73 protein-coding genes and 1 riboswitch are annotated in these 92,392 nt (G+C 45.6%); of the genes, 33 read left to right on the plus strand and 40 right to left on the minus strand.

Annotation, left to right across the window (positions count from 1 at the left end; genetic code table 11):
• Positions 1-250 precede the first annotated feature (250 nt).
• From LZG72_RS26395 to LZG72_RS26415, 5 genes are all read right to left on the minus strand, one after another.
• A complete protein-coding gene (locus LZG72_RS26395; protein WP_233878148.1) occupies positions 251-2,623 on the minus strand; it encodes an ABC transporter permease in 2,373 nt (790 codons plus the stop codon).
• 108 nt (positions 2,624-2,731) lie between these two features.
• Positions 2,732-5,161, minus strand: coding sequence for an ABC transporter permease (locus tag LZG72_RS26400; RefSeq protein WP_233878149.1), 2,430 nt, complete (start codon positions 5,159-5,161; stop codon positions 2,732-2,734).
• A gap of 155 nt (positions 5,162-5,316) precedes the next feature.
• The gene (locus LZG72_RS26405; protein WP_233878150.1) at positions 5,317-7,695 is read right to left on the minus strand and encodes an ABC transporter permease; all 2,379 of its coding nucleotides are present in this window, start codon (positions 7,693-7,695) and stop codon (positions 5,317-5,319) included.
• Positions 7,696-7,709: 14 nt separating this feature from the next.
• The gene (locus tag LZG72_RS26410; RefSeq protein WP_233878151.1) at positions 7,710-8,306 is read right to left on the minus strand and encodes a hypothetical protein; all 597 of its coding nucleotides are present in this window, start codon (positions 8,304-8,306) and stop codon (positions 7,710-7,712) included.
• Between the two features lie 175 nt (positions 8,307-8,481).
• Positions 8,482-9,159, minus strand: a complete 678-nt coding sequence (locus LZG72_RS26415; RefSeq protein WP_233878152.1) for an ABC transporter ATP-binding protein — start codon at positions 9,157-9,159, stop codon at positions 8,482-8,484.
• Positions 9,160-9,249: 90 nt separating this feature from the next.
• Here LZG72_RS26415 and LZG72_RS26420 point away from each other — a divergent pair, with 90 nt between their 5' ends.
• A complete protein-coding gene (locus LZG72_RS26420; protein ID WP_233878153.1) occupies positions 9,250-9,609 on the plus strand; it encodes a four helix bundle protein in 360 nt (119 codons plus the stop codon).
• Between the two features lie 133 nt (positions 9,610-9,742).
• On the opposite strand, the gene LZG72_RS26425 is transcribed toward LZG72_RS26420, so the two are convergent.
• On the minus strand, positions 9,743-10,990 hold the full coding sequence (locus tag LZG72_RS26425; protein ID WP_233878219.1) for an efflux RND transporter periplasmic adaptor subunit: 1,248 nt from the start codon (positions 10,988-10,990) through the stop codon (positions 9,743-9,745).
• A 351-nt stretch (positions 10,991-11,341) separates the two neighbouring features.
• Here LZG72_RS26425 and LZG72_RS26430 point away from each other — a divergent pair, with 351 nt between their 5' ends.
• A complete protein-coding gene (locus LZG72_RS26430; RefSeq protein ID WP_233878154.1) occupies positions 11,342-12,706 on the plus strand; it encodes a sigma-54 dependent transcriptional regulator in 1,365 nt (454 codons plus the stop codon).
• Between the two features lie 3 nt (positions 12,707-12,709).
• Here the strand turns inward: LZG72_RS26430 and LZG72_RS26435 are convergent, their stop codons facing one another.
• On the minus strand, positions 12,710-13,429 hold the full coding sequence (locus LZG72_RS26435; protein ID WP_233878155.1) for an outer membrane beta-barrel protein: 720 nt from the start codon (positions 13,427-13,429) through the stop codon (positions 12,710-12,712).
• 67 nt (positions 13,430-13,496) lie between these two features.
• Between LZG72_RS26435 and LZG72_RS26440 the strand changes: the two genes are divergently transcribed.
• Both LZG72_RS26440 and LZG72_RS26445 read left to right on the plus strand, forming a co-directional pair.
• The gene (locus LZG72_RS26440; RefSeq protein WP_233878156.1) at positions 13,497-15,446 is read left to right on the plus strand and encodes a glycoside hydrolase family 127 protein; all 1,950 of its coding nucleotides are present in this window, start codon (positions 13,497-13,499) and stop codon (positions 15,444-15,446) included.
• A 170-nt stretch (positions 15,447-15,616) separates the two neighbouring features.
• Complete coding sequence (locus tag LZG72_RS26445; RefSeq protein WP_233878157.1) at positions 15,617-16,153, plus strand: ferritin-like domain-containing protein; 537 nt, start codon at positions 15,617-15,619, stop codon at positions 16,151-16,153.
• A 66-nt stretch (positions 16,154-16,219) separates the two neighbouring features.
• On the opposite strand, the gene LZG72_RS26450 is transcribed toward LZG72_RS26445, so the two are convergent.
• From LZG72_RS26450 to thiM, 7 genes are all read right to left on the minus strand, one after another.
• Complete coding sequence (locus tag LZG72_RS26450; protein ID WP_233878158.1) at positions 16,220-16,720, minus strand: pyridoxamine 5'-phosphate oxidase family protein; 501 nt, start codon at positions 16,718-16,720, stop codon at positions 16,220-16,222.
• A gap of 77 nt (positions 16,721-16,797) precedes the next feature.
• Positions 16,798-17,073, minus strand: a complete 276-nt coding sequence (locus LZG72_RS26455; RefSeq protein WP_233878159.1) for a 2TM domain-containing protein — start codon at positions 17,071-17,073, stop codon at positions 16,798-16,800.
• A gap of 174 nt (positions 17,074-17,247) precedes the next feature.
• A complete protein-coding gene (locus LZG72_RS26460) occupies positions 17,248-19,596 on the minus strand; it encodes a carboxypeptidase-like regulatory domain-containing protein (RefSeq protein ID WP_233878160.1) in 2,349 nt (782 codons plus the stop codon).
• 138 nt (positions 19,597-19,734) lie between these two features.
• Positions 19,735-20,382, minus strand: a complete 648-nt coding sequence (gene tenA / locus LZG72_RS26465) for a thiaminase II (protein WP_233878161.1) — start codon at positions 20,380-20,382, stop codon at positions 19,735-19,737.
• Positions 20,379-21,200: a bifunctional hydroxymethylpyrimidine kinase/phosphomethylpyrimidine kinase gene (gene thiD / locus LZG72_RS26470; protein WP_233878162.1), complete on the minus strand. Its 822-nt coding sequence runs from the start codon at positions 21,198-21,200 to the stop codon at positions 20,379-20,381. Before thiD ends, tenA begins: the two co-directional genes overlap by 4 nt.
• Before the next feature lie 68 nt (positions 21,201-21,268).
• Positions 21,269-21,928: a thiamine phosphate synthase gene (thiE, locus tag LZG72_RS26475; RefSeq protein ID WP_233878163.1), complete on the minus strand. Its 660-nt coding sequence runs from the start codon at positions 21,926-21,928 to the stop codon at positions 21,269-21,271.
• A gap of 47 nt (positions 21,929-21,975) precedes the next feature.
• Positions 21,976-22,767, minus strand: a complete 792-nt coding sequence (thiM, locus tag LZG72_RS26480; RefSeq protein ID WP_233878164.1) for a hydroxyethylthiazole kinase — start codon at positions 22,765-22,767, stop codon at positions 21,976-21,978.
• Positions 22,768-22,867: 100 nt separating this feature from the next.
• Positions 22,868-22,961, minus strand: a riboswitch (TPP riboswitch).
• Between the two features lie 56 nt (positions 22,962-23,017).
• Between thiM and hxpB the strand changes: the two genes are divergently transcribed.
• The 3 genes from hxpB (at position 23,018) to LZG72_RS26495 (ending at position 25,593) form a co-directional block, all read left to right on the plus strand.
• On the plus strand, positions 23,018-23,692 hold the full coding sequence (gene hxpB, locus LZG72_RS26485; RefSeq protein WP_233878165.1) for a hexitol phosphatase HxpB: 675 nt from the start codon (positions 23,018-23,020) through the stop codon (positions 23,690-23,692).
• A 51-nt stretch (positions 23,693-23,743) separates the two neighbouring features.
• A complete protein-coding gene (locus LZG72_RS26490) occupies positions 23,744-25,057 on the plus strand; it encodes a PAS domain-containing sensor histidine kinase (protein WP_233878220.1) in 1,314 nt (437 codons plus the stop codon).
• Between the two features lie 110 nt (positions 25,058-25,167).
• The gene (locus LZG72_RS26495) at positions 25,168-25,593 is read left to right on the plus strand and encodes a hypothetical protein (RefSeq protein WP_233878166.1); all 426 of its coding nucleotides are present in this window, start codon (positions 25,168-25,170) and stop codon (positions 25,591-25,593) included.
• Between the two features lie 70 nt (positions 25,594-25,663).
• Here the strand turns inward: LZG72_RS26495 and LZG72_RS26500 are convergent, their stop codons facing one another.
• Complete coding sequence (locus LZG72_RS26500) at positions 25,664-27,349, minus strand: amino acid permease (protein WP_233878167.1); 1,686 nt, start codon at positions 27,347-27,349, stop codon at positions 25,664-25,666.
• Positions 27,350-27,545: 196 nt separating this feature from the next.
• Here LZG72_RS26500 and LZG72_RS26505 point away from each other — a divergent pair, with 196 nt between their 5' ends.
• From LZG72_RS26505 to LZG72_RS26515, 3 genes are all read left to right on the plus strand, one after another.
• On the plus strand, positions 27,546-28,328 hold the full coding sequence (locus tag LZG72_RS26505; protein WP_233878168.1) for a phosphatidylinositol-specific phospholipase C/glycerophosphodiester phosphodiesterase family protein: 783 nt from the start codon (positions 27,546-27,548) through the stop codon (positions 28,326-28,328).
• Positions 28,329-28,347: 19 nt separating this feature from the next.
• Positions 28,348-29,649 carry an ethanolamine permease gene (gene eat, locus LZG72_RS26510; protein ID WP_233878169.1) on the plus strand — a complete coding sequence of 434 codons (1,302 nt, stop codon included), beginning with the start codon at positions 28,348-28,350 and terminating at the stop codon, positions 29,647-29,649.
• 285 nt (positions 29,650-29,934) lie between these two features.
• Positions 29,935-30,669, plus strand: coding sequence for a LytTR family DNA-binding domain-containing protein (locus LZG72_RS26515; protein ID WP_233878170.1), 735 nt, complete (start codon positions 29,935-29,937; stop codon positions 30,667-30,669).
• A gap of 382 nt (positions 30,670-31,051) precedes the next feature.
• Here the strand turns inward: LZG72_RS26515 and LZG72_RS26520 are convergent, their stop codons facing one another.
• From LZG72_RS26520 to greA, 5 genes are all read right to left on the minus strand, one after another.
• Entirely contained in the window at positions 31,052-32,308 is a 1,257-nt protein-coding gene (locus LZG72_RS26520) for an exo-beta-N-acetylmuramidase NamZ domain-containing protein (protein WP_233878171.1), read from the minus strand.
• Positions 32,309-32,350: 42 nt separating this feature from the next.
• Positions 32,351-33,403, minus strand: coding sequence for a PA0069 family radical SAM protein (locus tag LZG72_RS26525; protein WP_233878172.1), 1,053 nt, complete (start codon positions 33,401-33,403; stop codon positions 32,351-32,353).
• A gap of 96 nt (positions 33,404-33,499) precedes the next feature.
• The gene (locus LZG72_RS26530) at positions 33,500-34,570 is read right to left on the minus strand and encodes a M20/M25/M40 family metallo-hydrolase (protein ID WP_233878173.1); all 1,071 of its coding nucleotides are present in this window, start codon (positions 34,568-34,570) and stop codon (positions 33,500-33,502) included.
• A 64-nt stretch (positions 34,571-34,634) separates the two neighbouring features.
• Entirely contained in the window at positions 34,635-34,958 is a 324-nt protein-coding gene (locus LZG72_RS26535) for a hypothetical protein (protein ID WP_233878174.1), read from the minus strand.
• Between the two features lie 178 nt (positions 34,959-35,136).
• Positions 35,137-35,619 carry a transcription elongation factor GreA gene (greA, locus tag LZG72_RS26540; protein ID WP_233878175.1) on the minus strand — a complete coding sequence of 161 codons (483 nt, stop codon included), beginning with the start codon at positions 35,617-35,619 and terminating at the stop codon, positions 35,137-35,139.
• Between the two features lie 227 nt (positions 35,620-35,846).
• Here greA and fmt point away from each other — a divergent pair, with 227 nt between their 5' ends.
• From fmt to LZG72_RS26555, 3 genes are read left to right on the plus strand one after another with little or no spacing between them, the layout of a single operon-like run.
• The gene (gene fmt / locus LZG72_RS26545) at positions 35,847-36,776 is read left to right on the plus strand and encodes a methionyl-tRNA formyltransferase (protein ID WP_233878176.1); all 930 of its coding nucleotides are present in this window, start codon (positions 35,847-35,849) and stop codon (positions 36,774-36,776) included.
• A gap of 9 nt (positions 36,777-36,785) precedes the next feature.
• Positions 36,786-37,286, plus strand: a complete 501-nt coding sequence (locus LZG72_RS26550) for a dihydrofolate reductase (RefSeq protein ID WP_233878177.1) — start codon at positions 36,786-36,788, stop codon at positions 37,284-37,286.
• 44 nt (positions 37,287-37,330) lie between these two features.
• Positions 37,331-38,422, plus strand: coding sequence for an alpha/beta hydrolase (locus LZG72_RS26555; protein WP_233878178.1), 1,092 nt, complete (start codon positions 37,331-37,333; stop codon positions 38,420-38,422).
• On the opposite strand, the gene LZG72_RS26560 is transcribed toward LZG72_RS26555, so the two are convergent.
• Both LZG72_RS26560 and hslU read right to left on the minus strand, forming a co-directional pair.
• Complete coding sequence (locus LZG72_RS26560; protein WP_233878179.1) at positions 38,399-39,421, minus strand: phosphotransferase enzyme family protein; 1,023 nt, start codon at positions 39,419-39,421, stop codon at positions 38,399-38,401. The two genes, LZG72_RS26555 and LZG72_RS26560, sit on opposite strands and share 24 nt — an antisense overlap.
• An 87-nt stretch (positions 39,422-39,508) precedes the next feature.
• Positions 39,509-40,900 (minus strand): ATP-dependent protease ATPase subunit HslU, encoded by a 1,392-nt coding sequence (hslU, locus tag LZG72_RS26565; protein ID WP_233878180.1) that lies wholly within the window; start codon positions 40,898-40,900, stop codon positions 39,509-39,511.
• A gap of 214 nt (positions 40,901-41,114) precedes the next feature.
• Between hslU and LZG72_RS26570 the strand changes: the two genes are divergently transcribed.
• From LZG72_RS26570 to LZG72_RS26590, 5 genes are all read left to right on the plus strand, one after another.
• On the plus strand, positions 41,115-43,394 hold the full coding sequence (locus LZG72_RS26570; protein WP_233878181.1) for a GH92 family glycosyl hydrolase: 2,280 nt from the start codon (positions 41,115-41,117) through the stop codon (positions 43,392-43,394).
• A 167-nt stretch (positions 43,395-43,561) separates the two neighbouring features.
• Complete coding sequence (locus LZG72_RS26575) at positions 43,562-44,575, plus strand: aldo/keto reductase (protein ID WP_233878182.1); 1,014 nt, start codon at positions 43,562-43,564, stop codon at positions 44,573-44,575.
• Positions 44,576-44,598: 23 nt separating this feature from the next.
• Positions 44,599-45,771, plus strand: a complete 1,173-nt coding sequence (locus LZG72_RS26580) for a PQQ-dependent sugar dehydrogenase (protein WP_233878183.1) — start codon at positions 44,599-44,601, stop codon at positions 45,769-45,771.
• A 6-nt stretch (positions 45,772-45,777) separates the two neighbouring features.
• Entirely contained in the window at positions 45,778-46,188 is a 411-nt protein-coding gene (locus LZG72_RS26585) for a cytochrome c (RefSeq protein ID WP_233878184.1), read from the plus strand.
• A gap of 197 nt (positions 46,189-46,385) precedes the next feature.
• Positions 46,386-48,761 carry a TonB-dependent receptor gene (locus LZG72_RS26590; protein WP_233878185.1) on the plus strand — a complete coding sequence of 792 codons (2,376 nt, stop codon included), beginning with the start codon at positions 46,386-46,388 and terminating at the stop codon, positions 48,759-48,761.
• Here the strand turns inward: LZG72_RS26590 and LZG72_RS26595 are convergent.
• Together LZG72_RS26595 and LZG72_RS26600 are read right to left on the minus strand one after the other, a co-directional pair.
• Complete coding sequence (locus tag LZG72_RS26595; RefSeq protein WP_233878186.1) at positions 48,758-48,925, minus strand: hypothetical protein; 168 nt, start codon at positions 48,923-48,925, stop codon at positions 48,758-48,760. The genes LZG72_RS26590 and LZG72_RS26595 overlap by 4 nt on opposite strands.
• Complete coding sequence (locus tag LZG72_RS26600; RefSeq protein ID WP_233878187.1) at positions 48,922-56,853, minus strand: Calx-beta domain-containing protein; 7,932 nt, start codon at positions 56,851-56,853, stop codon at positions 48,922-48,924. The genes LZG72_RS26595 and LZG72_RS26600 overlap by 4 nt, the downstream gene beginning before the upstream one ends.
• A 471-nt stretch (positions 56,854-57,324) precedes the next feature.
• Here LZG72_RS26600 and LZG72_RS26605 point away from each other — a divergent pair, with 471 nt between their 5' ends.
• Both LZG72_RS26605 and LZG72_RS26610 read left to right on the plus strand, forming a co-directional pair.
• Complete coding sequence (locus LZG72_RS26605; RefSeq protein WP_233878188.1) at positions 57,325-59,076, plus strand: sensor histidine kinase; 1,752 nt, start codon at positions 57,325-57,327, stop codon at positions 59,074-59,076.
• The gene (locus LZG72_RS26610; protein WP_233878189.1) at positions 59,073-59,834 is read left to right on the plus strand and encodes a response regulator transcription factor; all 762 of its coding nucleotides are present in this window, start codon (positions 59,073-59,075) and stop codon (positions 59,832-59,834) included. The genes LZG72_RS26605 and LZG72_RS26610 overlap by 4 nt, the downstream gene beginning before the upstream one ends.
• On the opposite strand, the gene LZG72_RS26615 is transcribed toward LZG72_RS26610, so the two are convergent.
• Positions 59,835-61,295 (minus strand): gluconokinase, encoded by a 1,461-nt coding sequence (locus tag LZG72_RS26615; protein ID WP_233878190.1) that lies wholly within the window; start codon positions 61,293-61,295, stop codon positions 59,835-59,837.
• Positions 61,296-61,520: 225 nt separating this feature from the next.
• Here LZG72_RS26615 and LZG72_RS26620 point away from each other — a divergent pair, with 225 nt between their 5' ends.
• Positions 61,521-61,724, plus strand: a complete 204-nt coding sequence (locus tag LZG72_RS26620; protein ID WP_233878191.1) for a hypothetical protein — start codon at positions 61,521-61,523, stop codon at positions 61,722-61,724.
• 32 nt (positions 61,725-61,756) lie between these two features.
• Here the strand turns inward: LZG72_RS26620 and LZG72_RS26625 are convergent, their stop codons facing one another.
• Positions 61,757-62,986, minus strand: coding sequence for a metallophosphoesterase (locus LZG72_RS26625; protein WP_233878192.1), 1,230 nt, complete (start codon positions 62,984-62,986; stop codon positions 61,757-61,759).
• Between the two features lie 161 nt (positions 62,987-63,147).
• Between LZG72_RS26625 and LZG72_RS26630 the strand changes: the two genes are divergently transcribed.
• Together LZG72_RS26630 and pgeF are read left to right on the plus strand one after the other, a co-directional pair.
• Entirely contained in the window at positions 63,148-63,663 is a 516-nt protein-coding gene (locus tag LZG72_RS26630) for a DinB family protein (RefSeq protein ID WP_233878193.1), read from the plus strand.
• A gap of 106 nt (positions 63,664-63,769) precedes the next feature.
• The gene (gene pgeF, locus LZG72_RS26635) at positions 63,770-64,555 is read left to right on the plus strand and encodes a peptidoglycan editing factor PgeF (RefSeq protein WP_233878194.1); all 786 of its coding nucleotides are present in this window, start codon (positions 63,770-63,772) and stop codon (positions 64,553-64,555) included.
• Positions 64,556-64,633: 78 nt separating this feature from the next.
• Here the strand turns inward: pgeF and LZG72_RS26640 are convergent, their stop codons facing one another.
• The 3 genes from LZG72_RS26640 to LZG72_RS26650 form a co-directional block, all read right to left on the minus strand.
• A complete protein-coding gene (locus LZG72_RS26640) occupies positions 64,634-65,062 on the minus strand; it encodes a histone H1/H5 family protein, HCT subfamily (RefSeq protein ID WP_233878195.1) in 429 nt (142 codons plus the stop codon).
• 78 nt (positions 65,063-65,140) lie between these two features.
• A complete protein-coding gene (locus LZG72_RS26645) occupies positions 65,141-65,677 on the minus strand; it encodes an RNA methyltransferase (protein WP_233878196.1) in 537 nt (178 codons plus the stop codon).
• Positions 65,678-65,754: 77 nt separating this feature from the next.
• On the minus strand, positions 65,755-66,375 hold the full coding sequence (locus tag LZG72_RS26650) for a response regulator transcription factor (RefSeq protein WP_233878197.1): 621 nt from the start codon (positions 66,373-66,375) through the stop codon (positions 65,755-65,757).
• A gap of 836 nt (positions 66,376-67,211) precedes the next feature.
• On the opposite strand from LZG72_RS26650, the gene LZG72_RS26655 reads away from it, so the two are divergent.
• Together LZG72_RS26655 and LZG72_RS26660 are read left to right on the plus strand one after the other, a co-directional pair.
• A complete protein-coding gene (locus tag LZG72_RS26655; protein WP_233878198.1) occupies positions 67,212-67,634 on the plus strand; it encodes a GNAT family N-acetyltransferase in 423 nt (140 codons plus the stop codon).
• Between the two features lie 37 nt (positions 67,635-67,671).
• A complete protein-coding gene (locus tag LZG72_RS26660) occupies positions 67,672-68,952 on the plus strand; it encodes a LamG-like jellyroll fold domain-containing protein (protein ID WP_233878199.1) in 1,281 nt (426 codons plus the stop codon).
• A gap of 19 nt (positions 68,953-68,971) precedes the next feature.
• Here the strand turns inward: LZG72_RS26660 and LZG72_RS26665 are convergent, their stop codons facing one another.
• Positions 68,972-69,616: an FkbM family methyltransferase gene (locus LZG72_RS26665; protein WP_233878200.1), complete on the minus strand. Its 645-nt coding sequence runs from the start codon at positions 69,614-69,616 to the stop codon at positions 68,972-68,974.
• Between the two features lie 161 nt (positions 69,617-69,777).
• On the opposite strand from LZG72_RS26665, the gene LZG72_RS26670 reads away from it, so the two are divergent.
• On the plus strand, positions 69,778-70,674 hold the full coding sequence (locus LZG72_RS26670) for an FkbM family methyltransferase (RefSeq protein WP_233878201.1): 897 nt from the start codon (positions 69,778-69,780) through the stop codon (positions 70,672-70,674).
• 6 nt (positions 70,675-70,680) lie between these two features.
• On the opposite strand, the gene LZG72_RS26675 is transcribed toward LZG72_RS26670, so the two are convergent.
• Together LZG72_RS26675 and wecB are read right to left on the minus strand one after the other, a co-directional pair.
• Positions 70,681-72,183 carry a polysaccharide biosynthesis C-terminal domain-containing protein gene (locus LZG72_RS26675; protein ID WP_233878202.1) on the minus strand — a complete coding sequence of 501 codons (1,503 nt, stop codon included), beginning with the start codon at positions 72,181-72,183 and terminating at the stop codon, positions 70,681-70,683.
• A 12-nt stretch (positions 72,184-72,195) separates the two neighbouring features.
• Complete coding sequence (wecB, locus tag LZG72_RS26680) at positions 72,196-73,290, minus strand: non-hydrolyzing UDP-N-acetylglucosamine 2-epimerase (protein WP_233878203.1); 1,095 nt, start codon at positions 73,288-73,290, stop codon at positions 72,196-72,198.
• A 120-nt stretch (positions 73,291-73,410) separates the two neighbouring features.
• Between wecB and LZG72_RS26685 the strand changes: the two genes are divergently transcribed.
• Positions 73,411-74,307, plus strand: a complete 897-nt coding sequence (locus LZG72_RS26685; RefSeq protein ID WP_233878204.1) for a glycosyltransferase — start codon at positions 73,411-73,413, stop codon at positions 74,305-74,307.
• A gap of 11 nt (positions 74,308-74,318) precedes the next feature.
• Positions 74,319-75,128 (plus strand): FkbM family methyltransferase, encoded by an 810-nt coding sequence (locus LZG72_RS26690; protein WP_233878205.1) that lies wholly within the window; start codon positions 74,319-74,321, stop codon positions 75,126-75,128.
• Positions 75,129-75,132: 4 nt separating this feature from the next.
• Here the strand turns inward: LZG72_RS26690 and LZG72_RS26695 are convergent, their stop codons facing one another.
• On the minus strand, positions 75,133-76,398 hold the full coding sequence (locus LZG72_RS26695) for a nucleotide sugar dehydrogenase (protein WP_233878206.1): 1,266 nt from the start codon (positions 76,396-76,398) through the stop codon (positions 75,133-75,135).
• Positions 76,399-76,530: 132 nt separating this feature from the next.
• Here LZG72_RS26695 and LZG72_RS26700 point away from each other — a divergent pair, with 132 nt between their 5' ends.
• Positions 76,531-77,028 carry an ORF6N domain-containing protein gene (locus LZG72_RS26700; RefSeq protein ID WP_233878207.1) on the plus strand — a complete coding sequence of 166 codons (498 nt, stop codon included), beginning with the start codon at positions 76,531-76,533 and terminating at the stop codon, positions 77,026-77,028.
• Position 77,029: 1 nt separating this feature from the next.
• On the opposite strand, the gene LZG72_RS26705 is transcribed toward LZG72_RS26700, so the two are convergent.
• Positions 77,030-77,938, minus strand: a complete 909-nt coding sequence (locus LZG72_RS26705; protein WP_233878208.1) for a class I SAM-dependent methyltransferase — start codon at positions 77,936-77,938, stop codon at positions 77,030-77,032.
• Positions 77,939-78,069: 131 nt separating this feature from the next.
• On the opposite strand from LZG72_RS26705, the gene LZG72_RS26710 reads away from it, so the two are divergent.
• Together LZG72_RS26710 and LZG72_RS26715 are read left to right on the plus strand one after the other, a co-directional pair.
• A complete protein-coding gene (locus tag LZG72_RS26710; RefSeq protein WP_233878209.1) occupies positions 78,070-79,320 on the plus strand; it encodes a glycosyltransferase family 4 protein in 1,251 nt (416 codons plus the stop codon).
• On the plus strand, positions 79,313-80,092 hold the full coding sequence (locus tag LZG72_RS26715; RefSeq protein ID WP_233878210.1) for a glycosyltransferase family 2 protein: 780 nt from the start codon (positions 79,313-79,315) through the stop codon (positions 80,090-80,092). The genes LZG72_RS26710 and LZG72_RS26715 overlap by 8 nt, the downstream gene beginning before the upstream one ends.
• Before the next feature lie 6 nt (positions 80,093-80,098).
• Here the strand turns inward: LZG72_RS26715 and LZG72_RS26720 are convergent, their stop codons facing one another.
• The 5 genes from LZG72_RS26720 to LZG72_RS26740 form a co-directional block, all read right to left on the minus strand.
• Positions 80,099-81,409, minus strand: a complete 1,311-nt coding sequence (locus tag LZG72_RS26720; protein ID WP_233878211.1) for a DUF4302 domain-containing protein — start codon at positions 81,407-81,409, stop codon at positions 80,099-80,101.
• A 7-nt stretch (positions 81,410-81,416) separates the two neighbouring features.
• A complete protein-coding gene (locus tag LZG72_RS26725; RefSeq protein WP_233878212.1) occupies positions 81,417-82,352 on the minus strand; it encodes a putative zinc-binding metallopeptidase in 936 nt (311 codons plus the stop codon).
• Between the two features lie 10 nt (positions 82,353-82,362).
• Positions 82,363-83,838: a RagB/SusD family nutrient uptake outer membrane protein gene (locus tag LZG72_RS26730; RefSeq protein ID WP_233878213.1), complete on the minus strand. Its 1,476-nt coding sequence runs from the start codon at positions 83,836-83,838 to the stop codon at positions 82,363-82,365.
• Between the two features lie 30 nt (positions 83,839-83,868).
• Positions 83,869-87,225: a SusC/RagA family TonB-linked outer membrane protein gene (locus LZG72_RS26735; protein ID WP_233878214.1), complete on the minus strand. Its 3,357-nt coding sequence runs from the start codon at positions 87,223-87,225 to the stop codon at positions 83,869-83,871.
• A 297-nt stretch (positions 87,226-87,522) separates the two neighbouring features.
• Positions 87,523-88,104, minus strand: a complete 582-nt coding sequence (locus LZG72_RS26740) for a bifunctional precorrin-2 dehydrogenase/sirohydrochlorin ferrochelatase (protein ID WP_233878215.1) — start codon at positions 88,102-88,104, stop codon at positions 87,523-87,525.
• A gap of 111 nt (positions 88,105-88,215) precedes the next feature.
• On the opposite strand from LZG72_RS26740, the gene LZG72_RS26745 reads away from it, so the two are divergent.
• Entirely contained in the window at positions 88,216-90,156 is a 1,941-nt protein-coding gene (locus LZG72_RS26745) for an ABC-F family ATP-binding cassette domain-containing protein (protein WP_233878216.1), read from the plus strand.
• A 52-nt stretch (positions 90,157-90,208) separates the two neighbouring features.
• Here the strand turns inward: LZG72_RS26745 and LZG72_RS26750 are convergent, their stop codons facing one another.
• Complete coding sequence (locus LZG72_RS26750; protein WP_233878217.1) at positions 90,209-90,772, minus strand: Uma2 family endonuclease; 564 nt, start codon at positions 90,770-90,772, stop codon at positions 90,209-90,211.
• A 120-nt stretch (positions 90,773-90,892) separates the two neighbouring features.
• Here LZG72_RS26750 and LZG72_RS26755 point away from each other — a divergent pair, with 120 nt between their 5' ends.
• Positions 90,893-92,173 (plus strand): DUF5103 domain-containing protein, encoded by a 1,281-nt coding sequence (locus LZG72_RS26755; RefSeq protein WP_233878218.1) that lies wholly within the window; start codon positions 90,893-90,895, stop codon positions 92,171-92,173.
• The last annotated feature ends 219 nt before the right edge of the window (positions 92,174-92,392 follow it).

Consider the following 92,392-nt stretch of genomic DNA (forward strand, 5'->3'; position numbering starts at 1 on the left):
TAAACTCAATATTTGGACTGGTTCCCAGGCTGCTAACCACAATCCAAATCAATGTTTAATTCAATTCTAATCTTATTAATAACTTCAAAACTGAAGGCAACCTATTTCAGGCAATGACATTTAGCTTTTAGCTTTTAGCTTTTAGCTTTTAGCTTTTAGCTTTTTAATGAATACAAAACCGGTAATAATTATACTTACCCTACTAGATAAAAAGACTAACAGCTAACGGCTAATAGCTAACAGCCAACAACTACTCACTCCTCAACGACCTCACCGGATCTACCATCGCTGTTTTGATACTTTGGAATCCGACTGTTAGTAATGCGATGGAGATTGCCAGCGTTGCTGCCAGGAGATAATACCACCACGAAATATCGATCCGGTACGGGAAATCCTGCAACCAGATGTTGACTGCATAGTTTGAAATCGGTAAAGCTGCTACGATCGCGATCAGCACCAGTTTAATGAAATCAAACGATAGCAATGTCGTGATACTGGCGATTGACGCGCCCATTACCTTGCGGATCCCGATCTCTTTCACGCGACTTTCCGCATTGAAAGTGGCCAGTCCGAACAATCCGATGCACGACACGAAAATGGACAATATAGCCGCCAGCGTGATCATTTCCTTCCATTTCGCTTCTGATTCATACCTTTTCAAATTACTTACATCCTCGAATTTGTATTCAAAAGGCATTAGCTTGATATGCTTGCGAAAAATGGTTTCAATGGACCTGATGGTAGCAGGAATGTCTCTTGGATTCAGTTTTGCATAAATGGTACCCAGTCTGTAATTCGGGTCCTGGGTGAGGATCAATGGCTTGATCGTGTCTTTCAATGAGGCATAATGGTAATCCCGGATCACGCCGACGATTTTCAATTTCTGCTTTTTCCATTCAAAATCAACCTCTTTCCCCACGCCATCTTTCCACCCCGCCTCTCTCACAAACGCCTCATTAACTACCACGGACTGCGTAGGATCAGACGGAAAACTTTTGGAAAAGTTACGCCCCCGCAACACCGGAATTTCCAGGGTTTTCAGAAAATAATCATCCACGCCAATGTAACCGAAACTCATATCTTTCCGGTCTACTTTGGCGACTGTTCCGTTGTAATTGCCATTAAACGATGCCACCGACTGAATTCCCGCAACACTTCCAAGTTCCGCTTTGATCACATCCATTGCTGTGTTACCGCCTCTGCCGACACTGAAACTCAGCAGGTTTTTATCATTATAGCCCAGGTTTTTATTAGTCAGATATTTGAATTGGGAATAAATGACGATGGTACCGATCACCAGGCAAACCGACATTGCAAATTGAAATACGACCAATCCTTTGGTCAGGTAATTTTTCTGGGTAAGTCTGGCCCGGTTGTAAAGAGTCTGCACCGGACTAAATCCTGAAAGAATCAATGCCGGGTAAAAACCAGCCACAAATCCGGTCATTAAAAATAATGCAAAATAGCCCGCAACAAGATTGGTATCGAGCAGATAAGAAAGCGCCAGTTCCTTGTTCGCCAGCTCATTGAATGTGGGCAAAACGGTTTGTGTCAGCACAATGGCGAGAACGAACGCCACGAATGCCAGTAGAAAAGATTCCCCCAAAAACTGGTAAACGAGTTGTTTCCGCAAACCGCCTACCACCTTCCGCACACCAATTTCCTTTGCGCGTTTCAGGGACCTCGCCACCGTCAGGTTCACAAAATTGATACAGGCAATGGTCAGAATGAAAATCGCGATTGCGGAAAGTATGTAGGAATAAATCGGGCTGCTTCCCCGGTCGAGCCCATTTCTCAGATCACCCAACTCACTGTCCAGATGGACTTCGCTGAACGGCTGAATGCTAAAAGTGATATTATTTTTGAAATCTTTCACCCCGGATTCCGAGAGCTTTTTCGCAAAAATCCGGCTCATTTTCGGGCCTACCGCAAGTGCATTTGAGTTCTTGTTCAGCAAAACAAATGTGTTCATGTAAAACCCGAGCCATTCGTTATCAGTCCAGCCCCTCGCCTCCTGAAATTTGAATGGCAGTACCGCATTAAACTGGATAGAAGAGTTTTGCGGGCAGTTTTTCGCTACTCCGGACACAATGAAACTCTCAAATGCATCTTCGATTTTCAGGTCGATGGTTTTTCCGACCGCATCTGTGGTATTAAAGTATTTTTCAGCCAGTTGCTCCGTCAAAACAATGGATTTGATGTCGGAAAGCACTGTTTTAGGATCTCCGGCGACCAATGGCATAGAGAATACCGTAAAAAAGTTAGCATCCGCGAAAACGATATTCTCATTGAGCAGATCACTGCCTTTCCGAGCCACAAACGAACTCGACTGCATTCTCACAAATTCCTTAATCTCCGGAATTTCCTGTTTAAAACCCGGCCCGTGAACCGCATTGGTGCTACCCATCGTGCGCGTTTCTTTTTCTTCGGAAACCGTCACTTTAACCCTGTATAACTGGTCGCGATTCTGCTGAAACCTGTCAAAACTGACTTCGTCTTTTGTATAAAGCACAATAAGCATGCAGCAGGTAAGTCCTAGCGACAACCCGGCAATGTTAATCAGCGAAAAAACCTTGTTTCTCGTGAGATTACGAAATGCGATTTTGAGATAGTTTTGGAGCATATTGGCGGTCGGCCGGCGGCGATCAGCTTTCGGCACTTTTATAATAAGATTATATTTAGCAACTGTATATCAATCAATTACCCCACTTTCGATTGCCGACAGCCGACGTTATTCGCTCCTCAACGACTTCATTGGGTTCATTAACGCTGCTTTGATGCTTTGGAAGCTTACGGTAAGCAATGCGATTGTGATTGCTATTCCCCCTGCCGCCAGGAACATCCACCAGGCCAGATCTACGTGATAGGCAAAATCGTTCAGCCATTGGTTCATGCCGAACCAGGCGATAGGAATGCCGATCAGAATGGCAATGATAATCAGTCTTAAAAATTCTTTCGAAAGCAGTGTGACAATATTCGTTACACTTGCACCGAGCACCTTCCGCACACCGATTTCCTTTGTCCGCCGCTCGGCGGTATATGCCGACAAACCGAACAATCCCAAACAGCCGATGATAATGGAAATCGCTGCAAACGTGATGAAGATCTGTCCTACCCGCTGCTCGCTACGGTAAACCTCATTGAAATCTTCGTCCATGAACCGGTAGCTGAATGGCTGTGCCGGCGCCATTTTCTTCCACAGCTGCTCAACCTGACCCACGGTTTGAGCCACATTACCTCCATTTAATTTAAAAACCACATTTCCATTGCTTCGGTAAAGCACTAAACTCAATGCACCGATATTTTTCTTCAAGGATTCGAAATGGAAATTTTTCACCACCCCGATGATCGTGTAGGTTATTTTTTGCTTTAAAGTTTCGTCTTCATATCCAAATATCCGTTTCCCGACGGGATCGGCGTATCCCAGCACTTTTGCGGCAGCTTCATTGATGACAATGCCGGTAGAATCAGATGGAAATTCCTCCTGGAATGGGCGGCCGTTTGCCATTTGTAACCCCATGGTTTTTACAAAATCATAGTCAACGGCCCACTTTTGCATATTGATCCCTTTGTCTTGCTGAATTTCCCCCACCGGGAAAAACGTATGATCGGTCCGGGAAGAAGGCGTTGGAAGAAAGCTTGTTACGGTGGCGCTTTCCACATTCGGGATCCGCATAACCTGTTCTTTAAAGGCCTTCACCTGATTGTTGAGTGCATAGGCATCATTCACAATCAGCATTTGATCCTTATTGAAACCCAATTTTTTGGTCTGGATAAAATTCAGCTGACGATAAATCACGCCCGTGCCCACAATGAGCATCACGGAGATCACAAATTGAAACACAACGAGCGCATTGCGCAGGTAACCTCCCTTTTCCTGTAACTCTACGCTGTTTTTCAAAACCTTTAATGGCTTGAACGCAGAAAGGAAAAGTGCGGGATAACTGCCCGCCAGCAAGCCCACAACACCACCAGTTAGAAGTATCACAACCCAAAACCACACTTCCTGCAAAGGAAATGTAACCTGCTTACTCGCCAGATTATTGAAAAACGGCAGTGCCACATAAGCGAGGACAATAGCCAAAGCAATGGAAAAGAAGCTCAGCATCACTGATTCGGTGAGGAACTGAGTGATGAGTGACGATCGTTCGGAGCCCAGGGCTTTACGTACGCCAACCTCCTTCGCCCGGTTTGCCGAACGCGCCGTGGCAAGGTTCATGAAGTTAACGCAGGCAATGGCGAGCAGAAAGGCGGCTACTGCCGCAAATATATATACGTACTGAACGTTTCCATTTACACTCACTTCTGCCGTACGGTCGGAATGCAAATGGATGTCTGTGAGTGGCATCAGGGAGTAACGGATGTAACTTCCCGACTTGCGGACTTCATCCAGGGATGCTCCCAAAAAAGCCTGAATCCATTTGCCTGTGTATTTTTCAAGAACGGTATCGAAGTTCTTCTCAAACTGCTTGGGATCCACTCCCGGGCGGAACAGCAGGTAGGTATTGAAATTATGGCTGCCCCAGGCACCTAGCCTGCTTTCTCCATACGTACTCATCGAAAGCAGCATATTCAAATCCCGGAGGTGGGACCGTGCGGGCATATTTTTCATTATGCCCGTCACTGTGTATGTTTTATCGAAGTCTACCACAAGCGTTTTACCTAATGGATTTTCAGTACCAAAATACTTGGCTGCATCTTTTTCGGAAAGTACAATTGTATAGGGTTCGACGAGCGCTTTTTTAGGATCACCTGCGATCAATGGCGATGAAAATACATTAAAAAACGTCGAATCGGCGTAATAGACGTTTTCCTCTTTCAGATTTTCGGTTGAATTGGAACGTCTCACAAGCTGACTGCCATGTTCACGTATCCGTGTAACCTGTTCAATCTGGGGATAATCTTTCTTTAATGTAAAAGCCAGAGGATCTGGTGCCACGGCCAGTTTCATATCAGCACCTCCAAACCGAATATCTGAATTGACCCGGTAAATCCGCTCTGCATTGGAAAACGAACGGTCAAAACTGAGCTCGTCGATCACGTACAGGGAAATCAGCAGGCAACTCGCCAGTCCAAGTGATAATCCAAAAATATTCAGAAACGAGTAAAACTTATGTTTACGAAGATTCCGCCAGGCGATTTTGAGGTAGTTGGTGAGCATAAAAGTTAAAAGGTTGAAGGAGGAAGGACCGGAGGAAGGGAGGATGGACTGAAGGAGGAAGGATAATTGATTAAAAAGGATCAGCAATACCTCATCCCTTTGACCTTTCTCCTTTCTACCCTTTAACCCTTCTCCTTTCTACCCTTTCATCCTCTCTAATCACTTCTCAACGACTTGACCGGGTTCATTAATGCTGCTTTTATGGCTTTGAAGCTGATTGTAAACAATGCTATGCCAATAGTAATCAGCGCGGCGGAAAGGAATATCCACCAATGCATTGGTGTTCGGTATGAAAAATTTTGCAGCCAGCTGTTCATTGCAAAATAGCCCAGCGGAATCGCTATAAGAGTCGCCAGCAATACTGGTTTAAGCATTTCCTTTGCCAGCAAGACTACAATGCTGTTCGTAGAAGATCCTAAAACTTTACGCACCCCAATCTCTTTGGTACGTTTGGCAGCCGTGAAAGATGCAAGACCGAACAAGCCCAGACATGCAATGAAAATGGCAAGTCCTGCAAAAATACTCAGAATGGTTTGCTGCCTGATATCCGTTCTATAAAGCTCGTCGAATTTTTGGTCTAAAAAAGTATATTCAAATGGATAGGATGCCGAAATACTGCTGAATACACCTTTGACGTCTGCTAATGCTTTGGTTACATTGCCAGGTTTCAGCCGCACGACTGCCACCCGGTAATCATCTCCGGGTGTGATCACGAGCGCGTCCATTTTTTCTTTTAACGAAAGAAAATTGAAGTCTTCAACCACACCCACAATCCTGCGCTTTTTTGGATCCCGGATGGTGTTTTGCAGCCATTTCCCAACTGCCTGCTCCGGCGTATAACCCAGTGATTTCGCCGCAGTCCGGTTGATCAATGCGGCTTCGGTTGTATCGGTTGAAAATTCGTGGGAAAAATCTCTGCCCGCAATAATCTTCAATCCCAATGTTTTAACATAATCGAAATCGGTAAACGATACTCTGGACTTCCAAACCAGATCATTCCGACCTTCTGCTTTCAGTGTATGCATATCGAAAAACCCGCCCGGTTCTCCTGACATAAACGAAACGGATGAAACGGTCCCGAGGTTTTCCAGCTCCGTTTTAAATGCTTTTTGATTTGTATAAATGTCATTGTTGACATTCATCACGATCGAATGTTCCTGATTGTAACCGAGTTCCATGTTTTTTACGAAGCGCATTTGCGTCATAATGATCACGGTCCCGATGATGAGGAATACGGAAATGCTGAACTGGATCACCACGAGCGTTTCTCTGAAAAACGCGCCGCCTTTTCCAAGTTTCAGTTTTCCTTTCAATGCCTGTATCGGGCTGAATCCCGAAAGGAAAATGGCAGGGTAACTTCCCGACAAAAACCCAACTATGACAATGACACCGGAGAGAAATAAATAAAGTGGCGCTGCATTCCAGGAGATGGTGAGGCTATAACCTAATAAATGGTTGTAAACCGGCATTAGCGCAATTAGCAAAAGGACAGAAAGCAGGCAGGATATCAGTGTGAGCAGAACCGACTCTCCGATAAACTGGTAAACGAGGTGGTTACGCAAAGCCCCCATGACTTTTCGCATACCCACTTCCTTCGAACGCTCCACGGCACGGATGGTCGAGAGGTTTGTGAAATTGATGCAGGCGATCAGCAGGATCAATGCGGCGATAGATAAAAATATGTAAACTACCGACTTATCTCCGTGTTTTACATTATCAAATGCAGAATGTGGTTCAAAATAAATCTCCGATAATGGAGTCAGCGACAAGCCTATTTTTGCTCCAAACCTCGCCATGTCTTTGGCCAGGTACTTATCCATGAAAGCAGGAAAACGCTTTTCTAGCGCCTCTTTGGTGACATTCTTGTCAAGTAATACGTAGGTGAAATTGTTGTTATTGATCCAGACATCGAACCATTCCTCATGTGTATAATTGGAAATGGGCATAACCAGATCAAAATCCAGGTGGGAATTCGAAGGTACATCTTTGGCAATGCCGGTAACTTTCAGCTTTAATGTTTTGTCCAGTTCAATGATCTTGCCGAGCGGATTTTCATTTCCGAAATATTTCTTAGCCGTTTTTTCGGTAAGTACAACACTTGCCGGATCTTTCAGGACCGTCGCTGCATTACCTGCCAAAAGTGGAAAAGTGAATACTGAAAAGAAGTTGGAATCTGCGATGTACAGTTTCTTTTCGGTGAATGAATTGTTTTTCAGCGTAACCAAACCGCCGGAAGGCATTACACGTACCGCCGTTTTGATCAAACCCGAAAAGTCGTTCAGCAAAGCCGGCGCATACGGACCAGATAAGTAAGGTACGCCGACCATACTCCCATTCATCTCCATATTCCGCATTACCCGGTATAGGTCTTTTCGCTGCGAATGGAATTTGTCAACGCCAAATTCATTCAGGATATACAAAAAGATCATCATGCAGCATGTAATGCCGATGGTCAGACCGAGAATGTTGATGGCAGAAAACACCTTGTTTTTGGCAAGGTTCCTCCATGCGATTTTGAGATAGTTTTTAAACATAAGACACTACCAGTTTACATGTCGATTCCTTTGCCAGGCAATTCTATTTCATTCTCAAAATCATTGATGATACGCTGGCGCTGGCCTTCTGTTTTTTCAAATGCATCTACTGTTTTTTCGTAGATATACTCTTCATTGTTTTTCATGAAGCGGTATCTCAAAAACATTTCTCCTGACTCAGGATTATATTTGACGTGTTTGGTAAACCCCTTTTCATCGGAACTCACCGACGCCGGGACCGGAGGTTTTGCCTGATAAACTGGGTCTGCATTTACCTCCACAGAAGAAAAATCCATTGATTCCTGCGGCTCGGGAGGCGAGGGTATGGCAGGGCAGGGCTTGGTGCGCGGTTTGGGTGGTTCTGGCAATTGCATATTACCGGAGCCGATCGAATCCAGAATTTTATCCCGCAATGCAATGCGTTCTTCCTTACTCATATCCGCGACGTCAAAGGATTTATCAAAGCTGATTTCCCTTCCGTCGATTGTTCCCGTTACCTGGATCGACAAAGTCTTTCCGTCATCGTCAATGCTTCTGCTCAGATTGGATTTCTTTTGCGCGATCGCCAGCGTACTCACGCCCGCCAGCAGGATTGTAAGGATTTTTTTCATGGTCGAATTTGGTATGGTTGTTAGCTGTTAGCTGTTAGCTGTTAGCTGTTAGCTGTTAGCTGTTAGCTGTTAGCTGTTAGCAAGTTTTTGCATTACTAAGGAGTTCCAGCATTCCATTCTAAAAAAGCTAAAAGCTAAAAGCTAGTCGCTAAAAGCTAAAAGCCAAAAGCTCCCCCTACACATGCACTTTCTCCGTAACGATCTTGCCGTCAAACAGATTGACGATGCGGTGAGCGAAACCGGCGTCGTATGGGGAGTGAGTTACCATCAGAATGGTCGTTCCCGATGCATTTAGCTGGCTCAGCAGGTTCATTACTTCTTCTCCGTTTTTGGAGTCAAGGTTACCTGTCGGCTCATCCGCAAGTATTGTTTTTGGGGTAGCTACAACGGCACGGGCGATGGCGGTACGCTGCTGCTGCCCACCTGAAAGCTGTTGTGGAAAGTGGTTGCGGCGGTGCATCATGTTCATGCGGGTCAGCGCGGCTTCTACTTTCTCTTTACGTTCTGCAGGAGGAGTTTTGAGATAAAGCAATGGAAGTTCCACGTTTTCATAAACGGTAAGCTCGTCGATGAGGTTGAAGCTCTGGAAAACGAAACCAATGTTTCCTTTACGGATCTGTGCACGCTGGCGTTCAGACATTTTCGCAACTTCTGTTCCATAAAACTCATACGAACCTTCACTTGGATTATCAAGCAGTCCGAGAATGTTGAGCAACGTGGATTTTCCGCAACCGGAAGGTCCCATTATCGCTACAAATTCTCCGTCCTTGACATCCATGTCAATTCCGTTCAAGGCAGTGGTTTCCACTTCTTCAGTAGAAAAGACCTTGTGCATGTTGGCAATTTTGATCATTGGCTTTAAAGTTTTGGAGGAAAGGGAGAAAGGAAGAAAAGGGATAATTTAATATCATTACACTTATTTCAATCACCAATCCTAATTGTTATGTCAAAAGTTGAAAAATTTGAAGATTTAAAAGTCTGGCAGGACGGCCTGTCATTATCCATCCTTGTATATGAAATGCTTCACGACTGCAAAGATTTTGGCCTCAGGGACCAAATGTGTAGAGCCTCTGTTTCTGTTCCTTCCAATATTGCCGAGGGTTTTGAACGTCATTCTAATAAAGAGTTTATCCGGTTTTTAAGAATCGCTAAAGGATCATCAGGTGAATTAAGAACTCAAATCTTTATTGCCATCGGAATAGGTTTGATTACGTCAGAAAAAGGGAACGATTTGATATCCAAAAGTCAGATTTTATCAGCAATGATTCAAAATCTAATCAAAACCAGAGAATCAAATTTCTAAGAGATCAACTCCTAAAAAATAAACAACACTCAACGTTCCTCCCTCTCCCCCATTCTCCTCCATCCTCCCTCTCCTCCATTCTCCTTCCCTCCCTCATTCTCCATCCTCCCACTCTTCCCCTCCCCCCCTTTCCCTAAAATTCCAGCACCTCATTATCCCCGAAGTTCTCATACGAACTGGTGATTACTTTTTCGCCTGGTTTCAGGCCTTCCAGTACTTCGAAATATTCGGGGTTCTTGCGGCCCAGTGTGATGCTGCGTTTTGCGGCGCGTTTGCCGTCTTCTGAAAGAACATATACCCAGTTGCCGCCTGTTTCAGAGAAGAAGCCGCCGACTGGAAGCAAAGTAGCCTGCGAAGGTTGACCAAGTTGAACGCGGATCGGTGCGGACTGTCCTCTTTTAATCAGTTCAGGGGCTCCTTTATCGAAATCCATATCTACTTCAAATCTTCCGCTCAAAACCTCGGGATATATTTTAATGATTTTAAGTGCATAATCCTTTCCATTGAATTCCATGGAACCTGTCAGACCTGCGAAAATCCGTGAAATATAGTGCTCATCCACGCTGACACGCATTTTAAACCCATTCAAGTCATCGATCTGACCGATATTCTGGCCCTGGTTGATGTTTGACCCTACTTCCACATTCATGGAAGACAACAACCCGGAAACCGGAGCTTTAACTACAAGGTTGTCAAGAGTTTGCCTCCACAGACTTACGTTTTTCTGCGTGCTTTGCAATGTCTTTTCAAGCTGGGAGATCTGCATTACAGCGTTTTCTTCCTGGTATTTCTGCGATTCGATTTCGATCTCTCTTTGTCTTACCAGCTTTTCATAATCCCGTTTTGTTTTAAGAAAATCCGCGTCCGGGATCACTTTATCTTTGTAAAGTTTTGTATTTCGTTCATGCGCATCTTTCGCCTGATCGATCTGGAAATCCAGGTCACTTAATGTTTTTTGCAGCGTAAATCGTGCAATTTTCAAGCTCTGACGGGTATTTTGCAGATCATTAACCAATCGGCTTGCTTCTGTTTCTGACTGCAGGAAGCTCAGTTTCAGGTTCTGGTTTTCGAGACGGAGCAGGATATCACCCTGTTTTACCATATTACCGCCTTCAATCAATTTCTCTGTCACATATCCACCCACGATCGCATCCAGCTGAATGGTTTTCAATGGCTGCACAACGCCGGTCACGACAATGAATTCATCAAATTTCCCCTGACTGACGGTTGACACCGTGAGCTTGTCCTGTTCTACATTAAGCTTGCTTCTTTTATCTGCGAAAAAGAATTGATATACTAAAAAAGCAACCAGCAGCGTACTGCCTGCAATGATTCCGATCCGCTGCGTTGTCCAGAATTTCTTTGGTTTAATCTTATCCATAGACGAGCCGCCGGTGAAACCGTTATTATTTGTTGCGTTAGGTGTCCTGACTTCCATTATATGTTTTTATTGAGATTCGCTTTTGAACTTTCATACACTTATCCAATCCCTGTGCCACAGAGACGAATCGAGTACAATAGTCTGAATATCAACTTCATTACATAATCTAAAAGCGCTCTAAATGTTCGTTATCGGACATTTTTGTTCGGCTGCGGACAGGATTTTTTTTAGCCTTAAAAAGTTAAAATAGTGACTTTTTAACTTCCTATAAAATTATATTCAAATTACATATATTATCTTTCCAACTTTCAATCACCGCTGCCTGAAGGCAGCGGCAATTTCAGAACAGCCATGCAACTCTCCGAAGCCAAAATCCTGATCATTGACGATGATGTAGACGTTCTCAGCGCAGCAAAACTGCTTTTGAAACGACATGCAAAAACGGTTGACATTGAAAAAAATCCTCAGAAACTGCCTTTTCTGGTGACGAATGGCGATTACAACCTCATCCTCCTGGATATGAACTTCACACGCGACGTGAATAGCGGCCGGGAAGGTTTTCATTGGCTCGATCGCATTCTGGATATTAATCCGGCTTCAAAAGTGATCATGATTACCGCTTATGGCGACATCGAAATGGCGATCCGGGCGATTAAAGCCGGCGCAATTGATTTTGTTTTAAAACCATGGGAAAATGATAAGTTACTCAATACCATTGCAGTAGCTCTCGAAGGGAAAGACAAGCCGGTTCCTGTGCCGGAAGAAAAAGTAAAAGAAGATCAGAAGAAAGGCAAATCATCCTCGGAAGCCATCGTCGCGTCGAGCGATATCATGCAGCAGGTACTGGCCACCGCTGAACGTGTAGCCGCTACCGATGCCAATGTGCTTATCTTAGGTGAGAACGGTACCGGTAAGACCCAGCTCGCCAAACACGTACATCAACATTCCAAAAGAGCCGATAAACCGTTCGTTGTCGTCGATCTCGGTGCATTGAGTGAATCTCTTTTCGAAAGTGAGCTTTTCGGGCATGTAAAAGGTGCATTCACCGATGCAAAAGAAGATCGTGCAGGCCGATTCGAGGAAGCAAAGGGTGGTACCATTTTTCTGGACGAAATCGGGAACCTAACTCTGTCCCTCCAGGCAAAGTTGCTGACCGTGATCCAGGAACGAAAAGTAACGCGGGTAGGCTCTAACAAACCGATCGCGCTGGACGTAAGGCTCATTTGCGCGACCAATATGAATATTGAGAAAATGGTGGCCGACAAGTCATTCCGCCAGGATTTGCTTTACCGCATCAATACCATCGAGCTCGACCTCCCCGCACTCCGCGACCGTCCGGAAGACATTGGTGCGCTGGCTGATTTTTACCTCAAACAATACGCCAAGAAATACAACCGTCCGGTGAATGATATCAGCAGCGCATTGATCAAGAAAATGCAGCAGTACAATTGGCCGGGAAACATCCGGGAATTGCAGCACGCCGTTGAGCGCGCTGTTATTTTATCACAAGAAAAAACGCTTCAGCCTGACGATCTCTTCCTGAAAAGTTCTGGCGGCCAACCAGCCACGGCAACGGGTTTTGACCTGGAAGACATGGAAAAAACCATGATCGTGAAAGCCATGAAGCGGTTCAATGGCAACATCACCGACGCCGCCCGCGAGCTGGGCCTGAGCCGTGCAGCGCTCTACAGACGAATGGAAAAATACGGTTTGTGAGCGTCACCAAATGTGGTAAACGAGTGAAAACTGGGTTCCGCGCAGTGCGTACGAATAGTAGTCGGGGTAGAGCACAAAAGTAGACCAACTGTAATTGCTTGCGTAAACCAGTCGCCCTGCAAAATAACGTACACATTCCACGGACAGATGCCTGCCGATTCCGACACCGATCCCTGCGAAAAAATTCAACTGCCGATCCAGTTTTTTATTCGGTTCCAAATCAAAGTCAGCCTCGGCTTTATCGAAATCCACAGTGGCAGTTTCAGAACTTCTGAATTCGTTATCAAACGAACCATTCAGTAAACGATTGGGCATTATCCCAACCTTAACATACGGTTTTATTGTTTTTGTAAAGGGGGAAAACTGCAATGCCACCGGTATTTGTACCCGCTGAAATACATTATCAAACCTTACTGTATTGACGATCCGGCCCGGGCCAGTGGTATTAAATGTCATAGTCGTGACCCGCTCGTCGCGGATCTGCTGCCATTCCAGATCGACGGTTGCAGTGAAGTATTTCAAAAAACGATAGCCTCCCCGGATACCGAAGCCATAATTCACACCTGGCTTGTATGCATCGCTGACATCGGAACTGGTGTGAAATACCTTGCTGCGCCCGCTGGTTCCTACTCCTGCTTTCAGACCAAAAGTCCATGGAGAATGTTGCGCAAAACAATCCTGAACACTGATTAAAATCACAGTCACTAGTAGCAATCGTTTCATAGCTGGTATGTTTATTGTTTTACCAAAATTGATGGTTACCCTGCATTCATTCGCAAAAGGCATTAACATGACAAAATACTTCGCAATTACGTTGTTTTCGATTTTCACTTTTTTTTCAAATATCCAGGCTCAAACTGTTCATCCCGTCCCACTCAAAAACGTCAAAACCTCGCAGGGTTTCTGGCATCAGCGACTGGAAACTGCCCGAAATGTAACGGTACCGCATTCACTGCGTCAATGTGAAGAATCGGAAAGGATTGACAATTTTGCAGTTGCAGGCGGTCTCAAAAAAGGCGTGTTCAAAGGTGTGCGTTTTAATGATTCCGATGTCTTTAAAGTAGTGGAAGGTGCCGCATATGTTCTTCAAAATCAATACGATCCGAAACTGGATAAATACCTCGACAGCCTCATTACCCTGTTCTCAGCAGCCCAGGAACCCGACGGTTATTTGTACACCATCCGGACCATTAACAAAGACACAACCGGCGCCTACGACTGGATCGCCGGCCCATACCGGTATTCGTTCGAAAACGGCAGCCATGAGCTCTACAATGTGGGGCACCTTTATGAAGCAGCCATTGCACACTACGAAGCCACCGGCAAAAAGTCATTACTGAATGTCGCCATTAAAAACGCGGATCATCTTGTCAAAACATTCGGCAACAAACCGGGACAGTTGGTGGTGGTACCCGGTCACGAGGAAATCGAAATCGCATTGATCCGGCTTTACCGGGTTACAGGCAAAAAAGAGTACCTGGACCTTTCCCAGTTTTTCATCGAAATGCGTGGCCGATCCGATAAGCGCTCCTTATATCTCGACGAGCATAAATTAGGTCCCGCCTATTTTCAGGACCAGGTTCCATTTGTCAGACAAAGAGAAGCGGCAGGTCACGCCGTCCGCGCGCAATACTTGTACACCTCAGTCGCCGATCTCCTGACGATCCGGGACAATCCGAAGATGAATATGGCCCTCGATTCGATCTGGGAGGACGCTACGTATCGGAAACAATACATTACCGGCGGAGTCGGTGCCCGCGAGGATGGCGAAGCATTCGATAAACCTTATATTTTGCCAAATGATAATGCATATGCCGAAACCTGTGCGGCGATTGCGAACCTGCTTTGGAACCACAAAATGTACCTGAACACCGGTGAGTCCAAGTATATGGACGTATTCGAACGAACCCTTTATAATGGATTTCTGGGTGGAATGTCAGTAAAAGGCAACCAGTTTTTTTATGTTAATCCGATGTCTTCCGATGGGAAAAATGATTTTGGAAAAGGTGAGGGAGCGATCCGGCACGAATGGTTTGGTACAGCTTGTTGTCCGAGTAACGTGGCGCGTTTTCTGCCGTCGATGCCGGGATATATTTATGCTACAAAAGGCAATGAGCTGATTGTTAACCTTTTCGCTGATACGGAAGCAACTCTCACCGTGAATAATGCTCCGGTAAAAATAGATCAGGACACCAATTATCCCTGGGAAGGTTCGATCAAAATCACCGTTTCACCCGAAAAACCTGCCAACTTCCCGCTTTCCATACGCATTCCAGGCTGGGCAACCGGGGAAGCAATCCCTGGGAGACTTTACACCTACACCGATAGTACCTCCAAGCCCATTTCTCTTCTTTTAAATGGTAAAAAAACAACTGCATCCATTGAAAGAGGCTATCTGAGACTGATAAGGAGCTGGAAAAAAGGGGATGTGATCGAACTGGTTCTGGATATGCCGGTGCGGAAGGTTTTGTCTGATAAAAAAATCAAAACCAATCAGGGGAAATTAGCCATTGAGCGCGGTCCGGTACTTTATTGTGCGGAAGGTCACGATAACAATGGGAAAGCGTTAACGATCCCCATCAGCCAGATTGACACCTTTACACCTCATTATCAGAAAGATATGCTCGGCGGAATTAATCTTTTGAGATCATCCGACAGCAAGACGACATTGATACCGTACTACGCGTGGGCAAATCGCGGAGCAAATGAGATGACCGTGTGGTTCAACACAGCACCTTGAAAACCACAACGCCGGGATGGGGCTTCCCATATTTATGGGTACAAAAATCTTCATTAGCAGGTGTCCGACCCCTCTCTTCCGGCTTTTCGCATTTGGTATGGTTTTTACAACTGAGCGGGTCGAAGAATGAAATTTCATTCAACTAACCATCACTTTAATCAACATTAAAAATGAAAGCGACTAAGAGCAAAGCCAATCAGATTACGGAAACGGATAGCGCGAAATTGAAAGAACTTTTTGTAGACGGATTGAAAGATATTTATTGGGCTGAGAAGCATTTGGCGAAAGCCTTGACTAAAATGTCGAAAAATGCGACCTCTGAGGAATTGAAAGCTGCATTTGAACAACATACAACTGAAACTGAAGAGCAGGCTACCCGTCTGGAAGAAGTGTTCGGTATCGTAGGCGAAAAAGCGCAGGCTAAAAAATGCGCCGCAATGGAAGGTCTCATTGAAGAAGCAGAGGAAATTATCAGCAGCACCGAAAAAGGAACGATGGTACGCGACTGCGGCCTCATCATGGCTGCCCAAAAAGTGGAGCACTATGAAATCGCCTCTTATGGTACTTTGCGCAATATCGCCCGGACTCTGGGTTATACGGATGCCGCGGATCTGTTGCAACAAACGCTGGATCAGGAAGGTGAAACCGACCAGAAATTAACAGAACTTGCAGAAACGTATGTGAACGAACAAGCGAGTGCTGAATAAGGTTAAATAAAACATAAAAAGACCCGGCTGGCAAAACCAACCGGGTCTTTTGTATATAAATGAATATCAGGCAAGATTTAACTTTCCATGATCCCCGCCCTCCGGAGTGGTGCCCGTTAAAACCGCTTTCAGCATGGAGAAGAAAACAACCATTTTCGATGAGGTGCTATCCCAGTAAGCTGCTTCCTCAGTAGTCACTTTTAATACTACCAGATTCGGATCTTCTTTTCCCTCGGGAAACCATGCTTTGGACATCGGGTTCCATAACTCTTCTTTTTTTTGCTCACTTTCCACGATCGCGGCATTTCCCGAAACACTCAGGTAAGTGTTATTTTTTGGATCAGAGTAAATCAACGTTACCGCCTCTCCCTGATCTGTTTTGCCGCCAATTTCAGTATTACGGTTAGTGAAAAACCATACATTCCCATCCGCGTCGATTTCAAGTGTGGTCATCGGCCGCGATTCAATGCGCCCGTTTTCGTAGGTGGTATACATACAAAAACGGATGTCTTCGGCCAGTGATTTCAGTTTTTTGGTTGCGTCTTTATCTGCTAAGTCCTTTTCCATAATCGTTTATGTTGAATCTTTTGAAAATCATTTCGTAAAAGATCCTTAAAACAACTATTCCATCCGACCGGCCGGACTTATCCGCGCATCAGTTTTTCGTATTCCTTTTGAGCGATCGTCTGCTCATCCAGATTGCGGTAGGCTGTAAAGTAGTGCATCGCAAGTCCAATCCCCCAACCCAACATCGGAAATACCGGCCAAGGAAATACGTCATTTCCAAACGTAGCAAAATTGGTTATTGCGTAAATCAACCATAAACCTGTGTTGATAATAAGGTACGAGCGCAAATGCATTTTGAAAGCAGCTCTTCTTTTCGCTTTTCTCCAGACCTGTTCGTTTCTCGGCGTTTCCATAAATTCCTGTGTTTTGGTAGAGGTTAATGCTTATTTCAAATAAATAACTGACTGCCAGTTAATTCGTTATTTAAATGTAGCTGGTGTAACTCCCTTTTCACACCCAATCCCGACGGAGTTGAGATTTACACGGATGAAGCATCGAAATGCCCGGACAAACCGAAGACATTCCCATTAAAATTCCAGGCGATAGTTCAGGATCGGCAATAGCCCGGTCTGCGTCGTAATTTTTACCAGGTCTTTTTTCACATCATAACTCTGGTTAAATGCATTCAGCCGATTGCTGACATTTTGAATATCCAGCGAAAGTGTGGACGTTGTGCGTTTTTTGTTTTTGGTATAACTCACCCGCAAATCTGTACGGAAATAATGCGGCAATTGCTCCGAGTAGCTTCTCGACCAATCACGAACGGTTTTTCCTTCTGCTCTCGACTTTTCCAGATCCACCGGCGTTACCCGGTTTCCGCCGGCACCGAGTATTTTGATGTTGGCAGCGAAAATGTTTGTTTTATTTTTCCCAACCTTCCATTCTTTCCCGGCAACCAGATTTTGCACAAACTTGCCATTGAACCGGCTATCACGTTCCACGCCATCGCGCGCGGTATATTTGGATTGATAAAGAGATGTAGTGCTCATGAAATAAATCCCGTTTGTAAGCGATTTTTCAACCGTTAATTCCAACCCGTAACTTCTCCCTTTTCCTCCGCTAACCAGAGAATCGCTGCCAAATCCTTCGATTTCATTGAGTTGTGAGTCAAACAAAAGATAGGGTGTGGTAGTATTTGGCGGGCCAATGGGCACGTGATAGTGATGCTGGTAGTAGGTTTCAGCAAGAATGCGCCAGCTTGCCGACGGACGTAATTCATAACCCGCCACCATATGCGCCGATTTCATCAGTTTCAGGTTTTTGTTCAAAAGGTCCGTTTTACCGTCACCCGTATTCACCTGTGCAAAATAGGTGGAAACCGATTCCGTCTTACTATGCAATCCACCGCCCAAACTAACCGTCGATTTGGGAGCAACCGACCATTTCAGTCCCACTCTCGGCTCGATTGAAAATTCATTGTTGAGCCCCAGCAACATTCCGTGCAGACCGACATTCATGGTTACTGTGGGAGTTACCCGTGTTTTCCATTGCGCATAGGCCTGAAAAAGCTGCGTATTTCCTTTTTGATCCACATTCACTTTGGACGGACCATCCTCATTATCACGATCAAATAAGTTGAAATCGAGGTGGTTTACGATAATTCCGAGGCGCATTGTGTTTCTTGCATTCAGCTTGTAGTTATATAAAGAAGAAATGCGCAGCGCCTGGTTTACAAAGTTCTGACTCTGGCTGGTTTGCTTTTCTTTGTCGAAATACTCGTTGCTTTGCAATGTGGCCGAATAGGAGACGATATTTTCCAGGTACGATTTACTATTGAGGTACCGCATGTAATTCACACCTGCAATGCCTCTGTTCGATTTAAAAACCTCTTTTTCGCTTGGATCGTCGATGGCAGATGTGCTCAGACCGCCCATTCCCCAAACCGTCACTACCGCCTTTTCATCATAAGGAATGTATAATTTAAATGCACCATCCTGAAAATCCGTAGAAGCATCGCCCTGGATGTTGACGCCGATTTTATTTAAAACAGAAAGTGTCGAATACCTGTAATTGGCAAGATAAGATGCGCCACCTTTCGCGCCGATCGGCCCCTCCGCCGCGAAATCGAGACCCAAAACGCCCGCCTGCATGGCATACTCCCGTTTTTCATTATTTCCTTTTCTGAGTTTCAGGTCAAAAACCCCGGAAGTTGCATTGCCATATTCAGCCGGGAATGCCCCGGTCAGGAAGTCCGAGTTGCTCAGGACATTGGCACTCAATGCACTGATACCGCCACCACTCGAACCTTCCGATGCAAAATGGTTTGGGTTTGGGATTTCCACCCCTTCCATTCTCCAAAGCAATCCTTTCGGACTGTTACCCCGGATGATGATCTGATTGCTCCCGTCATCATTCGTCGCGACACCTGCAAACGACAATGCCATACGTGCCGGATCGTTCACTGCGGCCGCAAAACGTTTGGTTTGATCCACGGTAAACGACCTGCCGCTCACACTGACCATATCATTCAGCGGCGCACCATTCTCCTTCTGCGCTTTGATAACCACCTCATCAAGAGATTTAAATGATTCTGTCAGTTTGATATTCAATTCCACTTCCTTCCCGGAACCGACATTGATTTCCTGAAGAAAGGCATCATCGTAACCGATGCTCGTAATTTTAATGGAATGGCGACCGATCGGCACCTTTTCGATCCGGAAGTTCCCCTCCGCATCCGTGGCACTTCCCATGATCGGGTTCAATGAAGTAATGATGACGTTTGCACCGATGACCGGCTGCTGGGATTCCGTATCGATCACGCGACCTTTAACGGTTTGTGCAGGCTGCTGCGCCTGGGCCGGCCGCGCCTGAGCCGGCCGCGCCTGTGCAAGGGCACAGTAGGCCGAGGCGATTAAGATGAAGAAGTATTTTTTCATAGCTAGTTGTTTCAATTCTGACAACCTAACTATGGCATACCCTAAAACGGCAGGGGAAAATTATTTGGCGGTGGTCGGTGGTCGGCTTTCGGCGGTCGGCGGTCAATCGTCAAAAACGGCCATCGACCATCAACAGCCTCAATTCCACTCCTCCAACCTATACGCACTATCCCAAAACACATATTCCAGCCGTGATGCAGTTTTATATGCCTGGATCATCTGCTGCCTCACCTGTTCCGATGCATTTTCCGCGAGCTGGTCGCAGAGGTTGATCGCTTTTTGTACCGAATTCGCGAAATCTTCTCCGGAATAGGCATTGATCCAATTTTGGTATGGATTGGGAAAGACCTGATTTTCACTGATGTAGTCCCCTATTTTTTTATAGATCCAAAAACAGGGCAACAATGCTGCTACCGAGACCTCATAACTCTGAAAAGCACTGACAGACAGCAGGTAATGCGTATAAGTAAAACATCCGGGAGATTTCCCACCGTCAAAACCGATCGCATATTCATTAAAATAACCCAAATGCAACGCCCGCTCGACGAGAATCGCATTTTGGGCGAACTGCAGAAAATCCAGTAACTCGTGACTGCTTCCGGACTTCGTGCCGGTAACTGCCAGCGCTTTCGCAAAATCCGCCAGATAAAGCGAATCCTGATAAATGTAGAATTTGAATTTCTCAACCGGCAGCGTTCCTTCTTTCATTTCCTGATTAAACGGATGAAGTAAAATCTGCTCGTAAATGGGCAATGCATTTTCCCAGAGAAGGTCTGTGAATTTCATGGTATAATCTGCATGGGTAGTGGTGAGAACGAATGATTGAGTGGGCCGGGACCGGATCCGGTATTTACATTTTTACCTGCTTCAATCGCATTGGAAATGTATCCTTTCGCAAAAATGATCGACTCTGCCAGCGAATTCCCTTTTGCTACAAAAGTGGCAATGGCCGACGAAAGCGTGCAGCCCGTACCGTGCACATTCCGGCTATCAATGAAATCGCTTTCCAGGATCAGGGTTTCTTCATCTTTTTGGGCAAAAACGTCGGATAATGTCGGCGTGGAGAGATGTCCGCCTTTCAATAACACCGCCCCACAACCTTTTGCTACCATTTCTTCGGCAGCCAGCTTCATTTCATCCACCGTCTTTATGTTACGGGAAATTAAGATCTGACCTTCGTCCAGGTTTGGCGTGATCAAATGCACTTTGGGGAAAATCTTGTCCCATAGCGCCTCAATCGTCTCATCCTGAATCAATTTCGATCCACTTGTCGATACCATAACCGGATCAAAAACGACAAATTTTGGCTGATAGCGATCCAGTATTCTGGCAATAACCATGGCAACTTCCACCGTATTCACCATCCCGATCTTGACCGCATCCACCGTTAAATCCTCGAATATGGCTTCAAGTTGTTCCATTACGAAAGCGGGAGGTACCGGATGTATTGCCCTCACTCCCAACGTGTTTTGCGCGGTTAATGCGGTGATTGCAGACGCTCCGTAAGCTCCCAGGGCTGCGATGGTTTTCAAATCGGCCTGAATTCCGGCGCCGCCGCTGCTATCTGAGCCGGCGATTGTAAGTATGGTTGGGTAACGTGACATATCGTTATTTTAAAGTCATTTATTGTCACTTTTTGTCATTGGTTGTTTTGTCTGAGGAACTAGTAGAGCTATGGGATCTGCATGGCATTTTTGAGCCTGAATGCGGCTTCATAGGGGGAGGTAGCGCTGCAAATGGCCGAGACGACGGCGATAATTTCAGCCCCGTTCGTGACTGCTTCACGGATATTGTTGCCATTCAACCCGCCGATCACAGCGATTGGCTGCGTACTGTTTTGTTTTACCCATTTGAGACCGTCCATTTCCCAAGGCTTTTCGAGATCCGTTTTGGTCTGCGTCGAAAAAAGCGGGCTGACTGCCAGATAAGAAATATCCCATTCTTCCGCCTCCAGTACATCCGCCTGACGTTCCGCCGAGATACCGATTATTTTCCCCGGAGGAAGTATTTGATTTACCAGCTCAAAAGGCATATCACTCTGCCCGATATGGATACCGTCCGCATCCACGGCCAGAGCTACATCCACCCGGTCGTTGATGATTAAAGGGACATTGTAAGGTTTCAAAATGTCTTTTAAGCGTTTCGCCCGGTCTATAAACGCGCGGGTCGATAATGTTTTTTCCCTGAGCTGAACCATCGTGACCCCACCCTGCACAGCTTCCTCCACCACCCAATAAAAATCGCGGCCAAGGCAGGCGGCTTCGTCGGTAACCAGGTAAAGGTGCAGGTTTTTGTCCGGAGTTGTCAGGGATTGTTCGGGGTTGTTTGGCATTTGGTCAGGGGTTGTTGTGTGGTAATTTGGACTTAGGGTTGTTAACCTCACCTCACTTCCGCCATTTCCGCCAGCTGGGCCGGGGTTATTTCGGCGAGAGAGTCAAGAAAAGCGATTTGGAATGAACCAGGGGATTTTGCATTGCTGAAAGCGAGTTCGCCGCATACGCCCATGGTTACCGCTGCTGAAACGGCGGCTTCAAATGGGTCCTGAACGATGGCCGCGTAGGCTCCTGCAATGGCCGATGCCGAACATCCCATTCCCGTCACTCTGGTCATCAACGGCACACCATTTGAAACATAGGCAATGCGCTCGCCACTGACAATCACATCCGTGGCACCGCTCACACTTACCACAGCCCCAAAACGCTTCGAAAGCGCCCGGGCGGCGTCAATGGTATCGGTAGAACTGGCGGTACTGTCGACCCCTTTTGTCTGGATGCTCGCCCCGGCCAGTGCAAGGATTTCCGAACCATTCCCCCGGATGATCGTTGGCCGAGCCGCCTCCATCAGGCTGGTCAACACATGATTGCGGTATGGAGTAGCACCTGCGCCTACAGGGTCAAGCACGATCGGCTTGTGCTGATTTGCTGCGGCGGTCATCGCCAGCTTCATTCCTTCGACCCAGAGAGGAGCCAGCGTACCAATGTTTACAACGAGCGCTCCGGCAATGGCTACCATATCTTCCACTTCCTCCAAAGCATGCGCCATGACGGGTGACGCACCAAGTGCGAGCAGCGCATTGGCAGTATAATTCATCACCACGAAATTCGTAATGTTATGAACCAGTGGCGAAGAAGCCCTGAGATTCAGCAGATTTGTTTGTAGTTGAAATTCCATGTTCTGATGTTTGAATTTTACAGAATAGAATGACCCCGGGCAGAAACTTTAACATGCAAGAACGAGCTGCATGTTATTGAAAGTGAGAAAAGACCGTATCGATCTTGCATTCGCTTTTTCCTACGACAGTACCAACTGTGTCAGGTTCGGAGGGTATAAATCTCAGTCCTTTTTGGACACCCCTAAAGCCATTCTTAGCTGCGAATGTAGTAGTTTTGGATGGTTTATAAAAAATTCTGCTCACCAGACGATGATTAAAGCTGCAATATTTGACATGGACGGATTACTGATCGACTCCGAGCCGATCTGGACCGAGGCCGCCCGCGAAGTGATGCAAAAGGTCAATTTTGAAATTTCAGATGCATTAAAACTGCAGACTACCGGGCTGTCGATCAAATTGTTCCTGGATTTTTGCCACAAGATCCAGCCTTGGAATACACCGAGCTTTGAAGAACTCGAATCGCTCATACTTGAAAAAGCTCACCGGGATATTCTCGCCAATGCAGTGGCCATGCCGGGTGCGATTGCATTGGTCAAACAACTGAAAGCCACCGGACTGATGCTCGCAGTCGCCTCGGCCTCACATATGGATCTGATCGAAGGTGTTTTGAGACGATTGGAAATTATTGACTATTTTGACACCTGGCATTCGGGCGAACTGGAGGAATTCACCAAACCACATCCGGCGGTATATCTCTCTACTGCCAAAAAGCTGGGCGTACTACCGGAAGAATGCATTGCATTCGAAGATTCGCACGCCGGGCTGCGGTCGGCACATGCGGCTGGAATGATAACGATTTCGGTCCCGGCCATGGAAGTTTACGACGATCCAAAATTCAATCTGGCACATTATAAGATCAATTCTCTGGAAAAATATATATTGAGTGAAATGTCGGGTGTTCCTCAAAACACCTTTGAAAACTAACCCTGAATCCTCTTACTGAACTCAATGATCGGACTCCGGCACTTCAGCATAATGATCATGATCAGGATCGCGGTGATCGTCCTGAGCGTAATCGCCTTGGCGTGGCTTGCATCCAAACACACCAATGAAACGCTGATATATGTGCTGGGGACGATCTTCATTTTTGTTCAGGCATCACTTCTGTATCAGTATGTTACGAATGTAAACCGCAAGCTGACGTACTTTCTTGAATCGGTCCGTTATTCTGATTTTACGATCAATTTCAGGTCAGATAACAAAATGGGCCGGACCTTCAAAGAACTTAATCAGCAGTTTAATGAAGTTTTACATGCATTTCGTCAGGCACGGGCTGAAAAGGAAGCGAACCTGCAATACCTCAATACGATCGTGCAGCATATCGGCACCGGCCTCATTACATTCGACGCCACCGGGCAGGTAAACCTGATCAACAATGCCGCATTGCGCATGCTAGGCATTTACCGGCTGCACCAGCTTGGTGAGCTGAAAGACAGGCACCCAAGGTTATTTGAACTGCTGTCAAACCTCAACAGCGGCGTCCGCGAATTGTACCGTACCCCTTCCGACCAACCGCTGGCTTTGCAGGGGGCTGCCATTCAGTTGCGCGGCATGTGGGTTAGGATTGTGGTTTTACAGAATATCCAGACGGAATTACAGCAACAGGAAGTCGAATCCTGGCAAAACCTTACCCGTGTTCTCCGCCACGAGATCATGAACTCCATGACGCCGATTGTTTCCCTCGTGGGTACTATGAGGCTGATCGTCAACGAAGATATCGAAAAGTCGACCAGCGACCAGGAAGCTGTTAACGACCTGAAAGAGGCTCTATCGACCTTAGAAAAGAGAAGTAAAGGAATGATGCAATTTGTAAATGCATACCGCGATTTTACTACTTTGCCTAAACCCGTTTTTGCGAATCTGAGCGTTGCCGAGCTGTTACAGGAAGTTTTACAATTGCTGCAAACCGACCTGACGCACTCTGGAGTACTCTGGAGAATCACCGTCAAACCGGAAACATTGATCGTAAAAGCCGATGCCAGCCAGATCCAGCAGGTATTGATCAACCTCGTAAAGAATGCCTCGGAAGCTTTTTCCACTCAAACAAGCCGGTTAATCACATTAAATGCCTATCAGGCCGATAGTACGGTGATGATCGAGGTGGAAGACAATGGCGATGGAATTGAGCCCGAAGCGATGGAAAACATCTTTATTCCTTTTTATACCACCAAAAAAACCGGCTCCGGTATCGGACTAAGCCTTTCCCGCCAAATTCTGCAACAACACAATGGTCAGCTTAATGTCGCCTCGGAGGTGGGAAAAGGTACACGCTTCACGCTGATGATCTGACAACGGATCCACATTCCGGTTAATCCACTCAATAAAATCTTACTGTGATTTCAAATCGTATATTACAACGGTTTGATTTCCGTTAATGTCCTGGAAAAAAAGATATGATTATGAAAAAATATGTGTGGTTGGGGTTGGTTGCTGCAACTGTTTTTTGTTGTAAAAATTCAGGGGTTGATAAAAAGGACGAAGGACTGAAATACAAGGAAACCGTGACGATCAACGATGTCCCAAAAGCTACTCTGACGTTTTTTGATGTCGTCGACAGTCGTTGTCCCGAAGGTGTAACTTGTATCTGGGGTGGAAATGCAACCGTTGATCTACTGCTATCCGGCGTGACAACCGAGGGAGGCGTCAATGAACATGTTAAACTGTGTATCGGTACCTGTGATGCAAAAGTGGCGGGAGATACGCTGGTCCGAAATTTCGCCGGGCAGCAATACCGCTTTGTTTTGCAGGATGTAAAACCTTACCCGAAAGTGGAGCAGGGTAAAAAGGAAGACTACCGTATTTTGCTGAAAATCGAAAAAAAATAGAGAGAGACTTGGCAAGTCTTCAAGACGGGGTCGCCCAGACTTGCCAAGTCTGAATTTAAAAACTTCCCGATCACGCCAATTTACTTTTCCGATACCCGTAGCTGAAATAAATCACCAGCCCGATCGCCAGCCAGATCGCGAAAATCAGCCAGTTGGAAGACCCGAGTTCCGTCATCAGATAAAGATTCGTCAGAATCCCGGCAACCGGTAAAATCGAAAAGTTATTCTGAAAGCTTAATATCGAAAGCGTAACCCAGACAATCCAAAAAACAATGGTCAGCAGCTTATGCTCAATGGTTTCAGCGAAAGTCAGCGCCGCCCATTCCGCAATTACTTCCTGTCCGTAGATTGCCAATCCGGCAATTGCAAGAATGAGCGAAATGCCCACCAGGTACTTGCCATTTAAATAAGGCACCCTGAACTTAGACTGCGCAGAAATTCCGGTATGATCGAGGTAAAGTACACCTGCACAGACCAGTATGAATGCAAAAAATGTTCCCACGCTGGTCAGGTCGACGAAAAAGTCCATTTTAAAAAATAAGGCGGGAATCCCCACTACAAATCCGGTAACGATCGTGGCGAAAGAAGGTGTCTGATATTTTGGGTGGATTTTCGAAAAGCGTTTCCATAGTAGTCCGTCCCGGCTCATAGTCATCCAGATCCGCGGCTGGCCGAGCTGATAAACCAGCAATGCACTGGTAATGGCGATCACCGAGCTCACCGATATAATCCCCGCCATGAAATCGAGGCCATTTTTTTCAAAAACAAATGCGAGCGGATCACTCACTTTCAACTCCGAATAATTCACCATTCCGGTGAGTACCAACGTAATGAGTACATATAATACGGTACAGATCACGAGGCAATAGATCATCGCTTTGGGCATATCCCGCTGCGGGTTTTTACATTCCTCCGCGGTTGTCGAAATGGAATCAAAACCAATGAACGCGAAGAAAACAGAAGCAACTCCGCCCATCACACCTTTTATTCCATTCGGAGCAAATGGCGACCAATTTTCCGGTTTTACATAAAATGCGCCGGCAAAGATCACCAGCAAAACAACACCTATTTTAAGCACAACCATGATGTTACTGGCCGTTCTGGACTCTCGTATACCAATATAAACCAATGCCGTAATGAGCAATGTAACCAGTCCCGCGGGCAGGTTCAGCATAATGTGAAAGTCGCCGATGGTAGGTGCCGATTCGTAAGCTGCTGCTGCAAATTTTTCGTAGATACTCATTTCAGATGCTGCCGCACTATGCAGTTTCGCAAATGCCTCCGACGCCGTTTCCTGATTAACAGTAAGCCAGCCAGGCAATACGATCCCGAAACCTTTCAGCATTCCGGTGAAATATTCTGACCATGAAATCGCCACCACCATATTGGACACTGCATATTCGAGGATCAGCGACCAGCCGATGATCCACGCGAACAACTCACCGAATGCAACGTAAGCATACGTGTAAGCACTACCGGACACCGGAACAGTGCTCGCAAATTGTGCGTAGGACAAGGCCGTAAAAACACATGCGATAGCAGTAAAGATGAAAAGAAGCGAAACTGCTGGTCCGCCATTATAGCTCGCGACCCCGATTGTACTGAAAATCCCTGCTCCGACAATAGCTGCAATACCCAAAGAAACCAGGTCCCTCACACCCAGTATTTTGGCCAATCCACTACCCTCAGCGGAGTTTGCATCTTTAAGAATCTGATCAACTGTTTTTTTCCGGAAGAGAGAGGAATTTTGTTTCATGAAGGGGTGGTTTTCCGTAGCGCGTTTTGATTAAGACATGGCTAAAATAGTGATATTCTCAACTTATCTCCCAATGCATTAAAAATTTGTTCTGTTAATCCCAAAATTTCAATATAAAATTCTTGTTTTCGAAATCAAACCTGCCAACATTGCAATACTGACCTGATTTACCAAATTTTTACTCTCACCTCATGCCATGAAACTGACCCTGACATGCCTGTTAGCCACCCTACTGACTTTCGGAATACAGGCACAAAATATCAAAGCGTACACCACAGCCCAAGCCCATTCTCATAATGACTATGTACGCAAACGACCTTTTTACGATGCCTATGAACAACAATTCGGCTCCATTGAAGCCGATGTGCATTTGGTAAACGACACCCTGTACGTGGCGCATGATTCAAAAGAGATCAACCCCAATAAAACGCTTGCGGCCCTTTACTTAACACCCATCCAGGAACAGGCCGACAAAAACGGAGGAAACATATACCCTCAAAAAAATGTCCACCTGCAATTGCTGATCGACCTGAAAACGTCCGGACCCGAAACGCTGGCCGCATTGGTCAAAGAACTCGAACCCTATAAAAAAGTACTTGCTCCATCCGGGCTGGTTACCGTCGTTGTGAGCGGAAATGTTCCCGATCCGGCAACGTTTGAAAACTATCCGGACTACATCTTTTTCGACGGTCGCCCTGAAAACACTTATACTCCGGCCCAGCTGGCACATATCGGACTGATCAGCCAGGCATTTCAGAAATATTCAAGATGGAACGGTGAGGGGCCGCTCCTTGAAAAAGAAAAAAAGAACATCCAAAAAATGATCACGCAAACGCATGATCTGGGAAAAAAGGTGCGGATCTGGGCGACGCCCGACAATATTAATTCGTGGAAAACAATGATGTCTCTCGGAGTAGACTATTTGAACACAGATAAAGTATTAGAAATGGGCGACTATTTACGCACCGCTCCGAGGTAACAAAACTAACCACCCCCTCATGCCTGTTGATCAAACCACGTCCCTCAAAAAAGTTCTAAAACCAATCCATCTTTGGGCAATTGCCGTCGGGCTCGTGATCTCGGGCGAGTACTTTGGCTGGAACTATGGCTGGGGTGTCTCTGGGACCGTCGGGTTTCTGATCGCCACACTTGTCGTGACGGTCATGTATGTAACCTTTATTTTTAGTTTTACCGAACTTACTACCTCCATTCCGCAGGCGGGAGGCCCATTTTCATACGCTCACCGGGCATTTGGCTGGTGGGGCGGGCTCATTGCCGGGTATGCAACCCTGGTTGAGTTTCTGGTAACTCCGCCGGCCATCGCATTTGCACTCGGCAGCTACTCGCACTTTCTCTATCCGTCACTGGATGTGCTGCATGTAGCGTTTGCTTGTTACGCGATCTTTATAGTGATCAATTTATTGGGAATCAAAGAGTCTGCGACGTTTTCGCTGGTCGTGACTTTGCTGGCGGTGATCGAGCTATTGATTTATATCGGCATTGTCGCGCCGCATTTCAGCTATCAGACTTTCGTTACAGATCCGATGCCGTTTGGCTGGCCAGGCGTTTTTGCCGCATTACCATTCGCGATCTGGTTTTACCTTGCTATTGAAGGTGTTGCGATGGTCGCGGAAGAAGTGGAAGATCCAAAACGCACCATTTCGAGAGGTTACATTTATGGGATATTAACATTGGTCATTTTAGCCCTGGCTGTGATGATCTTCACCGGCGGCATTGCGAACTGGAAACTTTTAAGTGAAATTGATTATCCTCTCCCCGCCGCATTGGGCATTGTGCTGGGTCGCGACAGCAGCCTCACCCAGCTTTTTGCAAGTCTGGGCCTTTTCGGGCTGATCGCCTCGTTCCATGGGACCGTTATCGGCTATTCCCGTCAGATCTTCGCCCTGGCAAGGAGTGGTTACCTGCCTTCTTTTCTGGGAGAAGTAAATGCAAAATTTCAGACGCCACATTGGGCATTGCTGGCTGGCGGTGTGGCCGGATGTGCTGCATTAATGCTGGGGACGACGGATCAGGTGATCATTCTGGCGGCTTTGGGCGCAGTTGTGATGTACATGATCAGCATGGTTTCCTTGTTTGTTTTGAGAAAAAAAGAACCGGCCCTCGAACGTCCCTTCTCAGTTCCACTTTACCCGTTCTTCCCCGCAGTTGCTCTGATATTAGCAAGCATTTGTCTGATCGCCATCATTTATTACAACTTCGTAATGAGCCTCTGGTTCTTTGGCGGGCTGATTGTCGTTACAATTTTCATTGTTCTCACCGGTCGGCATAAAGTTTTATGAAGTTGCCATCGTAGAAATTTTCCATGACTCAGTCTAAAAAGCGGATGCGGTCATTCGGGAATTGTAGTAGAACCTTTGTAAAATTTATAAGTACTTGTGTCAGAATGGTTTTTATATTTTTTTTGGATAACTTTCGTGTCACGAACGGTTACTAAATTTTAAGACTTGCATGGTTTGTACATTGTAATTAATTCGTATATTATCCTGCATTAGTTACATCCGACTGGTTCTTTTCGCAAATCCTAACTCTACAAAGTTCAGCTTCGGCTGGGTATTTTTCTAAGTATGAATATATTAATAGTTGAGGACGATTTCATCATTGCAAAACATTTACAATTCCTGCTTAACGGATTCGGCTATGAGGCCAACGATATCGCGACAGATTATGAGACGGCCATTGGACTTTTAAATACAAAAGTTTTCCACCTGGCTGTGCTCGACATCAATCTGAATGGGTATCAGACTGGTATTGATCTCGCCGATCACATTCGCGAAAACCTGGGAATTCCTTTTCTATTTCTGTCTGCACACGATGACATCGCGGTGGTAAATGCTGCGCTGCAATCCGCACCGCATGCCTTTTTGCAAAAACCTTTTCAGAAAATTACGGTCTATACCGCCGTAAAGCTGGCACTGAAGAATTATCGTCTGGCCGCATTGGCAGGAGAAACAGACATGCCGGAAAAAGAAGATACTACGGTAATTAAGGATGCTTTGTTCATTAAAGAGAAGCATATGTTTACCAAAATACTTCTCGCCGATATTATGTACATCCGTAGTGATGACAACTATCTCGAACTACATACCGTCAAGAAAAAATATACGATCCGGGAAACGTTGAAAAATATGATCCAGCAGCTACCGGTAAATTTCTTCTTTCGCGTTCATAAATCATTCATTATCAATTTGAATGCTATCACTGCAATCGATTATGTACATGTGATGATCAATGATATCGAGATACCGATCACCAATGACAACCGGACCGAATTACTCAGCAGGATTAAAACTTTTTCCTGAGTCCGAGCACTAACCCCAATATTTCGCAGGGTTCACCCCTGAAAGGTTGACTTTCGCCCCATTAATTTGCGGACCTTACCTTGTCGAACTAATTTCATGACACGTAATCCTCTTCTCTATTAAGATAACAGCCGCAGACATTGCCTGGATTTCAATGAAAAATATTTTGAAGTCCAGGCATCCATTTTAATCTAAATTTCGTATCTGTTTTATATATTGAGATTTAAACAAAAAATATAATTATGCGCACATTGCGTGCAAAACCTAAACTAAATCTAACATAAGTTTGAATTAAATATCGTTGAGAATAATTAAACATCCCTGGGACACTATTCCTGGGATGTTTTGTTTGATATTACTCTGAAAATCGAGATTAAAACGATCAGGGATAAAGCAGGTATTTTTTTCTAAACTCTTTATAATGAGATAATCCCGACTCCCAGCTTTTCCGGATTTCGTCTTCGGATATACCCGCGATAATCTGCTTTTTCAGGTTTTCCGTTCCCGCAAGCTTATCTATGCTGCCCATTTGTTTGCTTTGCGTCATATCGAAAAACCGCTCTTTTTCCGGATACGATTTGTACATATCCATCAGCCATTTCAAATTCAGCTTACCTGACTTTCGAATGTCCTTCATATCATATTTCCTCAGGTCCAGGCCGTAACATTCCGTGTCCATGTGCAGTGGTGTTTCACTCATTCCCTTTATGCTTTTAGGCGTAAACACGAAGTCATATTTTCCTTTCAGTTTCGGAGCTCCGAGCACTGTAAATGGCATATAAGTTCCCCGGCCCTGGCTCACGATCGTACCTTCAAACATACAGATATGCGGATAGAGCATGATCGATTGTTGCGTATTCAGATTGGGCGACGGCATAACCGGCAGGTTATATGGCATGTCATGCGTGTAATTTGCTACCTTGATGATTTTAAGCTTGCATTGCATTTTGTTGGGCAGCCAGCCTTCGCCGTTGATCATTTGTGCAAGTTCGGCAATGGTCAGCCCATGTGAAATGGGAATGGGATAAATTCCGATCCCGGAATGCAGGTGGTCTTCGAGTATCGGCCCGTCGATCAGAAATCCATTCGGATTGGGCCGGTCGAGGATCAGCATTTCCTTTCCGGTTTCAGCACAGGATTCCATGACGTGCCCCAGCGTGTTGATGTAGGTGTAAAAACGAGCACCCACATCCTGAATGTCAAACACGATCAGGTCCAGACCAGCCATTTGCTCCTTGGTCGGCCGTTTCAGCTTCCCGTAGAGCGAAATTGCCGGAATACCCGTTTTGGGATCTACACTATCACTCACCTTATCTCCATTACTGGCCGTCCCGCGAAATCCATGCTCCGGCCCAAAGATCGTCACGATATTCACCCCCAATGCGTGCAGGCTGTCGACAATGGGCGTGCTGCCGATAATGGAGGTCTGGTTCACCACGATACCCACTTTTTTACCTTTCAGATAGCTCAGATATTCCGAAGTCTGATCGGCACCGGTGATCAGCTTTTTGGCTGCTTCATCTTTTGACAAATTGCTTATTGAATCGTTGGAAGTTAGCAGCGGGCTTTTCTGTGAAGAAGAATTGACGCAGTTGCTGAGCAGGCAAATGGCTGCGGTTATGAAAAAGAATGCTTTCATTGGTCAGGATTTTGTTGGGCTAAAATAGATGATTTCTAGCCACTAGAACAAATTCATTTGCCCACCACGCATAAATTGCGTCGTACTCAATGGCCGTATTTCCCGGTCTTTGAAATACTTCCGGCAGGCCAGGTCATGCAGCTGCCTGATATGCTCTGCAAAATTACCTTCCCCCACCATCCTGACTCCAAATCTCGAATCATTAACCTGTCCGCCGTGACATTCCTTGATCTGGTTTAAAACTTTCGAAGCTTTGTCGGGAAAATGATGGTTCACCCATTCATCGAACAAGGTCGCAATCGCCCCATTCAACCTGACGATGGTATACCCGGCCCAAACAGCACCATTTTCCGCAGCTGCTTGTATAATTGCCGGGATTTCGTGGTCATTTAGGCCGGGGATAATAGGTGCAGTCATGACACCCATCGGTACGCCGGCCTCATGAAGGGTTTTAACAACTTGCAACCTGCGCTTGCCTGTTACCGTCCGTGGTTCGAGTGCATGCCGCAGGTCTTCATTTAAAGAGGTAATGGAAACGGCGCCGTGCACAAGATTCAGCTTGGCCAGTTTTTCGAGGAGGTCCACATCACGTAACACCAATGCATTTTTTGTCAGCACACTTACCGGATTACGATAACGCAAACAAATCTCAAGAAGCTGCCGTGTTAACCGGTATTTCTTTTCGCCCGGTTGGTAGCAATCGGTGTTTCCGGAAAAATGAATGGTGGTAGGTTCCCACTTTTTAGAGTTAAAAAGCTTTTCCAGCAATTGGGGGGCATTTTTACGGACAATGATTTTAGTTTCAAAATCCAGCCCAGCGGAATATCCCCAGTACTCATGCGAATTGCGGGCGTAACAGTAAATGCAGCCATGCTCGCAGCCGCGGTACGGATTAATTGAATGGAAATTTGGCATATCCGGACTGTCGGAAACGCTCAGAAGCGTTTTGGAAGTCTCCTCAATAAACTGGGTTTTAGGATTCATTTCTGGCTCTTCCCATTGCTGCCAGTCTTCCGAAGTATACTCTAGTTCATGCTTGAAAAATTTGTTGTGGGGGTTGATCGCCGCACCGCGCCCCCGTGCCCTGTTGTCCATTTGTTGATGATTTTCATTGTTTGATGAAGTGTTTAAATACTTGGCAAGTCTTGAAGACGGGGTCGCCTAGACGTGCCAAGTATAATCGGTATTATTTTATTTAATATACCTGAAATCCTCGTCTCCTTTTAAAGAAAGAAGCACATCGTACATCAGCTGAATTACATTTTTAACATCCTCTTTATGAACCATTTCTACCGTAGTGTGCATATATTTTAATGGTAATGAGATCAATGCGGATGCAATGCCTTCTGTTGAGTAGGCAAACGAATCGGTATCCGTTCCGGTGGAGCGGCTCACTGCCTGGCGCTGGAATGGGATTTTTTTCTCTTCCGCTACCCTGATCAGCATTTCACGCACATTGTTCTGCACCGCCGGCCCGTAACAGATCACGGGTCCATTTCCGCTTTTCAGGTCACCTTGCTCCTTTTTATTGTACATCGGAGACTGCGTATCGTGGGTAACATCGGTAACAATCGCCAGGTCCGGTTTCAACCTGCGGGAGATCATCTCCGCGCCACGCAGACCAATTTCTTCCTGAACCGCATTTACCAGGTAAAGCGTAAAAGGCAATCTCACATTGTTTTCATGAAGCATCCGGGCAACCTCAGCAATCATGAATCCTCCCATCCGGTTATCCAATGCGCGTCCGAGGTAATATTTCTCATTCAATTCATCGAGTCCATCGGCGAAGGTTACAACCGTTCCTACGTGGATTCCCATTTCAAAAACCTCTTCTTTTTTTGCTGCCCCTACATCGATAAACAGTTCATGGACTTTCGGTACCACATCTTTTGCAACATCCCTCACGTGGATCGCGGGCCAGCCGAATACACCTTTCACAACACCTTTTGCCGTGTGCAGGTTAACCCGCATCGACGGTGCTATTGCGGCATCCGATCCCCCATTACGGCGGACGTGGATATACCCGTCATCGGAAATGTAATTGACGAACCAGGAAATCTCATCCGAATGCGCTTCGATCACCACTTTGTAATCTTGACCCGGACCGATCACACCCACCGCAGTTCCGTACGTATCAACGATCTGCTCTTCAATATAGGGTTTCACATAGTCCAGCCATATCTGCTGACCACTCGCTTCGAAACCTGTCGGCGACGCATTATTCAAATACTTATAAAGAAATTCTCTGCTCTGATCTGACATACTCGTTGTTTAATTTTCGCAATAAAACTGATTTTGAAAGTCGCTGATTTCCAGCAATGTATTTTCACAAATACCGCCAGAAAGCCCAGAAACGCCTGTTTTTTAAATACTCGGGGTTACCCTGATGCTGGTAAGCTTCTCGTTCAAAGGAAATATGAAGATATGCTAAATAATGTTTTTTGTACTGGATCAGCCGGATTAAATATTCGGAGAAATACCAGATGTAAAAAAACAAAATACCCAGTTCCATCTGCTGTTTCAAATGGATCCGCTCGTGGTTGAGAAAAACCCAGCCGGGTGACTTGTGCTTTGAAAAAATAAAAGGAAAAAACGCCATCCCCTCTACCCAAAGGAAGGAAGTATTGAGTAAAAAGCCTTTGAATTTCATGTTGGGAGCGGTTGGCTATTAGCTGTTAGCTGTTAGCCGTTAGCTATTATTATGACTTTGTTGTAAATGTCACGAAATCGGTAAAAAAAAGCTAAAAGCTAATGGCTAATAGCTAACAGCCAAAAAAAAGGATCGCAATGCCACTAGGCATGCGATCCAACTTTATTCAAATTAAAATTTATTCCAGAAAACGGCTAATATCCAGTACTTCGAATTCCATTACACCGGCCGGCACTTTGATTTCGGTTGTTTCTCCAACTTTCTTGCCTAGTAAACCTTTACCGATCGGTGAACCAACCGAGATTTTCCCTGTTTTCAGGTCCGCCTCTTCTTCCGATACCAGGGTGTAGGTCACTTCCATCCCGTTTTTGCGGTTTTTTATCTTCACTTTTGAAAGTACAGAAACCTGTGAATTATCGATCGACGATTCGTCAATCACGCGGGCCGTGGACATGATCTCTTCCAGCTTCGCAATTTTCATTTCGTGCATTCCCTGAGCATCTTTCGCTGCATCATACTCTGCATTTTCACTCAGGTCACCCTTATCCCGCGCTTCTGCAATTTGTCGTGCAATCTCCGTGCGGCCTTTGGTTTTCATTTCATTCAGCTCATTCTTTAGCTTATTTAATCCTTCTTCCGTATAGTATGAAATTTTAGCCATGACCCTGTTTGTTTATAAGTCTTATTAAATTTTGAATTTTTGATAAAAAAAAAGAACGGCTCTAAGACCGCTCTACAAGAGTAATACACTCGTAGTAGAAGGCTAGAAAACCTCGTCTTTTCGGCTGCTATTTGATTTCAAGTTCACCATATTTTTCTTTCACGAACAACAAAAATAACAATATTTGTGAATGGTAACACCATTTCCATCCAAATGACAACACGACCATGTCAAATCCATTGAGAATTATTTTTATGGGAACACCGGAATTTGCGGTCCCAAGTTTACAAAGTCTGGTCGAGGCTGATTCTAATGTTGTAGCCGTAGTAACTGTTCCCGATAAGCCCGCCGGAAGAGGTCAGAAGTCGACAGCCTCACCCGTCAAAATATATGCTGAACAGCGTGGAATCCCTGTTTTGCAGCCTGAAAAATTGAAAGACCCCGCGTTTCTGGAAGCTTTGAAATCGTATGATGCGGACTTGCAGGTAGTGGTTGCTTTCCGGATGTTGCCAGAAGTAGTTTGGAATATGCCCGCAAAAGGTACGTTCAATCTGCATAGTTCGCTTTTGCCGCAATACCGCGGGGCGGCGCCGATCAACTGGGCGATTATCAACGGTGAAACGGAAACCGGCGTGACTACTTTTTTCATTGAAAAAGACATTGATACCGGCAAGATCATTTTCCAGGAAAAAGAGCCGATCCTGCCAACAGACAATGTAGGTACCTTATATGAGCGACTCATGTTGAAAGGAGCCGGGCTGGTAGTGCGGACTGTGGAAGCCATTGAGTATGGCAATTACCCGCAACAGCCGCAACAAGAAGCGGAAGTACTGAAATCGGCACCGAAAATTTTCCGCGAAACCTGTGAAATCAACTGGAACAAGCCGGCTATCGAAATTCATAATTTTGTCCGCGGATTGTCGCCTTACCCAGCGGCCTGGACAATATTAAATGGACTTTCCTGTAAAATATTCGAAACGAGTGTGATCGAGAGCAGTGAGGAGGCGAATCCGGGCGACTTCCGCACAGATCATAAATCCACACTTCATTTCAAAACTTCGGATGGATGGCTCGCCATTGAAAACCTGCAGCTCGAAGGAAAGAAACGCATGAATACAGGCGATTTTTTAAGAGGATACCGTCTCGGCAACCAATAATACCGCATTATGCTACTATCTATTATCGTCGCTGTTTCAGAAAATGGCGTAATCGGCAAAGAAAATCAACTTTTATGGCGGTTGCCTGACGATTTGAAACGTTTCAAACAGTTAACCCTGAACCATCCGATGATCATGGGCCGGAAAACGTTTGAATCCATCGGCAAGCCACTTCCTGGACGTACATCAATCGTCATCACCCGAAATCCGGGCTTTACATTTGACGGCATTATTATTGTGCATTCCTTGGAAGATGCCCTAGCAAAAGCCGCTGAAACAGGAACTGACGAGGTTTTTATCATTGGCGGGGGTGATTTGTATCAGCAGGCACAGCCCATTACCGACCGGCTGTATGTTACAGAAGTAAAAACGGTGATCGATGGTGACACCTATTTCAAAATCGATAACCCCTCTGCCTGGGTTGAGGCAGAACGCATTGTTCATGAGGCAGATGAGCGACATTTATTCGAATTTGATTTTGTAAATTATTTTAAAAAGCAGGATTTATAAGTAATTTTGTGACTTGGTAACCCTCAGTGACTCTGACATCAGTAATGCAAGTAGAAGTAGAAACCCTCATCATTGAACTTACGACTTCCTCATTTGATAAACGTCCGGTATATATCACCGGTAATTTTTGTAAATGGTTGCCCGACCTGGAAGCTTTTCGGATGACAGAAGTTAGTCCGGGCAATTACGTTTTTCAATTTCCCGAAAATCTTGAACTTACAGGGCCGCTTGAATACAAATATACCCGGGGTGGCTGGGACCAGGTGGAACTGGACCGTTTCGGGAAACCTTATGGAAACCGTGTTGTGGAAAAAAACGAAGGCGTAAAAAAAGACACTGTCATTCGCTGGCAGACTGATATCTCCAAAAAAACGGACTTATCACCGATTTTGGAGATCGTGTCGGAGGAGTTTGAGATACCGCAACTGAAAAAAACCAGGCGCATTCAGGTCTTGCTTCCACACGATTATTACGACAGACCAGATCTTAGTTTCCCTGTTTTGTATATGACCGATGGCCAGAATTTATTTGGCGAAGGTTCGGAATACGGGAACTGGAACATTGATAAAAGCCTGGCAAAACTGGCCAAAGAACAGAAAGGTGGTGTGATCATTGTTGCAATCGATCACGGAAACGAGCAGCGGATCAACGAATTTTCACCTTATAACAATCCGAAATGGGGTAAAGGTTTAGGTGAACAATTCATGCGGTTTATCTCCGAAACACTAAAACCTCACATCGACTCCAAATACAGAACAAAGCGCGACAGACTGAATACGGGCATCGGCGGCAGTTCCGTAGGTGGCCTCCTGAGTTTATACGCAGCCTTAATGTTCCCGCAAGTATTCGGCAGATTAATGGTATTCTCGCCGTCGTTATGGATGTCCCAACGCGTATTTTTTGATGCTATACACTTTTTTGAGCCATTCGAATCACGTATTTACCTATACGCGGGCGGCAAAGAAGGAGCGAACATGCTTCCAAACGTCACCAAACTTCGCGAAACGCTCGAAACGCAAGCTTTCGGTTACGACCGCGTAAAAATCAAAGCCTCCATCGACCCAAAAGGCCAACACGACGAGAAGCAATGGAGCAAAGAGTTTCCATTGGCTTTAAAATGGCTGTTTTTCGAGTGAACTAAAATCGCAATAAAGACCGATCCACTTCTTCATTAACGCGACTCTTTGCTTCTTAAATGTTGGGCCAAAGAAGGTGTTGGACCAGTCTTCGTATTGCAGTTGGTAAAATTCGAAGAAGAATAGCCAGAATGCATATCCAAGATAGGGAATCGCTTCAATTTCTGCGTCGGACAATGGCCTTACCTCCCGGTAAGCCGTTATAAATTGGGCAAACTGCCTGTCAGCTTCCTCCTTGGTGAGAAATTTGTGCTCGACCTCAAAGAAGAAGTGAACAAAAAAGCTCATCAGATCATTGGCGAGCACGCCTTTTCCCGCAAAGTCAAAATCAAAAAAAGTGACCAGGTCATTTTCATCGAAATGGAAGTTTTTCGGCAGGAAATCGTAGTGGCAGTACCCATAACTGAATTTTGAAAGGTCAAACTGACTGAGTTTGGCAATTACCTTTTGGGTTGTTTCCTTTAAATAGGCGTATTCATCAGGTAATTCGACAAATGCAGGCTTGATGTTTTCTAAAGGCCCGATCAGTGTCGTTTGAACGTCATAGACTCTTCTCGGAAACTGCAGTTCTATCTCAGACGTAATGTTGTGGATAAACGCCATTTCCTGACCGATGATCCTAAGGCGCTTTTCTGTGAGATCCCGCGTGAACTTCCCCGGAGCGAAGTTGAACAGAATCCCATAACGGGTTCCTTCGGCCGCATTAAAAGATTGTAGCTGATTTCCCGCAAGGTCACTGATCGGGTAAGCGACTTTTGCGCCTCGCTCTTTTAGAATCGTAAGCAACTCAGCCTCCGCTTTTATCTCATCTACATGGCGATGCGCATCCCGGTAAAGCTTGAAAATGTATTTATCAGACTCCCCTTCCAGCACGTACGTATCACTTACGTTGCGTGTCAGGAACTTGCAGATAACTTCGCCCAAACCATAAGCTTTCCCAAGAAACTCACCCAAAGCCAGGGAAGATAATGTTGAATATTGAGTTGGAAAAACAGACATTGCGAAATTGTGGTTAAATCACAAAAAAGGGACGCACAAATATACTGTGCGCCCCCAAAAAACATTTCACATCTCACAACTCACATCTCACAAAATATACTGGCTCAAATCTCTGTTCTTGATCAAATGGGACAATTTCTCGGAAACCATTTCAGCTGTGATCACGATATGAGAATCGGCGCCGATCACGTCCGGAACGTCGAACATAAAATCGTTCAGGAGCAAACTCATCACCGTTTGTAATCGCCGGGCACCGATATTTTCCACTTCGCTGTTAACTTCAAAAGCAATTTTCGCCATCTCGCGGATCGCGCCGTCTTCGAATTCCAGCTCCACACCCTCCGACTCCATCATCGCCTGATATTGCTTCGTCAATGCATTTTTCGGCGCTTTCAGAATTTGATAAAAATCTCCCTCGGTCAGACTATTCAGCTCCACCCGGATCGGAAAACGTCCCTGCAACTCTGGGATCAGATCTGATGGTTTTGACACGTGAAATGCACCCGCAGCCACGAACAAAATATGGTCTGTATTGATCACACCATGCTTGGTATTCACCGCGCTGCCTTCCACGATAGGTAGTAAGTCACGTTGTACACCTTCGCGGCTCACGTCCGGGCCGCCGCCTCCGCCGGAACGGCTGGAAGCCACTTTGTCTATTTCATCAATAAAAATAATCCCCAGGTTTTCCGCCTTTTTAATGGCTTCTACCTTCACCTCGTCCATATCGATCAATTTCGAAGCCTCCTCGTCCAGTAAAATTTTCCTCGCTTCTTCCACCGTCACTTTCCTCTTTTTTCCACGTCTCGGCATCATATTCCCGATCATTTCCTGAATGTTCATCATGGAAACATCGTCCACCGAGCCGCCGATCATGCCTACGCTCGGGGCCTGGTTTTGCTGCACCTCAATTTCAATTTTACGACTGTCCAGTTCACCGTTTCTGATCTTTTCACGAAAACGTTCTCGGGTGCGCTGGTTGAGTTCAGCATCGTCTTCCGGCATGGCATCGGAGCCATTGTCCGTTTTAATTCTCGCTGCCGATCCGTGCACGGGCGGAATCAATGCGTCAAGTATAATGTCTTCAACTGCCTGTTCTGCCTTGATCTTCACTTCCTCTTTTTTCTGCGTCCGCACCATTCCCACAGCCTGCTCCACAAGGTCGCGGACCATGCTTTCCACATCGCGGCCCACATACCCTACCTCGGTAAATTTCGACGCTTCCACTTTTACGAAAGGCGCATCGGCAATTTTTGCTAGCCGGCGGGCGATCTCCGTTTTACCGACTCCCGTGGCACCGATCATCAGAATATTATTTGGGATAATTTCCCTTTGTATATCTGCAGGACTGTTCATTCGCCTCCACCGGTTCCGCAATGCAATGGCAACATTACGTTTTGCGTCATTTTGTCCGATTATGTATTGATCCAGTTCAAAAACGATTTGACGTGGCGTCAGGCGATCTAAGTGTTCTGTCATTGTGATTTATAGCGATACGTAACTTGAATGATAACTTCCCTGATGGGCAGGGATTGCTTTTTTAAACGGTATAAAGAACTATGCCGGTACAAATTGTCAGGTTAAATCCGCCAGTTGTATTTCTTTGAGCACTTTCACTTTTGTTAGCCGACCTTCCTTACATTTGTTCATTCGTGTTTATCCCCCAAAATCAAGATAAAGAATTGCACTAACGATGAAAATCCGATACATTTTCTTTGCATTAATTCTTAATACCTCCCTACTCTTCGGACAAGCTGCCACTCGGCCCAATCCGGTTGATTTGGTGAATACATTAATGGGCACGCAGTCCAAATTCAGCTTGTCTGCAGGTAACACATACCCCGCCATTGCATTACCCTGGGGAATGAATTTCTGGATGCCGCAAACCGGCAAAATGGGTGACGGTTGGAGCTATATGTATGACGCCGAAAAGATCCGGGGGTTCAAGCAAACGCACCAGCCCAGTCCGTGGATCAACGATTACGGCCAATTTTCGATCCTTCCGATGACCGGAAAAATGAAGATCGATGAAGAATCCCGCGCGAGCTGGTTTTCACACAAAGCCGAGATTGCCAAACCGCATTATTACAAGGTATACCTGGCCGACTACGACGTTACCACCGAGATCACCCCGACCGAACGTGCCGCGCAATTCCGTTTCACATTCCCGAAAGCTGACAGTTCCTATGTGCTCGTAGACGCATTTGACCGCGGATCTTACATTAAAATCATCCCGGCTGAACGGAAAATCATGGGTTATACCACCAAAAACAGCGGCGGCGTTCCTGCTAATTTCAAAAACTATTTTGTACTGGTTTTCGACAAAGCATTTACATTCTCTTCCGCATTTCGCGGCAAACAACTGGCAAAAGATACACTCGAACTGAAAGCCGGTCACGTTGGGGCAGTGGTTGGTTTTAGTACGAAAAAGGGTGAACAGGTGGGTGTAAAAGTAGCTTCGTCGTTCATCAGTCCCGAGCAGGCCGAGCTGAACCTGACCCGCGAACTCGGCAAAGACAGTTTTGATGTAACCAAAGAAAAAGGCGAAAAAGAGTGGAATAAGGAATTATCTCGCATTCAGGTCGAAGGCGATAACATCGATCAGATCCGGACTTTCTATTCGTGTCTTTACCGCGTTCTCCTTTTCCCGCGGAAGTTTTATGAATTTGATAAAACAAACAAGATAGTCCATTACAGCCCGTATAATGGTGAAGTTCGTCCGGGTTATATGTTTACGGACAATGGTTTCTGGGATACATTCCGTGCCGTTTTTCCATTTTTTACTTTAATGTACCCGACATTGAATTCACACATTATGGAGGGTTTGGCCAATGCATACGACGAAAGCGGTTACCTGCCCGAGTGGGCCAGCCCCGGCCACCGCGATTGTATGATCGGATCGAACTCGGCTTCGCTCATTGCCGATTCGTATGTGAAGGGTATTCGTGGGTATGACATTAATAAATTGTACGAGGCTATCATTAAAAACACGGAAAACGCGGGCCCTGTAAGTTCCGTGGGACGTTTCGGGCACGAATATTATAATGACCTCGGCTACGTACCTTATGATGTAAAAGTCAATGAAAATGTGGCCCGGACTTTGGAATATGCCTATGCCGACTTTTGCATTTCTCAATTGGGTAAGGCATTGAAAAAGCCGCAAAAAGAAGTGGACTTGTATCTCAAAAGAAGCCAGAACTATAAAAATGTGTTTGATCCTGAAACGAAATGGATGCGCGGGAAAATGAAAGACGGTAAGTTTCAGAGTCCATTTAATCCATTCAAATGGGGCGATGCGTTCACCGAAGGAAACAGCATTCACTACACCTGGTCGGTATTTCAGGATGTAAAAGGTTTGATCGGATTGGTTGGCGGACGAGAAGCATTTGTACAAAAACTGGATACGGTTTTTACATTACCTCCGATCTTCGACGACAGCTACTACGGTTTCCCGATCCACGAGATCCGCGAAATGCAGATCATGAATATGGGTAACTATGCACACGGCAACCAGCCGATCCAGCACATGATCTACCTTTACAATTACGCCGGCGCACCCGACAAAACACAATATTGGTCGCGTGAGGTAATGCGGAAATTATACCAGGCGACCCCAGACGGCTATTGCGGCGACGAAGACAATGGACAGACTTCTGCCTGGTACGTTTTTTCTTCACTTGGATTTTACCCGGTCACTCCGGGAACAACACAATACGTGATCGGCTCGCCGCTGTTCAAAAAAGCGACATTAACGATGGAAGACGGTAAGAAATTTGTAGTTCAGGCCCCGGCGAGCAGCGACACGAATATGTACGTTCAAGGAGCGACGTTGAACGGAAAACCATACGAGAACACGTATTTAGAACATGCGGATATTCAAAAAGGAGGTTCAGTACAATTTAATATGACCAGCAAACCATCAAAAACCTGGGGAACAAAGCCAGAAGCAGCACCGTTTTCGCTGACGAAGTAGGTGTGGCATGTGAGATGCCAGATGTGAAATGTGAGATGTAAGCCATTAGCTTTACTTTTCACTTTTCACTTTTCACTTTTCACTTTTCACTTTTCACTTTTTTCACACTGATTTAATAGTTCAAACAAAAAAGGCAGACGGCCGAAAGCCGAAAGCCGATAGCCTATATGCAATATCGAAAAGTAGCAACCTCAGACCATCCCGAAAAATCGGATCTTGAATTGTCAGTAATCACATTTGGAGCCTGGGCGGCTGGGGGCTGGATGTGGGGTGGAACGGAACGAAGTGAGGCGGTAAAAGCAATCCGCGACTCGTACGAAGTCGGCGTTACCTCCATTGATACGGCGCCGATTTACGGGCAGGGATTAAGTGAAGAGATTGTCGGAGAAGCCATTAAAGAGTTTCCGCGCGATAAAGTCCAGATCCTTACGAAATTCGGAATGCGCTGGGACCTGACGAACGGTGATTTTGCAATGCATAGCAAAGACAATGCAGGAAACGACATTGATATTTACAAATACGCTGCAAAAGACAGCATTATCAAAGAATGTGAAGACAGCCTGAAACGTCTCGGCACCGATTATATTGACCTGTACCAAATCCATTGGCACGATAAAACAACGCCGATCCAAGAAACCATGGAGGCTGTAAGCCAGCTGATTACGCAGGGAAAAGTGCGGTATGCCGGGGTTTGCAATTACGATGCCGCATTAATGCGCGAGGCTTCGCAATACATCAATCTGGCTTCGGATCAGGTACCTTACAGCATGGTAAAACGCGGCATTGAGGCGGAGCTGGTACCTTATTGCATTGAGCATGAAAAAGCGATCCTGGCATACAGTCCGCTGGAAAGAGGTTTGCTGACCGGCAAAATGAAGCCCGGACATCAGTTCGCAAAAGATGATCACCGCGCATCGCTTTATTTTTACAAAGATGAAAACCTGACACGGGTAAGTGATTTTCTGGATCAGATAAAACCGTTGGCGGACGAAAAAAATGCCAGTATCAGTCAGCTGGTGTTACGCTGGACTTTGGACCAACCCGGGATCACGATCGCATTAGTCGGCGCCAGGGATTCAAAACAAGCTTTGCAAAATGCCGCGGCAGCAGATATCAAGCTGACTCCCGATGAGATCACTTTCATTACAGAACACCTGAACAAATTAGAATTAGTTAAATAGAAACCTCGTATTCACCATACTTTATGAAACAGAACTTTAAAAAATACTTCCCCATTGCGCTGGGAGGCTTATTACTGACCGCCTCAATCGGGCTCATGAGCAATAGCGGAATCGAAACGGATACTAAATCAGCCGCTAAACTTGCCGAAGCTGATTTAAAGGTCGATACCGTTGCGAGTGGACTTACCATGCCCTGGGCTTCCGCATTGCTGCCAAACGGCGACTTGCTGGTGACCGAACGTGGCGGAAAATTAAGATTGGTAAAAGGCGGAAAACTGGACCCACAGGAAATTTCGGGAATACCTGCAGTATTATACAAAGGCCAGGGTGGATTGCTTGATATCGCATTGCATCCTGATTATAAGACAACTGGCTGGATTTACATCAGTTATTCGTCACCTAAAAAAGATGGAGAAGAAGGTGACGACGACGGTGCAAATACCGGATTAATGCGGGCAAAGTTGAAAGACCACGCGTTGGTTGAAATTCAGCAATTATTCAAAGCACTTCCGAATGTAAAAGCCAATGTCCATTACGGCGGGCGGATTGTTTTTGATAAAAAAGGGTATGTGTTCCTTTCGCTCGGCGAACGCGGCCAGAAAGAAAATTCGCAGGATCTTGGACGCGACCAGGGAAAAGTAGTAAGGTTATTTGAAGATGGAAAAATCCCTACCGACAATCCATTTGTAAAAACGGCAGGCGCGAAACCGGAGGTATGGACGTATGGTCACCGCAACCCGCAAGGTTTGATTATCCACCCGACCACCGGCGCGATCTGGGAAACGGAACATGGTCCACAAGGCGGCGACGAGTTGAATATCATCGAAAAAGGCAAAAACTACGGCTGGCCGAAAATCACCTATGGCATTGATTACGACAACAGCATTATATCAAAAGACACGGCTCTGGCAGGAATGGAGCAGCCTGTCATTTTTTGGCGACCTTCCATCGCACCTTGCGGTATGACTTTCGTTACCAGCGACAAGTTCAAAGACTGGAAAGGCGATCTGATCGTGGGTTCACTGAAATTCATGCAATTGCAACATCTTACTGTTAAAGGCAACAAAGTGACGAAACGCGAAGTTATTTTTGATAAAATCGGCCGCGTACGTGACGTCCGCCAGGCATGGGACGGCAACATTTATGTCGTTCTGGAAAATTCAGGCAAGGTGGTCCGCATTAGTCCTAAAAGTTGATCTGATATGAAGTTGTTATTGACTTTGCTTTCGTTAATTGTCTTTTGCTCAGCCATTATCCCAAGTCAGGAGGATGAGCTGGCAAAAAGCATTGAACGCGGCAAAATGGTTTATTCCGAAAACTGCATTACCTGTCACATGGGAACAGGAGAAGGTGTTACTGCTACATTTCCACCGTTGGCAAAGTCGGATTACCTGATGCAAACCCCTGAAAATGCGATCAAGGCTGTGAAGTTTGGGCTCATTGGGAAGATTAAGGTGAACGCGGTAGACTATGACAATATGATGCCGAATCCGGGACTGGGGAATGACGAAATCGCCGATGTGATGAATTACATTATGAATTCGTGGGGCAATTCTTCCGGAAAAAAAATGATTACCGAGAAGATGGTTGAAGACGTGAAGGAGAAAAAATAGCGTTATTTATTGTCATTTTAAAACCGCATGTTCTGAAAAGTTCATGCGGTTTTTTAGTTTTTTAACTTCAACAAACTGTAAACATGAGCGGGTCACGCGACCTGCTATTTGAAATAAATCTAAATAAATACTTGTATAGCTGTTTTCGCACAACGATCTTTACTCGATCAAAATTATTTAGACTAATTTCAAATAAAATGAAACGACTTTTTACTTTACTCCTATTCATGCTTTCGGCTACGCTCGTAGTCGCGCAAAACGGCAAGATATCCGGCCAGGTACTCAGCTCCGACGGCCAGCCTGCCGAACAAGTTTCGGTCGGAATCAAAGGAAGTTCCAAAGGTGCCATTTCAGACGCGCAGGGTAAATTCACGATTGAACGCGTGAAAGCCGGCGAGTATGTTTTGCTTGTAAGCTTTGTCGGCTCAGCTACGCAGGAAAAGCCGGTGACGGTAGTTGCGGGGGAAACGGCGACGGTTTCTGTCACACTTTCCGAAAGTGCGAACCAGTTGCAGGAGGTGATTGTGAAAGGCGGAAACCTGTATAAAGACGACCAGTTTTCATCCGGCCTGAAACTCCTCACCCCCATTTTACAAACACCTCAGAATGTGCAGGTAGTGACGTCGAAAGTACTATCCGACCAGCAGGTGATCAGTATGAGCGATGGATTGATCCGGAACGTGAGCGGCGCGACGCGGCTTGAACACTGGGGCGACATGTATACCAACATCATGATGCGCGGTTCGCAGATCCAGGCATTCCGAAACGGTTTCAATGTCGTGAGTTCGTACTGGGGGCCATTAACGGAAGACATGAGCTTCGTAGACCACATTGAATTTGTAAAAGGCCCAGCTGGTTTTATGCTTGCAAACGGCGACCCGAGCGGCTTGTATAATGTGGTAACCAAGAAACCGACCGGAGAAACAAAAGGTGAAGTGAACTTAACGATGGGTAGCTTCGACCTGTATCGCGCGTCACTCGACCTGGATGGGAAATTGAGCAAAAACGGCAAGCTGCTATACCGTTTGAATGTGGCAGGCCAGAACAAAAATTCGTTCCGAGACTATGAGTATAACAACCGGTACAGCATCGCGCCGGTGATCTCGTATCAGATCGACGACAAGACGAAGGTGACCGCGGAATATACCATGCAGTATGCGAAAATGTCCGATGTAGGCTCATTTTATGTGTTTTCTACCGAAGGGTATGCAACTTTGCCGAGAGATTTCACCGCCATGCCTCCGGGACTTGAACCTACTAAAATCAAAGATCAGAGCGTATTCCTGAACCTGCAGCATCAGATTAACAAAGACTGGAAACTTACCGCGCAGGTGGGCTACTTCAACTATCAGCAAAAAGGAAGCAGCATGTGGCCTAATGCAGTCGTGAAAGATACCATTATGCGGGCTGTCGGTATATGGGACGCATTAAGCGAAATGACTCTTTCACAGGCCTTTATCAATGGTGATGTACAAACCGGCGGGGTAAGACACCGGATTCTCGGGGGAATAGATGTAGGCACGAAAAATTACTTTGCGGATTGGGCACAATCTCATCCGCTGGATACCCTGGGCGGCGGATTTACTCCTTCTGCTCCTAATTATGGCACTCCAAACAATGGGTACCCCGTTTTCGATCGCACGCTGAACCTGGAAGCAAGAGCTGTAAACGGCGGTGGCACCATGGACCAGAAATACACGGGCATTTACCTGCAGGATGAACTCGGTTTTATCGACAACAAAATAAGACTTACGCTGGCAGGCCGGTATACGCATGTAAGCCAGTCATCTTACGGAGGTGCGCCAGAAACAGCGAGCCATTTCACGCCACGACTTGGATTGAGCGTTTCGCTCGATACAAATACATCCGTTTACGCCTTGTATGACGAAGCGTTCCTGCCCCAATCGGGAAGGCTTACGGGCGGCGGCAATGTAAAACCCATTACCGGCAGCAATCGTGAGTTTGGTGTAAAAAGAGATTGGGCGGACGGACGCTGGAATACGACGGTTTCGGTTTACCGCATTGTTAAAAACAATGAGCTCACTTCCGATCCAAACAGCCCTCCTAATGCCGGATTAAGCATCGTACTCGGGCAGAAACGGGCCCAGGGTGTGGAGTTTGACCTCCGGGGAACGATTGTAAAAGGCCTGAACCTGATCGCAAACTATGCATTTACAAATTCCGAAGTTACCAAAGTGACTGAGGGTGTAACAACAGTTGCCGTCGGTGATGTGATCCCGGGTTATGCCAAACATACGGTAAACAGCTGGTTGAGTTATAAAGTCCAGAATGGCGCATTGAAAGGCACCGGCGTTTCGGCAGGTTTCACGTACCTGGCAGATCGCGCCACAGCAAGCTGGAGTACAACGAACAGTGCGGCTAACCTGCCAAATTACTTCAAGCTCGATGGTGGTCTTTTCTGGGAAAAGGATAAGATCAGGCTGACATTAAATGTATTTAATGTACTCGATAAATACCTTTACTCGGGTGGGTACTACGAGTGGCTGCCGGCTTACTACTGGCAGTCGGAACCGCCGAGGAATTACCGGCTGAGTTTAGCTTACAAGTTTTAAAAATTTGAATTAGCCTGGATCCGGAGATCCAGGCTAATTTGTTTAATGATCCTCACAACCGCATTGAACATCCCTTCCAATGCACCGAATATAATGCAGACCGGTAAGAGTAATGGAAGATAAATCATCCATTTCAGTGCCATGGTGTGATTAAACTTTCTCATTGTTTGATCAACTTTCTTACTTGTACTTCCTGATGTTGGTTCTCAAAGCGGATAACCATTGTACCGAGCATCGACGGATCTGATTTGATGTTCACCGTATTCTTGCCTTTCGAAAGTGCTTTCACTTGCTTGCCGATCACCCTGCCAGTCAGGTCGTAAGATGTGATTACCCAGTTACCTTGCTCGGCCGCTACGATGTCGATGTTCGCATTTTCATTGATCACAGGATTTGGATAAAACTGGCCTACGATTGATTTTTCGACCGCATTACCAATGTTTATGATCTTGGAGAAAGCGATTGTTCCGTCGGTGTCTATCATTTTCAGTCGATAGTAGCTGGTCGCGTATGCTGCTTTTTTGTCAGTAAACTGGTACGTTTTCAAAGTACCTGCTTCGGTCAGACTAGCCACCCACCCGATTGTTTCGAAATGCTTCGCATCTTCACTTTTCTCAACCTCGAACCCTTTGAAGTCGACTTCGTCGGCAGTTACCCAGTTTAACGTATTCTGGCTTTCACCGGTTTTTTTACCATTAAAAGAAATGAGTTTGACTGGCAGTGGCGTAAACTCCGCTGTGACGAAAAACCCGCTGAAACCGGTAACGGCAAATGTAACTTCCCATCGTCCATTCACGAACACGATATCGGCGTCCTCAGGATTGATGGTACTCTTATCCCCGGTATAGCCAAGTCCGCCAGGCGCACTTCCTTCATACTTCACGATCCTCAAATTGGCTTTTCCGGCTTTATCGTCCGGTGCTGATGGCACATCATCCGTAACAACTGCATTGAAAGCATCAAATTCTGCCTGGGTGAAATAAAGCGTAATTGTAGCCGACGACGTCGTTGGGTTCACCGCCGGTGTGATCTGGTAGTGACGTTTCACATACGGTCCGCTTACATTATCGCTCTCGATCCACACATTACTGGTCACAGAGCCGGTCAGGTTTATAGGGACGATCTTCGCTACCAACTGGCAGTTGTCATCGTATGCATACTGGCCATCCGCCGGAAACGTGGTGGTGGAAGAACCCGCAGAAGTTGTCATTTGATCACTTCCTGAAACGATCACAGTCTGGTCGGCCGTCACGGTATTTCCGGAACCGTCATTGAAGGTCCAGGTAACTACCGTCGTTCCCACATGCGTGATCGGGAAGGTAGTTGTTGTAGTCCCGGTAATCGTTCCGGCGCAGTTATCCGTGGTAGTAGGAGCAACAGGTGTTACTGTACAAACTCCTGTAACATTTGCCAAAGTCGGTTTCACTGGTGCAGTAACGTCCGTAACAGTCACGGTTTGGTTTGCAGAAACGGTGTTGCCGCGGCCGTCGTAGAATACCCACACAATCGTATGCGTTCCGGGTGTATTGTAGGTCAATGGGCTAACCGTTGTTCCTGAAATGGTACCTCCGCAGTTGTCAGAAGTAGTTGGCACGGTTGAAACAGTAACCGAGCATTCACCGGTAGCTGCTGCAATGGTCGGTTTCACCGGAGGAGTTACATCATCCACCACAACCGATTGGTTTGCAGTAGTGGTATTTCCATTACTATCTGTAAAAGTCCAGACAATGGTATGTGTTCCCTGCGTGGAATAAGTCAATGGGTTCGTGGTGGTTCCGGTAATGGTACCATCGCAGTTGTCCGTGGTTGTCGGCGCAACGGCAGTAGCTGAACATTCACCGGTCGCAGCCGCAATTACAGGAGTAACAGGTGCCTGACCATCGGCGACTGTTACCGTATAGGAACATGCCACAGATTCATTTCCGCAGATATCATAGGCTTTTACACTTACCGTAGTAACACCTTTATTGAATACAACGCCATTTAAACTCGTATACTGGCCGGCAGTGCTGGTAGTCACACCCGACAAGGTGTATTTGAAAGTGATATTGGCGGTATTGGTACAATTGTCTGTCGCTGCCGGAGTCAGGTTATTATTTTTTACGGTGTAAGTACACACGTTCGGGTCCGTTGTAAACGACTGGTTTGGCGTGCACGTCGCGATGACCGGAATTACATTGTCATTCACCGTGATGACCTGAGAGCTTGTCGTTTTGTTTCCGCAAACATCTGTTGCAGTCCAGGTGCGGGTAATGCTGTATTTATTGACACAGCTTCCGGCCGTCACTACGTCTGCCACAGTAATGGCAACCGTACCTGCGCAATTGTCCGTTGCCGTCACACTCGAGATACTGGCAGCAGGAACGTCCGCAGCACAGGTAACGAGGAGTGCGGTTGGAGTTCCTGAGATAACCGGTGCAGTCTGATCGTCAACCGTGATAATTTGTGACGAAGTCGATTTGTTTCCGCAAATATCAGTGGCGGTCCAGGTCCTGGTTACGGTAAATTTGTTGGCGCAGCTTCCCGGGGTTGTCACGTCATCTACTGTGATGGTAACCGTGCCCGTGCAGTTATCGGTGGCCGAAAGCCCGGTAATGCTTTTTGCAGGTACATCCGCTGCACACGAAACCGTTAACGCCACAGGTGTGCCGCTCAAAACAGGTGCGACATTGTCGTTAACCGTAATGGTTTGGGAAGATGTGGATTGGTTTCCGCAAATGTCAGTAGCAGTCCAGGTTCTGGTCACTACGTATTTATTGGCGCAAGATCCGGCGGTAATAACATCCGCCACGGTAACGGTTACAGTACCCGCACAATTATCTGTTGCAGTAACAGAAGCAATGCTGGCAACCGAAACGTCCGCTGCACAGGTAACTGTGATATTCGCCGGCGTTCCTGCAATAACTGGGGCTACGTTATCATTTACATTGATGGTTTGTGAAGAAGTCGATTTGTTTCCGCACACATCCGTAGCCGTCCAGGTTCTCACGATCGTGTATTTGTTGACGCAGCTTCCAGGTGTTGTTACATCCGCTACGGTCACGGTTACCGCGCCCGAGCAATTGTCGGTCGCGGTCACGGCGCCGATGCTGGCTACCGGCACGGCTGCGGAACAGGTCACGTTCAAGGTCGCGGGAGTTCCTGCGATCACCGGCGCAGTCTGATCATCCACCGTTATAGTCTGGGTGGTCGTCTTATTGTTGCCGCATGTGTTGGTTACCGTCCAGGTCCTCGTGATCACGTAGCGGTTGGCGCAGGTGAAGCCCGGAGCAATGGCGTCGGAAACAGTAATCACAGGGGTGTCTCCGCAATGGTTGTTTACTGTAATGCTGGATCCGCTGGCAACGGGCACTTCTCCGGCGCAGCTCACTGTGATCGGCCCCGGGGTTGATGCAATTTCCAGGTCATTGTCGTTAATCGTCCCGGTGGCGGTGGCATTGCCTAAAAACCCTCCGGTCGGTTCTGAAATGGTGACCGTAAATGTTTCGTTTGCTTCGTAATTGAAGTCATCCGAAATCGCGATCGATATGGTTTGGGATGTGTTCGAGTTGGCTGGAAAGCGAACGGTGCCTGATTTACCAACATAATCGGTACCCTCCGTCGCTGTCCCGGCAGTTGTTTTATAATTGACCGTGACGTCAAAAGGTACAACATCGGATAATGTAACTGTGAAATTGGCAGTTCCACCGCTTTCAGAAACCGCTACGGCAGCAGGATTAAGGCTTACTTTAGGATCATTATCAATAATGTAACCATAACCGGTTGCATTCTGAATGGACCCATTCACTACGTTTGATAAATTAACAATAATGGATTCATTCGGATCATACAGCAGATCGTCCGTCACCTGTATGACGAAGGTTTGAGGAAGCGATGAATTTGCAGGGAATACGAGGGTTCCTGCCTTCACACCATAATCGGCTCCGGGAGTAGCGCTGCCGCCGTCTGCAGTGGAATAATCAACCCTGACCTCATACGGAACTGCCCGGGAAATCGTGGCCGTGAAAGTAACCGAGCCGGTTGCTTCCGTGCCATTTGCCGTGTTCGGCTCGATACTCACAAATGCATCATTGTCACCATTTATTACGGCGGTCGCTGTCGCGTTCAGGAGCGTTGCATTTGTTGCATTCGTAAGATTCACTCCAAAACTTTCACTCGGATCGTGTACTTTGTCGTCAATGATCGGCACCGTAAAGCTTTGAGGTGCGATGCTGTTTGCCGGAAAAGTTATGGTTCCGGTTTTGGCGGTATAATCTTCCCCTGCAACGGCACTGTAATCCACGGTCGCATACTCGACCGTCACCGCCGAAGACACAGGCTGCGACAATGTAACTGTAAAGGTGGCCGCAGCTTCTCCCTCTGTAACGGTTATATAAGTGGGGTCGAAACTAATCGTCGCATCATCATCACTGATCGCGGCATATGCCTGCGAGCTTTGAATCGACGCATTAACCGCATTGGAAAGGGTTACATAGAAATTTTCCCCGTACTCAAAAGTCTGGTCATTTAGGATCTGAACGGTGAAGTTCTGAGGCTCGACGGAATTGGCAGGGAACGTCAGAGTTCCGGAGGTCGCCGAATAGTCCGACCCTGCAACCGCGCCTGCGTCCGAGGTAACGTAATCAACCGTCACGACCGATGCGATGGGCCGCGAAAGGCGGACTGTAAATGTTGCTGTCCCTGCGCCTTCCGAAACAGACACGTAAGTGGGATCCAGAGATACAGTCGCGTCGTTGTCATTAATGTATGCGGGTGCCGACGAGTAGCTCCCCAGGGATGCGTTTACGGGATTTGACAGGTTTACGTAGAAATTTTCCTGACCCTCCGTTTCCTGGTCATTCAGGATTGATACGGTAAAGCTTTGAGGTACAACTGAGTTTGCGGGAAACGTCAATGTGCCGGATGCAGCAGTATAATCGGACCCCGCCAATGCGCCATTGTCCGCGGTGGAATAATCCACCGTCACTTGCTGCGGTAACGGCTGCGACAACCTTACTGTAAATGTTGCCGTACCGGCACCTTCCGAAATGGTCACCGAAGTGGGTTCAAAATTCAGAGAGGCGTCATCATCATTGATATTGGCATATGCATAATTTGAAATCAGGGATGCATTCACCGGATTTGACAAAACAACCTGGAAACTTTCTGCGCCCTCGAAGATCTGATCATCAATAATGGGCACATTGAAAGTCTGTATGACTGAATTTGCAGGAAATACAACTGTTCCACTGGTTGTCGTGAAATCTTCGTCTGGCAACGCGGAGCTTGCCTGCGTTGCATAATCAACCCGGACTTCGTAAGGCACTTTTTGTGAAAGCCTTACACTGAAACTTGCATTACCATCTTTCTCGGAGACCGTCACGTAAGTGGGGTCAAAGCCAACATTCGCATCATTGTCAATAATGTATGTGTATTGTGTGGCAGTACCGATGGTAGCATTCGTCGGACCAGATAATGTGATTGTGAAATGCTCTCCCGGATCATAGTCATAGTCATCTATAATGGGTATTGTGATCGTCTGCGGGGCTGTGGTGTTGGCCGGGAAAGTAATGGTACCCGAGGTAGCCGTGAAGTCGGTCCCTTCAATTGCATTGCCACTTGCTGCGGTATAATTGACAGTAACCGGCGACGCATTCGCCTGCGACAACGAAACCAGGATGGACGCATTTCCCACCGATTCGGAAACCGATGCATTTGCAATCATTTCAATGACAGAAGCAGGAGTTGTATTCTCTGTAATGACACACGATTGTGTGCTGTTACTGATGGTAGCATTAACCGGCGTGTTTAATGTAACAGAAAACATTTCGTCGGGTTCTGCCGTCGCATTTGCTATAATCGCAATACTTATTGTTTGCGGAGCAGTGCTGTTTGCGGGAAAAGTGATGGTGCCGGACTTAGCCGTAAAGTCACTTGGCGCAGTCGCGGAATTGTTGCTGGTAGCATAGTTGACGGTAACATCATAAGGTACTGCTGATGTCAGATATGCCGTAAAAGTCGCTGTTCCGGCAGATTCCAGAACTGTAATACCAGCGAACATATTGATCTGCGCTTCATTGTCTGTGATACTAATGCTGCTTGACACCGTTCCGAGAGAAGCCCCGGTTGGATTGCTTAATGTCACCGACAAATATTCACCCGGATCATAAACTTTATCATCGATGATGGTCACGCTGATCGGTTGCGGAGCTACACTATTAGCAGGGAAAGTGATGGTCCCGGATGTGGCCGTGTAATCTCCCGGGGTCGTGGCTGATGCGTCTGCGGTAGAATAGTTTACCGTAACTGCGTGATCAACAGCATTAGAGAGGTATACCGGCAATGAAACCGTCCCCTCGCTTTCACTGACTGTAATGCCGCTGCCAATAATGATCTGCGCATCGTTATCAATGATGTACCCGACTGTGCTGCCGCTGTTGATGGAGCCGCCAACTGCATTAGTAAGCGTCAGATACAAATATTCTCCCGGGTCATACACGCTGTCATCGATTATAGGTACGGTGACCGTTTGGGGAGCTGTACTATTGGCCGGAAATGTGATAACGCCCGATCCTGCGGTGTAGTCCCCGGGTGTTGTAGCCGCTCCGTCTGAGGTGGAATAATCAACAGTGACCACATGATTTACCGGTGCAGTGAGGTAAACGGTGAAGGTAAGTTGTCCGCCGCCTTCTGAAACCGCCAGCGGGGCCGAAAGGTTGATCTGCGTATCATTGTCGATGATATAAGCATAGGTTGTGGCTGTGTTAATGGTCGCATTGACGGCATTGCTCAATGTTACACTGAAACTCTCGTTATCGTCGAAAACCTGATCATCGATAATAGGAACTGAAAAAGAGACCGGCTGGGTACTGTTTGCCGGAAACGTAATGGTACCGGTAGTAGCTGTGTAATCAGCCGGAGCGGTAGCGTTGTTATCTGCGGTAGTGAATGTAACCGTAATTTCCTGTGAACTAGGCGCACTCAGACTAGCAGTAAATACTGCCGTGCCGGCATCCTCATAAGTTGTCACGGCCGAGCCGATGTTAATAAAAACATCATTATCGGTAATGTACCCGTACATCGTTCCATTACCGATAGTCGCACTCTGGGGATTGCTTAAAACGACAGTAAAATACTTGCTCGTATTGTATATGGCATCGTCAACAATGGGGATGCTGATGGTTTGCGGTGCAGTACTGTTCGCAGGGAAAACCACTGTACCCGACTTGGAGGTATAATCCCCCGGCGCCGTGGCGCTGCCGTCCGAAGTACTGTAATCTACCTTGACCTCGTAAGGAACGGCAGCCGACAGATAAACCGTAAATATTGCATTCCCCGCACCTTCCGCCACAGTGACAGACGGCCCTACATTAATCTGAACCTCATTATCAGTAATATATACATAGGAAGTCGCTGAACCTATACTGGCATTTACCGGATTGCTGAGCTGTACCGTAAAGTGCTCGTTTGGATCGTAGATGGCCTCATCGGTAATATTCACAACAATGGCCTGCGGAGCAGTGCTGTTTGCAGGAAATGTTAATTTGCCGGATTTGGAAACGTAATCTTCTGAGGCGTTCGCACCTCCATCCGCAGTATTGTAATCCACCGTCACTTCATATGGGACAGGCTGAGAGAGGTTTACAAGGATCGTTGCAGTTCCTGCATTTTCCGATACGGTAACAGACGGCGAAATATTCAGCTGGGCATCATCGTCCAGGATCTGGCAAAAACTATTCGGAGTAGAAATAGTCGCATTCGTTGCATTGCTCAGGTTTATATAAAATGCCTCTTGATTCTCGTGTATCAAATCATCGACGATTGGAACCTTGATGATTTGAGGGGTAGTACTGTTTGCAGGAAAAGTGAGGGTTCCGGATGCCGACGTGTAATCATCCTGATTTACTGCGGAGTAGTCGGCAGTCTCGTAGTGAACCGTCACCACATTAGCCGAATTCGCTGAAAGCGACACAGAAAATGTAGCAAACCCCACATCTTCCTGAACCGAAATATTGCTGATACTCAATTCCTGGGCTTGTGCCAGCGAACAAAAAAGACTGATAAAAACGAGGGTAATTAAAACCCTTAGCGACTGGTAGAGGTTTTTTTTCATGTTAGGCAGGTATCAAGGATATGAATGGAAAAATGCGGGGCACACATCTTGGCACAGAACATGCTGCATGTTCTGTGTCTTTATTATTAAATCTGAATGGAATTTCAATGCAGCCTGATCAGGTAGAATCCGGGATCAGGAAGGTGAATTGAATCAGCCGGGCGACAGCCGGATCTTGAAAGTCTGTAATCAGCGAAAGTAGAAAGTCTTTTCATAGAGGAAGGAGTACGTGCTGAGTCTATTTTCTCCAAAAAAACCATTTTCGCACATTGGATTTTTGAAAAAACTCCCAATCACCCTGAATTACTTCCGAAAACGGAAATTTAGCTTCTGAATCGTGTTAGCCACATTTTCAGCGGGTTACGCTTTAAAATTCTTTCTCAAAAAAATCACGCATCCTCTATCTATTGATCAGAAAAATTTGTAACCTGTACATATTTTAGATACACCCGCCTGACCCCGAACCTTGAAATGAAATCTGCTACGCCGGTACTGATTTTTGAAATCCTTTTGACCCTTGCTTTATGTTTTACATCTCCCATCCTTCATGCGCAAAATCCCAAAAGCGCGATAGAAAGGTTACTGGAAACCCAAAAAGAGTATGAGAAAGCCGTGAGCCTGGGAGATTCCTCACAACTGGCGGAGCTCTGCTATCTTTTAGGAAAAAGACATATAGGTCTCCGAAATTATCCCAAAGCCCAGCAATGGCTGCTGAGGTCTCTCGCCATGAGGGAACAAAATGCTCCTTCGGAAGACGTAGGTAAAATATACCTGCGGATGAGTGAGATCCAGACTGAACAAAAGAATGCAAGACTTTCCATGAAATATGCGCGACTGGCGAAATGGAACTTCGAGCAGGCAAAAGTGGATCCGGGACTTATGGCTGCCTATCGGGCGATTGCGGGTGCTTTCAGATCTACATATAATGAAAATAGCGCTGCCTCCGTCCCTGCATTGGACAGTGCGATCCATTATCATAAAAAGGCACTGCCAATTGCGATGCGCCTCAGCAAACCGATTGATATCGGTATTACTTACCAGGGACTAAGCGATATATTTTTCTTAAAAAAAGAGTATCAGCAAAGTGAGAACTTCATGCTGAAAGCTTTCGATGTTTACGAAAAGAACCAGTTATACACCAATCATTGTGAAGCATCCGTTTTTTCCGCCTTTTACCTGCTGAAACAAAAGAAACCTCAGGCAGCGAAAAAATGGCTGACGAAGGCCAAGGATTTGGCAGAAATGCACAAATCGGTTTCACCGGGCCTGCGCGTCCTGATCGAGCAGGCGCACGCACTGTATTACCAGCAAACCGGCGACTGGAAACAAGCTTACTGGCACGAGAACCAGGTAAATCTGCTTAACACCGAACAGTCTGACCATTCCCGCCGTGAGGCGCTGCATAACATTGGACTGGTCTTTGAAAGTGAAAAAAAGTCAGCCCAACTGGCCCAGCAGCGAAAACAACTTTCACTGCAGTATGAGAACATCCAGATTCAAAATAAACTGAACCTGATCACAGCTGTACTTTTGGTGATGGCCATCGTATCCGCCGTTTCATTATTCGTATTGTTCAGAAAATACAAAGGTTTGAGCTACCAAAATGCGGTCCTGGTACAAGAACAAAATCACCGAACCAAAAACAGCCTCCAGTCGGTACTGGATTTACTGGGCCTGCAAATGCATAAGGTACTGGATCCGGGTGCGAAGATTGCATTGGAAGAAAGCTTGCTGCGGGTAGAAGCCGTTGCGCTGGTACATCGAAAACTGTACAAGTCAGAAAACCTGGTTGACGTAGATCTGAGCCAGTACATTCCAGATCTCATCAACAGCGTGCTCAGAAGCTATCGGCTGCAAGCAACGGCTGTGGTGTATGATGTGGAAGATATCCGGCTCCACATTGAAAAAGCGATTACGCTCGGGCTGATCATTAATGAGCTCACGACCAATGCATGCAAGTATGCATTGAAAGACAATGCCGACCCAAAGCTGAGGGTTACCTGCACATGGCTTTCCGACCGGCTCCATTTTTCATTTTCAGACAATGGGCCAGGCCTGGTTTCCGCAGGCAGCCAAAATACATTCGGTCTGCGGTTGATTGACATTCTTATTGGCAAGCTCAAAGCAACGGGAACATTTACAAATCAGGAAGGATGTGTGTTCGACTTGTCGTTTAAGCATCACAGGAGTATGTCGCTTGTCAGCTATACATTATGTTTATGAAAACGTCGAGAAAGATCCTGATTGTAGAAGACGACCCGCTACTAGCTGAAAACATTTCGCTGACTTTGGAGAAAGAAGAGGGAATTGAGCTATGCGGCGTAGCCCCCAATCTGAAATCAGCCGTGGATATTATGAAACGAAATCCAGCTGACCTCGCGCTGATCGACGTGCAGCTTGAAGGCCCGGAAGATGGTATCGCTACTGCAAATGAGCTGCTAAAAATCAAATGGATCCCGATTATTTATATGACCGGGAATACGCCACTGGAAATGAAAGAAAAGATGAAAAATACATTTCCTGCCGCTTTTCTGGAAAAGCCATTGAGAATGCGGGAACTGTATGTCCAGATCGACCTGGCGCTGCACAACTTCCAGAGCAACAATTTTGTACCGTCCGATCCGATTCAGCAGGACCAGCTATTCCTTCCCACGAGCCAGGGTTTTGCTGGGATAAAGACAAGAGAAATTCTATTTATAAAAGCCGATCGCATTCGTTCCGAAATTTTCGTGACCGAACGTGAATTTTACCGGATCTATCCAGGCAAAAAATACACGGCCATTCACGTTTCAGTCAATATGGGCAGTGTTTTTCGCCAGTTGACTTCTCAGTTTTTCTTATTGTCCCGATCCATCGTAATAAATCTCAGCCACATATCACGTATCGACACCAGCAGGTTGTTCATTGAAAATCATGAGATCCCGATCCCGGACGGGCGGCGTAAGGATTTGGTAAACAGGCTTAAAGTTGTAAAAGGCTGACTAAACCGCATGCGACAGCATGATCTTCGCACCTTTGATAAACTTCTCCGAAAGCTCCTGGTAGGATTTGTGGACGGCAGCTTTCGGATCGAACTCCTGCCCTACCGTCGTAAATGATTTCATTTGGGAGAAACTTTGATAAACATTCAAAGCTTTCAACCCGATCATCGCCGCTCCGACTGCCCCCGTTTCGACGGTTTCGTTGAGTTTTACTTTTTTACCGAAAATATCTGAAAGCATCTGCACCCAGATCGGACTTTTGGCAAAGCCCCCATTCGCGTAAATGGTTTCGATCTGCTGCATTTCCATCAGTATTTTGCCTATACTATATGCATTAAGCAAAATACCTTCCATCACTGCCCGGGCGAAATGTGTGCGGGTATGCTGTATGTCCAATCCTGAAAATCCGCCACGCACCGCCGAACTCCACAACGGCGCACGTTCGCCTAACAGGTAGGGGTAAAAAAGCAGCCCATTCGCGCCAGGTTCGATTTCGGAGGCTTCCTGAAAGACCTGATCGTATTCTTCTTTCGGAAAAAAGGTGTTCATCAGCCATTCAAAAATGACGGCCCCGTTGTTTGAAGGTCCACCGATGATGTATGTTTTTTCGTCCAGCACATAACAGAATGTCTGCATGAACGGGTCGGAATAAGGTTTGTTTGAACTAATGCGGACGGCTGCACTGGTCCCGATCGTCACGGCCATTGTGCCATCTTCAATGGCCCCGCTGCCCAGGTTCGCCAGGCAACCATCGCTGGCACCCATGATCAGCGAAGTTCCTTCCGGCAGGCCTGCCGGGTTACCGGCGGGAAGCTTGTCGATGTGATATGGAGAAACAGCCAGAGATAGCTTTTCTTCTTTCAAACCCAGTTTCTTCAAAGTATATGCATCCCATTTCAATTCCCGGATATTGAACATCCCGGTGGCTGAGGCAATGGAATAATCAATGAGGAATTTGCCGGTGAGACGATAAATGATGTATTCTTTAATTCCGACAAACCGGCTCGCATTTTTATAGATCCCAGGTTCGTTTTCTTTAAGCCAAAGTAATTTACAAACCGGCGTCATGGCATGAATCGGCGTACCATTGTTCGCATAAATCTTTTTTCCTACCTGCGATGACCGCAACTTCACTGCAATATCGGAGCTTCGGTTATCCGCCCAGATAATGAGTTTGGTCAGCCGTTTTCCATTCTTATCCAACGCGAGCACACCGTGCATTGCCGCGCTGAAACTGATGCCCAGCAGCGTATCTTTATTTTTAAGGGTATTGGTAACCTTCTTAATGGTATTGCAGGCGGCTTCAAAAATCTCATCCGGGTCTTCCTCGCTCCAGTCGGGTTTGGGATGGTCCATTTCATAACCTTCACTGTGCGAGGCAAGAATGGCGCCCGAAACGGAATCGAAAGCAACGGACTTCACATTTGTTGTGCCAATATCACAACCGACAATGTATGGCATTTGGAATTGTTTTAATGTAGCAGGGACGATTTTTGGTGAATCGTCGGCTGGGAAGTTACGAAAACAAAAATATGGATTTTGAAAAAATTAAAATGCGCACTTGTTTCGGAAGGTACCTGGTTTGAGGCAATGCCGGGTTTTCCTAAAAAATTGCAGCAGAGTGGAGAAACTTGGCCTGATATTATTATTTTCGCAGAATAAACGATTACGATAACTATTCTGAAAATGTCTGATACATCACATACAGAGTCTTCTCATACAGAATCAACCGGATTGTCCAGCGGAGTTTACATTGCTGCATTCCTGGTTTTGTTTTTCATATTGGCAGCACTTGGAGATCTGTTCACTTTTATAGTGGGCTCAATCGGCCTGGTGATCACATTCGCGGCTTTTTATAAAGACAACAGTCACAGCGACGGTCATCACTGATCTTCATTCTGATTTTAACAGCTTATCGGTTTTTAGCGAACGGCCAGCCCGGGGATTACGTCAACGACGTTCCATTCGAGCTGACCGTTTTCTTTATTTATAGTCCAGCATTCTTCGTAAACGCACGTGTCTTCCAAATCCCGGTATTCGGCAGTCAGTTTTTTGCCTTGTAAAACCAGCCTGACGAAACCATTATATCCCAGCGAATGTCTGCCGATCACGGTCCTGACGCGGGTATCATAATAATTGATCTTATTGAGATCCACGAGGTCGGGCAACCTGATCTCAACGGGTAATCCGCCATGCCCGATGCACCGGCCATACGCAACAGGTCCGTTCCCGTTTTTGAACATGTTGTAAATAACCAGCCGATGGTCGTGGCCCCATAACCATATAACCGGGCGATTCGAATCGCCCATTAACACCTTAATCTGTTCGCCCGGCCTGACATACTCTTCCCGGAATGCGGATAAGTAGGGATGATGGCTTAAAATGACCACCCCTCGCGTATCAGCCGGATCGCCGATCTTGACGACGTCACGCAACCAGGCGATCTGCGCATCTTTCAAATGACAATCGGGCGGTGACAGGATTTCCAGGAACGGTTTCCCAACGGATGTGTAACCGGTATCAATTCCTACAATCCGCCAATGCTCATTTTCCAGACAGAAAAACCCGGCTTGCTGCGTCTTTTTCACTTCACCTTCCATCGCGTACATGGCGGGAAGCAAATGCTGGAAAAATGCATTTCCATTTGAATACATTTCGTGGTTCCCCGACAAGGCGAGACTGCCGGACGCGCCATAATACCAGGAAGAGTAAGGTGCCGTAAAGTTTGCTTCGACTTCTTTTGGCGCACCTACAAAGTAGATGTCGCCCATGTGAATGGTGTAATCGGGCGAGTACCGCGAAACAAGATTGGCAACAGCGTCGGATTCCGTGGTATCGCTGGCCCAGTCGGACAACAATGCAATGCTGATTTCTTCTCTCGACGGAATGGATGACTGAAGTTTGTAAATACCTGAATCACCATTCCGGGGATAGGCCTGATAGGGATGTTTTGCACCGAAACGGCTTCTGAGATAGTGCTTTGCGAAACCGATCAGATTCGTCTTAAAAAACTCCGATATCACATTTGTGACCGAGGATGTATCTTTTACCCTTTTTTCGTAAAGTTCAAGTTGGGTTTTCGCATGGTTTTCGGCTTCACTATGCCCCAGGTCCAGATATTTTTTGGTGCGATCCTCCGCAGACTCCGCCATAAATACACTTCAGTTGATGAAATCACTTTTTGGTAAATAAAACAATATTACCCGGACAATCGAAATCAGGCACCCTGATATATTTATTAAGCGTAGTTGACTATCGGTTCGGTTAGAAGTACCTTTCCTGATATTTTTTCAGCCACCAAAACCAAAATCCAATGAAACAACTTGCCTTTATTTGTATGATGCTGTGCGCGGCATCGTCTGCATTTGCCCAAACAACCACTGCTAAACTTGCCGCCGAATGGGAACGGGCAAAAGTGTACACAAAAGAATACCTGGACGCGATGCCGGAAGACGGGTATGCATTGAAACCTACGCCTGAGATCCGCTCATTTGCACAACAGATGGGCCACCTGGCCGATGCAAATTACGCATTCATTTCGTCTGCTACCGGTACTAAGAAACCGTCAGACGCATCCGTAGAAAAAATGGCGGATCAGTCGAAAGCTGCGATTTCAAAAGCGACTCTGGAAAGTTATGATTTTATCATTGCTGCATTGAAAGGAATGACAGACACTGATCTTGCCAAAGATGTGAAAGTGTTCGGAATGGACATGAAAATGGGTACTGCGTTTGAGAAAGCATTTGAGCACCAGACCCACCACCGGGGACAGACTACTGTTTACATTCGGTTAAAAGGCGCTACGCCTCCGAAAGAGAAATTATTCTAGTAAAAAAGGCCGCTGGCGGCAGTGATGGCCGGAAGAAATTCCGGCCATTTTTTGTGCTGCCTGTTCAATCACATACTTCTGCGATTTACTTTTGAATTTCATTTGAATGACAATTGTGATGCTGGAATTAAATACATCGGCAGAAAAATCTCTTTTCCGTTCGCCAGGCATATTTTTACGTTTTCCTGATTTGGTCGCTGCGGAAAGCACGCGGCATGGCGGCGTAAGTACCGGGCCATTTACTTCCCTGAATCTGGGAGGTTCCACCCAGGATTCAACCGAAAATGTCCTCGAGAATAATCATCGATTTTTTCACGCCCTGAATGTTCCATTCGAGCAGGTGGCCAAGTCGCATCAGGTTCATGGTGAAGAAATCCTCAACGTGTCGGAAGCCGGTCGATATGACGGCTACGATGCGCTGATCACGAATCAGCCCGATATCCAGCTCGCCGTGACTGTTGCGGATTGCACGCCCATTCTGATCTTCGACCCGGTTCAGCGCGCGGTGGCTGCCATTCACGCCGGATGGCGGGGTACTGTGAGTGAAATCGTATTTAAAACAGTGGGGAGAATGGTTGAGGTTTTTGGGACGAATGCATCCGATTGCCTCGCCTATGTCGGGACTTGCATTGATGAATGTTCGTTTGAAGTAGGTGAAGATGTCGCACAACATTTTCAATCCGATTACAAAAGATGGGATGATGTGAAGGCCAAGTTCTTTGTCGACCTGAAAGCGGCTAACCGGGATCAACTGTTAAGAGCCGGCTTGAAAGCAGGAAACATTGAGATTTCGATGTATTCGACGGTTCTGAATAATGACGATTATTTTTCATATCGGCATGAAAAAGGTCTGACCGGCAGGATGCTCGCCACAATCGGAACCAGAAAGTAGGCTTCGAATACCCTGAAGCAAAAAATTCAACTCCGGAGAGTCGAATTTGATACTAATGCAATGCGATTAGGTAAGTTATTACTCCTGAGTGGGAGCATTCTCACCAGCTGGGGCAGGTGTTGAGCTCGCAGGTGCTGGTTTTGGTGCGATCCGCGCCTTAGATGCCAAAGGTTTTGCCGCAACGGACGGTTTGGCAGGGGTGGCCACCGGCACTTTTGAAGAAGCTTCTGCAACCAATGCAGCGACCTTCTCGGTTTTCGCGGCTTTACTTTTCTTGCCTTCCTTTTTGTCTTTAACTTTTCCTTTTAACTTCTTTTCAGCATCCTTAGCCTCTTTTGCTTTTTTCTTGATGGTTTCCTTTTCGAATTTGGCCACCTTCTTAGCAAGTTTTTCAGCTGCTTTCTGAATCGATTTTTTTATCTTCTTTGAACCTGTTGAAACTGCATCAATTTTCCCGGAAAGAGTTTCTGCAATTTCAGTCGATAATTTTTTTGTAGCGGATTTCATAATCGTTTTTTAATTTCTGCCTATCGGCTATAACCTGCAAATACGGATTATTAATTCGGAAAGACCAAATTTCCTGTGTTATATTTCTGTTAACTTTTTACTTACAAAATCCCAGAGAACGATTCCTGCGCAGACGGACACATTGAATGAATGCTTCGTCCCGAATTGTGGTATCTCGATACATCCGTCGGATCTTTCTATCACTTCTTCCTGCACTCCTTCTACCTCATTACCAAAAACAAACGCGTGGGGAATGGACGATTCAGGATTGAAATTTTGTAATAAAACACTTCCTTCCGCCTGTTCTACGCACCAGATCCGAAATCCTTCGCTTTTTAATTTACTGATCGCGTCCAAAATATCCGGGCTATGCTCCCATTCCACCGACAATTCGGCCCCGAGGGCACTTCTGGTGATCTCGCGATGCGGAGGCTGGGGCGTATAGCCGCACAAAATGATTTTGCCAGCCCGGAATGCATCGGCGGTCCTGAAAAAAGAACCCACATTGTTCAGGCTCCTGATATTATCTAGTACAATCACAAATGGAAACTTTTCAGATTCCTTGAATTGGTCGACTGTGAGCCGGTCCATTTCTTCCACACCTAATTTGCGCATTTCAAATGATGTTGCTTGCATTAACAAAAAAGCTCCTGCACGGTTTGTACAGGAGCTTTTTCATCATTACAAGAATACTACTTAATCTTTGTAATCAATTCTACAATATTCTTTACACCTAGTTTCTCGAAAATACGTGCCTTGTACGTACTTACTGTGGAAAGCTGCAGGTTGAGTTTTTCAGCAATTTTTGCGGTACCCAATCCTTCTTTCAACAGATTCATCACGTCCGTTTCGCGGGGTGAGAGACTCACGATCGGGTCGGGCTGGTATTCTTTTGGATTAATGAGGCGGTTGATATTCATTTGCTGCATATCCTCGCTCATGTATTTTTTATTGTTCAAAACGCTCATTACCGCAGTTTTGAACTCTTCCTCAGGAGCATCTTTTGATAGATATCCATCGGCGCCGGCCTGCAGGTACATCAGACCGTAAAGTTGTTCGTCGTAGCTGGAAAACATCAATATTCGGATCCCAGGTGATTTCAGACGGATCGTCTCAACCATCTTGGTTGTGTTACCTCCCGGGATATTGATGTCAAGAATAAGCAAGTCATAGGATTTGACCTCCAGTTCCTGAATGATCTTATCAAAATCGTCAACGTCGGAAATGGTAGAATCCGGGATCAATGATTTGAGGAGGTGTTTGGTACCGATTCTAACCACGGCATGGTCTTCGGCAATGAGTATGTGTTTCATGTATGGGTCGGAGCCTTTAAGGTCAAAATTCTAATAAAATTATTGTGGAGCAATTTACTACAATTTCTATTGCCTATGCTTTCTTCTGCGGATACCAGTCCGTATCAATCCCTACAACTTGTTTGAATAGATTTGACTAATTGACAAAAATAGTAATCAGCATTGTATTAAACATAAAAAATATCAAATTAGTATATCAATATTCATGCGGCAGAACGGATTAAACCACATTTTGTCAGGATTCAATTAAAATTTCACACATTATTTCAAGATATCCCGCAACCAAAGCATTACAAGAATGGAATTGTTTTGACCTTTCAGTCGAAGTGTTTCATTTAATTGATCTGCCCGAACAAGTAACATCGTCGTATCTTTTCTTCAAAACCGAACACCTTTCGACACAATTTGGCGGAGCAATATACTCGTTTATTCTTTCCCGGGACAATAAAAGCGTAACCATAGCCTTATTTCATTGTTTTCAGGACTCGTGCCAAATTTGGTATTCTCCTCCCAGAGCACCTTTCGGCGGAGTAGCTGCGGAAGAAAATTGCACCGCAGCCCAACTAGATTTCTTTCTGGCCTGCATCACCGAATGGATTCGTACCAGGCAGGGTAAACAGCTGATTATCAAGTGTGCACCTTCCAGTTATAATCCAATATTATCCCAACAGCTTCACCTAATTTATAGTAATACTGGTTTTCTTCCGATTAGTACCTTTCAAAACCATCACATTCCCGTAACATCAGATGATTTTATTTCTATTCTTCATCTCTCGGAAAGAAGAAGGCTCAGAAAATCAGTACTGTCGGGCTTTAAGGCTCATTTAAACACAAGCATGAAAAGTGAAGAAATTTACCTGTTTTTGCGAAATTGTTTAAACCAAAAAGGTTACTCACTGAGTTTGAGCCAAGCCGAATTTCAGGTGCTAAAAAACAGGTTTCCTGACGATTTTCCCGTTTTCAGCGCAATGGACGGGGATAAAGTAGTTGCATTGATTGCGACCGTCCGCGTTGCCAGAAACATTTTATATGTATTCATCTCTGGTTATTTACCCGAATACAGTTCGTTCAGTCCCATTGTGCTTTTGACCAAAGAAATTTATGGATTTTGTCAGCGAAACGGCATTGCAATCCTGGATCTGGGCACGTCACTGGATCATCACGGCCAGCAAAAACCGGAACTTTTAAAATTCAAAAAATTTTTGGGCGGTCATGTGTGTACGAAGGTTACTTATTGCAAGGTTTTTGAAGAAATTTAGTTTTAAAAATTTTAACTTGGGTTGAAATCAGCAAGCCATGAAGCACTGTTTTACCCTCATTCTTCTTTGTGTTTTTTTCGTTTCAGCAAAAGTATATGCACAGGTCAACCTGGCAAACGGACTTGTAGGCTGCTACCCTTTTTCCGGGGATGCCAACGATTTCAGCGTACTCGGCAATCATGGCGAAGTTCACGGTGCCAGGCTTGCGCCCGACCGTTTTGGGAACGCGAATTCTGCCTACGATTTTGATGGACTGGATGACAACATCGAGATCAGCCCCGCAGACCTGCAAATGAATGCTTTTACTTATTCCATGTGGGTAAAACCGGAGAGCACTCCATTCTACAACCAGGGATTATTCCTTTTTTCGATCGGCAGCGACTACGGCGATCAGCACATTTTGTTTGGCGACCATTACTCGCTCGACAGGCACACCGGCTTTTCACATGGCTGTTACCTCGGAGTTGCCAATAACATTGCCTGCTCGCAGCCGACGGTACCTCCGATTGACAAGTGGTACCATTTGGTGCTGGTCCGAAATGCAACGGATTATGTTCTATATGTGGATAATGTAATGGTTTGCAGCGACAGCCACGGAGGTCAAAACGCATTTTATGGTACCAGCACGGTGCGGGCGATGATCGGAGCCCGGAATAATTATGGCCAGGCGGCAAACGCGACCATCGATGATATCCATTTATACAATAGACCTTTAAACCGGGAAGAAATTACCGCATTGTTTAATGGTACCGAAGAAATCACTTCCACCGGCGAGCTTATATCGAGTAAGTTGGCTATTTGCGCCGGAAATCCAACGCCATTTTTAGCTGATTCGAATATCCCGCAAGGTACTTTCAAATGGTATGTTGACAATGTGGTTCAAACCGGATCGACATCGAAAGAACTGATGTACACCACGCCAGCCCGTGGCGAATCTTACCGAATGAAGGTTAAAGTTGAAATCACGCCAGAAGTTTCCTGTTTTTCCCAAAAGCCATTGACGCTTGAAAAGGAAGTGGAAGTGAAAGTTTGTTCTTCCCCGGAAGCAGGGGATGCTAAACTATTCGTTCCCAGCGCATTTACACCAAATCAGGATGGCATGAACGATACCTGGAACATCGTGAATATGGAACAGTTTGAAAGGCTGGAATTGCTGGTTTACAACCGTTGGGGAGAAGTGATCTTTTATTCTGAAAATTACCAGATCCCGTGGAATGGGATCTATAAAGGGTCGCTGGTATCGTCAGGAATTTATAGTTATAAAATTCTGTCGGAGAAAAAGCTGGTGAAATCGGGCAGCATTACGGTTTTGTACTGATGCACTCCTCAATTTTTACCTAAATACCCAGGCAATTGTTTTCTCGATAGAATACGCTTGAACAAAATTCGTAGCTGATTATCGGCCCCATTCCTTTGAAATCCAATCTTTTAAAACCGCGCGCTTCCAGTAAATCTTTGGCAGGCTGGTACCATTCTCTTTCAGAATTATCGAGGATCAAAACTCCGTCCGGCATCAGGAAATCCACGGCATAAGAAGCACATTTTACCCTTTTCCGGCCGTCGACCACAACGATATTATAGAGTATTTCATCGGTATTGATCGCCTGAATGTACGTTTCATCCAGTGTCCTGGACAACATTTTTGCGTTTTTCGGAAGTTTTTGGGAAATTTTTTCGATCCAGTCTTTATCGTGCTCAACGGCGGTAATGTCATTCACCCGGGCACCATACCAGCGCGTAGAATTGCCGGAACCGTATTCGAAAACTTTAAAATGTGGCTTTAACCTTGGTTCGAGAAAAAAGATAAATGAGTAAGTGTACCAGGGAATCGGGTTGCCCGCGGCATCAATGGATTGTCCCGAGGTGAAGGTTTTGAACCAGCCATATTGTTTCAATGCACTTTCGAGAAACAACTGAATACTCCCTCCAAAACCCATTGTGTTCAGAATACCCCAACTTTTATCTTTTAAAAACTGAATCATTTTAACCGGTTATCCGGGAGTTAATTGGTGTCTTTCAGAGCGGGAGTTTCTGCCATGCTCCGGCAGTCTCTGTTTTGCTTAAGAGGGCAAATATAGTACATTAGCATTTATAATATAACACGAAACGGGTCGTTGGGACCGCCCGGAAGCTGCACAGTTCAATGAAATTAAAGACGATCAATACGATTCTGAGTCATCCGTTAAACAAAAACAGAAAGATCAAAGCCTTGCTTACTTTTTTCAAAAGAGGCTTCGTGATCAGGCTCCACCACCATCCGGTCGTCTACCCATTCATTGAAAATACTTTCCTGGTTGTTGAAAAAGGCATGTCGAGCGCCGAATTGCAGATCTATACCACCTTATACGATCTGAACGAAATGCTTTTCCTCATGCATTACCTGCGTCCCGAAGATACGTTTGTGGACATCGGCGCAAATGTGGGTGTTTATTCCGTGCTCGCCTCGGGTGTTGCCAAATCACATTCCCTTTCCTTCGAACCGATTCCTTCGACTTTTCGCAGGTTAAAACGGAACATCCGGTATAACAATCTGGACGAAAAAGTGGAGTTGTTCAATCTCGGTGTGGGGGATAAAGAAGAGACGCTGATTTTTTCCGACTCGCTGGATGCCATCAATCACGTGATCCAGGATTCCGGTTTTAATGGGCCTACAACGGAGATACCTGTAAATTCCTTAGATGGTATTTTGGCCGACACCTCGCCGGCGGGCAGACCAATCCACTTTATGAAAGTGGATGTAGAAGGTTTCGAAGCAAATGTGATCAATGGCGCATTCAAAACATTGGCCACAACTGCATTAAATGTGATCATTATCGAAACAAATGGTCTCTCCGACCAGTATGAATTCGGGCAGAATTACATTCACAACAAGCTGGTGGAATTCGGTTTCGAACCCTACAATTATCTTCCAGAGAAAAGGACGCTGCAAAAAATTACCGCCACCAATCCTCAGAATACGATCTACATTCGCGACTTTGACCTGGCGATGCAAAGAGTTTTAGCAGCTGCAAAAATTAACATCGATGGTGCGTTGATTTAGGAAGTTTCAGGAACGAAACACCTTCTTTCTCAGTCCCGTGGCCAACTCGTTCAGTTCGGGAGAAAGCTCGTATTTGAGTACCAGAAATGCAAACACCAATGCAAAAATCGCCGAACGGATTGCTAATGTCGCCATTGCCGAAAATGTGGTCATTTGGTAATCCGGCATCAGTAGCGTCAATGCATACATCCCGACCAGAATCAGAAAAACCTGCAGGGTTTTTAGTGAAAAAGGCTGCACCTGAAACTTTCGCCAAACAAACGTCATTCTGGATACGGAGTAAATTAATGTCGTCATCGCCGTTGCGATCGCGGCTCCGGTAAAACCATAAAGTGGTATTAACCATAGATTTAAACAAAATCCAATGACTGCCGATGTTATGATGAACATGGTCGCATACCTGTAATATTTCGAATAAAGTATGATTTCCAGGTTGAGTCCGGTGGCAATGTCAAATACCTTCGCCAGCGCCAGAAACAGTACCACCATTTTTCCTTCACTGTACGTTTCACCTTTTGGGATCAGATAGAAAATCTCGTCGATACTGATCCAGATCAATGCAAAAAACAATCCGCCCGCAATGAGCTGATTCAATGCAGATTTCCGGTTGATCATGCGAATATGATCGTAGTCTTTATTTAGAAGCGAGGTAGTGAGCAGCGGAATGGAAATTTGCGCAATGGCTTTTCGGGGGATTTCAATCACTCCGGCAATGTAGGCGGCAATGATAAAAATACCGGTTTGTATCAGTCCGCGCTCCCCTGCAAGCATCGACCTGTCGATGAATAACATGAGGTTCACGCCAATGCCGCCAAGTAATGTAAACGAACCGTAGGCAAGCATTTGTTTGAAAAGGCCATTCGTGAGAATACTCCGGTCCGGAAATCGCCAATACCATTTACCTAATTTTTTAATATAAAATATCAGGAAAACGACTCCAAATCCATAAGAAATAATCACCAGGTAAAGCATCAGATCGAAGCTAAGCCAGCCGAGCCCGAAGATCAGGATCAGGATCATATTCGCAAACCGCAGGTACACTTCCCGGATGAAGTTAGGAATGGCAATCCGGGAATTATTCCGGCAATAGGATTCCAGAACGGCAATATAAAGCCAGAAAATCGTGAGTGGAATGACCAGAAAATGGTAATTCGTGAGCATCGGCGAACGCTCCATATAATAGGCTCGAATCAAGCCCGAAGACGCCAGATATAATCCGGAAAACAGCAGCCCACCTATTAATGGCAGAAAAAGCAAAAAAGGTAAAATCCCGTGATGACCTTCCTTGTCATCCCGGAAAAGGCTGAAAAATTTATCGGCAATAAAAGGAGTACCCAAATGCGCAAATGCAGCAAAAAGAAGGCTGTTTTCAAATAATAACCTTGAAACTGCCAATTGCTCGACAGATAAAAATTTGGTCGATACATACATCTGATTGATGATGCCGACCCCCACTCCGATATAAGATCCTAATCCTGCTTTCAGGCTTTGCCGAACAATTATTCCCACAACAAACGAATATCAACTGTATTTTTCCAAAATAATTTTTGCAATGCGCCCGGCGGTACAGCCGTCCCAAAAATGCGGAACTTCTCCCTTTCTAGCGCCATTCAAAATCCGATCTGCAACATCACAAATCACATTCAAATCACCGTTTTCTATTAAATAATTCGTACCGATTTCAACCGTCGCAGGTCGCTCGGTATTCGGCCTCAATGTAATACAAGGTATGCCGAGAAAAGTCGTTTCCTCCTGCACACCGCCCGAATCCGTGATTACCATCGCGGAGTGGATTGTCAGGTGCAAAAATTCGAGGTAACCTTGTGGTTCCAGCAATATCAGATTTTTGATATTGGTCAAATAAGTCAAAAGACCATATCCGCTCAATTTCTCCAAAGTTCTCGGATGAAGTGGAAAAACGACTTTGGTTTTTAACGCGATACGTCTGATTACTTCAATCATTTTCTCTAAACCTTCCCGACTGTCAACATTCGACGGACGATGCATCGTTACGAGAATAAAATGACCCGAAAACAAACCTAAATCCTTTATTAAAGACATGTCAGACGCTTTTTCGCGATAATAAACAAGCGAATCGATCATCACGTTGCCGACAAAATGCATGCGATCTTGTGGTATGTTTTCTCTCAAAAGATTATCGATGCCCGATTGCTCGGTAACAAATAAGTCTTCTGAAATATGATCTGTCATGATCCGGTTGATTTCTTCCGGCATTGTCCGGTCGCCACTACGGAGTCCCGCCTCTACGTGCAAAACCGGAATTTCGTGTCTTACAGAGGTTAGTGCGCATGCCAAAGTGGAATTCACATCCCCTACTACGAGGACAAGATCTGGCTTTTCTGCATTTAGAACCGGTTCGAAAGCAAGCATGATTCGGGCTGTCTGTTCTGTGGCCGAACCACCGCCAATCCCCAGAAAATGATCGGGAGCAGGCATTTCCAGCTGTCTGAAAAATACATCTGACATGAATGCATCATAGTGCTGGCCCGTATGCACAATTTTGGAATCGATATCCGGGAAGTTCAGGAACATCCTGTGCAAGGGAGCAACTTTGATGAAATTGGGCCTCGCGCCGACCACATTAAGTATTCTCAATTTTCAATTCCTGGTTCGTGACAAAGATACTTCAAGTTTTCTCAGCATTGATCTGCTCAGCTAGTTTCCTCTTTTAATGAATTAAAAACTATTTTTGGCCTTTCATAATCAAAGATCGGTTTGTCGGATTCACTAGCCCCCATCGTATTATTCTGTTACAATCGTCCCTGGCATTTGCGGCAGACCATCGAATCCCTGCGGGCTAATTCCCTGGCTTCGCAAAGCAATTTGTTTATTTATTCCGATGGCCCGAGAAATGACACTGATGAACCCTTGGTCGCTGAAATCAGAAAGTACATATCCCACATCGAAGGATTTAATAACGTATTTGTGATTGCAGCCGAAAAAAACAAGGGACTTGCGACTTCTGTGATTTCAGGTGTAACAGAAATTCTGAATCAGTATAAAAAAATCATCGTACTGGAAGACGATATGCTGAGTACACCGGATTTTCTGACCTTCATGAATGACGCATTGGATATCTACCAGGATCGGGCCGACATCTTTTCTGTAACCGGCTACACCCCTCCCATTGCTGTTCCCGCAGATTATACCAAAGACATTTACCTTGCACCACGGGCGAGTTCCTGGGGCTGGGGAACCTGGCGTGAAAAGTGGCGAAAAGCGGACTGGGAAATCCGGGACTTTGAGCGTGACTCGAAAGATCCGTCCATTGCAGCGGGGCTTAATCTGGGCGGCAGTGACCTTTGGCCGATGTTATTAAAGCAGCAAAAGGGGGTGATTGATTCGTGGGCGATCCGCTGGACTTTTACGCAGTTTAAAAATGAAGCGTACGGGCTTTATCCGGTCAGATCAAAAATTAAAAACATTGGAACAGACGGAACCGGGACTAACTTTACCTTCAAATCCGGCAATTACGGTAAAGAAATGGACGCCGGAAAAGTGACACTTGACCCTGGAATTGAGCGCGATGCAGGCGTTATCAATGCATTCCGGCATTACTATAAGTTGCCTTTTCGGGTAAAAATCAAAAACTGGGTTAAATATCGGATCTGATTGAAATTAAAATGACGTACTGGCTTCGCTACTTACTCAAAGAACCCTACACTGCTCTCAGTACTCCCGCCAGCCGCGAATTCGTTGGCCTGCTATTTAAATATGGAAATCGCGCCCGCCATAAGCCGGAGCTTGTGAAATTTGGTGGTTTCAAATTGCAGGTACCGGATGTAATGTCTTTTCTGTGGCAACATAAAGAGATATTCGCGGACGAGTTTTATTACTTCGAAACAACTAACAATCAGCCGATTATACTGGACTGTGGCGCCAATGTGGGAATGAGTATTTTATATTTCAAAAAACTGTATCCGAATGCAAAGATCACCGCATTTGAGGCCGAACCGGAAATTGCTTCTATACTTCACAGAAACCTGAAAGAAAATGGCATTTCTGATGTAACGATCATTGATAAAGCGGTCTGGACGGATGAAAATGGAATCTGGTTTGGAAGCGAATCAGCCGATTCTTCCTCGATCTATTCAACTTCCGAAAAGAAAAAGATCGATTCCATTCGTCTGAAGGATTATTTGTTAAAAGAGGAACATATTGATTTCCTCAAAATCGACATTGAGGGCGCAGAAAACGAAGTGCTCACGGATTGCCGGTATACCCTCGGTCACGTCCAAAACCTTTTCGTCGAATTCCATTCATACATCGATCATCCTCAGGAACTTGCCAATGTGATCCGGATTTTTGAAGACAACGGATTTCGTTATTTTGTCGATACCAATCAGCATCGTATCCGTCCATTCACGAACCATCGCTACCGGGGCAACGACGTAATGGATCTTCAGTTGAACATTTACGGCTGGCGTGAGTAGCTAATCACAGCCTTGCATCCACCATTTCGCGCGGCAGAACCGACTTCAAATCGTAGATCACGGATTCCGGTTTAATAAATCCTTTAAAGTCCAGCGATTGAAATGCATCGTGCGCCACGGTAAGAAGTACCGCGTCATACATCCCATTCGGTTGGTCAACAAGTGTAATGTTATACTCTTTCTTCACCTGATCGCGCGACGCCCACGGATCGAAAATATCAACCCGCATTCCGAAATCTTTTAGCTCACGATACACATCGATAACCCGGGTATTGCGGATATCCGGACAATTTTCTTTAAACGTAATCCCCAAAATCAAGACCCGGCTTCCTTCGATTTTCCGTCCTTTTTTCAGAAGAAGCTTCACAAGTTTGTTTGCTACAAAAATACCCATCGTATCATTGACCCGCCTGCCCGACAAGATTACCTGTGGATGATAGCCCAATGATTCGGCTTTATAAGCCAGGTAATATGGATCTACTCCAATGCAATGTCCACCCACCAGACCCGGATTGTACTTTAAGAAATTCCATTTGGTGGCTGCCGCTTCTAGCACTTCGCTGGTATCAATGTCCATCCGGTCAAAGATCAGCGCCAGCTCATTGACGAAGGAAATATTGATATCCCGTTGCGCATTTTCGATCGCTTTTGAAGCTTCTGCTACTTTTATGCTCGACGCGAGATGCGTACCTGCATCAATCACAGAATTATAGAGATTGTCGACAATTTTAGCGATTTCAGGCGTGGAACCCGACGTTACTTTTTTAATGCTGGTAAACGTATTGATCTTATCTCCCGGGTTAATGCGTTCTGGCGAGTAGCCGCAGAAGAAATCCACATTATAGGCTAATCCACTGGTTTTTTCCAATTCGGGGACACAATCTTCTTCTGTGCAGCCAGGGTAAACGGTTGATTCATAGATGACTATATCTCCCTTTTTTAAGAAACTCCCAATCGTCCGGCTGGCTGTTAAAAGAGGCACCAGATTTGGCTTTTTGTGATGATCAACTGGGGTTGGGACTGTGACGATGTAAACGTTGCATTGTGCCAGAATTTCCTGATCATTAGAAAATGTCAGATTCGTTATTTGACTTAGCGATTGTTCGGGAATTTCATGGGTACGGTCAAAATTTACATTTAATTCTGCGATCCGCTGCGGATTAATGTCATAGCCGTTTACCGTGTATTTGCGGCTAAATGCGACTGCCAGCGGGAGGCCCACATAGCCAAGCCCGATCACTGCAATTTTTTTCTCCGATTCAGGCTGCATTCAATGTTGCATAATTAATGGACCATAAAACTATGCATATTTCATCCTACCAAAAAATTATCGGACAAGGTGTGACCAACCCGGACTTTACGCGTATCAATTCAAATAGGCACCCACTTTTCGCTCTAAACTATGGAATTGACACTCATTCAAGAGAAAGTTTTTACGCTTCGCGGCAACAAGGTAATCCTGGATTATGACCTCGCAATTATGTACGGAGTTGAAACGAAGGTTTTAAAGCAGGCAGTGAAAAGAAATCCAGACCGTTTTCCGGAGGATTTTATGTTTGAACTGACACATGAAGAAATGAAAAACTTAAGGTCACAAAATGTGACCTCAAACTGGGGTGGCAACAGATATCTCCCATTTGCATTCACCGAACAAGGCGTAGCCATGCTTTCGAGTGTATTAAAAAGCAAGAAAGCTTTGCAGGTCAACATTACGATCATGCGTGCTTTTGTAATGATGCGCCAGTATTACCTCGATTCCGAAGAATTAAAAAAGAAAGTGGAAAAACTGGAAACGGAAATGCACATGAAATTCGACGACATTCAGCAGGCACTGAATTACCTTCTCGATCCGCCGATGATTGACAGAAACGCAATCGGATTCAAGCAAAATGCCGAGTGAACTAATGTGAATATGGATTCGGGGGGAAAATATGGACTTGAAACCCTTCTTGTTTTAATGCATTCACCACCGTCTGGGAAGGAATTTTCTTGAAAATCACTGCGCACAAAACCTGGGAAGGCATCAATGAAAAGCGCGTTAGAAAGTCGTGGAATGCCAGTTTCTTCTTGATTTTACGGAAAGCTGGCGATGAATCATCTGCCTTTTCTTTGCCGTAGGACGGATGATAATAGTTGTTGTTAATCCCTTTAAATGCAACCGCCGGCAGTCCCATTCCGTTGGCCAGCTTGTCCATTTCACGTTCCGACAACTTAAATACGTAATTGCCCACTTCTTCAAACGAATACCGGTTTCTCCAATATTTCTGCAGAAGCGACGTATCGAAGCGATCGAATATGTTACGCATGGCCAGCAGCAAAGGCATTTTTGATATCGGATCATGAGGTTCCACGAGGATTACCGCTTCGCGTGCTACGCGCAACATTTCGTAAACTCCCAGATAAGGTCTTGGGAAATGGTGATACGCCTCTTTACAAAAAACGTAGTCGAAGCTATTGTCCTCAAATGTCAGTTTTTCAACATTTTCAATCGCATATTGATTAAAAAGACCTTTGGATTGTGATAATGGCAAAAATGACCCGGAGATATCGGATGCAGTGACTTCGAGTCCCTTTTTGAAAAAATGATTGGCGTCAAATCCGTAACCATCGCCTACGGTGAGCCAGGATTTTGGCTCTGTAACAAATGGATTCGCGAGGTCGAGCATTCGCTGGTGGATCCAGTAATTGATGGTTTTTCGCTGCTGGTCATCCTCCCACAACTCGATGGCTTTATCTTTCGCTTCCTTGGTAGCGTATTGTACCTCGTACCATTCAGAATGCGCCTCGTGGCTCCGCTTCTCGCTCGACATTTGTTGCTGGGTTACCTATTTTCGGATAAAGATAGTTTTATCGATTAAAAATTTTTTAACCGCAGAACTATTAATTTTACCCACTGCCGCCAGAACATCAGCGGCGGGAAAGTCAATATCTAGCAATTTACATGGTACTTCATTTGAGTACGTTTCATCTGGAAGGCGGTGCCGGAGTAGCGGCAACAAGGCTGCACCGGGCATTATTGAAATCAGGGATCGACTCACATTTGCTAGTTCCCACCCTTCAATCGGACGAAAGAAATGCGGGCCAGCTCGCAACTTCAACCTGGAAATCCAGAAAAGCATTTGGCCGTTTTGTTGCGGAAAGGCTTTATTTTTTGCCCCATGAGAAAGACAAATCCATCCGGTTTGCTTTTTCACCGGCTGTCGCGGGTGCGGATATTAGTCAGCATCCTCTTGTAAAGAAGGCGGATATCCTTCATTTGCATTGGGTCAATTTCGGCTTTTTGTCGCTTTCTTCCCTGGAAAAGCTGTTTTCATTAGGAAAACCCATTGTCTGGACCATGCATGATATGTGGACGGTAACCGGTGGCTGCCATTACAGCCGGGGCTGCGATCATTATCTGTCGCATTGCAACTATTGTCCTTATTTAGCCAAACCAGACCGATATGATATTTCATTCGATCAATTTGAGGTTAAGAGAAAACTGTATGCTTTGGCAAAAATGGCTTTGATATCACCAAGTTTCTGGCTGAAAGATCTCACGAAAAATGCCGCATTGACAGGCCATTTAAATGCATTAACGATCCCGAATTGCATTGATACCAACCTTTTTAAACCTCTCGATAAAATCAATGTAAGAACTGAACTGCAGTTACCAACCAACAAGAAGTTGATTTTGTTTGCCGGAGCCAACACGCAGGATCCGAGAAAAGGGTTTTTATATTTTCGTGAAGCAATTGAGCATTTAAAGATGTCTTATGAAAATATCGAGGTTTTGATTTTTGGGAAAGCCGACAATCAGAGCTTTACATCATTTCCGGTGCCGGTTCATTATTTGGGAAAAATCACACATTCTGAAGAGATTGTCAAAGTTTATAATGCAGCGGATATGATCGTGGTACCTTCCCTGGAAGACAATTTACCTAATACAATCATGGAAGCCATGGCCTGCGGAACACCTGCTGTCGGATTTGCAACCGGCGGGATTCCGGAAATGATTGATCATAAACACAACGGATTTGTTGCAGAATTAAAGTCCCCAACTTCTCTTTCCGAAGGGATCAAATGGGTATTGAAAGAAAATACAGAAGGAATATTATCTGAAAATGCGCGGGAAAAAGTATTGAACCAGTATTCTGAGGGTGTAGTTGCCAGCCAGTATCAAACGATATATCAATCTTTAATGAATGGGTAATCAGCCTTTTTTGACCATTGTCACAGTTACTTTCAACGCCGGACGTTTCGTTGGCCGAACGCTGGAAAGTGTGCAAAATGCACTGGAAAAAGTGATTGACAAATCTTCGGTTGAATACCTGATCATTGATGGAAACTCTTCGGACACTACCCTATCTATCACGAAACAGTACTCAACCATTATTTCGAAGGTCGTTTCTGAAAAAGACAATGGGCTTTATGATGCTATGAATAAAGGCATTGCGATTTCGACAGGGAAGTACCTGTGGTTTCTGAATGCCGGTGATGAAGTTGCAGATGAAAATGTACTGGCTGACCTTTTGAAAGAACTGAAAACGAACCGAGACGTTTATTACAGTGACGCGATCATCGTCCGCGAGAATAGTGAGAAGGTTGGACTAAGAAGTGCAGTCACGCCACATACTCTTCCTGAAAATTTGAAATGGCAGGATTTTGCGTTGGGAATGAAAGTTTGCCACCAGGCATTTATAGCAAAAAAAGAAATTGTCCCTTTTTACGACATCGATAATCTGAGCGCCGACATTGATTGGGAAATCAGTTGCCTGAAATCTTCCAAAACCGTTCATTATCTCCCATTTATACTCTGCAAATACCTTCTCGGAGGTTTGTCAACCCAAAATCACAGACGCTCTCTTTTGGATCGTTTCACTGTTTTGAAAAAGCATTTTGGCATCATACCGACCGTCTTCAATCACATTAGAATTCTCTGGCGAGGATACAGGTTCAGCCGGCGAAATGGCAAGTATTGGTAGTACGGGTTATTCCCAGGTTATCCAAGCTTTCGCGTCTTTGGCACTGACCATATCATACGTGTCCTCGGACGTTTGTATCAGGTAGAAGCCGCTTGGATCAAATAGAAGGGCAGCACTGCTCGCGGCGGGACCCGGTTTTGGCACAGTCCCCAGAGATCCCCATTCGGGAAATATGACACGACCATCTGCAACAAAAGTAGGCCTGCCAGGTGCGTGACCATACACCAGATCCAATTTCTCTTCTTCTTCTATGTAAAATACCGGCGCAAATACGTCGTAGTCCGGGTCCACTGCCGGCTGATAAATGTAAAACGCGAATTCGTCTTTTCCTGAAACAAGATCTTTAACCTTAAATGCATCGTCAACGCCGTTGACATGAAAGCCGAATTCCGACCTCCATTCTCCCCCGGAATCGACCGGTTTTTGCCACCATCTTCTCGACGCTGCGAGATCAACCGCCAGTGGTTTAATGGCGGTTGTCACCACCGTATTGGCACCTGCACCCGAAAAACCGAGCTGAACGGTGTTTGCATTCCAGGTGAAATTGGTAAATCCGGTGATCGTTTGAGAACCGTTCACAAGCGGCTTTACAAATGTGAGACCTGCCGGGCCAAAATAATATTCGGTCGTGAAAGTATTACCAGTGGTTCCCGACAGCCAGGTAAGCTTTATCACTCGATCTTGTTGATTAACCGTAATTTCATAGGTAACTCCACCCAGTGTAATCCGCTTGAAATAAGTCTGGTATTTGGCGATATTGTTGAAAAGCAGGCTTTTTGCCACACTTCCGTTTGTATATGCAGTTGCCTGAGCTTCGTTGGCCCTGGTCAGCACAAGTCTGCTCTTATTTTTCCGTCCCACCAATGTAATGACATCTGTTTTCACGGAATCCGGAAAAATGCTGAATTCAAAATCCGATTTCAACCCTTCTCCCAAATCGCCGCCATTCACGTCAGACTCGGGATCTGACAACACATGCAGGTACGAGTAGGTATCAAAGATCAACGAAGGAGTTTGAAGTGCTTTTAGCCGGTAGCTGCTTTCCTTCGCAGTAGCCGCAGAAGCATCTGCAAAATCGGAATACATTACCACCCGATTTTGATTATTGAACTTGAAATGAAATCCGTAGCTCCCGCCACCAGCCGGATAAATTACTGCATTCCAGCCGCTCGGAGCCTCTACAAGTTGCTTTTCGTAGGATGCCAGCGCTGCATTCAACCGGACGTCGGCCGTTTCCTCAAAAACAGTATCGTCGCTGTTTTCACAAGAGAAAAAAGCGGCGGTCAGAAACAGGACATATAGAATGGAATTTTTCATCTAAATTTTAAAAAAGTTTATTCATAGATCCTCTAACCCGTTTTTGAAGGCTATAAAAATCTATTTTCCATGTGTTTTTGTAATACGCAACCACAATCGCCTCCTTTTGTCTCAGTGAAGCCTGCGCCTGCGCTTTGGTAACCCCTCTCGGACTGGTACCCTCGGGAATGGAGTTTACAATTTTGTCAAAACCCGCTTTCCCCTCCGTCAGCATCATCGCGATCATTTCTACAAAATCTTCGTCAAAATTAAGTGAACTGTAAGCTGTCACAAAACCATCTCTCCGCGCATCTTCATCCGACCAGTTTATCCAGTTTCCACCCTGATATAAAGACTTCGTAATATTCTTGTATTCCACCGGATAAAGCACAGTTTGATGCAGAATATGGCCGAATTCATGATGAATGGTATGTAAAAACCAATCCTTTACAAATGAAGAATCCTCTGCCGGGTTATACCCAGCCATACCCTTTATTTTGAACAAATTGGTCCCGTATAAAATCACTTTACGCCCACCTTCCGCGGTTCCCAGCGTCACTGAACCTTCGGCATTGTATTCATTACTTCCGGAAAGGACAAAAAATTTCGGAGAATATTTGTTGTAAAAAACTTCACCCGCCTCCTGCACATACGGCAATGTCCAGGCTTTTTTAATGGTGCTTAATAATGGCACTACCTGCGCCTCATCGGGCGGAACCAGGGTTTTAGTAATATTTCCGAATTCAAACTGGTCCCACTTATACTTGGCAGAAATGTTATACGGTATGGTAAGGCTGTCCATTATCCATTTGTCAATCGGCCCAGGCACCCATGTGTCACCCCCCAATCCTGAAATGTCGTCGACCTCACCGATTTCTTCTTCTTTGCAGGAAGTAAGTGTGGCAGTGAGGATAAGCGCCGCAAAAAATAGTTTCGAAATTGTTCTTAATAGTATCATGGTCATTTTCTCAACATTACCTGTTGTTTTGTTCTATACCTGAAATTGTCGCCGACTGTGGAATCTGCAGAACCCTGCGCGGGTCATTTGCGGGGACGGTAATGACAGCACCACCGCTTGTCTGGTGCTGAACCGTAATCGCATAACGCTGAATGTCAAACCAACGCATTCCTTCCTGCACGAATTCGATTCTTTTAAAAGCTAAAATTGTGCTTACCAGCCCCTGCAGCACATTCGTATTTGCCCCGAAATAACTTCGAATGCTCGCAGAGGTCACCGAATGCCGGGCAGCATTGTAGTTGCTGACACGTTTGCTCACGAATAGGTTGAGATCAGCAAGTGCCGCGGCGGAATTGTTCAGATAGGCATTGGCTTCGGCGCGGTTAAACAATACCTCCTCGGCCGTAAACGCCGGGAGCATCACATATGGGAATCCAATTTCTGCATTCACCGATTCACGGACAAAATATTCATTCAATTTCGGGATCAGGTAGTTGTTGTCTCCCTGACTATATAATGGAAAAGCCCAGCTTGCCGAGCCCAGGATAATGTTCTCACCCGCAGAAACTTCCTGCCATTTCCGGTAGTTCATTCCATATCGGTAAGTCGCCACATTCCGACCATACAGGGAAGATGTTTCGATCAGCAACAGATTCGCATTCTGGCTCGCACGGGAATACGTGTTATACAATTCCTGGGGCGAAAGGCTTTCGTAAGTAGTATTCCACGGCCTGAGGTTTTCACCAAGATTTCCGCCTGGGAACACGGCGTTTGCGTATTCAAGTACCTTCGCGTAATTCTTTTTCACAAGATAAAACCGGCTCGCAAATGCATTCGCGGCCGCGCGGTTGAAATGATATTTAGGAACGGTATAGGTGCCGTCGTTGATCAGAGGCAATCCTTCCAGCAGGTCCTTTTCGATCATTTCATAGACATAAGCAACAGTCTTTCTTTCATACTTTTTGATCACAACATCTTCCGGTTCAGTCACATACGGAATACCCGGATCTGAATTTGGCTGCTGCGGATCGTAAAATTTGCAAAAGAAGTTGACCAGCATAAAATGACCGTAAGCTCTCGCAACCAATGCTTCGCCTCGCTGAGCGGCATATTGAGAAGGATCAGCTGTTTTGCCGATGATTGAAAGTGCCTCATTTGCCACCGAAATGGCGCGGTAACATTCCGCCCAGTACGAATCGGGGGAATCCTGCTCGTCGACGGTGGCTTCTACTTCCTCGAAAAGGTATGAAAAGCGGTTTGTCTTATCGTCAGTTCCTGTACCCTTATCCCCGACATTATCGCTCATGGATTCGGCAAAAACCACATAATTAGCCTGCGGATAAGCTGTCGCAAGAAGCTGCGAAACTTGCTTGGGTGTATTGATCGACGCCCTGGTACTATCCGGCTCGGTGGAAAGAAAATCTTCACAACCGGTCAGAATTAGCACTGGCAAGATCAGAATGGCCGTTTTAAATATTGTTGCTCTACTCATGTTAATCACTTTTTACCTCACCTCCTGCGATTATAATGTCAATTTCAACGCAACTGTAAACTGTTTCTGGATCGGTTGCGCAACTCCGCCCGAATTGAAGAATTCAGGATCCTGGCCTTTCAGTTTTTTATCCGCATAAATGAGCCATGGATTGATCGACGATACCTGGATACTTGCGGCTTTGAAACCATATTTCACGATCACTGGTAATGGCACCTTGTACGACAGTGAAACGGATTTCAACCGCACAAAATCACCTTTCGCAACCCGCTCGGTTGAATAATTGTAAATACTATAGGGATACGTCCCTACTAAATATTGTTGTTCAAGCTTATCTGCGATCGACGGCATATTGGTAACATCCTCATCGCCAGGAATAACCCACCGATCCAGAAATTCTTTTGGCATAGCGTCGAGATCACTGAATGCGCCTTTATACAAAGGATTAAGACGAATTTTGTTTCCAGCCTGATAGGTAAAGAATACATTGAGGGACAGATCCTTATAGGTTAAGGTATTATTAAAACCACCTGTCAAAGGAGGATCTACCGGCCCCTCGTACTTCAAATAACTCACATTTTGATCCTGCAGATAGACATCGGAGCTTACCTCGCCATTCTCATTTAGGAAAATAGGCACACCCGTTTTTGGGTTAAGTGAATTGTAGTCGATTGAAAAAAGGCTTCTTACCGGTTTTTTGCGCACATTCGCTCCCTCTGCTTTAACCAAATCAAATATCCCGGGATTGTTATCCACATTTGTGATCAAAGTCTGCGCATATCCCACGGTGATCCTCGACCGGAAATCCCAATCACGGTTTTTAAACAAAACCCCATCTACTGAAAAATCTACACCATACGATTCCATATCGGCATAATTGGCGACTTTGTAAATCTGTCCGCCGATTCCCGAGGTTTTGATTTCGTCGATCAGGTCAAAACTGTTCCTCATATACCCATCTACGGTGAGGTTGATCCTGTTTGCAAACAGGCCCAGATCAAGGCCGACATTACCACTATATAATTTCTCCCAGGTCAGCTCGGTATTTTGAAGCGATGCCAGCTGAATGGCCGATTCTTTTTCATCGACAATGGGCCGTCTTGTAATAATGCTCTGGAACAAAACTGCCGAGTTGGTAGCCGGGCCGGTATCGGCCGAAAGCCCGTAACTGGCTCGCAGTCGTCCCATACTCAGCCATTTAAGGTTTTTGAAAAAATTCTCACGGTCAAAATTCCACGACCCTGCAACGGTATAGGTCGGGAGCCATCTGGCGGTGGTAGATTTTCCGAAACTATTGGAGCCATCGTACCGAATGTAACCCGTGAAGTTGTATTTGTCGTCCAATGTGTACCCTGCACTTCCATAAAACGCCGCGAACCGTTCGTAGTCCATTCGCATTCCGTAGTACTGAAAGTTGCTTTCGATGGTTTGCTTCAAAATTCTGTAATCCACGAAAGGAGTACCTCCCTGATCGTATTGAAATCCGTAACCTGTATTATTGGTGTTTTGCCTGTTTGTGTACTTAATCTCCTGGCCGGCAAGCAAATCGATCACATGTCTTTCATTAAACTTTTGATTGTACCGGAAGTTGTTACGTATGTTATAAAACAGCATCTGGTCTTCATTTCTATTATAAAAACCACCACTTGGAAGCACAACCACCGGATATGCATTCGGAACGTCAGGATCTGTGTACAGATATTTGTTCGCCAAAGCGATCGTCGAATTTTCTGCTGCGCGATAGGCGTTCGCCATGTTACTATGCTCGGTAATGATGTGCTCCCGACCCGTCTGAATGTAGCGGAGTGCACCTATGAAATCGTAGGTGAGGTGGTCGGTGATTTTATAGGATAAATTACCCTGTACTTTGATATCGCCGAGGGTCAGATTGATCTTATTATTAGCCAATTCAGACACGATGTTAAATGGCGCAAAGTTTCTTCTGAAATATTCGAGATCCCCGTTTTCATCGTAAGCCGTCAATGTCCGGCTCGTATTCAATGCATAGCTGAATGGATTAATGTCAAAATCCCGGTCAAATTTTCCTTCTACGGGATTGCTTCTCCTGCTCAACGAGCCAGGAGCCTGCTGCCTTCTCACCGAAGCAAGTGTCAGTATCCCAATGCTCACTTTATCAGATAACTGATAGGAATTTTTGAAATTGAGCGTATACCTTTTTACTTTATCAGCAATCGTCCAGCCATTATCATCCAGATAACTCACGGATGCATAGGAGTTCGACTTATCCGTTCCGAATGAGACGCTCAGCGAATGCTCCTGAATGAAATTCTGTTTGAAAAGTACATCGAACCAATCCGTATTTGATCTGGCATAACGCATCAGGAAATCTTTCTTCGCTTCCGGCGTATTGGGCAATGGAAAAGTACCCTGGTCATTTCCATTCAACGAATTGTAATATTTACCATAAACCCCGTAATCCGGGCTGGATAAAACACTGGAAGTGAGGTACCCTTTACGTTCAAGCTCTCCAAGTACCGACATTTGCTGGGCCGAATTCATGATATTGAAATTGCGGTAAGACGGGGTGAGCTGCGTGCTGAAATTGCCTGAGTACGTGATCACAGGCTTTCCGCTTTTTCCTTTTTTAGTCGTGATCACGATCACGCCGTTCATAGCCCGGGCACCATATAATGCAGCCGCGGCCGCATCTTTCAAAATATCAAATGTTTCGATATCATTCGGATTCAACCCGGCTACTGCCGAACCCAGCAAGGTGGTTGGATCCCCACTGGATAGCTGGTCATTTGAAATATTGACGATATCTTCCTGTACAACCCCATCGATTACCCAAAGTGGTTTGTTATCTCCATTCAAAGAAGTTGCTCCGCGTATCCTGATTTTCGGCGCTGCCCCAAAGGTACCTGACACATTTTGAATGGAAACACCGGCGGCCCGGCCTTCGAGCATGCGGCTCACGTCGGGAAGCCCGTCAATCTTCACGTCATCGGTTTTCAGCGTTACCGCCGAGCCTGTGAATTTATCTTTGTCAATCTGCTGAAAACCAGTAACGACCACATCCTGTAACCCTACCGCATCTTCGGCCAGCTCAATGGACATGCTTCGCGTCGCTTTTACTTCTTTCGCCAGAAAACCGATCATGGTAACCACTACTGTGGAGCCTTCGGGAACATCCGTCAAAACAAACTCGCCTTTTTCATTGGTAACAGTCCCTTTTTGAGTGCCTTTTATGCGAACGGTAGACCCTATGAGCGACTCGCCACTGCTACTTTTCACATTACCGCGAATGTCAATATTGGCAGCAGACCCGCGCGAGGAAAATGGGGAAATAAGGGTGAGTAAGAAAAAGGCAACACTAACAAACACAAAAAGCCGACTCTGGCCACTGATCCGATAGAAAAGGTTCATATATGTAATGTATAGGTCTAAATCAAAATTAATGGGTTTCCGCCTGCGGCGATTTTAGGAATTATTGATTTCAATAATACGCAATTATAGTAGTAATTAACGAAACAATTCAATACTATTCAGGCGGTGCTTGGTAAAATTTCAGAACTGGAACTGGAAGTCAGCAATTCGAATACGCTGGAATGATGACTGATGTGGAGGGTGCAGATAATTTTTGAGGATTATCTTAATTAAAACATTTTAGATTCCTTTTTATTGTGGCTTTAAAGTGTGTTTATGGCAATTTTTTTACGTTTTTCAGAGAGCCTTCTTTTCAGTCAAAACTGAGGTAATGCGATTCAATTCATCGACTTTATATGCGAAATCGCCTTTCAGCATTTCCCGCACCGCTTTGAGTTGCTCCATCGCAGTTTCCAAATTATCCGGCAATGCTTCGCTCAATACCTCTTTGAGCCGTTTTGCGAGTGTCGGCGACATACCATTGGTCGAGATCGCTACTTTCAAATTTCCTTTTCGTACGACCGAAGAAAGATAAAAATCGCAGATATCCGGCGTGTCCGCCACATTCACTATGAGGTGCTTTTCTCGCGCTACAAGGGCAATCCGTTTGTTTTCAGCTTTATCATTTGTCGCTACGAGCACCAGGTCTTTCTCTCTAAGATCTTGATCCTCAAATTTCCGCTCAATTAGATTTATTCGTGAATTATCCTTGGCGAGCGTGCGTATTTCCATTCCTATTTCAGGTGAAACCAGGGTGACATTGGCCTCCGGGGAATTCTGCAATACCGCAGTCAGTTTTTCCAAAGCCACATAACCCCCACCAACAATGAGCATTTGCAGGTTTTCCAGTTTTAAAAATATCGGGAATAGATTGTTCATAACTCAAATTTAGCTCAAATCTTAAAAGATCGTTAGGTAATATCCGTCATATTATAACTATTCCAACAATTGTACTTTTACTATCTCCCTCTTTCCCCGTACCTTTGCAGTATGATCGCGATTACCAACCTCAGTTATTTTTTAGGCGACCGTGCACTTTATGATAGTGCGTCGCTGCATATAAAGCCAAAGCAGAAAATTGGTCTGATTGGCCTTAATGGAACGGGAAAGTCTACACTCCTCAGAATGATCAACGGAGAATTTCAGCCTGATGGCGGGAATATCTCAAAAGCAGGCGACTGTACGATCGGCTTTCTCAACCAGGATTTGCTTTCATACCAGAGTGACGATTCCATACTTTCAGTTGCCATGCAGGCATTTGAGAGACAAAATATCCTTCAGGTGCAGATGGATAAAATTCTGCACGATATGGAGAATAATTATACCGACGCATTGGTTGATAAGCTTGCAAAGGTTCAGGATGAGTTTGAAGCACTCGATGGTTATACCGTCCAGTCGAAGGCGGAAGCGATCCTGGAAGGTCTTGGTTTTTCCACAGCTGACCTTCATGAGCCTTTAAGACTGTTTTCCGGGGGTTGGAGAATGCGTGTGATGCTTGCAAAGCTTTTATTACAAAAGCCTTCCCTGCTCATGCTGGATGAACCTACCAACCACCTTGACTTACCTTCGATTCAATGGGTTGAAAAATATGTGCAGTCTTACGAAGGAGCTGTAATCGTAGTTTCCCACGACCGTGCATTCCTTGATAATACTGTGGACACCACGGTGGAAGTTTCGGGTGGAAAATTGAATTACTACGCTGGAAATTATTCTTACTATTTAGAAGAAAAAGAGCAGAGAAATGATATTCAGCGCGGTGCCTATGAAAATCAACAAGCAAAAATTCGCCAGACGGAACGGTTTATAGAGCGATTTAAGGCAAAGGCTACCAAATCGAAGCAAGTTCAAAGCCGCGTGAAAGCATTGGACAGAATGGACGTGGTAGACCAGGTTATCGACGAAAATGCCAAAGTACATTTTCGTTTTCAGTTCACTACTCAGCCGGGCCGGCACGTTTTCCAGCTGGAAGATGCGTCCAAAGCGTACGGTGAAAAGGTGATCCTGGACAGTACGAGCATCAGTATGGAGCGTGGCGACAAGATCGCATTGATCGGCGCGAACGGACGCGGAAAGTCTACGGTGCTGCGCGTTGTGGCTGGCACTGAGAACATTGAAGGAAAAAGGCGACTTGGGCATAATGTATCGTTTACATTCTATGCGCAGCATCAGCTTGAATCGCTCAACGTTCAGCATAACCTGATTGAGGAGCTAAAATACGCCAATCCAAACAAGACGGAAACGGAACTCAGAACGGTACTTGGTTGCTTCCTTTTCTCCGGCGACGATGTTTTTAAGAAAATCAAAGTGCTTTCCGGAGGTGAAAAATCACGAGTTGCATTAGCCAAGGTACTGCTTTCACAAGCGAATTTCCTGCTGCTCGATGAACCTACCAACCACCTTGATATGCAGTCTGTTAATATTCTGATCCAGGCATTGCAACAGTACGAGGGCAGTTATATCGTAGTTTCTCACGACCGGTATTTTGTTGAAAATATCGCAAATAAGATCTGGTACATCGAGGATCATCAGATTAAAGAATATCCGGGTACTTATCAGGAATATGAGATTTGGATTGAAGAACGCGGCTTACAATCGGCTGTCAGCGAAAAAGCAGTTGTCAGCAGCGCGCCGCCTCAAAAACCAACCTCACAGCCCACACCAAAGAGCAACGGCAAGCCAGTTTCAAATGAAGATTCTCAAAAACTGAAGAAGGCTCAAAAGCAGATCGAGGAACTGGAATTGACAATCAACAACCTGGAATCACGGAAATCGGAAACCGAAACGAAGCTCGCAGATCCGAAAATTTACAATGATTCAACAGCATTGTCAGAAATAAACCGGTTTTATGCAGATATCAAGCAAAAGCTTGAAAAAAGTACCGAAGACTGGGAAAATCTGATGATGGAAGTGGAGGAGCTGGCTGGGAAGTAGGATTAAACAAAAAGAGGAAATCAACCCGATTTTCTCTTTTTGTTTAATCCTATCATCGCACTAATATGTCTTCTGTTTCGGCGTAAATGTCTTTTAAGGCAATGCGCAATTCAACACTTTTAAGCTCAATAAATTCATCGATTGCATATCCCTCAGAGGCAATATACCAAAAGCCATTTTCGTCTTTTCTGTAAACTTCCGCTGCAATTTTAGAAGAGTCGATGACCACATATTCGCACAAAGACGGTATGCTTCTGTAAAAGTGAAACTTCTCTCCCCTGTCGTAAGAAGATGTTGATGATGAAAGCACTTCAATAATCACATTTGGGTTTACAAGAGTATCTTTCTTCTCATCAAGAAATTCGTTTCTCCCACAAACGATAATCACATCCGGATAGGTGTACAAGCCATTTTCAGGAATGTTTAGCCGCATATCATTCGAAAACGTATGACAGGACTTCCCTTTAAAAGCAATGTAACATTCTCCTGAAAGATTCTGCACAATCCGGTTATGATTGTGCCCTGCGCCAGCCATTGCAAATATTTCTCCGCGAAAATATTCACTTTTATACTCGGCCTCCCGTTCTAATTCCAGATATTCTTGTTCGGAATACATGTTTCTCGTTTGTGCTGTCATTTATAATGTAATCAAAAATAGTTAATAATGATCAAAAGACCTTTCATTAACTTAGACTTAACTTCATCGAAAACTAGATGCTGTTCTCCTAAAATTAAAATGCATTTCTCTTTTCTTTTTTTTCTCTTACTTGGTTTCCAGACTGTTCGGAGCCAGCCTCAAAACTTGCGTCTGGAAGATCATATTTATAATGAAAAGATCAGGACCGTACTGCTTTATCCGGCATTGGAAAATCCGGAAAACCCTACCCGATTGCTTACACCTGCCATTAAGCCACTGAATGCTACCTCACCATTTGTTCTTGAATTCGACGATCTGTCAGGTCAGTTTGAAGGTTACAGGGCTAAAATCGTGCATTGTAATATGGATTGGACGAAGTCAAATCTGAACGATATAGAATTTACTTTTGAGTTTAATGAATATCCGATCAGCTCGTACGAGCAGTCTTTTAGCACAAAAGTCCCCTATTTTCATTATCGCCTGGAAGTTCCCAGGTTAAAACTGTCCGGCAATTACGTCATCTATGTTTATTCCGATCGTGATCGGAAGCCTGTTCTTAGCCGGAGGTTTATGCTCTACGAGTCCAGGGTCAACGTTGCGGCGAAGGCCCGTTTTTCACAAGGAATCCAGCAGCAGTTTTCGGACCAGCAAATCGATTTCGAAGTAAATTATAAGGGTTATCAGCTCAATGCGCCTCAAACGGACCTGAAAGTAATACTGCGTAAAAATTTCCGGTGGGATCAAACGCGCTCAGGATTTAAGCCGACCAATGTGCGCCCATTTGATCAGCTCCTTGAATACACTTTTTTTGATTTGGAAAATACATTTCCCGGCGGCAATGAATTTCGCTATTTCGACAGCCGGACGTTATCGGGACGAGGGTATGGTGTGAATGAAATCGAACGAACCGCCGATTTCACTCGACTTTCGTTGTTTCCCGACAAATCCAGGGCAGTTGGCGGGCACATCCAAATCGATGATTTTAATGGTCAATACATTGTAGATCAGCGGGAATCCGGGCGGGGAAGCGTGGAGGCTGATTACACTCCCGTTTTATTTACATTAAAAGTCGAAGAAGAACCCGGTGCGCAGTTCTATGTGAATGGAGCATTTAATCTATGGCAACTCGACGACCGCAACCGAATGACTTACAACCCGGATACAAAGGTTTATGAAGTGGAAATGGTTATTAAGCAGGGAGTTATTAATTATGATTACGTGGTTGTGAGGGGTGATAAAAAGCCGGACGAGGCTTACATTGAAGGAAATTATGCCGAGACGGAAAATGACTATGATATTTTAATTTACCATCGCCCGCCGGCGGGAAGAGCGGATCTTTTGATTGGGTACCGGACCGTAGAGTGGAACCGGCGCAGGTAAGATGTGGGGGGGAAGGGAGTAAAAGTGAAATGTAAAAAGTGAGATGTGAGATGTTAGGGGTAAAGAAAGCAGCTGTGAGAGTTGCTTTCTTTTACCCTTTAAGACACTATCTCAAAATCTGTGTAAAGTTTAAATCGGGGTTTGTAACTCCGATTTTTTACTTTTAACAAAACACAGTTTATGAGACCAGAAGATTTGTTGACTGATGAGTTTTTAAAG

The organism is Dyadobacter sp. CY323 (assembly GCF_021390245.1).
GTDB lineage: Bacteria > Bacteroidota > Bacteroidia > Cytophagales > Spirosomataceae > Dyadobacter.

Excerpts from the sequence above, each read along its gene's own strand:
- LZG72_RS26395 (WP_233878148.1), bottom strand. The coding sequence starts at position 2,623 with ATGCTCCAAAACTATCTCAAAATCGCATTTCGTAATCTCACGAGAAAC.
- LZG72_RS26400 (WP_233878149.1), bottom strand. The coding sequence starts at position 5,161 with ATGCTCACCAACTACCTCAAAATCGCCTGGCGGAATCTTCGTAAACAT.
- LZG72_RS26405 (WP_233878150.1), bottom strand. The coding sequence starts at position 7,695 with ATGTTTAAAAACTATCTCAAAATCGCATGGAGGAACCTTGCCAAAAAC.
- LZG72_RS26410 (WP_233878151.1), bottom strand. The coding sequence starts at position 8,306 with ATGAAAAAAATCCTTACAATCCTGCTGGCGGGCGTGAGTACGCTGGCG.
- LZG72_RS26415 (WP_233878152.1), bottom strand. The coding sequence starts at position 9,159 with ATGATCAAAATTGCCAACATGCACAAGGTCTTTTCTACTGAAGAAGTG.
- LZG72_RS26420 (WP_233878153.1), top strand. The coding sequence starts at position 9,250 with ATGTCAAAAGTTGAAAAATTTGAAGATTTAAAAGTCTGGCAGGACGGC.
- LZG72_RS26425 (WP_233878219.1), bottom strand. The coding sequence starts at position 10,990 with ATGGATAAGATTAAACCAAAGAAATTCTGGACAACGCAGCGGATCGGA.
- LZG72_RS26430 (WP_233878154.1), top strand. The coding sequence starts at position 11,342 with ATGCAACTCTCCGAAGCCAAAATCCTGATCATTGACGATGATGTAGAC.
- LZG72_RS26435 (WP_233878155.1), bottom strand. The coding sequence starts at position 13,429 with ATGAAACGATTGCTACTAGTGACTGTGATTTTAATCAGTGTTCAGGAT.
- LZG72_RS26440 (WP_233878156.1), top strand. The coding sequence starts at position 13,497 with ATGACAAAATACTTCGCAATTACGTTGTTTTCGATTTTCACTTTTTTT.
- LZG72_RS26445 (WP_233878157.1), top strand. The coding sequence starts at position 15,617 with ATGAAAGCGACTAAGAGCAAAGCCAATCAGATTACGGAAACGGATAGC.
- LZG72_RS26450 (WP_233878158.1), bottom strand. The coding sequence starts at position 16,720 with ATGGAAAAGGACTTAGCAGATAAAGACGCAACCAAAAAACTGAAATCA.
- LZG72_RS26455 (WP_233878159.1), bottom strand. The coding sequence starts at position 17,073 with ATGGAAACGCCGAGAAACGAACAGGTCTGGAGAAAAGCGAAAAGAAGA.
- LZG72_RS26460 (WP_233878160.1), bottom strand. The coding sequence starts at position 19,596 with ATGAAAAAATACTTCTTCATCTTAATCGCCTCGGCCTACTGTGCCCTT.
- tenA (WP_233878161.1), bottom strand. The coding sequence starts at position 20,382 with ATGAAATTCACAGACCTTCTCTGGGAAAATGCATTGCCCATTTACGAG.
- thiD (WP_233878162.1), bottom strand. The coding sequence starts at position 21,200 with ATGTCACGTTACCCAACCATACTTACAATCGCCGGCTCAGATAGCAGC.
- thiE (WP_233878163.1), bottom strand. The coding sequence starts at position 21,928 with ATGCCAAACAACCCCGAACAATCCCTGACAACTCCGGACAAAAACCTG.
- thiM (WP_233878164.1), bottom strand. The coding sequence starts at position 22,767 with ATGGAATTTCAACTACAAACAAATCTGCTGAATCTCAGGGCTTCTTCG.
- hxpB (WP_233878165.1), top strand. The coding sequence starts at position 23,018 with ATGATTAAAGCTGCAATATTTGACATGGACGGATTACTGATCGACTCC.
- LZG72_RS26490 (WP_233878220.1), top strand. The coding sequence starts at position 23,744 with ATGATCATGATCAGGATCGCGGTGATCGTCCTGAGCGTAATCGCCTTG.
- LZG72_RS26495 (WP_233878166.1), top strand. The coding sequence starts at position 25,168 with ATGAAAAAATATGTGTGGTTGGGGTTGGTTGCTGCAACTGTTTTTTGT.
- LZG72_RS26500 (WP_233878167.1), bottom strand. The coding sequence starts at position 27,349 with ATGAAACAAAATTCCTCTCTCTTCCGGAAAAAAACAGTTGATCAGATT.
- LZG72_RS26505 (WP_233878168.1), top strand. The coding sequence starts at position 27,546 with ATGAAACTGACCCTGACATGCCTGTTAGCCACCCTACTGACTTTCGGA.
- eat (WP_233878169.1), top strand. The coding sequence starts at position 28,348 with ATGCCTGTTGATCAAACCACGTCCCTCAAAAAAGTTCTAAAACCAATC.
- LZG72_RS26515 (WP_233878170.1), top strand. The coding sequence starts at position 29,935 with ATGAATATATTAATAGTTGAGGACGATTTCATCATTGCAAAACATTTA.
- LZG72_RS26520 (WP_233878171.1), bottom strand. The coding sequence starts at position 32,308 with ATGAAAGCATTCTTTTTCATAACCGCAGCCATTTGCCTGCTCAGCAAC.
- LZG72_RS26525 (WP_233878172.1), bottom strand. The coding sequence starts at position 33,403 with ATGGACAACAGGGCACGGGGGCGCGGTGCGGCGATCAACCCCCACAAC.
- LZG72_RS26530 (WP_233878173.1), bottom strand. The coding sequence starts at position 34,570 with ATGTCAGATCAGAGCAGAGAATTTCTTTATAAGTATTTGAATAATGCG.
- LZG72_RS26535 (WP_233878174.1), bottom strand. The coding sequence starts at position 34,958 with ATGAAATTCAAAGGCTTTTTACTCAATACTTCCTTCCTTTGGGTAGAG.
- greA (WP_233878175.1), bottom strand. The coding sequence starts at position 35,619 with ATGGCTAAAATTTCATACTATACGGAAGAAGGATTAAATAAGCTAAAG.
- fmt (WP_233878176.1), top strand. The coding sequence starts at position 35,847 with ATGTCAAATCCATTGAGAATTATTTTTATGGGAACACCGGAATTTGCG.
- LZG72_RS26550 (WP_233878177.1), top strand. The coding sequence starts at position 36,786 with ATGCTACTATCTATTATCGTCGCTGTTTCAGAAAATGGCGTAATCGGC.
- LZG72_RS26555 (WP_233878178.1), top strand. The coding sequence starts at position 37,331 with ATGCAAGTAGAAGTAGAAACCCTCATCATTGAACTTACGACTTCCTCA.
- LZG72_RS26560 (WP_233878179.1), bottom strand. The coding sequence starts at position 39,421 with ATGTCTGTTTTTCCAACTCAATATTCAACATTATCTTCCCTGGCTTTG.
- hslU (WP_233878180.1), bottom strand. The coding sequence starts at position 40,900 with ATGACAGAACACTTAGATCGCCTGACGCCACGTCAAATCGTTTTTGAA.
- LZG72_RS26570 (WP_233878181.1), top strand. The coding sequence starts at position 41,115 with ATGAAAATCCGATACATTTTCTTTGCATTAATTCTTAATACCTCCCTA.
- LZG72_RS26575 (WP_233878182.1), top strand. The coding sequence starts at position 43,562 with ATGCAATATCGAAAAGTAGCAACCTCAGACCATCCCGAAAAATCGGAT.
- LZG72_RS26580 (WP_233878183.1), top strand. The coding sequence starts at position 44,599 with ATGAAACAGAACTTTAAAAAATACTTCCCCATTGCGCTGGGAGGCTTA.
- LZG72_RS26585 (WP_233878184.1), top strand. The coding sequence starts at position 45,778 with ATGAAGTTGTTATTGACTTTGCTTTCGTTAATTGTCTTTTGCTCAGCC.
- LZG72_RS26590 (WP_233878185.1), top strand. The coding sequence starts at position 46,386 with ATGAAACGACTTTTTACTTTACTCCTATTCATGCTTTCGGCTACGCTC.
- LZG72_RS26595 (WP_233878186.1), bottom strand. The coding sequence starts at position 48,925 with ATGAGAAAGTTTAATCACACCATGGCACTGAAATGGATGATTTATCTT.
- LZG72_RS26600 (WP_233878187.1), bottom strand. The coding sequence starts at position 56,853 with ATGAAAAAAAACCTCTACCAGTCGCTAAGGGTTTTAATTACCCTCGTT.
- LZG72_RS26605 (WP_233878188.1), top strand. The coding sequence starts at position 57,325 with ATGAAATCTGCTACGCCGGTACTGATTTTTGAAATCCTTTTGACCCTT.
- LZG72_RS26610 (WP_233878189.1), top strand. The coding sequence starts at position 59,073 with ATGAAAACGTCGAGAAAGATCCTGATTGTAGAAGACGACCCGCTACTA.
- LZG72_RS26615 (WP_233878190.1), bottom strand. The coding sequence starts at position 61,295 with ATGCCATACATTGTCGGTTGTGATATTGGCACAACAAATGTGAAGTCC.
- LZG72_RS26620 (WP_233878191.1), top strand. The coding sequence starts at position 61,521 with ATGTCTGATACATCACATACAGAGTCTTCTCATACAGAATCAACCGGA.
- LZG72_RS26625 (WP_233878192.1), bottom strand. The coding sequence starts at position 62,986 with ATGGCGGAGTCTGCGGAGGATCGCACCAAAAAATATCTGGACCTGGGG.
- LZG72_RS26630 (WP_233878193.1), top strand. The coding sequence starts at position 63,148 with ATGAAACAACTTGCCTTTATTTGTATGATGCTGTGCGCGGCATCGTCT.
- pgeF (WP_233878194.1), top strand. The coding sequence starts at position 63,770 with ATGACAATTGTGATGCTGGAATTAAATACATCGGCAGAAAAATCTCTT.
- LZG72_RS26640 (WP_233878195.1), bottom strand. The coding sequence starts at position 65,062 with ATGAAATCCGCTACAAAAAAATTATCGACTGAAATTGCAGAAACTCTT.
- LZG72_RS26645 (WP_233878196.1), bottom strand. The coding sequence starts at position 65,677 with ATGCGCAAATTAGGTGTGGAAGAAATGGACCGGCTCACAGTCGACCAA.
- LZG72_RS26650 (WP_233878197.1), bottom strand. The coding sequence starts at position 66,375 with ATGAAACACATACTCATTGCCGAAGACCATGCCGTGGTTAGAATCGGT.
- LZG72_RS26655 (WP_233878198.1), top strand. The coding sequence starts at position 67,212 with ATGAAAAGTGAAGAAATTTACCTGTTTTTGCGAAATTGTTTAAACCAA.
- LZG72_RS26660 (WP_233878199.1), top strand. The coding sequence starts at position 67,672 with ATGAAGCACTGTTTTACCCTCATTCTTCTTTGTGTTTTTTTCGTTTCA.
- LZG72_RS26665 (WP_233878200.1), bottom strand. The coding sequence starts at position 69,616 with ATGATTCAGTTTTTAAAAGATAAAAGTTGGGGTATTCTGAACACAATG.
- LZG72_RS26670 (WP_233878201.1), top strand. The coding sequence starts at position 69,778 with ATGAAATTAAAGACGATCAATACGATTCTGAGTCATCCGTTAAACAAA.
- LZG72_RS26690 (WP_233878205.1), top strand. The coding sequence starts at position 74,319 with ATGACGTACTGGCTTCGCTACTTACTCAAAGAACCCTACACTGCTCTC.
- LZG72_RS26695 (WP_233878206.1), bottom strand. The coding sequence starts at position 76,398 with ATGCAGCCTGAATCGGAGAAAAAAATTGCAGTGATCGGGCTTGGCTAT.
- LZG72_RS26700 (WP_233878207.1), top strand. The coding sequence starts at position 76,531 with ATGGAATTGACACTCATTCAAGAGAAAGTTTTTACGCTTCGCGGCAAC.
- LZG72_RS26705 (WP_233878208.1), bottom strand. The coding sequence starts at position 77,938 with ATGTCGAGCGAGAAGCGGAGCCACGAGGCGCATTCTGAATGGTACGAG.
- LZG72_RS26710 (WP_233878209.1), top strand. The coding sequence starts at position 78,070 with ATGGTACTTCATTTGAGTACGTTTCATCTGGAAGGCGGTGCCGGAGTA.
- LZG72_RS26715 (WP_233878210.1), top strand. The coding sequence starts at position 79,313 with ATGGGTAATCAGCCTTTTTTGACCATTGTCACAGTTACTTTCAACGCC.
- LZG72_RS26720 (WP_233878211.1), bottom strand. The coding sequence starts at position 81,409 with ATGAAAAATTCCATTCTATATGTCCTGTTTCTGACCGCCGCTTTTTTC.
- LZG72_RS26725 (WP_233878212.1), bottom strand. The coding sequence starts at position 82,352 with ATGACCATGATACTATTAAGAACAATTTCGAAACTATTTTTTGCGGCG.
- LZG72_RS26730 (WP_233878213.1), bottom strand. The coding sequence starts at position 83,838 with ATGAGTAGAGCAACAATATTTAAAACGGCCATTCTGATCTTGCCAGTG.
- LZG72_RS26735 (WP_233878214.1), bottom strand. The coding sequence starts at position 87,225 with ATGAACCTTTTCTATCGGATCAGTGGCCAGAGTCGGCTTTTTGTGTTT.
- LZG72_RS26740 (WP_233878215.1), bottom strand. The coding sequence starts at position 88,104 with ATGAACAATCTATTCCCGATATTTTTAAAACTGGAAAACCTGCAAATG.
- LZG72_RS26745 (WP_233878216.1), top strand. The coding sequence starts at position 88,216 with ATGATCGCGATTACCAACCTCAGTTATTTTTTAGGCGACCGTGCACTT.
- LZG72_RS26750 (WP_233878217.1), bottom strand. The coding sequence starts at position 90,772 with ATGTATTCCGAACAAGAATATCTGGAATTAGAACGGGAGGCCGAGTAT.
- LZG72_RS26755 (WP_233878218.1), top strand. The coding sequence starts at position 90,893 with ATGCATTTCTCTTTTCTTTTTTTTCTCTTACTTGGTTTCCAGACTGTT.